Annotated in this window: 76 protein-coding genes, 2 tRNA genes and 6 pseudogenes (1 of these 84 running past the window's edge); 38 read left to right on the forward strand and 46 right to left on the reverse strand. The window is 71.3% G+C overall.

Going from position 1 to position 115,343, the window contains the following annotated elements:
- Positions 1 to 265: hypothetical protein (locus tag IH61_RS45730; RefSeq protein ID WP_234327123.1), on the reverse strand; the 265-nt coding region annotated here is incomplete at its 3' end.
- Between the two features lie 225 nt (positions 266 to 490).
- Complete coding sequence (locus IH61_RS0110375) at positions 491 to 1,351, reverse strand: hypothetical protein (protein WP_037972227.1); 861 nt, start codon at positions 1,349 to 1,351, stop codon at positions 491 to 493.
- A gap of 572 nt (positions 1,352 to 1,923) precedes the next feature.
- Between IH61_RS0110375 and IH61_RS0110380 the strand changes: the two genes are divergently transcribed.
- The 7 genes from IH61_RS0110380 (at position 1,924) to IH61_RS0110410 (ending at position 7,627) form a co-directional block, all read left to right on the forward strand.
- Positions 1,924 to 2,721 carry a transglycosylase family protein gene (locus tag IH61_RS0110380; protein WP_078910986.1) on the forward strand — a complete coding sequence of 266 codons (798 nt, stop codon included), beginning with the start codon at positions 1,924 to 1,926 and terminating at the stop codon, positions 2,719 to 2,721.
- Positions 2,722 to 2,872: 151 nt separating this feature from the next.
- On the forward strand, positions 2,873 to 3,256 hold the full coding sequence (locus tag IH61_RS0110385; RefSeq protein WP_107057101.1) for a transglycosylase family protein: 384 nt from the start codon (positions 2,873 to 2,875) through the stop codon (positions 3,254 to 3,256).
- A 50-nt stretch (positions 3,257 to 3,306) separates the two neighbouring features.
- A complete protein-coding gene (locus IH61_RS0110390) occupies positions 3,307 to 4,008 on the forward strand; it encodes an alpha-ketoglutarate-dependent dioxygenase AlkB family protein (RefSeq protein ID WP_031068058.1) in 702 nt (233 codons plus the stop codon).
- 211 nt (positions 4,009 to 4,219) lie between these two features.
- On the forward strand, positions 4,220 to 5,080 hold the full coding sequence (locus IH61_RS0110395) for an acyl-CoA thioesterase (protein ID WP_031068059.1): 861 nt from the start codon (positions 4,220 to 4,222) through the stop codon (positions 5,078 to 5,080).
- A 211-nt stretch (positions 5,081 to 5,291) separates the two neighbouring features.
- Positions 5,292 to 6,074 (forward strand): DUF1684 domain-containing protein, encoded by a 783-nt coding sequence (locus IH61_RS0110400; RefSeq protein ID WP_031068060.1) that lies wholly within the window; start codon positions 5,292 to 5,294, stop codon positions 6,072 to 6,074.
- Between the two features lie 81 nt (positions 6,075 to 6,155).
- Positions 6,156 to 7,418 carry an MFS transporter gene (locus IH61_RS0110405; protein ID WP_078910987.1) on the forward strand — a complete coding sequence of 421 codons (1,263 nt, stop codon included), beginning with the start codon at positions 6,156 to 6,158 and terminating at the stop codon, positions 7,416 to 7,418.
- A 135-nt stretch (positions 7,419 to 7,553) separates the two neighbouring features.
- Positions 7,554 to 7,627: transfer RNA gene (locus IH61_RS0110410), tRNA-Pro, on the forward strand.
- A gap of 64 nt (positions 7,628 to 7,691) precedes the next feature.
- Here the strand turns inward: IH61_RS0110410 and IH61_RS0110415 are convergent.
- The 5 genes and pseudogenes from IH61_RS0110415 to IH61_RS50210 form a co-directional block, all read right to left on the reverse strand.
- Positions 7,692 to 9,053: a tyrosine-type recombinase/integrase gene (locus tag IH61_RS0110415; RefSeq protein ID WP_051836725.1), complete on the reverse strand. Its 1,362-nt coding sequence runs from the start codon at positions 9,051 to 9,053 to the stop codon at positions 7,692 to 7,694.
- Positions 9,054 to 9,206: 153 nt separating this feature from the next.
- Complete coding sequence (locus tag IH61_RS0110420) at positions 9,207 to 10,334, reverse strand: hypothetical protein (protein WP_051836727.1); 1,128 nt, start codon at positions 10,332 to 10,334, stop codon at positions 9,207 to 9,209.
- 674 nt (positions 10,335 to 11,008) lie between these two features.
- Complete coding sequence (locus IH61_RS40665; protein WP_051836732.1) at positions 11,009 to 12,193, reverse strand: site-specific integrase; 1,185 nt, start codon at positions 12,191 to 12,193, stop codon at positions 11,009 to 11,011.
- Between the two features lie 828 nt (positions 12,194 to 13,021).
- On the reverse strand, positions 13,022 to 13,720 hold the full coding sequence (locus IH61_RS0110430; RefSeq protein WP_078910990.1) for a tyrosine-type recombinase/integrase: 699 nt from the start codon (positions 13,718 to 13,720) through the stop codon (positions 13,022 to 13,024).
- Between the two features lie 64 nt (positions 13,721 to 13,784).
- Positions 13,785 to 14,030: pseudogene (locus IH61_RS50210) on the reverse strand (hypothetical protein); the annotation flags it as partial.
- A gap of 1,098 nt (positions 14,031 to 15,128) precedes the next feature.
- Between IH61_RS50210 and IH61_RS40670 the strand changes: the two are divergent.
- Both IH61_RS40670 and IH61_RS49920 read left to right on the forward strand, forming a co-directional pair.
- Positions 15,129 to 15,835: pseudogene (locus tag IH61_RS40670) on the forward strand (asparaginase); the annotation flags it as partial.
- 55 nt (positions 15,836 to 15,890) lie between these two features.
- Positions 15,891 to 16,061: a hypothetical protein gene (locus IH61_RS49920; protein ID WP_324607595.1), complete on the forward strand. Its 171-nt coding sequence runs from the start codon at positions 15,891 to 15,893 to the stop codon at positions 16,059 to 16,061.
- Positions 16,062 to 16,455: 394 nt separating this feature from the next.
- Here IH61_RS49920 and IH61_RS0110440 read toward each other — a convergent pair whose 3' ends face one another.
- The 8 genes from IH61_RS0110440 to IH61_RS0110470 form a co-directional block, all read right to left on the reverse strand.
- Positions 16,456 to 17,019 (reverse strand): EF-hand domain-containing protein, encoded by a 564-nt coding sequence (locus tag IH61_RS0110440; RefSeq protein WP_031068066.1) that lies wholly within the window; start codon positions 17,017 to 17,019, stop codon positions 16,456 to 16,458.
- 72 nt (positions 17,020 to 17,091) lie between these two features.
- Positions 17,092 to 18,699 carry an aldehyde dehydrogenase family protein gene (locus IH61_RS0110445; protein WP_037972230.1) on the reverse strand — a complete coding sequence of 536 codons (1,608 nt, stop codon included), beginning with the start codon at positions 18,697 to 18,699 and terminating at the stop codon, positions 17,092 to 17,094.
- A 210-nt stretch (positions 18,700 to 18,909) separates the two neighbouring features.
- Complete coding sequence (locus IH61_RS50215) at positions 18,910 to 19,107, reverse strand: hypothetical protein (protein WP_051836733.1); 198 nt, start codon at positions 19,105 to 19,107, stop codon at positions 18,910 to 18,912.
- 30 nt (positions 19,108 to 19,137) lie between these two features.
- The gene (locus IH61_RS50220; protein WP_051836734.1) at positions 19,138 to 19,494 is read right to left on the reverse strand and encodes a hypothetical protein; all 357 of its coding nucleotides are present in this window, start codon (positions 19,492 to 19,494) and stop codon (positions 19,138 to 19,140) included.
- A gap of 78 nt (positions 19,495 to 19,572) precedes the next feature.
- On the reverse strand, positions 19,573 to 19,746 hold the full coding sequence (locus tag IH61_RS48375) for a hypothetical protein (protein WP_234327116.1): 174 nt from the start codon (positions 19,744 to 19,746) through the stop codon (positions 19,573 to 19,575).
- Positions 19,747 to 19,967: 221 nt separating this feature from the next.
- Positions 19,968 to 20,462, reverse strand: a complete 495-nt coding sequence (locus tag IH61_RS0110460; protein WP_031068068.1) for a phenolic acid decarboxylase — start codon at positions 20,460 to 20,462, stop codon at positions 19,968 to 19,970.
- The gene (locus tag IH61_RS0110465; protein ID WP_234327117.1) at positions 20,459 to 22,138 is read right to left on the reverse strand and encodes an HAL/PAL/TAL family ammonia-lyase; all 1,680 of its coding nucleotides are present in this window, start codon (positions 22,136 to 22,138) and stop codon (positions 20,459 to 20,461) included. Before IH61_RS0110465 ends, IH61_RS0110460 begins: the two co-directional genes overlap by 4 nt.
- 181 nt (positions 22,139 to 22,319) lie before the next feature.
- Positions 22,320 to 23,573, reverse strand: coding sequence for an FAD-dependent monooxygenase (locus tag IH61_RS0110470; protein WP_031068071.1), 1,254 nt, complete (start codon positions 23,571 to 23,573; stop codon positions 22,320 to 22,322).
- A gap of 684 nt (positions 23,574 to 24,257) precedes the next feature.
- On the opposite strand from IH61_RS0110470, the gene IH61_RS0110475 reads away from it, so the two are divergent.
- The gene (locus IH61_RS0110475) at positions 24,258 to 25,886 is read left to right on the forward strand and encodes a hypothetical protein (RefSeq protein WP_234327118.1); all 1,629 of its coding nucleotides are present in this window, start codon (positions 24,258 to 24,260) and stop codon (positions 25,884 to 25,886) included.
- Positions 25,887 to 25,960: 74 nt separating this feature from the next.
- On the opposite strand, the gene IH61_RS0110480 is transcribed toward IH61_RS0110475, so the two are convergent.
- Positions 25,961 to 26,530 (reverse strand): EF-hand domain-containing protein, encoded by a 570-nt coding sequence (locus IH61_RS0110480; protein WP_031068074.1) that lies wholly within the window; start codon positions 26,528 to 26,530, stop codon positions 25,961 to 25,963.
- Between the two features lie 630 nt (positions 26,531 to 27,160).
- Here IH61_RS0110480 and IH61_RS0110485 point away from each other — a divergent pair.
- From IH61_RS0110485 to IH61_RS40680, 4 genes and pseudogenes are all read left to right on the forward strand, one after another.
- Positions 27,161 to 28,696, forward strand: a complete 1,536-nt coding sequence (locus IH61_RS0110485) for an acetylserotonin O-methyltransferase (protein WP_234327119.1) — start codon at positions 27,161 to 27,163, stop codon at positions 28,694 to 28,696.
- Positions 28,693 to 34,668 (forward strand): type I polyketide synthase, encoded by a 5,976-nt coding sequence (locus IH61_RS0110490; protein ID WP_051836736.1) that lies wholly within the window; start codon positions 28,693 to 28,695, stop codon positions 34,666 to 34,668. Before IH61_RS0110485 ends, IH61_RS0110490 begins: the two co-directional genes overlap by 4 nt.
- Positions 34,665 to 36,371, forward strand: coding sequence for an acyl-CoA dehydrogenase (locus IH61_RS42770; protein WP_051836742.1), 1,707 nt, complete (start codon positions 34,665 to 34,667; stop codon positions 36,369 to 36,371). The genes IH61_RS0110490 and IH61_RS42770 overlap by 4 nt, the downstream gene beginning before the upstream one ends.
- Before the next feature lie 253 nt (positions 36,372 to 36,624).
- Positions 36,625 to 36,875, forward strand: a pseudogene (locus IH61_RS40680) (ATP-binding protein); the annotation flags it as partial.
- Between the two features lie 54 nt (positions 36,876 to 36,929).
- On the opposite strand, the gene IH61_RS0110505 reads toward IH61_RS40680, so the two are convergent.
- Entirely contained in the window at positions 36,930 to 38,684 is a 1,755-nt protein-coding gene (locus tag IH61_RS0110505; RefSeq protein ID WP_158844872.1) for an acyl-CoA dehydrogenase family protein, read from the reverse strand.
- 1,211 nt (positions 38,685 to 39,895) lie between these two features.
- Here IH61_RS0110505 and IH61_RS0110510 point away from each other — a divergent pair.
- Positions 39,896 to 40,309 (forward strand): SsgA family sporulation/cell division regulator, encoded by a 414-nt coding sequence (locus tag IH61_RS0110510; RefSeq protein WP_051836744.1) that lies wholly within the window; start codon positions 39,896 to 39,898, stop codon positions 40,307 to 40,309.
- Positions 40,310 to 41,165: 856 nt separating this feature from the next.
- A complete protein-coding gene (locus IH61_RS0110520; RefSeq protein WP_158844874.1) occupies positions 41,166 to 42,287 on the forward strand; it encodes a hypothetical protein in 1,122 nt (373 codons plus the stop codon).
- Positions 42,288 to 42,984: 697 nt separating this feature from the next.
- On the opposite strand, the gene IH61_RS0110525 is transcribed toward IH61_RS0110520, so the two are convergent.
- Positions 42,985 to 43,506: an SsgA family sporulation/cell division regulator gene (locus IH61_RS0110525; RefSeq protein WP_051836747.1), complete on the reverse strand. Its 522-nt coding sequence runs from the start codon at positions 43,504 to 43,506 to the stop codon at positions 42,985 to 42,987.
- Positions 43,507 to 43,782: 276 nt separating this feature from the next.
- On the reverse strand, positions 43,783 to 43,953 hold the full coding sequence (locus IH61_RS47705; protein ID WP_199823290.1) for a hypothetical protein: 171 nt from the start codon (positions 43,951 to 43,953) through the stop codon (positions 43,783 to 43,785).
- A 492-nt stretch (positions 43,954 to 44,445) separates the two neighbouring features.
- Between IH61_RS47705 and IH61_RS0110535 the strand changes: the two genes are divergently transcribed.
- Together IH61_RS0110535 and IH61_RS0110540 are read left to right on the forward strand one after the other, a co-directional pair.
- Positions 44,446 to 46,686 carry a hypothetical protein gene (locus tag IH61_RS0110535; protein WP_051836748.1) on the forward strand — a complete coding sequence of 747 codons (2,241 nt, stop codon included), beginning with the start codon at positions 44,446 to 44,448 and terminating at the stop codon, positions 46,684 to 46,686.
- 196 nt (positions 46,687 to 46,882) lie between these two features.
- Complete coding sequence (locus IH61_RS0110540; protein WP_031068091.1) at positions 46,883 to 48,016, forward strand: Fic family protein; 1,134 nt, start codon at positions 46,883 to 46,885, stop codon at positions 48,014 to 48,016.
- 118 nt (positions 48,017 to 48,134) lie between these two features.
- Here the strand turns inward: IH61_RS0110540 and IH61_RS0110545 are convergent, their stop codons facing one another.
- Positions 48,135 to 50,075 (reverse strand): hypothetical protein, encoded by a 1,941-nt coding sequence (locus tag IH61_RS0110545; RefSeq protein ID WP_031068094.1) that lies wholly within the window; start codon positions 50,073 to 50,075, stop codon positions 48,135 to 48,137.
- Positions 50,076 to 50,383: 308 nt separating this feature from the next.
- Between IH61_RS0110545 and IH61_RS44375 the strand changes: the two genes are divergently transcribed.
- Together IH61_RS44375 and IH61_RS0110555 are read left to right on the forward strand one after the other, a co-directional pair.
- Positions 50,384 to 51,832, forward strand: coding sequence for a hypothetical protein (locus IH61_RS44375; protein WP_051836749.1), 1,449 nt, complete (start codon positions 50,384 to 50,386; stop codon positions 51,830 to 51,832).
- 633 nt (positions 51,833 to 52,465) lie between these two features.
- Positions 52,466 to 52,987 (forward strand): hypothetical protein, encoded by a 522-nt coding sequence (locus IH61_RS0110555; RefSeq protein WP_158844877.1) that lies wholly within the window; start codon positions 52,466 to 52,468, stop codon positions 52,985 to 52,987.
- Between the two features lie 307 nt (positions 52,988 to 53,294).
- Here the strand turns inward: IH61_RS0110555 and IH61_RS0110560 are convergent, their stop codons facing one another.
- Complete coding sequence (locus IH61_RS0110560) at positions 53,295 to 53,720, reverse strand: hypothetical protein (protein ID WP_031068100.1); 426 nt, start codon at positions 53,718 to 53,720, stop codon at positions 53,295 to 53,297.
- A gap of 152 nt (positions 53,721 to 53,872) precedes the next feature.
- Here IH61_RS0110560 and IH61_RS0110565 point away from each other — a divergent pair, with 152 nt between their 5' ends.
- Complete coding sequence (locus IH61_RS0110565; protein WP_031068102.1) at positions 53,873 to 55,948, forward strand: NB-ARC domain-containing protein; 2,076 nt, start codon at positions 53,873 to 53,875, stop codon at positions 55,946 to 55,948.
- A 12-nt stretch (positions 55,949 to 55,960) separates the two neighbouring features.
- Here IH61_RS0110565 and IH61_RS0110570 read toward each other — a convergent pair whose 3' ends face one another.
- Complete coding sequence (locus IH61_RS0110570) at positions 55,961 to 57,553, reverse strand: translation initiation factor 2 (RefSeq protein ID WP_234327120.1); 1,593 nt, start codon at positions 57,551 to 57,553, stop codon at positions 55,961 to 55,963.
- Between the two features lie 318 nt (positions 57,554 to 57,871).
- On the opposite strand from IH61_RS0110570, the gene IH61_RS0110575 reads away from it, so the two are divergent.
- Entirely contained in the window at positions 57,872 to 60,037 is a 2,166-nt protein-coding gene (locus IH61_RS0110575; RefSeq protein ID WP_051836785.1) for an NB-ARC domain-containing protein, read from the forward strand.
- On the opposite strand, the gene IH61_RS0110580 is transcribed toward IH61_RS0110575, so the two are convergent.
- Both IH61_RS0110580 and IH61_RS42780 read right to left on the reverse strand, forming a co-directional pair.
- Positions 59,977 to 61,569 (reverse strand): hypothetical protein, encoded by a 1,593-nt coding sequence (locus IH61_RS0110580; RefSeq protein ID WP_324607592.1) that lies wholly within the window; start codon positions 61,567 to 61,569, stop codon positions 59,977 to 59,979. The genes IH61_RS0110575 and IH61_RS0110580 overlap by 61 nt on opposite strands.
- A 1,253-nt stretch (positions 61,570 to 62,822) precedes the next feature.
- Positions 62,823 to 63,275, reverse strand: a complete 453-nt coding sequence (locus tag IH61_RS42780) for a hypothetical protein (RefSeq protein ID WP_051836750.1) — start codon at positions 63,273 to 63,275, stop codon at positions 62,823 to 62,825.
- Positions 63,276 to 63,684: 409 nt separating this feature from the next.
- On the opposite strand from IH61_RS42780, the gene IH61_RS0110595 reads away from it, so the two are divergent.
- Together IH61_RS0110595 and IH61_RS0110600 are read left to right on the forward strand one after the other, a co-directional pair.
- Positions 63,685 to 64,440 (forward strand): DUF5131 family protein, encoded by a 756-nt coding sequence (locus IH61_RS0110595; RefSeq protein WP_031068113.1) that lies wholly within the window; start codon positions 63,685 to 63,687, stop codon positions 64,438 to 64,440.
- 90 nt (positions 64,441 to 64,530) lie between these two features.
- Positions 64,531 to 65,625 carry a three-Cys-motif partner protein TcmP gene (locus IH61_RS0110600; protein WP_051836752.1) on the forward strand — a complete coding sequence of 365 codons (1,095 nt, stop codon included), beginning with the start codon at positions 64,531 to 64,533 and terminating at the stop codon, positions 65,623 to 65,625.
- A gap of 178 nt (positions 65,626 to 65,803) precedes the next feature.
- On the opposite strand, the gene IH61_RS40690 is transcribed toward IH61_RS0110600, so the two are convergent.
- From IH61_RS40690 to IH61_RS42790, 7 genes and pseudogenes are all read right to left on the reverse strand, one after another.
- The gene (locus IH61_RS40690; RefSeq protein ID WP_078910993.1) at positions 65,804 to 67,057 is read right to left on the reverse strand and encodes a tyrosine-type recombinase/integrase; all 1,254 of its coding nucleotides are present in this window, start codon (positions 67,055 to 67,057) and stop codon (positions 65,804 to 65,806) included.
- Positions 67,058 to 67,761: 704 nt separating this feature from the next.
- On the reverse strand, positions 67,762 to 68,235 hold the full coding sequence (locus IH61_RS48380) for a tyrosine-type recombinase/integrase (protein WP_037972238.1): 474 nt from the start codon (positions 68,233 to 68,235) through the stop codon (positions 67,762 to 67,764).
- A 340-nt stretch (positions 68,236 to 68,575) separates the two neighbouring features.
- Positions 68,576 to 69,148 (reverse strand): NADPH-dependent FMN reductase, encoded by a 573-nt coding sequence (locus IH61_RS0110615; protein WP_031068120.1) that lies wholly within the window; start codon positions 69,146 to 69,148, stop codon positions 68,576 to 68,578.
- Between the two features lie 159 nt (positions 69,149 to 69,307).
- The gene (locus IH61_RS0110620) at positions 69,308 to 70,942 is read right to left on the reverse strand and encodes an FAD-dependent monooxygenase (protein ID WP_031068121.1); all 1,635 of its coding nucleotides are present in this window, start codon (positions 70,940 to 70,942) and stop codon (positions 69,308 to 69,310) included.
- Positions 70,939 to 75,768: a type I polyketide synthase gene (locus IH61_RS0110625; protein WP_051836754.1), complete on the reverse strand. Its 4,830-nt coding sequence runs from the start codon at positions 75,766 to 75,768 to the stop codon at positions 70,939 to 70,941. Before IH61_RS0110625 ends, IH61_RS0110620 begins: the two co-directional genes overlap by 4 nt.
- A gap of 2 nt (positions 75,769 to 75,770) precedes the next feature.
- Positions 75,771 to 81,359: pseudogene (locus IH61_RS47710) on the reverse strand (beta-ketoacyl synthase N-terminal-like domain-containing protein); the annotation flags it as partial.
- A 114-nt stretch (positions 81,360 to 81,473) separates the two neighbouring features.
- Positions 81,474 to 86,900 carry a type I polyketide synthase gene (locus tag IH61_RS42790; protein WP_078910995.1) on the reverse strand — a complete coding sequence of 1,809 codons (5,427 nt, stop codon included), beginning with the start codon at positions 86,898 to 86,900 and terminating at the stop codon, positions 81,474 to 81,476.
- Positions 86,901 to 87,274: 374 nt separating this feature from the next.
- Between IH61_RS42790 and IH61_RS50225 the strand changes: the two are divergent.
- The 3 genes and pseudogenes from IH61_RS50225 to IH61_RS0110640 all read left to right on the forward strand — a co-directional run.
- Positions 87,275 to 87,382: pseudogene (locus IH61_RS50225) on the forward strand (DNA helicase); the annotation flags it as partial.
- 76 nt (positions 87,383 to 87,458) lie between these two features.
- Positions 87,459 to 88,379, forward strand: coding sequence for a hypothetical protein (locus tag IH61_RS42795; RefSeq protein WP_051836759.1), 921 nt, complete (start codon positions 87,459 to 87,461; stop codon positions 88,377 to 88,379).
- A gap of 39 nt (positions 88,380 to 88,418) precedes the next feature.
- A complete protein-coding gene (locus tag IH61_RS0110640) occupies positions 88,419 to 89,075 on the forward strand; it encodes a hypothetical protein (protein ID WP_051836761.1) in 657 nt (218 codons plus the stop codon).
- A 78-nt stretch (positions 89,076 to 89,153) separates the two neighbouring features.
- Here IH61_RS0110640 and IH61_RS49925 read toward each other — a convergent pair whose 3' ends face one another.
- Together IH61_RS49925 and IH61_RS49930 are read right to left on the reverse strand one after the other, a co-directional pair.
- Positions 89,154 to 89,357 carry a hypothetical protein gene (locus IH61_RS49925; protein WP_324607593.1) on the reverse strand — a complete coding sequence of 68 codons (204 nt, stop codon included), beginning with the start codon at positions 89,355 to 89,357 and terminating at the stop codon, positions 89,154 to 89,156.
- A complete protein-coding gene (locus tag IH61_RS49930; protein WP_324607594.1) occupies positions 89,314 to 89,661 on the reverse strand; it encodes an HD domain-containing protein in 348 nt (115 codons plus the stop codon). Before IH61_RS49930 ends, IH61_RS49925 begins: the two co-directional genes overlap by 44 nt.
- Positions 89,662 to 89,804: 143 nt before the next feature.
- On the opposite strand from IH61_RS49930, the gene IH61_RS0110650 reads away from it, so the two are divergent.
- The gene (locus IH61_RS0110650) at positions 89,805 to 90,383 is read left to right on the forward strand and encodes a DUF4240 domain-containing protein (RefSeq protein WP_031068129.1); all 579 of its coding nucleotides are present in this window, start codon (positions 89,805 to 89,807) and stop codon (positions 90,381 to 90,383) included.
- Positions 90,384 to 90,513: 130 nt separating this feature from the next.
- Entirely contained in the window at positions 90,514 to 91,173 is a 660-nt protein-coding gene (locus IH61_RS0110655; RefSeq protein WP_031068131.1) for a hypothetical protein, read from the forward strand.
- Between the two features lie 168 nt (positions 91,174 to 91,341).
- On the opposite strand, the gene IH61_RS0110660 is transcribed toward IH61_RS0110655, so the two are convergent.
- Positions 91,342 to 91,989 carry an SIMPL domain-containing protein gene (locus tag IH61_RS0110660; RefSeq protein ID WP_031068133.1) on the reverse strand — a complete coding sequence of 216 codons (648 nt, stop codon included), beginning with the start codon at positions 91,987 to 91,989 and terminating at the stop codon, positions 91,342 to 91,344.
- A 30-nt stretch (positions 91,990 to 92,019) separates the two neighbouring features.
- Positions 92,020 to 92,430 carry a hypothetical protein gene (locus tag IH61_RS0110665; RefSeq protein WP_031068135.1) on the reverse strand — a complete coding sequence of 137 codons (411 nt, stop codon included), beginning with the start codon at positions 92,428 to 92,430 and terminating at the stop codon, positions 92,020 to 92,022.
- A gap of 345 nt (positions 92,431 to 92,775) precedes the next feature.
- Between IH61_RS0110665 and IH61_RS0110670 the strand changes: the two genes are divergently transcribed.
- Positions 92,776 to 93,753: a LysR family transcriptional regulator gene (locus tag IH61_RS0110670; protein WP_063763180.1), complete on the forward strand. Its 978-nt coding sequence runs from the start codon at positions 92,776 to 92,778 to the stop codon at positions 93,751 to 93,753.
- A 75-nt stretch (positions 93,754 to 93,828) separates the two neighbouring features.
- Here IH61_RS0110670 and IH61_RS0110675 read toward each other — a convergent pair whose 3' ends face one another.
- From IH61_RS0110675 to IH61_RS50235, 9 genes and pseudogenes are all read right to left on the reverse strand, one after another.
- The gene (locus IH61_RS0110675) at positions 93,829 to 95,007 is read right to left on the reverse strand and encodes a M6 family metalloprotease domain-containing protein (RefSeq protein WP_031068139.1); all 1,179 of its coding nucleotides are present in this window, start codon (positions 95,005 to 95,007) and stop codon (positions 93,829 to 93,831) included.
- A 38-nt stretch (positions 95,008 to 95,045) separates the two neighbouring features.
- A complete protein-coding gene (locus IH61_RS0110680; protein ID WP_199823292.1) occupies positions 95,046 to 96,326 on the reverse strand; it encodes an alpha/beta fold hydrolase in 1,281 nt (426 codons plus the stop codon).
- Positions 96,326 to 97,291, reverse strand: a complete 966-nt coding sequence (locus IH61_RS0110685; RefSeq protein ID WP_051836765.1) for an ABC transporter ATP-binding protein — start codon at positions 97,289 to 97,291, stop codon at positions 96,326 to 96,328. Before IH61_RS0110685 ends, IH61_RS0110680 begins: the two co-directional genes overlap by 1 nt.
- Positions 97,288 to 98,100, reverse strand: coding sequence for an ABC transporter ATP-binding protein (locus IH61_RS50230; RefSeq protein ID WP_051836768.1), 813 nt, complete (start codon positions 98,098 to 98,100; stop codon positions 97,288 to 97,290). The genes IH61_RS0110685 and IH61_RS50230 overlap by 4 nt, the downstream gene beginning before the upstream one ends.
- Positions 98,097 to 99,089 (reverse strand): ABC transporter permease, encoded by a 993-nt coding sequence (locus IH61_RS0110695; protein WP_031068144.1) that lies wholly within the window; start codon positions 99,087 to 99,089, stop codon positions 98,097 to 98,099. The genes IH61_RS50230 and IH61_RS0110695 overlap by 4 nt, the downstream gene beginning before the upstream one ends.
- Positions 99,086 to 99,961: an ABC transporter permease gene (locus IH61_RS0110700; protein WP_234327121.1), complete on the reverse strand. Its 876-nt coding sequence runs from the start codon at positions 99,959 to 99,961 to the stop codon at positions 99,086 to 99,088. Before IH61_RS0110700 ends, IH61_RS0110695 begins: the two co-directional genes overlap by 4 nt.
- A gap of 2 nt (positions 99,962 to 99,963) precedes the next feature.
- Positions 99,964 to 101,649: an ABC transporter substrate-binding protein gene (locus IH61_RS0110705; protein WP_031068148.1), complete on the reverse strand. Its 1,686-nt coding sequence runs from the start codon at positions 101,647 to 101,649 to the stop codon at positions 99,964 to 99,966.
- A gap of 652 nt (positions 101,650 to 102,301) precedes the next feature.
- Positions 102,302 to 102,817 (reverse strand): tyrosine-type recombinase/integrase, encoded by a 516-nt coding sequence (locus IH61_RS48395; RefSeq protein WP_234327122.1) that lies wholly within the window; start codon positions 102,815 to 102,817, stop codon positions 102,302 to 102,304.
- Positions 102,818 to 102,833: 16 nt separating this feature from the next.
- Positions 102,834 to 103,046, reverse strand: a pseudogene (locus IH61_RS50235) (Arm DNA-binding domain-containing protein); the annotation flags it as partial.
- A 223-nt stretch (positions 103,047 to 103,269) separates the two neighbouring features.
- Between IH61_RS50235 and IH61_RS0110720 the strand changes: the two are divergent.
- The 3 genes from IH61_RS0110720 (at position 103,270) to IH61_RS46895 (ending at position 105,115) form a co-directional block, all read left to right on the forward strand.
- A complete protein-coding gene (locus IH61_RS0110720; RefSeq protein ID WP_037972240.1) occupies positions 103,270 to 104,640 on the forward strand; it encodes a hypothetical protein in 1,371 nt (456 codons plus the stop codon).
- A 79-nt stretch (positions 104,641 to 104,719) separates the two neighbouring features.
- Positions 104,720 to 104,792: transfer RNA gene (locus IH61_RS0110725), tRNA-Gln, on the forward strand.
- A gap of 182 nt (positions 104,793 to 104,974) precedes the next feature.
- Entirely contained in the window at positions 104,975 to 105,115 is a 141-nt protein-coding gene (locus tag IH61_RS46895; protein ID WP_158844886.1) for a hypothetical protein, read from the forward strand.
- A gap of 153 nt (positions 105,116 to 105,268) precedes the next feature.
- Here IH61_RS46895 and IH61_RS45785 read toward each other — a convergent pair whose 3' ends face one another.
- The gene (locus IH61_RS45785; RefSeq protein ID WP_051836774.1) at positions 105,269 to 107,497 is read right to left on the reverse strand and encodes a hypothetical protein; all 2,229 of its coding nucleotides are present in this window, start codon (positions 107,495 to 107,497) and stop codon (positions 105,269 to 105,271) included.
- Between the two features lie 924 nt (positions 107,498 to 108,421).
- Between IH61_RS45785 and IH61_RS0110740 the strand changes: the two genes are divergently transcribed.
- A complete protein-coding gene (locus tag IH61_RS0110740) occupies positions 108,422 to 109,600 on the forward strand; it encodes an MFS transporter (protein ID WP_051836776.1) in 1,179 nt (392 codons plus the stop codon).
- Between the two features lie 2 nt (positions 109,601 to 109,602).
- Here IH61_RS0110740 and IH61_RS0110745 read toward each other — a convergent pair whose 3' ends face one another.
- Entirely contained in the window at positions 109,603 to 110,838 is a 1,236-nt protein-coding gene (locus IH61_RS0110745; RefSeq protein WP_031068160.1) for a PucR family transcriptional regulator, read from the reverse strand.
- A 572-nt stretch (positions 110,839 to 111,410) separates the two neighbouring features.
- Between IH61_RS0110745 and IH61_RS0110755 the strand changes: the two genes are divergently transcribed.
- The 4 genes in view from IH61_RS0110755 to IH61_RS0110770 are tightly spaced (each overlapping or abutting the next) and all read left to right on the forward strand, a layout consistent with a single transcriptional unit that may run on beyond the window.
- Positions 111,411 to 112,946: a flavin-containing monooxygenase gene (locus IH61_RS0110755; RefSeq protein ID WP_037972244.1), complete on the forward strand. Its 1,536-nt coding sequence runs from the start codon at positions 111,411 to 111,413 to the stop codon at positions 112,944 to 112,946.
- Positions 112,939 to 113,874: an alpha/beta fold hydrolase gene (locus tag IH61_RS0110760; RefSeq protein ID WP_031068165.1), complete on the forward strand. Its 936-nt coding sequence runs from the start codon at positions 112,939 to 112,941 to the stop codon at positions 113,872 to 113,874. Before IH61_RS0110755 ends, IH61_RS0110760 begins: the two co-directional genes overlap by 8 nt.
- A complete protein-coding gene (locus IH61_RS0110765) occupies positions 113,858 to 115,252 on the forward strand; it encodes a flavin monoamine oxidase family protein (RefSeq protein WP_031068167.1) in 1,395 nt (464 codons plus the stop codon). Before IH61_RS0110760 ends, IH61_RS0110765 begins: the two co-directional genes overlap by 17 nt.
- Positions 115,249 to 115,343: the beginning of a hypothetical protein gene (locus IH61_RS0110770; protein WP_031068169.1), read on the forward strand. The gene runs 610 nt beyond the window's last position; the window shows 95 of its 705 coding nt (coding positions 1–95); it begins with the start codon at positions 115,249 to 115,251; its stop codon lies beyond the right edge, outside the window. The genes IH61_RS0110765 and IH61_RS0110770 overlap by 4 nt, the downstream gene beginning before the upstream one ends.

Raw genomic sequence — 115,343 nt, forward strand, 5'->3', positions numbered from 1 at the left:
GGTGGGGGGCGGCGGCGGGGGCCGTCGATGCCGTTGCGTACGGGCGGTGGTCGCGGTGGTCGCGGTGCTCCCGGTGCTCGCCGAGGAGGGGGTGGTGGTCGCGGATCGCGAAGCCCGTGAAGGAGAGGTCCTCCTCGCCGGTGCGGTCCCCGGGCAGGGCGCGGAAGAGGCGCCGGTACTCGGAGTACAGCTCGTCGTAGATCGGAGTGGGGGAGGTGGCCGGAGGCGTCACGTACGGGTGCTCCGTGTCGTACGACGGGCGCATGCCCGGGATCGAGCGGGGGGCGGTGGCCGACCGGCCGGGGACTGCGGCGACGTCGTAGGTGTACACGTAGGGGCCAACGAGTGAGGGGGCGCAGGGATGCGGGGCACGGGGATGCGGGGTGCCCGGAGGCGGGGCTCCGGGCGGTCCGCGTTCGTCGCGTGGGCGGTCACGTGCCGGGGACGGGCATCAGGTGTCGGCGAGGGGGTCTGGTGCCCGGGAGGGGGATCAGGTGCCCGCGAGGGGGAGCGAGGCGGCGACGACCTGGCCCAGCGCCACCGCTCGCTCCAGCGCCTGGCGCAGCAGGTCCTCGCGGGGCTGGCGGCCGACCATGCCCGCCGGGACGGCGTACATCGTCACCTCGGAGAGCTGGCTGGCGGCCGAGCGCCAGGCGTCGGTGACCTGGAGGGGCTGGTGGGCCTGCCACCAGCCGGTGCTGCCGCCTGCGGCTGCGGGCTGCAGGATCGCGTGCAACTGGCCCATCGCCACCAGGACCGACCAGCCGGGCAGCTGCTCGGGGGTCACGTTGAGGTCGGTGACGGGCTGGAAGCCGGCGTCCTGGAGGAGGTCGAGGAACTCGTCCTCGCCCGAGGTGCTGCCGGGGCGGCCGACCGGGCCGGTGGGCTCGACGACGAGGGAGGCGTGGCCGACCTTGTCGTGGAGGATCAGGCCGCAGGTGATGCCGAGGATGGCGGCCTGGCCGGGGGCGGTGGGCGCGGCGGGCGGGGCCGAGGCCGAGGTGGGGACGGCCGGGTTGGGCACGATGGGGTGCGCGGCGGCGGCCGGGTACGGGGCGGCGGGCTGGTGCTGGGGCCGGCCGCTGATGCTGCGGACGGCGCCGGCGAGCTGCTGCTCGGAGACGGGCACCACCTGGGAGGGGATGCAGCGGGCGTGGGCGAAGGCCAGCACGGCCGTCTCGTCGGCGACGAAGAGCACGGTGCTGGTGCGCTCCGCGTGGGTGTCGCCGGGGGTGCGGCAGGAGGTGCACTCGTAGCTGTCGGGGGCGCGGTCGCCGGCGAGGAGGCGATCGGCCTCGTCGTCGCCGATCTCTGACCGGACCTCGTCGCTGACGTCGAGCATGCGCGGCACTGGGTCTCCTCGGGGGGCGTTCGTACGGAGGTCGCACTGCCCAACGGGCCCTTGTGGCAGGCGTCACGGGTGGGCGTCGAGGCTGACGGGAATTGCCCGGGATCCGACCGCGCCGCGTGTTCTCGTGGTCGCAATCTGTCGAAGTCGGTGGCGGGACTGCCGGAATGGGGTGGTGAGGTGAGTCACGCCGCTTCGATGTTTGATCTAGGAATTGACGGCTAAAACGGACATTTCGGGCAAGGTTTGAAGATTATTACCGGCGGTAACCCTGCGCTGAGCTGGGCAGACCGCCGGAGCTTTGTGTTCCCGGCCGACCGGCTCGTAGCTTCTTGGTCGGCGCAACGAGCGCCACCCGGGTTCACCCCCGACGCACCGCCCCCCGGTTCCCGCCGGGCGAGGCAGGTGCCCGCAGACGCGATCGCTCGAACAGGTCGCCGATGTGCGGGTGGGTGGCCGGGGCGGCAAGCGGCACGTCCGACACGTGCACGGCCGCCCGATGGACGCGGCAGGCGATTCACGACCCCTCGGGGTCTGGTTCCGCATGCCCGCCCGGGGCAGTCGAGAGGAACCCCATGACCTTCCGTCACGAGAACGCCGCTGCCACCACCTCCACCGCCACCAAGCGCAACCGCATGCGCATGGCGGTCGTCGCGGGCGCCGCCGTCGCGGCCCTGCCGGTGGCCGGCCTCGTCACGGCCACCTCGGCCTCCGCCGCCTCCGTCTCCACCTGGGACGCCGTCGCCCAGTGCGAGAGCGGCGGCAACTGGGCCATCAACACCGGCAACGGCTTCTACGGCGGGCTGCAGTTCACCACCAGCACCTGGGCCGCCTTCGGTGGCACCGCCTACGCGCCGCAGGCCAACCAGGCCACCAAGGCGCAGCAGATCGCCGTCGCCGAGAAGGTCCTCGCCTCGCAGGGCCCGGGCGCCTGGCCCGTCTGCTCCGTCAAGGCCGGCCTGACCAAGGGCGGCGCCCCGGCGGCCGTCGACACCTCTGCGGGCACCTCCGCGGGCACCTCCACCGCTGCGAAGCCGTCGCAGGCCCCGGCCCCGAAGGCCGCCGCGCCCAAGGCCGCTGCCGCGCCGAAGGCCGACGCCGCGCCCAAGGCTGCCGCGCCGAAGGCCGACGCCCCCAAGGCCGACGCTGCGCCGAAGAACGACGTCAAGGGCTGGACCGGCTCGAACGACGCCAAGCCCGCCCAGCCGGCGCAGCCGGCCAAGGGTGGCAACTACACCGTCAAGTTCGGTGACACCCTGAGCTCCATCGCCGCTGCGCAGGGCCTGGACTGGCACGACCTGTACAAGAACAACGGCAAGGTCGTCGGCGGCAACCCCGACCTGATCTTCCCGGGCCAGGTCCTGAGCATCTGAAGCGTGCTGCTCGCCTGAGTCCTGTGGCACCTGCGGCTCCTGTGGCACCTGTGACTCTTGTGGTTCCTGAAGGCCGCTCCTCCACCATGTGGGGGAGCGGCCTTCGGCGTGTCCGGGCGGCGGGCGCGGGGGGCGCTTAGGGTCGGGCGCCATGCTGCATTCGTATGACGGGCGTACAGGTCGGCTGGTGCTGGGCGTGGTCGTGGCGCTGCTGTGGGGCGCGGGCGGGCGGGCTGCTGCTGCCGTACCGGTCGCCGATGTGGTGTGGGACGAGCTCGCCGACTGCGAGAGCGGCGGGGACTGGCAGGCCGACACCGGCAACGGGTTCTACGGGGGCCTGCAGATCCGGCCGTCCACCTGGTCCGAGGCGGGCGGGCTGCGCTTCGCCGACCGGCCCGACCATGCGAGCCGGAGGCAGCAGACGACGGCGGGGGAGGAGATCCTGCGGCAGCAGGGGTGGGAAGCCTGGCCCTCCTGCGCCCGGGAGTTGGGGCTGATCGGGGGGTCGCCGAGGAGTGGGAAGCTGGAGGGGTGATCCAGGGTGAGTTGTTCGACGGGGCGTCCGGCGGGGCGTCGGGCGGGGCGGTGTCCGGCGGGTCGTCGGGGGGCGGGGAGCGCCCCGCGCGCAGCGAGCCCGCGCCCGGGGCCGTGCTGCTGCCCGGCTGGCTGGACCTGGACGCGCAGCGGCGCCTGCTCGCCGCCTGCCGGGAGTGGGCCCGCCCGCCGGCCGGGCTGCACGAGGTGCGGATGCCCACCGGCGGGATGATGTCCGTCCGGATGGTGAGCCTGGGCCTGCACTGGTACCCGTACGGCTACCGGCCGCTCGCCGAGGACGGCACGCCCGTCAAGCCGTTCCCGCCCGAGCTCGGCGCGCTCGCCCGCCGGGCCGTCGCGGAGGCGTACGGGGACGGGCCGGCCGGGCTGGACGGGCTGGACGGGATCGCGGGCGCGGCCTCGTACGAGCCGGACGTCGCGATCGTCAACCACTACGCGCACGGCGCGAAGATGGGCCTGCACCAGGACCGGGACGAGCGGGCGGACGCGCCGGTGGTGTCGTTCTCGCTCGGCGACGCGTGCGTGTTCCGGCTGGGGAACACCGAGACCCGGACGCGGCCCTGGACGGACCTGGAGCTGCGGGGCGGGGACGTGCTGGTGTTCGGCGGGCCGGCGCGGTACGCGTACCACGGGGTGGTGCGGACGCTGGCGGGGACGGCGGACGAGGCGCTGGGGCTGGTGGGGCGGCTCAACGTCACGGTGCGGGAGTCGGGGTTCGGGCTTCGGGGGTAGGGCCTCTTCCGTCCTGCTTCTCCGTCGGGTTCTCCGCCTCGCTCTCCGTCCCGTTCTCCGTCTCGTCCTCCGTCTTCATTCGGCCACACGTTCGGGTGAATCGGGAGGCCGGCCCCGAGGTGCGGGAATGACCCCGGTCGCGCAGGGATTCGAGTGAGCGGGAGAATTCGATCGGAGCGGGTCAGCCCGCCCTCGCTGAGAGGAAGTGCGCATGGGTACCCCCGTCGACGACCTGGTCGACCTGCTCGACCTGGAGCAGATCGAACTGAACATCTTCCGCGGGCGCAGCCCCGAGGAGGCGCTGCAGCGGACGTTCGGCGGCCAGGTCGCCGGGCAGGCGCTGGTCGCGGCAGGGCGCACGGTGGAGGACGCGCGCCCCGTCCACTCGCTGCACGCCTATTTCCTGCGCCCCGGGGTGCCCGGCCTGCCGATCGTCTACCAGGTCGACCGGATCCGCGACGGCCGCTCGTTCACCACCCGCCGGATCCTCGCCATCCAGGGCGGCCGGTCGATCTTCGCGCTCACCGCGGACTTCCACCGTCCGGAGCCCGACAGCATCGAGCACCAGCACCCGATGCCCGACGTCCCCGCGCCCGAGGACCTGCCCAGCGCCCTGGACGAGGTCGGCTCCCGGCTCGGCGAACTGCCCCCGTTCATCAGCCGCCGCCAGCCCTTCGACATCCGGTACGTCGACCGGCTGCGCTGGAGCCAGGAGGAGCTGGCCGGCGTCGAGGCGCGCAGCGGCGTCTGGCTGCGCACGAACGGCCCCCTCCCCGACGACCCGCTGATACACGTCTGCGCCCTGACGTACGCGAGCGACATGACGCTGCTCGACGCGGTCCGCGCGCCCGCCGAACCGCTGTGGGGCACGCGGCACTTCGACATGGCCTCGCTCGACCACGCGATGTGGTTCCACCGGCCGTTCCGTACCGACGACTGGCTGCTGTACCAGCAGGAGTCGCCGATCGCGCACGGGGCGCGGGGCTTGGCGCGCGGGCAGATCTACGACCGGGAGGGGCGGCTGGTGGTGTCCGTGGTGCAGGAAGGGCTGTTCCGGCGGCTGGGCGGGTGAGTGCGGCGGCGGCGGTGGTGTTGTGGTCGTGATGCGAGGGTGTTTCCGTGCGTTGCCCGGTGCTGCGCAGGGTGACGGTTTCGGACGTTCGTCCGCCCAACGGGAATGATCCGTTCGGGCGGGGAGTGTTCGTACTGAATGGTTGCTGAATGACCGAGGAGGACGGCCCGAACGGCGGGCCGCCCCCGGACCGGACCGGGAGGGTGCACCGATGACGGAGAAGGCCGCGGAGGACTGGAAGCACTGGAACGACCAGCGGGTGGCGTCCGTGAGCGCGCAGCACGGCCAGCTGGCGCTCACCGGCACCCACTGGCTGGACGCCGAGCCCGTCCAGGTCCCCGGCCTGCCCGGGCAGTGGTGGGCCGACGCCGAGGGCGTCCGCGTGCGCGCGGTGGCCGCCGACGGCCTGCTCGTCGACAGCCTGCTGGTGGACGGCGAGGTGCTGCTGCGCCCCGACACCGACCCGGCCGCCGGCACCGCCACCCTGGGCGACCTGCTGCTCGTCCCGATCGAGCGCGAGGGCGAGCTCGCCCTGCGCGTCTTCGACCCGGCCGCGCCCCGCCGCGTCGCCTTCGCGGGCATCTCGGCCTTCCCGTACGCGCCCGAGTGGGCCGTGCCCGCCGTCTTCACCCCGTTCGAGGGCGAGCCGAAGGCCGTCGTCGTCCCCAACGCGGACGGGCGGGAGCGCCCGCTCGCCGTCACCGGGCAGATCGAGTTCACCGTCGCCGGAGAGCACCGCACCCTCACCGTCAGCCGCGCCGGCAAGCGCCTGACCGGCGTGATCGCCGACGCGACCAGCGGCGGCGACACCTACCGGTTCCGGTTCATCACGCTCCCCGAGCCGGACGCGGACGGGAGGACGGTGCTCGACCTCAACCGGGCCTACCTGCCGCCGTGCGCCTTCTCGGACCACTTCATCTGCCCGTTCCCGCCGCCGGGCAACCGGCTGGACTTCGCGGTCGAGGCGGGGGAGCGGCAGGTCCTCAGCCGGTAGGGCCACGCTGCCGCACCGCTGCCGCGCCGCCCCACCCCGCGCCGCCCCCCGGCGCGGGGCGGTGTGACGGGTGGGACGACGATGACGGGTGTGACCTCACCGACCGAACTACTGCCCGACTCCGCTTCCTCGCCTTGGTACCGGCGGGCGTTCGCGGACCTCAGCCCGTTGCGCGACAACCCCGACTACCGGCGCGTCTGGTCGGGCCAGGCCATCTCCTCCATAGGCCAGCAGATGACGGCCGTCGCCGTCGCCGTCCAGATCTACGACCTGACCGGCTCGGCCTTCGCCACCGGTCTGGTGGGCCTGTTCTCGTTCGTCCCACTCGTCGTCTTCGGCCTCTACGGCGGGGCCGTCGCCGACACCGTCGACCGGCGCAGGCTCGGCCTCATCGGCGCCGCGGGCCTGGCCGCCGTCTCGCTCGCCCTCGCCGTCCAGGCCGCCGCGGGCCTCGACCAGGTCGCCGTCCTCTACGCCGCCGTCGCCCTCCAGGCCGGGTTCTTCGCGATGAGCTCGCCCGCCCGATCCGCGATGATCCCCCGCCTCGTCCCCGGCCACCAGCTCCCCGCCGCCAACGCCCTCAACACCGTCGGCATGAACCTCGGCCTCACCGTCGGCCCCATGCTCGGCGGCGTCCTCATCGGCGCGTACGGGCCCCAGGCCGCCTACCTCGTCGACACCGTCGCCTTCGCCGGCACCCTCTACGCGATGTGGCGCCTGCCCGCCCTTCGGCCGCTCGGCGACCGTACGGGCCGTGCCTCCGTCCTCGAGGGCCTGCGCTTCCTGCGCGAGCAGCCCAACCTGCGCACCAGCTTCCTCGCCGACCTCGCCGCGATGATCTTCGGAATGCCCCGCGCCCTCTTCCCCGCCCTCGCCGTCACCCACTACGGCGGCGACGCCCGCACCGTCGGCCTGCTCGTCTCCGCCCCCGCCGTCGGCGCCCTCCTCGGCGCCCTCTTCTCCGGCTGGGTCGGCCGCATCCACCGCCAGGGCGCCGCCGTCCTCGCCGCCGTCTGCGCCTGGGGCCTCGCCATCGCCGCCTTCGGCGCCCTCCACAACCTCTGGCTCGGCCTCCTCCTGCTCGCCGTCGCCGGCTGCGCCGACACCGTCAGCATGATCTTCCGCAACACGATGATGCAGGTCGCCGCCCCCGACGAGATGCGCGGCCGCCTCCAGGGCGTCTTCATCGTCGTCGTCGCCGGAGGCCCCCGCCTCGGCGACTTCGAATCCGGCGCCGTCGCCTCCCTCACCACCCCCGTCACCTCCGTGATCACCGGCGGCCTCCTCCTCGCCGCCCGCCGCCCCGCCTTCCTCACCTACGACTCCCGCCACCCCACCCCCTGACCCCACCCAATACCTGGCAGCGAGCACCCCCCGACGTGCTGTATTGTTTTCCACGTCGCCGGGACAACAACCGGAGACAAGGTCGAGAAGCCGCCCGGCAGAGCCCCCCAGGCCCCGCCGCCGGCACCGAGACCACGGGACGTGGCGCAGCTTGGTAGCGCACTTGACTGGGGGTCAAGGGGTCGCAGGTTCAAATCCTGTCGTCCCGACTGTGAAGTCGGTTGTGAGAGCCGGTACTTGGGAAACCGAGTGCCGGCTCTTTCTGTTGCCTGGTCAGCTGGTGGTCGCATGGTGGTCTCCGGGCCAGATCGGCCAGGTGGCTGTGGGTTCTTCGGGTCGTGTCTGCTGATGTGCGGGCAGTTGCCGGTGCGGGCGCGGGTTCTGGTGCCAGGGGCGGCGGGCGCGGCAGGCGGGCCGGCCGAGGGCGGCGCGGTCGGCGTTGTTGAGGATCCAGGCGACGGCGTCGACGGCTGCGCGGGCGGCGAGGAAGGTCAGGTCCGTGTAGATGTTCGCGCTGGTGGACAGAGTGCGGTGGCGCAGGGTCTTGGAGATGACGGGCAGGGGGACCCCGGCCGCGGTGGCGAAGCTGGCGGTGAGGTGGCGTAGGTCGTGCAGGGCGATGCGGGGGACGCCGGCCTTGTCGCAGAGCAGGTGGAAGCGGTCGAGAACGCTTTTGGGGTGCAGGGGGCGGCCGTGGCGATGGAAGACGTAGCCGCCGGCGGGGGTGATCTGGCCGAATGCTCGTGTGCCGGCCCGGTCTTCGAGGGCGTCGACGACGCGGTCGGACAGGGCGACCCATGCCTTGCTGCCCTTGGTTTTCGGCGTGGTGAGCAGGATCTGGTTGTTGTCGACGGCGGAGAGGGTGTTGCGGATGAAGAAGACGCGTTCGGGCAGGTGGACGTCGTCCCAGTGCAGGGCGAGCGCTTCGCCCTTGCGGATGCCGGAGCCGATCATGAGTTCGGCGAGGTCGGCGTAGAGGGGGTCGGTGATGTGGGTGAAGCGCAGGAAGCGCGCGGTCTGTTCCTCGGTCCACAGGTGTCTGGGGGCGGAGGCGGGGCGGGCGAGGAGCGGGGGTTTGGCGGGGTTTCGGGCCAGGCGCTCGTCGGTGACGGCTGAGCTGAGGGCGCTGGAGAGGGTGGCCATGATCCGGTGGACGGTCACTTTGCCGCGGCCTCGTCGTAGCTGCTCGGTGACGAAGGCCCGCAGGTGCTGGCGGGTGAGGTCGATCAGGGGGATCTGGCCGAGGGCGGGGATGAGGTCCTGTTCGACGTAGGCGCGGTAGCGGGCCATGGTGGTGGGCTTGAGGTGGAGCTCCCGCTCGTCCAGCCAGTCCCGCAGGTATTCGGCGGTGCGCTGCCTGGGGTCGGTGATGACGCCGAGGGGCAGGCCCTCGTTGAAGCGCCGCAGCGCGATGCGGGCGTGGAGTTCGTCGGGAAAGCCGGCGCGGCGGATGGTGTGGCGGTGGCCGTCGACGGGCAGGGTGTCGATGGCGAAGGCCCAGGTGCCGTGGTGGGGGTCGGCGGCGAGGTGGGGGCAGGTGGTTCCGAGCTGTCGGCGGTGGTCGTCGCGGCAGCCGCAGCGCCGGTAGACGCGTCCTCGGTCCTGGTCGTCTGAGGGGTTGGGTGAGCAGCGCATGGTGATCGCCTCGAGTGATCGTGCGCGGGTTGTCCTCGATTCCAGTGTGCGCCTGAGGGGCGACCAGCGTGCGACCACCGGCCCCGGAATTTGGCCCATGACCTGCGGGTCTCCCCTGACCAGCGACAAGGGGCCCGCAGCCAGGCAGGTTGGTCAGATGAGCCGGTCGTGGTTGGCGGCTGCGGTCTCGCGGACGAGCTGGGCGAAGTTGCCATGGCTGCGGGCCTGGCGCGCTTCGGCGTGCTCGTCGTCCCAGTCCTCGTCATCGTCGTGTTCGTCGTATTCCTCGTGGAGGAGCCAGCAGCCGCGGATGCCGGCGAGGAGGTCTTCGAGGAGGTCGGGGGCGGGCCGCTTGGGGTCGAGCGGGGTCAGGCGCAGGCCGGTGTCCTCGGGGTCGGTGTCGGGGCCGGTGTGTTGGGCGAGGTCGTCGTCGATGTCTTCGAGTTGTTCGCGCAGGCCGGCGGGGTCGGGGAGGAGGCCGTCGGCGATGTGGAGGGCGTGGCGTACGAGGCCGGTGACGGCGTCGTACGGGGAGGTGCCGTCTTCGAGGAGTTGGAGGACGAGGGTGGGGGTTTCGTGGGGGAGGGCTTCGATGTTGTCGGCTTCGAGGAGCACAGTGGTGGCGGAGTGGCCGGAGGCGGCAGCGGCGACCTCGGCTGCGGCCGCGAGCCAGTGTGCTGCGGCGACGGCCGCGGCGGTGGGGTCGATCTCGGTGAACAGCGCGGCGGGGCCGAAGGGGTCCTGCTGGAGGAGGCGGTCGGCGGCGGCGACCTGGACGGGGGAGGCGCCTTCGCGGCTCAGGAGGACGGCCTGGCGGGCGCGGCCGGTGAGGTCGCCGAGTTCGGCGTTCTCCACGGCGGTGAGATCGGTGCCGACTTCGGTGAGGACGGCGTCGGTGAGGTCGGCGTTGCCGAGGGTGTGCAGGGCGCGGCCGGCGCGGTGGGCGGATTCGACCAGGGGGCTGTATTCGACGTCGAGCATGCCGTCCTGGGGGAGGTGGGGCCGGGTGACGGCGCCGGGTACCTCGTCGAACGCCTTGCGCTCCTCCGCGCGGCGCCAGCCCTCGGAGTTGGGCTCCTGGGAGGCGGCGGCGCTGGCGGGGTGGGTGTAGGTGCGCCACGCGGCCTCGGACAGGTGGGTGAGCGCGCGGGCCAGCCGCATCAGCGCGGCCGTGTCCGTGCCGGCCGGGAGGACGGCGATACGGGTGGCGAGGTCGCCCTCGCCGGTTCCCCAGGTCGCGATCAGCTCGTGCCGTTCGGGGTCGACGCTGTAGCGGGTCATGAAGCCGTACCTCCGGTGATCTGCTCGGCAACGCCGCCGGGCGTCGAGCCATTCTGACGCATCGCCAGAAACCTCCGGGTCGTGCAGCCGACAGGCACCGACGACTGCGAGAGGACGAGCCCCCCTCCTGGGACAGAGGCGCTTGAACCAGGGCTACGGGCTCCTCGGCGGCTTCGGATGAGACCAGTGGTGCGGGGGCATCGCGGAGACCGGCGTGCTCGAGAGATCACCGGACGGGAGGTCCCTGGCCAGCGAAATGGGCAGGCTCGGCCTTCTTGTGCCGGGCCTCGTCGGCTACCCGTGGCGGCGTTCTCAGCCAGCTCCAAGAGGCATTCAGGGCGGCGTGTGGCTGCGGCTGCGCGCCGGCCGAGCGACTGTTCAGCTGGGTGTCCGTCGGCCCCGCGCTCGCGGGGGTTGCTCCCGGTGTTGCCTTCCTGCACGGGATGAGCCCTGGTCGGCCCCGCACCTGCGGGGGTTGCTCAATCCCTCCGATGTGGTGCCCTCGGGCCGGTTCCCAACGGCGGTACCGTTCCGAGCTGGGCAGCACAGGACCTGCTTGGCCTCCTCCGACCGGACACCGAGGAAGCGGAGCCCGAACTCACTCACGTTAGTGGCCTGGAAGCGGCTGATCAACGGCCGGGCACGAAGGACTGACGCGAGAACGACCGGCTCGCTCAGGCTGCCCTACTGAAGGGGTGATCGACAGAGGAACTGGCCGGGCCAGCCACCTCGGTGTCTTCCCGGTCGAGGGCGGCGGCCAGGGCGACGACGGCCTGGTCGGCGGAGTCTTTGAGGAGGTGTCCGTAGAGGTTGATGGTGATGGCGAGGGTGGAGTGGCGCAGGGTCTTGGAGACGATGGCGATGGGGATGCCTTCGGCGATCATGATGCTGGCCGCGGTGTGCCTGAGGTCGTGAAGGCCGATTTTCGGCAGGTCGATTTCGGCGGTGCGCTTGCGGAGCTGGTCGAGGACCCACTGGGGCCGCAGCGGCGTCCCGCCGGGGCGGGCGAAGACGAGTCCTTCGAGCCGGCCGTCGGGGTGGGCGTTCATCTGGATGGCGGCCTGGCGGTGGAGGGCGGTCATGACTCTGGGGGAGAGGCTGATCCAGGCGCGGCTGGCCTCGGTCTTGGGTTCGCGGAGGTGGATCTTGCCGTTGTCGATGGCGGCGAGGGTCCAGCGGACGTAGAGCTTGCGGTCCATGAGATGGACGTCGGACCAGTGGAGGGCGAGGACTTCGCCGCGGCGCATGCCGGTGCCGAGCATGACCTCGAACAGGTCGGTGAGCTGGTCGGCGTAGTGCTCGGCGCCGTGGCGCAGGAACGTCGCGGCCTCTTCGGGGGTCCAGCAGGTGCGCTCTTCTGCGCGGGGTCGGGTAGGGACGGAGTGTTTGGCGGGGTTGTAGCGCAGTCCCCAGGCGCGGACGGCGGCGTTGAGGGCGTTGCGCAGGGTGGAGACGATCCGGTAGACGGTGACCTTGCCGCGCTTGGCCTTGCGCTGGGCGGCGATCCAGCGCTCGATGTGCTTGGGGCGCAGGTCGGGCAGGCGGTAGTGGCCGAACGCGGGGATCAGGTCCCGCTCCACGCACGCCTCGTAGCCGGCGTAGGTGTTCGGCGCGAGCTCTTCCTTCTTCACGGTCAGCCACTGGCGCAGGAAGCTCGCCACCGTGGAGCGGCGGTCCTCGTACACCCCGCACAGCTCACCGTTCAGCACCGCCTTCATCTCCCGGGTCGCCTCGGCGCGGGTGGCGAACCCACCGCGCCGGCGGGTGCGGCGCTTGCCCTCCTCCGGGGCCAGGTCGACGCAGTACGTCCACTTCCCGTGCTTCAGATCCCCCGCCAGCCGCGGACACCACGGCCCCAACTGCCTCCCGTGACCGTCCGAACAACCACACCGCCGGTACACCCGACCCCGCTGCGCACGCTGTCCCATGAGCTTCCCCTTCTCTCGGACTGGGTGGTGCTTCTGGGGCAAGAGTGGCTGCTGTGTCGGGTGTGGCGGCAGAGCGCATTGGGCGGTGCGCGGAGCACTCAGAACCAGACGGCGAAGACACGCTCAAGACGACACACCGTCTGGAAGATCACCATCCGTAGTAGGTGGGTAAGCGACTGTGATCTGCCCGCAGGAGCCGGACCTGTGGGCTGGCCGGCGCCGTCGATGCAGCGGCTGTTGGGATCGCACGGCGGTGCTTGCTGAAGGACCGACAGATCTCGGTCACCGGCAGTAGCGGCGGTGGGGTCGCTTGCCCTGGGACCAGTTTGGAACCACGTCTGATGAGCGCCCATGAACGCTGATGGGCGCTGTGGGTCAAGGGGTCGCAGGTTCAAATCCTGTCGTCCCGACTTGCATAACTGCAGGTCAGAGGCCGTTTCCGTCTGATGGCGGAGACGGCCTTCGTGGTCGGTGGTCGCAGTGTGGTCGTGAACGCTCGTTCACGTGGCGCGCTGAGGGCGAGTCCTGCACTCGGGAGCGCCTTGGGGTGAGTACTCCCTCCTCGGTCGGCGAGTTGAGCGCGGATGAGAAGCCGATCGGACGCGGTTAGCGTCGGATCGACTTTGATTTCTCTGTGGGCGGGCATGCCTGTGAGACCCGCGACATCTGTTTGCGAGTGATTGCTTGAGTGGACGTCAGCTGTTGTCCGGCCACCCGGTGTTCTGTGCGCCCTTGCCCGGGAGCGCGGATGTCTATCCGTCAGGCGGCGTGGCTGAAGAGCGGGTTCGGTACGGGGCCGCTGAGGGCGAGGGTGTTAACGCCGTGCGTGCGGGCCTCGACGAGGCAAAGCCTGGCTTCGATGGTGTGGACCGCAGCCATCGCCACTTCCCAGGTCAGGTGGCTGTAGATGTTAGCGGTGGTCGACAGGGTGGAGTGCCGCAGCGTCTTGGAGATGACGGCCATCGAGACGTTGCCCTCCAGGGCGAGGGCCGCGGCGAGGTGCCGCAGGTCGTGGACGGTCACGTGGGGCAGGCCGGCCTGCTCGCGCAGCTCGTGGAAGCGTCGGCGGACCGCGGCCGGGTGGAGGGGCTTGCCGTCTGCGCTCTGGAAGACGTGGTCGTTGTCGGTGGAGGTGCTCCTGGCCATGGCGCGCTGGAGGGCGGCTGCGACGCGCTCCGACAGGGGCACCCAGTTGCGGCTCTTCATGGTCTTGGGCGCGGTGAGGACGAGCTCGTGGTTGTCGATGGCGGAGAGGGTGTGGCGGATGTACATGACGCGGTCGTCGATCCGGACGCACTGACGTTGGAGGCCGAGTGCTTCTCCCTTGCGCAGGCCGGTGCCTATGACGACCTCGAAGAGGTCGGCGAAGGCGGGGTCGACGCCCCGGCAGTGGGTGAGGAAGGTGACGGCCTGCTCGGCGCTCCAGGGCACGCGTTCGTCGGCGCGGGGCCGGCGCATGGGCAGGGGCTGGGCCGCGTTGAAGGGGAGCCGGTGGGTGCGGTTGGTGCGCGTAGGCGGCGATGTGGTCGTGGGCGAGCTCCTCCAGGCGCATCTTGCCGAACACGGGGATCAACTCGCAGAGCACGTACGTGCGGTAGCGGGCGTACGTGGTGGGCTTGAGTAGGAATTCCATCGACTTCAGCCATTTGGTCAGGTAGGCGGCCACCGTTTCGTGCGGGTCGGCGTCGAAGCCCAGTTGGCGGCCTTCGAGGAAGCGGCGCAGCGCGCTCTCGGCGGCAAAGTCGTCCCCGAAGCCACCGCGGCGCACCGTGCGCCTGCGACCGCTGAGCGAGGGGATGTCGACGGCGAAGGTTCACGTGCCGTGCCCCTCGTCGGCAAGGCGCGGACACCCGGCCCCGAGCTGGCGCCGATCCGCGTCACGGCATCCGCACCGCCGGTAGACCCGGCCCCGCCGCCGTCCTGAACTGCGCACTTTCTTCTGCCTCCTGCGGTCCTGACTCCTCGATCAGCCCGCGAGGCTACCGATCCCGCCGACGGATGGCTTGCTGCGACCACCATGCGATCACCAACACGGAATCACCGCTCTGACCTGCGACTTTCGGTGAACACCCGCAGGTGGACCACTTGTTGAGCTGCGCTCGGCGTGGCGCAAGCACGGTCCCCGGCAGGTAGATTCTGATGCTTTGTTACCTTCTGTGACCAGAGTCGCTCATGAGGGCGGGCTCTGGCCAACTTCTGTGACGCCGTGTCGCCGACGTCGGCAACGCGCCGCCGGGTGCCGACGTACCCGGACGGCCTCCCTGCTCGCCTGCAGGCATACCTCGTACCGGTGAGACATCCGAAAACTGCTATGGGTGCCAATAACCCCAACGACGAACCGCCGGAGGAATGGGTAAGGCGGGCCACAAAAGCTAACGATCCAATATGGAAGACCCCCCCGCCGGAACTGGCAAGGGTCACCGGGTCGAGCAGCGCGCGAAACGGCCAACTCTCATTCCCTTCGCCACCAGTCTTGTTGGTGTTTTCCATACAGCGCGCCCCCAGGAGTTACACGGTCGCCCTTGTGATCGAGCAACCGGCGCGACACCGAGCCACCGTCTGCGGCAGGCCAGTCCGCATCGAGCCCGCGACGTCGACCATGTGGCCGGACGTTCTCGGGGCGTGCAGCACTGCCCGAGCTCGTGAACTGTCCGGTTCCCCCAAAGGCACAGGCCGCTGTCCAGATCGACGGATGCTGTCCGTCCCCGGCTGGGACCGAAGAGACCGGACGCCGCATGCCAGTTCGTCGCCTCCCACCTCAGCTGAACCGATACGGCCGCACCGCTGCGTGGACAGCCGGGGAGAGGGAGCAACGGCGTTGAGCACGAGGACAGTTGCGATCTTCTCCCTGGGCGGAACCATCGCGATGGCCACCGATCCGGCCACCGGCGGAGTCGTGCCGGCCCTGTCAGCCCATGAGCTCCTCGACGCCGTCCAGGCCCTGCAGGGCCTGGACGGCGGCCTGCGCGTTCACGACTTCCGGCGACTTCCGGGCGCCTCCCTCACCTTCGACGATCTGAGCGCACTCTCGGACGCCATCGCCGACGCCTTCCAGTCCGGCTGCGATGGTGCGGTGGTCACCCAGGGCACCGACACCATCGAGGAGACCGCCTACCTCCTCGATCTCCTGCACGCGGGTGATCAGCCGATCGTCGTCACCGGCGCGATGCGCGACCCCACCCAGCCCGGCGCTGATGGCCCGGCGAACATCCACGCTGCCGTCATCACCGCCGCCGACCCCAACTGACCGGCGCCGGCACCGTGGTCGTCCTCGGCGACGAGATCCACGCGGCCCGCACCGTCCGCAAGTCCTACAGCACCAGCCCGGCCGCGTTCACCTCCCCGGCCACCGGCCCCCTGGGACGCCTCTACGAGGGCCGCATCCACCTCCACGCCCCGCTCGCCGCCCGCGCCGCTTTCCCCGAACCGCTGACCAACCCGGCGCCCCGCGTCGGCCTGTACACCGCGACGCTCGGCGACGACGGCACCCTCCTCGCCACGATGGCCGAGGCGTGCGACGGACTCGTCATCGCCGCGTTCGGAGCCGGCCACGTTCCCCAGAACTTCGTGTCCACCCTGGAGAACACCGCATCCCGAATCCCCGCGGTCCTCACCACCCGGCCCCGTCTTGGAGGCGACGTACAGCTTCCCCGGCTCGGAGAAGGACCTGCTCAGGCGCGGACTCATCCGCGGCGGCCACCTCGACGCCTGCAAGGCCCGCCTGCTCCTGCACGTCCTGCTCGCCCAGGGGCGCAAGCCCGACGAGATCGCCGCTGCCTTCCGCGCCCTGGCCCACTGATCCCTGAATCTGCCGCAGCCACCACCCGGGTAAGGAACCGCCTCAACCCAATACGCGCAGCACTGCCGCCGGACGGGAGTCTGTGCGGTCCCGTCCCCCGGCCTGTCGGACGGCCGGGCGGCGTGCCCGCGCCAGATCCCGGCCGGCTTGCTCCCGGCCGCCTGCCGGGCCCCGGGATCGTCCAGCACCTTGGCCGGCCCCGAATTGCCCCAACGGTGCACGACCGGCTCGGTGACGCCGCTGCCGCCCACCTCCCTCGGGTGGTCGTAGTTGCCCGCATGATCCTGATCTGCCGTCACCGAACCCGCCCCCTGACGCCTTCCGGTGATCGGACCTTGGGTCAGGGGGCGGGCGTTGTGAACGGATCTGGGGACCTACGCGGTGGCGGGTGGGGTCAGAGCAGCGGGCCGTAGAGCAGGTTGCCCGAGGCGCCGGCGGTGCGGCTGGTGTAGTACTCGCGCATCGCGGCCAGCAGCTCGTCCACGCTCAACGCGCCGCTGCCGTCGGTGTCCAGGGCCCGGAATGCCTCGTGGCTGTCGGCCTGGGAGGTGCCGAAGACCTGCTGCCAGGCGTGGAACTCCTGGGCGTCCACCTCGCCGTTGCCGTCGGTGTCGAGCAGGGTGCAGATCGCCTCGGTGAGCGGGCGGAAGGTGGCGTCGAAGCCGTCCTTGGAGGTGATGAAGGCACCCTTCATCCCGCTGCGGTACTCCTCCCGGCTGAGCCGGGAGTCGCCGTCGGTGTCGGCGGCGGAGTAGAGGGCGTCCCAGAACTCGGTCATGCCCATCATCAGGCGGGTGCCCCGGGGGGAGGTCGGCTGCTCGCCGAACTCGGACAGCAGGCGGGTGCCGAGGGTGAGCAGGTCCTCGCGGTCGATCGAGCCCTTGCCGGCCGCGTCGATGTGACCGAAGCACCGGTCGATCTTCTGGTCGAGCAGGGTGTCTTCGTTGATGGCGGACATCGCAGTCTCTTTCCGTGTGGGCGTAACTGATCTCCGGTCCGACAGATGGTCGGCCCGGAAGCGGCGGGTGGTTCAGGGGGCGGTGGCGGCCGCGAGATGGTCGAAGATCTCGGGACCGGACGGGTCGAGGGCTTGGCTGATGCCCTGCAGCCGGGTGGTGCGCAGGTAGGCGAGATTGCCCTCGCCGAAGACCCCGCCGGTGAGACCGGTGCCGCCGATCAGCGGCAGGACGGGCAGCGGCCCGATGTGGCTGTCGTTGACCCTCAACAGGCCGCCGTTGACCACCTCGTCGGCGAATCGCTCGATCACCCGGGGGTCGCGGGCCCAGAGGGAGTTGCGCAGCCCGTAGCGGTTGTCGTTGACGAAGGCGATCAGTTTCTCGAGCAGGTCCTCGTCCGGCGCCGGCTCGGGGACCACCACGCACATCAGTGGGAAGAAGGTCTCCTCCCGCACGGCCCGCATTCGGCGTGCCTGGGTTAGGCCGTGGACGCGCAGCAGCACCGGGCGCACGAACGGGCCGCGCGGGTTCGCCACGTCGTCGACGTCCACCAGGGTTCCGCCGCAGAGGAGTTGTGCGCCCTGCTCGACCGCGTCCGCCATAACGTCCAGGCACTGGGCCCGCTTGACCACCGGGCTGAGCAGCACCTCGGGGTCGCCGGGCGGACCGATCCGCAGGGCGGCGACCTGACGGAGCAGCAGTTCGGTGAACTCCTGGGCCACGGCCGGGTGCACGAGCGTGAACTTGGGAGAGAGGCAGAGCTGGCCGGAGGCGTGATAGCGCTCGGCGGCGGCCCGGGCTGCTTGCGGGAGGTCGGCGTCGCGCCAGACCACCAGCGCGTCGTTGCCCGACAGCTCCAGGATCGGCTTCTTGCCGTTCTCCAGGCAGGACTTGGCGACCTTGGCGCCGTTGTCGGCCGAGCCGAACCAGAACACGTCGTCGCAGTCCGCGGACTCCAGCCAGCTCGTCAGCAGCGGCCGGGTCGGGCTCGCCAGCATGCTCAGCAGGCCGGGCGGTGCGCCGAACTCGGCCAGCAGCGGAGCGATGATCTCCTGGTAGAGGAAGGCCACCCCCAGTGGAGCGGCGGAGGGCGCGTTGACGACCAGGGCGTTGCCGGCCGCCAGGACCATGACGCCGAACAGCGACGTCAGTGCTGCGGCGTTCAGTGCCGGGTTGAGGCCGACCACGCCATCGGGCTTGCGGACGAGGCGAATTCGCCGCCCGGACTGCTCGCCCTCCCAGTGCAGCGCCTGCCGCGCGTGCCGCAGCGACTGCGGGTGGGTGGCGCTGAGCATGGACGCCAGCTCCCACCGGGCCACCGTCAGCGGATGCCCCTCGGCCACCAGCACCTCGGTGAACTCCTCCGCGCGGGCCAGCAGCTCGCGGTGCACCGCTTCGGCGAAGGCCAGCCGCCGCGCCAACGGCACCCGGGCCCAGGCCGGTTGGGCTTCTCGGGCCAGCGCCAGGGCCGCCTTCGCCTGCTCCGGCGTCGAGCGCGCGACCCGCCCGGCGAGGCGTGGGTCCTCGGCGGCTCCCTCGGGCGCCCGGCCGAAGTCCAACTGGGCCTTGAGCTTCATCACGTCGTACGTCTCACGCAGCTGCGCGGTGGCGTGCGGCCAGTGGTACCAGCCGTCACCGGGCCGGGGCTCACCACCGAGCAGGACCGGGTAGGAGTAGCGCATGAACTGAGCTTGCGTCAGCCCGGGCAGGCCGGGCGCGATGAGATCGACTTATGACCCGAAGGGGTGAATTCACGGGTACGGGGTGGACGCCGCAGGTACCCCGTTCCGTTCGTTGCCCAGCCGATGGGGTCGAGCCTCTCATGCGCACGATCCGGCTCACGCGGACGTGGGAGCGGGCCCGCGAGGCCCGGGCCCTGCGTGTCGGGCGGCTCACCGGTGCGCCATCGCCCGTGAGGGTGCGGTGAGGCTGGTGGCGCCGGCCGGGACGGGTACGGCCGCGAAGATCGCGTCCTGCTGGGCCTGAAGCTCCTGCGCGCGCTCGGGCGAGGTGCCGGGCAGGCGCTCCTCCTCGTACAGCTTGTGGGTCCCCTCCTGGGCGGCCTTGCCGACCGGGGTGTGGAACTGCACCTCGTACCTGTGCCCCCACCTGGCCTCCCTCTACGCGGAGTTGATGCCCTCGTCGCCCTTGGCCCGGCCCCACGTGTTGGACCACTTCACGCTGTCATCACCCCACGCGGACAGCAGCGAGGAGGCGACCACCACCCCGGCGCCGTACCGGCCCTCCGGCCACTGGAGGGTGTAACGGACCGAGTCGTTGATCTGGGACAGCGCCTGGTTCACGTCCTCACCCGGCTGCGTCTGGAGGGCGGTGGCGATCTTCCGCTTCAGCGACTCGGGGGACTTCAGCCGGTGGTCGCAGCCGACCAGGGTGGCTTCGCTGAGCGCGGCCGCCGCCTGGACCCTGGGCGTGATCTCCCGCTCGGCGTCCCGGGCTTCGGCCAGGGAGGCGTCCACGGCCTGGTTCTGCGCGGCGTCCAGGTGGAGCCCCCACGCTGTCCCAGCCGCCGCCCTCGGCCCGAAGACCCGTGGACGTCACAGCCGAGCGGCCCAGTCCGCGACCAGGCCGGTCAGCATCATGTCGTCGCGCCCGGCGTGGTTGGGTAGGAAGGACAGGTGGTAGGTGAAGTAGCCGCTGTCCGCGGCCTTCATGTCCCGCCAGGTGTCCCGGTCCCGGTAGACCCACGCGGCCAGACCGCTCGTCGCCACCTCGTGGGCTTCGGCCTCGTCGCGCCGTTTGACGTCGAAGAAGGCGAGTCGGCTTCCACATGGGCCCGTCGCGCCACCAGGTCGGCGGGAAGATCCGGCATGTCCCACAGGGCGAGGATCTCGTGCGTCAGGCCGTTGCCGCCAACAGGCGCACCAAGACCCCTGGTGGGGCCGTCCCGGGCCGGGACGGCCCCACCGGACGCAAGATTGTCGGTGGACCTCTACGTGGTGCGGTCGGCCCAGTGGGGCGGGAGGTCGCCGGGGGCGACGGAGATGACGGAGTCGTCGTCGGCGCCGACGTGTTCGAAGAGGGTGATCCTGGCGAACTCGGCGACCATGTGGATGGGGTAGGTGGGTCCCTGGTCCCGGTAGGCGCGCATCTGGTCCAGGTGGTCGTTCTGGAAGCAGACGGTCCGGGCGCTGTGCTGCTCGACCCAGTGCGGGAAGAAGATCACGCCGTGGATGCTGCGCTTGCCGGGCATGATGTTCACGACGACGGACGTGCCGGTGGGTTCGTTCCAGGAGAGCTTGTAGTTGTCCTCGTCCAGTCGGACGAGGTCGACTCGCTGGCCCTTGACCCAGCGTCCGCCGACCATGCCGGAGTGGATGCGGTAGTCGACGGTGTCCTGGTTCTTCACGTACAACTCGTACTGCCAGCCGTTGTCATAGGTGTAGATGAAGCGGTGGCCGACGATGCCGGACAGGTCCTGCGTCACAGGTTCCCTCCTGTGTGGGTCGCGAGCCGTGGTCCGCCTGCGGCTTCGCGCAGCTGTCCGGTGGCGATCAGCTCGGCCACCGCCTGGATGTCGAACTCCAGCCCCCGGTCCCCGTCGATCACGGGTGAGACCGAGCGCGCCGCTGTGTACGCGTCTCGGGTGGGTCCGCTGAGCTGCTCGGTGCCGCGCAGATCCGCGGCCTGGCAGAGGGCGAGCAGGTGGATCGCCGTGACCTGGCGGACCAGTTCGACGACGGTGCGGGCGTCACGGGCGGCGATGGTGCCCATGCTGACCTTGTCCTGATTGTGGGCCTCGGTCGAGCGGGAGAACGAGGTGGCCGGCATGGTCGACTTCAGCGCCTCGGCGACCAGCGAGGAGGCGGCCAGCTGCATCGGCTTGAAGCCGTGGTGCAGTCCGGCCTCCCAACTGTCGTGCGCGAAACGCGGGATGAGGTTCGGGGTGAGGCCGTTGTTGAACTTCTCGTCCACCACCAGCTGGAGTTGACGCTCCAGCAGGTCGCCCACGCTGGCGACGGCCGTCTTGAGCGCGTCCATCGCCTGGCCGATGTGTCCGCCGTAGAAGTTGCCGCCGTTGACGACCGTGCCGGTCTGCGTGTCGAACAGCGGATTGTCGTTGGAGGAGTTGATCTCCACCTGCGTCCAGTCGGCGGCGAAGGCGAGGGTGTCGCGCAGCACGCCGTTGACGTGCGGTGCACAGCGGATCGAGTACCGGTCCTGGACGGGTTCGGCCAGTTCCCGGAAGCCGAGGCCGTCCGGCATGGCGTCCTCCGTGCCTGCGTGCGCGGTGGCGCGGTCCTGGCCGAGGAGGCGGCGCACCGTGTCGGCGGAGGCGACGCTGCCGGGGTGGGGCTTGGCGCTGAAGACGAAGGCGTCGAAGTGGCGCGGGTTGCCGAGCAGGACCTGCGAGGCCATGGCCGTGCACAGGTCGGCGGCGAACGCGATCTCGGTGGCGTCGTGCAGCGCGAGGACGGCGAAACCGGCCATGAACGAGGTGCCGTTGACCAGGGCCAGCCCTTCCTTGGCGGCCAGCACCACCGGTTCCAGGCCGGCCTCGCCGAACGCCTCGTCGGCCGACCGCTGCTCGCCCCGGTGCAGGACCGTGCCGTGCCCGGCGAGCATCGCCCCCAGGTAGGAGAGCGGCACCAGATCGCCGCTGGCACCCACCGAGCCGCGCTCAGGAATCACCGGCAGGATGTCCTGCTCCAGGCAGTCCAGCAGCAACCCGACGACCTCCGGGCGGATGCCGGAGTTGCCGCGCGCCAGGCAGTTCGCCCGGGCGATCATGGTCGCCCGCACCACCTCCGGCGCGGCCGCCGGTCCGATCCCGCAGTTGTGCCCGCGGACCAGGTTCAGCTGGAGCGCCTCCGCCTTGCTCGCGGAGATCTGCCGGGTGCTGCTGTCCCCGAAGCCGGAGGTCACCCCGTACACCCGCCGGCCGGCGGAGACGACCGCGTTCTTCAGGTCCACCGAGCGTTTCATCCGGCTGACCGCGTCGTCCGCCAACGCCACCTGCCACCGCTGGGGGCTGCGGGCGGCCGCGGCGACCTGAGCGACGCTCAGGCAGTGGCCGTCGAGGAACAGGTCGGTTCTGGGCGCACCGGACGGGGACGGGTGATCCTGGGTGTGCCGGGCTCCAGGCATGCTGCTGGTGGACAACTCGGTCTCCCTTGGGTTGGTATTGCGGTGCGTGTGCCGCGCACGACTTGGCGCCGACGCAGGCCGAACCGTCCCTCGCCGGTCGGCAGCGGCACGGAATTCTCAGTGGGTGTTTGCCCCGCCCCGGGCAGCGGGGAGAACGGCCGCCGGCCGGTCGCCGCCGGTGTCAGCGAACGTCGGGCTATGGGACGGTCCAGGAGGGGCGGTCGTTGACGTGGGCGACGGTGGCCAGGGACAGCTCCTTGTAGCGTCCGGAGACGGCGGCGGCGTGGTCGGCGGGCAACGGACCGCCGTGCTCGGCCGCGCGGGCGATGATCTCCTCCGGCCCGAGGGCGCGGTTGGCCAGGACCAGCGCGTTCAGGACCGGGCGGCGCAGGTCGTCGTACTGCCGCAGGGCGGCCACCGGGTCGGCCTCCCGGGCCAGGCACCAGGCCAGGACCCGGGCGTCGACCACGGACTGCGAGCCGCCGTTCATGCCCATCGGGAGCATCGGATGGGCGGCGTCCCCGAGCAGGGTGACGCGCCCCGCGCTCCAGGACGGCAGCGGGTCGCGGTCGACCATCGCGTACGCGAGGACGGTGGAGGTGTGCCCGACCAGGGCCGGCAGATCGATCCACGGCAGCTGCCACTCGCGCAGGCGGGTCCGGGTCTCGGCTGCCGTGACCGGGCGGACGTCGGTGGGGGTGACGGGGCGGTCGGAGTGCCCCGGCGCTTCTGCGGGCGGCTCGTCGGGCACCTCCAGCACCCAGTTCAGCAGGTCCTCGCCGGGCTCAGCGGCCGGAGCGATCGGGTAGGCGACGAACTTCGCGCCGGGCGTGCCGCCCGCCACCACCAGCGAGCGGCCGTCGAGCAGGCGCGGGTGGGGCGCGATTCCGCGCCACATCCAGACGCCGTGCCGGCGGGCGGCGCCCTCGTACGGGTGGAGCCGGGCCCGGACAGCGGAGTTGATGCCGTCGGCGCCGATCAGCACCTCGGCCTCCTCCACCACCGTCGCGCCGCTCGGCCGGTCCAGGAAGTGGGCCCGTACGCCGCCGGGCACCGTCTCGAAGTGCCGCAGCCGCCGCCCGGTGCGGACGGCGTCCGGGCCCAGCCTCTCCCGCACCGCTGTCAGCAGCAGGGTGTGCAGGCGGCCGCGGTGCACGGAGTACTGCGGCCACCGGTAGCCGGCCGCCGTACCCAGCGGCTCGTCCCACACGGGTACGCCGGCCCGGTCGTAGTAGCGCAGCCGCTGCGGCGCGAGGCCGATCGCGGCCAGTTCGTCGGCCAGGCCGAGCTCGGCGAGCTCCCGGACGGCGTGCGGCAGCAGGTTGATCCCCACGCCCACCGCCTCGATCGCCCGCGCCGCCTCGCTCACCCACGGGCGGAAGCCGGCCGCGTGCAGGCTCAGCGCGCAGCTCAGCCCTGCAATCCCGCCCCCGACGATCCCGACCCGCATCAACCCCTCCTCCTTCTGACAGCGCTCCGGTCGACACGGGTGCAGGACACCCGCCCCATGTGGCGGAGAAACGTATCTGTGCCGACTCGGCCTGCTGGGAAACAGCCTCGGTGCCCTTCCCTTGCATGCCGGTGACACACTGCCAGATGTCGGTCCGCCGACGGGCCGCCCCTGTCGACCTGCGACCCGAACGGGTGAATGCCCCCGGTGCGGGCGGAGCGTCCACTGATCATCCTTCAGATCCGAGGGGTACCCGCGTAGTTCCGGCCTGTCGTCGGCGTGGCGGATCTGGCCGATCTTCTCGCAGCCCCACCCCCGGGGGGCTGCTCGCGGGTTCGTTGTCGAGGACGCGGCTGCTGCTCGCCGGCGACGGGGGTCCGCTGTGTGTGGCAACCGGTCGGACCCGCTACGGGGAGCAGGCTCCGCACTGACTGATGTTGGCGGGTTTCGCCGGCAAGCCTCACTCGTCCGTGTTGTCCGGCGGCAAAGCGAGGGACGAAGTCCGTATGCCTGGCAGGGTGTTGGCCGGGCAGGGGCCCGGGCGCCGCGCGGCAGGCATGCGGGGCGCCGGTGATGCGAAGGGTGGTCGTAGTGCTGCGTGAGGGAACGACGACGGAACTGGCGCCGGTGGCGGTGCGGGTGCACCGACCGGGGGTCCGCACGGTCCGCCCGATCCTGGACACGATGCCGATGTCCTTCCTGTGGGTGCCGACCACTGGGGTCGGCTCCCCGGTGGACCGTCACCAGCAGGACGTGCGGCGGAAGCTGGAGGCCGGTCATCGGGGCGGCGGCCCGGGGTGGCGGTACGACCCGGAGGCCCAGCTGGCCGAGGCACTGGCTGATCCGGCGGCCCTCGGGGAGCGGTTCGCACCGTGGACGCGGGCCTGCGCGGAGATGGCCCGGACCGGACGCGGACTGCTGGCGGAGATCCGGGACGTGCGCGAGAACGGGGCTGCGGGCGCCCGGGTCGGGCTGCGCCGGGTGGCGGTCGGCCGCGACCGGGTGGGCGAGATCCACGCCCGCGGGCAGGCGGGCACCAACGGGGGGCGGTCCACCAAGTCGAAGCTGGGCACCTGCCCCGCCTCCTCCTGGCGGGCGGTCACCGACACCTTCGGCCTGGCCGGGGCCGCCGCCTACCCGAACATCGCCGTGGGGTGCTGGTGGATGGCGCTGCTGAGCGCGGACCACCGGGACTGGCGGCAGCACTACATCGCGCTGCTCGACCACGCGTTCTACTTCGAGTACAACGTCGACCGGGTGGGCGGCGGTCGGACGGTGCGGGAGCTGGAACTGCTGTGGGACATGCCGGGGCTCGAGGCCGAACTCCGGGCCCGCCGTCTCCACATGGCCTGCGAGATGGCCTACTTCGACACCAAGCGCCGCAACGAGGCGGAGCACCGGGGCGAGCGCACCGACGGCCGGTCAGCCTGGGTCTACGCCGACCGCGACAGCTGGCGGGACTCGAAGGCGTCCGACAGCGGCATCTTCGGCCACTACCTGTCCTTCCCCGCGGGCACCGCGGGCCGCGACGACATGATGGTCACCGGCCTGGTCAACGACTGGGTCGACCTCGGGCCGGACCTCCGCCACGAGGAGAGCGGGCAGAGCGTGCTGGCGCTCACCCGCGGCTCGATCGTCCAAGAGGACCTGCTCGACTGCTACGAGCGCACCGTGTGGATGATGAACGCGCAACTGACGCCGCACGGCTACGTCAAGGGCGACCGGTACAGCGCCGCCGCGCTGACCGTCGCCACCTGCGTGTGGCAGATGTGCAACCACCGGCAGGACCTCTGGCGGTACTTCGCCCTCGCATCCGACCTGTGCGAGAGCGCCGCCGGGCGCGACCTGTACGCGGCCGGGCAGCTCGCCGACTGCTACACGCCGTCGCTCGTCCCGATCACGCTGCCACGGGCCGACCGTGTCACGGCGCCGCGCCGGCCACTGCGGTACGACGTGCTGGTCGACGGCGCCCGGCACCGGGGCGAGCTCGACGTGCACGAGGCCCTGGCCGACGGCGTCGAGGACGGCGTGCTGCCGATGCTGCTGGTCGAGTACGGCTTGGTCGTCCCGCTGCTGCTCCGCGACGGCCGCATCGACGCAGATACGTTCCTGCGCCACATGGACCGCACCTACTGCGACCACTTCGCCGCGGTCGTCCGCAGCGGCCACGTCACCGGCTTCTCGCCCGACTACGCCGCGGCCGTGGTGGCGCTGGTGATGGAGCAGTGGTGGCACGGCATCTGGTTCGCCATCGGAGCGGGGAGCCTGATCGAGGCCCAGCCCGACCTGGTCGCCGCCGACCGCAGCCACTGAACCGCCCAGGCGCGGGGCGTGCAGTCGTCCACGGACCGTGCCTGTCCGTGGACGACTGCGTACAGGCCGGTGCGTCAGGCGGTGCCGGCCAGAGCGGGGTTGCCCGCCCACCAGTTCCCCGGGGCCTGTGGATCGCGGCTGCTCCAGTACTCGGTCGCCGCGGTGATGAACTCCTCGGCGGAGAGCGTGCCGTTGCCGTCCCGGTCGAGGTGGCGGAACGCCTCGTCCGCTGCCGCGCGCTCCAGACCAGGGAAGTGCCCGCGCTGGAAGGTGAGGAACTCCTCGGGAGTGACCCGGCCGTCGCCGTCGGCGTCCGCGATGGACAGGAACGCCCGGGCGAGGGCTCCGACCGTGGCCTGCGCGGTGGCCGGATCGTCGGCGAGGGTCGCCGTACTGCCGATGAACTCCGCCCGGCTGATCGCCTCGGTTCCCGGCGGGAGCGTGGGCAGATGCAGGTCCCGCCAGATGGCGACGTACGCCGCGATGATCCCGGCTTCCTGCGTCGAACCCTCCGCATGGCCGAGGGAACGAGCTGACGAACGCCCCATGAGGACGTGATCGTCTTCGGTGAGGCGGCCGTCTCCGTCAGCGTCGAGAAGATCGAAGCCGTAGCTGATCTTGGCGATCAGCAGGTCGTCGGACACTGGTTCTCCTTATGCCGGTTGCGGTCCACAGCGCAGAGCCATCACCGGCACAACGAGCTGCCGGGGGGATGGACACCCGTCTCGCGCCTTATCGGACCCGCGGCTACGCTGCGGCCGCGCTCCGCTTCGGCTTCCATGCCTGACGAGCGGGCGCGCCTGGCCGCGGTGGTCGGCAGCCTGTTCCTGTTCCACCTCCCGCGGATCATTTCCGTGTCCGTCGGCTCGATGGCTCGTTGGGCAGGGGGTGCGAGGGAGCCGCCGGGGCCGGGCACGACGAGGTGCGCAGTCGCTTCGGCGCGTGGTTGCCGCCCCGGCGCAGGTTCGGATCGGTGTGGTTGGACGGCGGGTGCCGTGGGTGCGGATGGCGGCCGCGGTGACCCTTCCGCCACTGCGGCGGGTCCTGGTCGAAGGGGAGCAGGGATGACAGTGGGACATGCCTGGCCGGTCGAGGTCGAACACGCCGATCAGGTGTTGATCGAGGATGCCTTGCGCTACATCCATGAGGCGGACACGAGCAGCGTCCTGGCACACATGGCCCCCCGACTGTCGCCCCGCCAGCGGGCTTCGCTGGCCTCGCACTGCCAGGTGGCACACGCAGCGGTCCTGGTCTTCCCGGCCTCGGTCCGGGCCATGACAGCCGCCCTCCGTGCGCGCGGGCTGACCGTCGAGGAACCCCGGCCGAGCGTGGTGGTGCGGGAGCGGCTCAGCCGTCGCTACGGTGTGCCCGTCGATGCTCTGGACGTCGTGATCGTGCACGTCCGTCTGCCGGCCGGCGACCGCGGACCACGGATGGTCGAGCTGTTCGCCCTGGAGGTGCTGCCGGGTTCCGACCTGTCCGCGATCGCGGTACGTGAGCGGGCGCTGCGCCACGAGTCCCACGTCGCGCTGCAGGTCACCACCACGGACGACGTTGTCGTGGCAGGGCTGCGCGCACTGGTGGGCGACAGCGGCGCACTGACGGCCGACGGCGGCGGCTACAACGCGCACGAGGACTGCACGGTGCTGTACTTCCGCAGCACCGGGATCGAGAGTGCGGGCGGCGGGTGGCACCGGCTGGAGCTGCGGGTGGACGGCCACCACCCGCTGGTCCTGTCCCGGCATCGGGACCAGGGGGCGGAGGATCCGGCGACCGGGCTGCTCGAGCTGATGACCGGGGCGTGGACGACGCAGGCGATCGCGGTGGCGGCCGAGCTGGGGCTGGCCGACCACTTGCCCGTGCCGGGCGCGGGGCGGGTACCCGACCCGGTGGAGACGGTGGCCGGTCGCCTCGGCGTCGACGGGGAGGGCCTGGCGCGGCTGCTGCGCTACCTGGCAGCCGTCGGCGTGGTGGCGCCGGTCGGCGCCTCCTACGAACTGACAGCGCTTGGAGAAACGCTTCGCCGCGATGCACGCCACTCACTGCGCCCGCTCGCGCTGCTGTACGGCGGGCTGTTCTACCGGTCGTTCGCCGCCCTGGCCCACGCGGTGCGCACCGGACACGAGGCGTTCGAGGTGGTGTTCGGCCAACCTCACTTCGACTACTTCGCCGCGCATCCCGAGACGGCAGCGCTGTTCGACGCCGCGATGGCCGCCAGTTCGCCGATGTTCGAGCCGATCACCGGCCTTGTCGACTTCTCCGCCGACCGGGTGGTGGTGGACGTCGCCGGCGGCAGCGGTGAGCTTCTGAGCCGGATCCTGAGGAGCGCGCCCCACCTGCGCGGCGTCCTGCTGGAGCGGGAGCACGTCCTGGAGCGGGCCCGCGAGCGGCTCGCCGAGGCCGGGTGCGCCGAGCGCTGCGGCCTCGTGGCCGGCGACTTCACCCAGGCCCTCCCCGCGGGAGGGGACGTGTACGTGCTGGCGCGGGTCCTGCACGACTGGGACGACGACAGGTGCGCGGCGATCCTCGGCCGGTGCGCGCAGGCCATGGACGGCGGTGCGCGGCTGCTCCTGGTGGAGCGTCTGCTGCCCGGCCACGGGAAGGCTTCGCTGGCGGCGCGGTGGGATCTGCACATGCTGTGCAACGTGGGCGGGCGGGAACGGAGCGCCGAGGAGTACGAGCGGCTGCTGGACGCGGCCGGGTTCGACCTGGTCCAGGTCAGCGGACTGCCGCTGGACGCCAGTCTCCTGACGGCCCGTCGGCGCGGACCGTCCCCGCTCCGGGCGCCGGCACCGGGCCGGGCACGATGAGTACGGCGATCTCGGTCGACGACTACCTGACCCACTCCCCCCTTCCTGCGAAGCGGGAGCACTACCGAACCCTCGGTGAGGTGTTCGACGCGGCGGTCGAGACCTTCGGCGACACCGCGGCCGTCGTCGGCAGCGGGCAACCGCTGTCCTGGGCCCGGTGGAGTGCCGAATCGGGTGCGCTGGCCTGCGGACTGCAGCGCCTGGGCACCGGCCCCGGTGACGTGGTGGCCGTCCAGCTTCCGAACTCCTGGGCGTTCCTGGTCGCCCACGTCGCCCTGGCACAGCTCGGCGCGGTCCTTCTGCCGCTGCACATGGCCTACGGGAAGGCCGACGTGGCCGCACTGCTGTCACGCGCGAGAGCCCGTGGCTTGATCGTGGCGGCCGAGCGCGGCGCAGCACTCGGGGCGGCGCTCGACGGCGGCTCGCCGGTGGGGCCCGGCTCGCTGGAGTGGGTGCTGACCGTCGGAGGTCCGGGCCCGGCGCCGCAGGATGCGCGCGGTGGTGCCCGGGCGGTGGGGTTCGCGACGTGGGAGGCGCTGCTGCGTGAGTACCGGGGCGCGCGGCCCGGTCCCGTCGTGGTGGACCCCGAGCTGCCGTTCGTGGTGCTGCCGTCGTCGGGGACCGTCTCCGGCCGGCCGAAGCTCTGCCTGCACAGCCACGGTGCGCTGTTGTCGAATGCCCAGGTGGTCGTGGAGGACGGACGTGCCGGCGCCGGTGACACCCTCGTCAGCGCCAGCCCCTTCACCCATTTGTTCGGGCTGCTCTCGGTCCACCGGGCCGTCCTCACCGGCGCGCGGCAGGCGCTGCTGCCGCGCTGGGATGCCGAGGCGTTCCTGGACCTGGCGGGGCCCGCCGGGGCGAGCGTGTTGTTCGCGGTGCCGGCCCAGCTACGGGACCTCGTCCAACGCCTTGGCGCTTCGGGGGCGCACGGGCGTCTTGAGCTGCGCGAGGTGCGCACCGGCGGTGCGGCGGTGCCCGGCTCACTGGTGAGCGAGGTGCGACGCCTGACCGGGGCGGCGACAGTCGTCCAGTGGGGCATGTCGGAGCTCGGCGCGGGCACCATGACCGGCCCGGACGATGCGCCGGAGGTCGCCTCACGCAGCATCGGCCGGCCGCTCTCCGGCTCCAGCGCACGCGTGGTGGACGAGGCCGGGCGGAGCTGCCCCGTCGGCCAGGTCGGCGAACTGCAGTACCGCGGGCCGCACCTGTTCCGCGGCTACTTGGGTGACCCGCAGGCCACCGAGGCTGCCTTCACCCCGGACGGCTGGCTGCGCACCGGGGATCTGGCCAGCCGCCACCTTGACGGCACCTTCGCTTTCCACGGGCGTGACGTGGAGGTGATCAGCGTCGGCGGCCTGAAGTTCAGTGCCTCCACCGTCGAGGCCCTGCTCAGCGACGTCCCGCAGCTGGCCGCCGCAGCCCTCGTCCCGCGCACCGACGCCCGGCTGGGGCAGTACCCGTGCCTGGTCGCCTCGCTGCGCTCCGGCGCGAGCGTCGATCTGGCGGTGGTGCGCGCCCATCTGGCGGCCAAGGGCGCGGCGGAGTACCAGCAGCCGCTGGAACTGGTCCTCGTCGACGAGCTGCCGCTCACGCCCACCGGAAAGGTGGCCCGTGGGCGGCTGGCCGCGCTCCTGACCGCCGACATGGCACACCGGTCGGCGGGGGCGGACCGGTGGCGGACCCGGCTGGCCGCCCTGCCCGCAGCCGAACAGGCCGCCGCCGCTCTGGCGTTGGTCCACGAGCACCTCGCCGAGCTGCTCCCGGCCCACGCCGTCCGTCCGGAGACCGACCGGCAGACGTTCCGCGTACTGGGTGTGGACTCGCTCGGTGCGGTGCGCCTGGCCCTGGCCCTGGCCCGCTCGAGCCGGCTCGCACTGGCGACCACCGTGGTCTTCGACCACCCCACGCCCGAGGCACTGGCCCGCCACCTGGCAGCGTTTGCCACCGCCCACCGTGACGAGACGCCCGGAGACCGCCCGGCCGCTACGACGGCAGTCGCCCTTGAAGCGGCCCGGTCGCGGGCCACCGGAGTGGGGGACCTGGACGACCCGATCGCGATCGTGGGAATCGGCTGCCGGTTCCCCGGCGGCGCCACCACCCCCGAGGACCTGTGGCAGCTCCTGGTGGACGGCGCCGACACGGCGGGCCCTTTCCCCACCGACCGTGGCTGGGATCTGGAGCGGCTGCGGCATCCGCAACCCTCCCGTCCAGGCCGCTCCAGCACCCACCTCGGCCACTTCCTGACCGGCGCCGGCGAGTTCGACGCCGCGTTCTTCGACATCTCACCGCGCGAGGCGCTGGCGATGGACCCGCAGCAGCGGCTGCTGCTGGAGACCGGCTGGGAAGCCCTGGAAAGGGCCGGGCTGGACCCCACCACGCTGCGCGGATCCGACACGGGCGTGTTCGTCGGCCAGATGGCCGGCGACTACGCTCCCCGGATCACCGAAGCCCCCGAGCTCTTCGACGGCCTGCTGCTCACCGGCAACGCCGCGAGCGTCGCCGCCGGGCGGATCTCCTACACCCTCGGCCTCAACGGCCCCGCCCTGACCGTCGACACCGCCTGCTCCTCCTCCCTGGTCGCCGTGCACCTGGCCGCCCAGTCGCTGCGCCGGGGCGAGTGCTCACTGGCGCTGGCCGCAGGAGCCACCGTGATGGCCTCCCCGGCCTCCTTCGTCGACTTCAGCCGCCAAGGCGCGCTCGCCCCGGACGGGCGCTGCAAGGCGTTCGCGGCCACCGCGGACGGCACGGCCTGGGGGGAGGGAGTCGCCGTCCTGGTACTGGAGCGACTGTCCCGGGCCAGGCGCAACGGGCACCCGGTCCGCGCCGTCCTGGCCGCATCGGCCGTCAACCAGGACGGGGCGAGCAACGGCCTGACCGCCCCCAACGGGCTCGCCCAGCAACAGCTGATCCGCCGAGCCCTGGCCGATGCCCGGCTGGAGCCCGGCCAGATCGACGTCATCGAGGCCCACGGCACCGGCACACCCCTCGGCGACCGGATCGAGGCCGAGGCGCTGGACGCCGTCTTCGGCCCCGGCCGCGACCCGGCGCGCGCACTGCGGCTGGGATCCGTCAAGGCGAACATCGGCCACACCCAGGCGGCCGCCGGCATGGCGGGAGTCATCAAGACGGTGCTGGCGCTACGCCACGGCCAGCTGCCCCGCACCCCGCACACGCACACCCTCCACCCCTTCGGCGGCAACCACGGCGGCGCTCTCCGGTTGCTGCCGCAATCCGAGCCGTGGCCACCGTCGCAGCGCGTACGCCGCGCCGGGGTGTCGGCCTTCGGCATCGGCGGAACCAACGCCCACGTCATCCTCGAGGAAGCGCCCAGGCCGCAGACGGAGCCGCTCACCTCGGCGGCGTGCGAGAGCACCGGCAGCGATCGGGCCTGCGGGCCGGCCCTGATCGGCGAACAGCCGACGCCCTGGGTGCTGTCCGCCCGCAGCGCACCCGCCCTGCGCGAACTCGCCGCCCGCCTCGTGCCGCTCGCCACCGGCCCCGAGTCACCCGGGGCGGCCCGGGCCCTGGCCACGACCAGAGCGGCGTTCGAGCACCGCGCGGTCGTCATCGCGCGAGAGCCCGCCGAGGCGGCCGCGGGCCTGCGTTCGCTCGCCGACGGCACCCTGTCCGCCGACGCGGTCACGGGCCTTGCCCGACCGGCGGGCCGCACCGTGTTCGTCTTCCCCGGGCAGGGCGCGCAGTGGCAGGGCATGGCAGCCGACCTGCTCGCCGAGTCCGACGTGTTCGCCGACGCCATGGCCGCCTGCGACGAGGCCCTCGCACCGCACGTCGACTGGTCGGTTCGTGCCGTCCTGCGCGGGGCCGCCCGCCAACCGGGGCTGGAGCAGGTCGAGGTGGCGCAGACCTGCCTGTTCGCCGTGATGGTCGCCCTGGCCGAACTGTGGGCCCATCACGGCGTGCGCCCGCACGCTGTGGTCGGACACAGCCAGGGCGAGATCGCCGCCGCCCACGTCTGCGGGGCGTTGACCCTCGACGAAGCCGCCAGGGTGGTGGCCCAACGGGCGAAGGCGGTCGGCGCACTGTCCGGCGGGCGGATGGCAGCCGTCGCACTGCCTCGCGGCGAACTCGACCACCACCTGGCCCGGTACCCGGGCCAGGTCTGGCTGGCGGCGGACAACGGCCCCCGCTCCACTGTGGTTTCCGGCACCGCCGACGCCGTGACCCAGCTGGTCGCCGAACTCGACCGGCGCACGGTGCGCGCCAGCCTGCTGGCCGTCGACTACGCCTCCCACTGCCCCGCGATGGAACCCGCCGAGGCCCACCTGACGAACGGCCTCAGCGAGCTGCGACCCCGGTCGGCCGAGGTGCCGTTCTATTCCACCCTCACCCCCGGCCCCCTGGACACCACCGCCCTGACCGCCCGGTACTGGTACCGCAACTTGCGCCACCCGGTCGAGTTCGGCGCCACGATCCGTGCCCTGCTCAGCGCAGGCTGCCGCGACTTCATCGAGATCAGCCCGCACCCCGTGCTCACCCACGCGATCCTGGAGACCGCCGAACAGACCGGCCGGCCGGCCACCGCAGTGGGCACCCTGCGCCGCGGCGAGGGCGGACTACGGCGTTTCCTGCTCTCGGCCGCGCAGGCATACACCCACGGGGCACCCCTCTCCTGGCCCACCCTGTTCGCCGGCCCCCAGGCGCAGCACACCGACCTGCCGACCTACCCGTTCCAGCGCGAGCGCTACTGGCTCACCACCCCCTCCTCACCCCGCCGGCGCCCCATGGATTCGGCCGTCCAGGAGGCGGACGCACCCGCCCGGCCCGACGAAGCGGACCTGCTGGCGTTGGTCCGCGAGCAGGCCGCGATCGTCCTCGGCCACCGCGACGGCACCAGCATCGAACCGGACGAGGCGTTCGCCGCCCTGGGCACGACGTCGCTGACAGCCGTCGAACTGCGCACCCGCCTGGCCGGCCTGCTCCACCTGTCCTTGCCCGCAGCGGTCGTCCTGGACCACCGCACGCCCCGCGCCCTTGCCGCCCACCTGCGGAGCCTGCGGCAGGACACGGACGGACGCAACGGCGCACCCGAGGCCCCGGGCACGGAGCCGCTGCACACCCTCGACGCCCTCTACCTGCACGCCTGCCGAACCGGCCAGGGGACGGTCGCCGCCGAGCTGATCGGCGCGGCAGCCAAGCTCCGCCCGACGTTCACGGCCGCCCACGCCGACGACCACGCGTCCGAGGTGACCCGCCTCGCACCAGCCGCCGCACGACCCGCCCTGTTCTGCTTCCCGTCCCTGCTGCCCACCTCCGGCGCCCACGAGTACACCTCGCTCGCCGGGGCACTGCGCGGCGTCCGCGAGGTGCAGGTCCTCGCCCAGCCCGGCGTCGAGTCCGGTCGGCTGCTCCCGGCCGACCTCGACGCCTTGGCCGGCGCGCACGTGGCCGCGTTGCGGCGGCACGCCGGGTCCGGGCAGTTCCTGCTCTGCGGGCACTCCTCCGGTGGGCTGGTCGCGCACGCGGTCGCGGCCAGGCTCGAAGGACTCGGCCGGCCCGCGCTCGGACTCGTCCTCCTGGACACCCCCTGGCCCGACGACACGCTGCTGCACCGACTGCTGCCGCGCGCCCTGGAGCACACCGCCGCCCAGGCCCTCGCCGTATCCGGCATCGGCGCCGACCGGCTCACGGCCGCGGGCGCGTACCTGCGCCTGCTGGCGGGCCGGCAACCGGCTCCCGTCACCACCCCCACCCTGCTGCTGCGCGCACAGGATCCCACCGAGTCCCTCGCCGGCAACGGCCCGACGGCCACACCGTGGCAGCTGCCGCACACCCTGATCGACGTCCCCGGCGACCACTTCACGATGCTCACCCACCACGCCCCCGCGCTTGCGGAGGCGATCGGCAGCTGGGATCCCGCCCCCGGTCCGGGGCACCCGGCCGCCACACCCCACCTGAGGGCCGCACCCCGCCCGACCGCCGCAGCCCGTCCGCTTCCTGGAGCAGCCCAGTGACCACGACCGCCCCGTCCGACGGCGATCTCGCCCAGCTGTTCATCCGTTCCCTGCTCGCCAAGCCCACCCCGGCCGACGACCGGCCGAGGCCGGCGGCGCCGTACGAGGGCCTGCGCCACCTTCAAGCCCTGTTGGACGAGAAGCAGCCCCTGATCGCCGACCGGCTCAGACTGCGCTCGCTGCTGGAGCTGTGCGCGATCAGCGATCCACGGCTCTTCCACGCGATGTTCCTCCACCACTGCATGACGATCGGCACCGCGCTCGACCAGGGCGCCTGCCAGGAGGACGTGGCAGCCCTCGCCTCAGGAGAGTGGATCGGCGCCGCCCTGATGAACGAGACCGGCTGCGGCAACAGCAGCTCGGCCGTGCGCACCGAGGCCCGTTACGACCCCGCGCGCGGTGACTTCGTGCTGCACACCCCGACGCCCGAGGCCGCCAAGGGCCCGGCCAACGTCGGCCTGGACGGCTTTGCGCGCCTGGCCGTCGTCAGCGCCCGGCTCGTCGCCGCCGGGACGGACCGCGGAACCGCGCTGTTCCTCGTCGCCCTCCGTGACGAGGACGGCCCCTGCCCGGGAGTCGCCATCGAAGCCCTCCCACCCGTCGCACAGCTGCCCATGGACTACGCCACCGTCCGCTTCGACCACGTCCGCGTTCCCCGCGCCCGCTGGCTCGCCGACGGAGCGTGGATCGCCGAGGACGGGTCCTTCCACGACCCGCTCGAAACCGCCGACGCCCGCACCCGGCGCAGCCTGGGCATGGCCCGCTTCTGCTGGGGCGCGATCAGCGCAGGACTTGCGGCAGTGGCCCGGGGCAGCGCAGCACTCGCCCTCACCCACGCCCGCCACCGCCGGACCGCCGACCGCCTGGCCGGCCAGGTCCCTGCGCTGAACCACCTGGGCCAGCAGCGGCTGCTGTTCGGCGCCACCGCCCAGGCCCTCGCGGCCACCGCCGTCGCCCACCGGGCCACCCGGCGCAGTTGGCACATCCCGCCGGGCGGTGGGCGCGGCAGCGGCCCGGACGGGTCCGCCATGCGCGAGCTGGCCCTGGCCAAGGTCACCACCGACACCCTCGCCGACGCGGCGGTGACCCGCTGCCGCTCCGCCGGCGGCACAGCCGCCTTCTTCTCACTCAGCCGCCTGGGCTGCTATCAGTCCTTCACCCAGACATACGCCTCAGCGGGCGGCGACAACCGAATGATCCTGCTGGACGCCGCCTGGACCATGGCCACCGGACAGGACTACCAGCCGCCGGACGAGACCTCGGCACCGGACGACCACACCCGGCTGCTACGCGCCCGCGAACGGCTCCTGCACACCGAGCTCACCGCCCATCTGCCCCAGCCCGCGGACACCGCCGTCACCTTCGACATCTGGAACGAGCGGACCGAGCTGGCCCAGCGCTTCGCCCTGGCCCACGCGGCGCGCACCACCGCCGAGACCCTGCACGAAAAGTGGCACACCCCAACCCTGCTTCCCGCTCCGGATCGTGCGCTGCTCGCCGACCTCTACCAGCTGCACTGCCTGGAACAGATCGACGCCCACAGCGGCTGGTACCTCGCCCACGGCCTGCTCACCGCGCAGCAGGTACTCGCGCTGCCGGAGCAGGCCGACCAGGCGTGCCGCCGCCTGGCCCCCCACGCCCAGGCCCTCACCGAGCTGCTCCAGGTACCCGACGCGCTCCTGCACGGCCCACTCCACCCGTAACCTGACCGCCCCCACGGAACCTTGAACTCGTTTCCGCCGGCCGCCCCGCCCGTTGGATCTGTTGTGGCGGTCTCGACTCCTGCCGGACGAGCGCCGAGAGCCGTCGCACACAGGCGCCGGGGAAGCAATCCACTCCTTTGCCCTCACGGTGGGTGGCGCATGACGCCGTCAGCCACCCACCACCCTCACCCGGAGGTGACCCATGCCCACCGCGCCCCCTCGTGCCCGGCAGCGAGAGGCGACCGGGGCCGGCCGTTCGGAGCGGCGGATCAAGGCCGCCGGGTTCCCCGCACCAAGTCGCTGCGGACCTTCGACTTCGACGCCAACCCCAACATCGACCCCGCCGTGGTCAACTCCCTCGCCAGCGGCGAGTGGATCAAGAAGAGCCAGCCGCTCTGCCTGATCGGCGACTCCGGCACCGGCAAGTCCCACATGCTCATCGCCACGGGCACCGAGGCCGCCATGCAGGGCTACCGCGAGCGTGGCGACCTGAGGCGGCGGGTCCAGGTGCTGCGCGCGGCCCCTGGACGCGAATAACGTCGAAGTCCTGCTGGAGTATCAGGACAACGGCTTGCTGTCCCACTGCCAGGGGGTGATGGCGGTCCAGGCATGAAGGTAGTCGCGGGCTGCGAAGGCCGAGGGGACGAGGTCGGGAGTGACGCCGAAGGCGTCCGTCAGGGTGGGCAGGGCCTCCGCGAGGGTGCGCAGCAGATCGCCCTGCAGCGCCGTCAGTTCTTGGGCGGTGGTCGCGTCGAGCTGGCCGTGTGCGGTGTACCAGCCCGCGTGGGCCAGCACGCGGTCGCATCCGTACAGTTGGGCGAGGCCGCACAGGAGTGAGCCGGCCTGGCCTTGGTGCTGGTGGGCGTCCTCGTGGAGTGCGTGTGCGGCCCAGGCGGTGGCGGTGGCCTCGGCGAGCGCGGTCGCGTCGGTTCCCGAGAGCGGGTCGGCGTCGGTCAGCAGGGTACGGGCGCGCTGGTCGAGCAGGCGCAGCCAGACCGGAGCGTCGGCAGGGGGTTCGGGCAGTGGGGTGGTGCGGGCGCCGGCGAGGGCTCGGCCGGCGGCGACCTGGAGGACCTGGTTGTCGCCCTCGGCGGTGATGACACCCTGGGTGATCCCCAGGTAGTCGGTGATCATGTTGGTGCGGAACATGCCTTGTGCGCCGAGGCGTTCGCGGCACTCCTGCAAGGCGGCAAGGGCGGTCGCCGACAGGAGGGGCTTGGTGAGCATGGCCAGGGCTGCGGATTCCGGGCCGGGGGTGTCCGGATCGCTCAAGGCGGCGCGGGCGCGGTTGCCGAGCGCCGTCGCGGCGTAGAGGCGGGCAGCGGCGAGGGTCAGCGGGGTGCGGACGTTGTCCCGGTCGATCATGGGAACCTGACGGGCGGTGAGCCGCTGTCGTGCGTAGGAGACCGTGATCCACAGAGCCGAGCGGGCTGCGGCGAGCGAGCCGCAGGCGAGCCCGACACGGCCGGCGTGGAGCTGCTCGATCGTGTGATGGAAGCGGCTGCGCAGGCTCTCCTGGCTGTGGAAGGAGCCGTCGGCATCGAAGTGGGCGATGCCGCCCGAGAGCCAGCCATCCTCGGGTACCACGGCACCGTCGAAGCGGATCATCGCATTGTCCATGGGGCAGAAGCCCTTGTCGGGCATGCGGTGCACGCTGACTCCGACCGGGTCCTGGTGTGAGCGGCGCAGCGGGAGCAGGAAGGGAAACACGCCCTCGTCGCGTCCGTCGGCGATGAGGCGGGCGGCAACCACCGTCATGCGCGGCACGCTCTTCTCGGCGACGTTGGGCATGAACTTGACCGCTGCCGGTGTGGGTGTGTGGAGGGTGAAGTGGCGCTGGTCGGGATTCCAGCGGGCTTCGGTGTGCATCTCCAGCACGTTGCTGCCGTAGCCGAGTTCGGTCAGCAGGAAGACGCCGACGTGTCCGGCGTCGTCGAGGGCTGAAAGCGCTCGCTCCTGCCGTTCGGTGGCGCGTCCGAGGCGTTGGATGGCCCCGATGGTGAGGGTGAAGTGCCCGCTGAGGATGAGGAAGAGGTCCGGGGCGGCGACGGCCGCCCAGTCGAAGAGGGAGAACATCACGGCCGGATCGGCGGCGATCTTGCGGGAAGGGCCCAGTCGTGCGACGAGGCCGCGCAGTTGCTTGTACGCATCCCGGGCACGGTCGGTGTCGGTGCGCCCCATGTCGCAGGGGACGATGATCTCTCTGATCGCGCGGCGCACCGCCTCGCTGGCCTCGTGGCGACCGCCGTAGACAAAGGCGGCAAGCGCCTGGGTGACGGGGTCTGCGGCTGGGGGTGTCTGTGCGGAGGTCACCGGGGGTCCTTTCCATGGAGCTGTCTTGTGGTGCCGTGTGCCGGTGGCGGATGCCCGGCACCGGTGGGGCGTTGTGGGCACACTCGTGATCGCGTCGGTCAGGGCCTTGGCCTGGGCCGGCTATTGGACGTTTCGGGGGACGGATTTGCGCGGCTTGTGGCCCTGGAGATCAGCGCCGGGTCGTCACCGAGATAGGCGCAGATGAAACGTTTCTGCTTTTGCGGGGCACGAGCAAGGTCCTCTGCGCGGCAAGGACTAACAATCGAGCGCAGGTGAATGCGATGGGACGGCCGGTTGTTCTTCGCCAAGTGGTACGTCTCTCCAGTGACTTGAGGCCAGAACCGCATGCGTTTGGCAACCGTCCCGGTCGGCTGGGGGCAACTCGCCCGGGGCACCATGCTCAGCAGTACCCGGCAGCGCAGGAAGATACGCATCCTGTGTCCGCTGCTGGGCGCGCGGAGCGCTATTAGGGCGCGCACGGAATTCTCGCGCCGGGAGCCGGGCAACCGTGCACAGGGCAGGCCATCCCGGGCGGGGAGAATATCGCGGCCCTTCCGCAGGCGCCTCCCTGCGGGCCGTCCAACCGGCCCGATGCCAAACCCGCAGGGGTGGCGCCCTTTCGGGGCCGCAGAACCGGACATGAGCGGACGACGCTCTACCAGTCGTACCGGAACTCTATGACCACCGAGTCGATCGTCAGCTCATCACAGTAAATCCAGTTGAGTTATCCAAGATTTGCTCTCGCCTGGTCGGGCCGGTGCTTACGGTCGCGGAGGTGGATGGGGCAGACTCGCTGTGCGGGTTGGTCCGACTCTGGCGGAACTCGGTGTCGTGCACGGCGTGACGGCGCCGATTCCACGATCGAGTTCGTATCCGGGCTGGCGGCCGGTCGTTGGTGCCGATGTGGATACTGACTTCGCCTCAGACAGCGTCACTGAAGTATCGTTTCAGCGTGAGTGTCCCATCTTTGCCGGCCTGATCGCGCAGTGGAGCCACGCCGGCCGTACCGTGCCCGGCCGCCCCGACCCCGAGTGGCGCCGCCTTGCCGAGCCGCCAGCCTTCGGGGCCAAGCCGGCGGCCATTCTGACCCAGCGACCGGTCCGCCGAACCGAGCTACCCGTCCTCTGTCCGAGCCGTCCCCGGATCAGCGTGTGAGGCGTGACCTGGGGCCCCGCATCCCGGCGCAGCGGACGAGCACCGGTGGATGCGTGATGGCCGTCGAACTGGTGGTGATCGCCGCGCCGGGCGTGCGGGTACCCGTGCCAGGGTGCCTGCGCTACCAGGCCACAGACCCGTACGCGGTGCACCTGGACTGCCATGTCGGCCCGGAGTTACCGATCACATGGACCTTCGCGCGCGACCTGCTGGCGACGGGCGTACGGACATGGGCCGGCACCGGGGACGTGTGCGTCTTCCCCAGCCGGGACGACGCCGAGCCGAGCGTGAGCATCTCTCTCGACGGGGAAGCCGCCAGCGTGGTGCTGCACGCCTCCACCGCAAGAGTTGCCACCTTCCTGTCCTACACCGCCCGGATCGTCCCGTTCGGTTCGGAAAGCCGCCACATCGACCTCGATCTTCTGTCGAACCGACTCTGCGGCGGCGAACAGCCCGAGGCGGGCTCGTGAACCATCCCCGGCGGGTGTCCGTCAGATCGGGTTCTGGCTCAACTTTCGGAAAGTGATCCAGAACCACGGTTGAGCCGCCGCCGACATGGCGGAGAATGGCAGCGTCCAGGGCAGTGGGCACCCCGCCGGAGCGGGTGGCAACGGCCTGCCTCGCCCTCGTCGTCGGTGACGACGGTCCGCCCCCCAGCGGGCGCGGCCCTCGAAGTCCTCATGAGTGATGTTGACACCCGTACTCAGCACGTAGACGTCAACGCCCACCGAGACCTCATCGACGGCTGCCTCGCCGGCATCGGCCTGATCATGGACGGCTGACCGACATCACGCATTCAAGTTCAGCAGCTTGGCTCGCGATGCGGCGCCGCATGGCAATTGCCTACGCGCGGACAATTCCGGCTGGTGATCGGAATCTTGATCCTTCGTCGGCGACGATCTGACGTGAGCGCTCTGGAATCCGAGGCAGAAGATCCTGCGTTCGGGCGGGCCGGTAGCCGGGACGGGGAGGGCGGCGCTTCCCGGCCGGCTGGGTGCTCCGGAGATGTGCAGTGTCGCGCAGGGCACGGGTGCGGGGAGTTGATCACCCGATGTGGTGAAGTGCGATCGGTTGTCGTGGATGTGGGGCGCCTCGGGGCGATAGACCAGGACGGTGATCTTGACTCAACTGTCGCAGCCCGCCCAGCTCCGTGAGGCGGAGGTCTGCATCGCTCAGTTACACTACCGGGCTTCCGCCGGCGAGGCGTTGGCGGAGCTCGCGGGCTGCGCCACCACCACGGAGTTGCTGGTGACGGCGCATCGGATGTGGTGTGGGCCGGGGTGCCGGTCTACCGAGGACTGTACGTTTCTGCACTACCCCCGGACGGTGCCGCTGCCGGGTCTGCCGCAGGTGCACCGCTCGCGGTACAACAAGGACACCGCGGAGCTGTACGGCTTGATGGGCGGGGCCGGGTACGCCGTCGGGACGGCACAGCGCCATGAGACCGACCTCTGGCCGTTGTTGCTGGAGGCCATGGGGCGGGCCGATGCGGGGGCGGGGGCCGCGATCGACTACACGGACTGGGCGCGCAAGGGCGACCGGAGTGCCGCCGAAGTGGCCGCCTACGCCTGTCGGGACACGCTCCAGTGGGCGGCGGTCTGGCTTGGTGAGGAGTACGCGCGCGTCCCGGCCTACCTGCACTACGTCGCGCTGAGCACCGTCGTCGACGACCTGTGCGTCCCGCCGCTCGACCTGGTGAGCGGAAGGTTCCGGCTGTACGGGCACTCGGTCGGCAGCGTGATCGCCGCGCTGGAGGGGGAGGGGTGGCGACACGATGCCGTGCACGCGCTGCTCTCGTTGGTGCGGGAGTCGGTGTACCAGTACGCGGAGAAGGTGGACCACGCGGCGGCCGGGGGTGCCGGGTTGCACGCCAGGTTGAACGATTCGGCGGGGGTCTGGGACGCCTGTGTCTACCGGATGCACTCCGCCAACAACTACGGCTGCGGTGTGGTGGTTGCCCGCGTCTGCGGCACCGGGCCGGTCACCTTCGGCTGGCTGATGGACAGCGGCATGGCGGATGCCATCTCCATGGACCTGGCCAAGTCTGCGCTGGACGTCTACCGGCTCGACGCCCACCAGCCCACGGCCGGCCCGCGCCCCGCCGGACTCCGGCAGCAGGCGTACCACTCCGTCTACCTCGACCTGATCGACGACCTGGTGCGCAGCGGGGCGCCGGAGGGCCTCGTCCACTACGGCCGGGCGGGTCTGCTGTACGTGCAGATGATGGAGCGCTATCACGAGCGGCGCCTGGACCACCGCGTACCGTTGCGGCCGCCGATGGCTGCGCGGCTGCGCGAGCTGTTCGGCGAGGAACCGGTCGAGGCGTCGGTGGGGAATCGTTTCCGCGCCCATCGGGACGGGGCCGGTGGCGGTCGGCCGCTCGGTGGGCCGACCGGGCTGGGGACCTCGGCGGCGCGGGTGTTCGTGGCGGCTGGGGCTGGTAGCTGACGGAGTGACAGGCCGGGCCGTCCGGGCAGGAATTCCCTGCCCGGACGGCCCGGTCATTGCTTCCTGAACGGGCAGATTTCACTGGATGAATGTGCAAGAGCAGAAATGGTGGAAACCGTTCGCGACGTATTGACCGTCACTCCTGCCGAATGGGGCTGCTACTGTTCCGGACCCGGCGCCCCGCGACCCGCGCCATCCGCTCCTCGAGCACCTGCACACGCGCCCGCGCGACGCGCCACCGCTCATGCTCCCAGTCCTTGCCGAAGCAACAAGCGGGAAAGACTCGGGAGGGCGGAGGCGTTCGCGCTGGCGGGAAGGACGGCGATGGGACGGCGATGGGGCGGCGAAGTCGCTCTCACCAGTGCCCCAGACGGCGATCGGCTCACGGCGGTCTGGGCCGACACTGAGCGGGGTCAAGGGGCTCTGCCTCCGGATGACGCCAGAGCCTGCAAGAAGCGACACCCCCACGCCGTCCGCATCCTCGCCTGGCTACGAGTGATCTGGTCCTGCCGGAGCGACGGAACCTGCTACGACCCTGTCACCCACCAGGCCAACAACAAGATCGAAGCGACTCAAGAGACGGCTCTGGCGCCATAGGGGTTGACTCAGGAAGCTCATGCGACGAGCGCGTAGCTGGCGAGCCGTTCGCGTTCCCGCTGGCTAGGACCGAGGTGGAAGCCTGTACATTTACTCCAGGTCAGTGAGTTGGTGAGTCGGACCCACCGGCAGCGTGGCCTCGATGATCATCGCCGTCAGTCGGTGTGTGGTCCGCCGGTGCCAGCAGATCCTCCAGCAGCGCGTCCAGGTTGAGGTGGGCGGACTCGGAGCCGGGCGGGACGATGAGGTAGGTGGCTTCGAGGAAGGCTCGGAGCAAGGCCGCGGGCGCGCGGAGCAGAGCCGTGTTCTCGGGCGCGCTCAGCCCGATGTAGGCGGTGTTGTCATCGGCGGCGGCGGGGTAGACCGACACATCGCCGGCGCCCGTCCAGGTGCTCAGACCGGTGGCGAGGAGTTCACGGGCGAAGATCCACGTGATCGGTTCCGGGAGGTCGACGTGGCTGTCCAGGTAGAGCGCGAGCGGGTCGGCCCGGTGGTAGCGCAGGCGGGCCACCACCGGAACGTTCAGTCCCGGGCAGACCACCGCCATCAGCGTCAGGATCAGGCTGCAGTCGGGCAGGCCGGCCAACGGGTGCGGGGTGTGCGACGGTTCACGGCGGGTCACCGGACTTCCAACAAGGATTCGGCGTGGCCACCGCGGTCCTCCGGTAGGCCCGGCGGCGCATCCAGAGGAATCGTTTCTTCAACCGCGGTGACGTTCAGATGGCTACAGCTCACAGCCAGGAAACGATCCACCGCGCACCCGGTCACCGGCAACCGGCCATCAACTCGGGCTTCGCTGCGGAGCCGTCCCGTGGCGAGCGCAGATCGCCCAGGGCCCCGTTCGGCGGTGGTCGACCGCAAGCGGCTCCCCGTCCTCGTCGGCCTCCTCCCCAGGCACTCAGCCGCCGACCGCCACGCCGTCCCCGCACTGGCGCCAGTAGCACGCCCGGCAGGTCGCCTCGTCCTCCGCGTTCTTGGAGACGGTGTACTCGAATCTGTAGTGGGCCTCGCAGCCGCACGTCAGGCACCGGGTCAGGCGCCATGCCGTCGGCTTGGCGAACGGCTCCAACGGCTCCAGGCCGCCGGCGCGGAGGATGTCTGTGATGTGATCGTCGCACCAGGCATCGCGCGAACGCGTCCGGTAAGCGGTCGGCTGCGAGCAACCAGGATCCGAACACAGCTGAACCGGCTTCCCGGGCGATATGGGGCTCACCTGCAGGATTCTTTCATGGCCACTTGCTGTTCCCTGGGGCGGGGCCTGTGCAGTACGTCTACGATCCTTAGTTTCTCCCCACCGCGGCAGGTGCCGCGAGGCCGGTGCCACCGCCACCTCCTCGAACGGCCCGGCCCTCACCTGCCGGAGCTCTCCCAAGGACGGGCGCCTGCGCTGGCTCACCGCAGGAGAATGACCCCGACGGCGTCCAGGCGGGCAGGAGGACGCCGGTCAGTCAGACCGGGCCGCTTGCCGTCGTCCGCAGGGCGCATGTGGGAACAGCGTTCTCGGCTGGCCTTGTCGGTGCCGTCATTTAGGCTCGCGAGCCGAGACCGATAAGGGAGTCACGTGCTCGACTGTGCTCTGACCGCAGATGTTCCGCTCGGCCCGTTCGAGGGCACGCCCGTCACCGTCCATTCGGCCAAGGGCAAGAACGCCAAGCTCCATGCTGCGACGACGTGCACCCAGCTGCGTGCCCGTGACATCACGACGGCCCAGGTCCCGTTGAACGCGGAGACGATCGGCCGGATGTGCTCGCGCTGCGCGCAGTGGGGCGCGTGGGTGCGCCCGGAAACCGGCCTGGGCGTTTTCCTCAAGGAACTCGGCGGGATCGGCCTGTTGTACCAGGTGCGATCCCACACCGGGCCGGACGAGGACACCTGGTGGGACGAGAACGAGGTCCAGGCCGCCGTAGACCTGCTGCGCACCGAGCCCGCAGTCGACCCTGACAGTGAGGAAGCGGACGGCGACGACGAAGAGGCGCGCGACGAGGCCGAGCATCTGCGGGACAGTGTGTTCTCCGCCTGGCGGGATGCGGCGAGGAGCCTGCACCGGGCCCAGGCCGCTGCCGAGATGTTCCCCTGGCTCGCTGACTGGGCGGAGCCGAAACTGGCAGTGAAGAAGGAGTACCTGGAGACGCTGCGTGTGCAGGCTGCACGGTTCGTCGACCCGGACGGACTCCTGACCGGCGCGGCAGCAGCCCTCCTGGGCGAGCCGGACTTTCCCGCCGACGATCCGGCGCTGACGGCGATCGGTACGCGGGAGGAGATCAACAGGGGACTGAAGGCACTGTGGCGGGACTGGCAGCGCAAGGCCGAAGCCGGCTGGGGCCGGCCGAGTGAGCGCTCGTACATCTCCTACACGCTCACCCACGGTATGCGCTCCAACCGCAAGGGCTACGCACAGGCATGTTCCGCCGCTGACGAGCTGGTCGCGTCCTGGGAGGACCTGGCGCGTGCCGCAGCTGCCGAGGCCGAGCCCGCGCCGACCTTGCTGGTGACCGCGCATCTGTCGGAGCTCACCGACGACTCCTCGCACCGGTACGAGCGGGGATTCCTCAGCGAACTCGACAATTGGACCACCGGCGTTCTCGTCACCTACCTCGCCATCGCCGACTGGGGCCGGCGCACCCTCACCCTGCAGGTCCCGCCCCTCATCGCCGACCGACTCCTCGACTCCCGCTCCTCCCTCCTCGACTGCGAACCCCACACCACCGCCACGACCGAAACGACGACCGGTGCCGGGGCCGAAACGGCCGTGGCCCACATCAGGCCGGGGATCTTCGACGACACCCCCGTCCGTGACCGCCGGCCGTTCGCCGCTGACCACGTGCGCGCCCTGCGCGCCGTGTCGGCGGGTGACGACCAGCTGTACCTGGTCTTCTCTCCGGACGGAGGACCGGAGGTCTTGCCACTGGCGGTCGTGGAGAGGCGGCTGGCTGCCGGCTGGCGCGGAAGCATCATCGCCGGGGCCTCGGACCTGCCGGCGAGCGTCATCGAACCGTGGATCCAGGAAGTGGGGCCTCGTCCCGACGAAGACGAAGGGGAGAGCGTGTGGCGCGCCCCCGTTCGCGATCCGTACGATCCGCGGTTCGGAGAGGACCTCGGTCTCGCAGACGGCGCCCGCACCACCGCTCGCCTGAGGTACTGGAGGGAGAACCCCGAACAGGAGTTGCGATGCCTGGCCTTGGCACGCGGTGCGGCGGACCTGCGCACTCTCGACGGCGGCCCCGACCGCGACGGTCGCCGCCGCACCGTGTCCGGCGCAGTGTGGCACGGCCTGCTGGTCGGCGCTCGCCGCCTTCGCCTTCAACCGTTCGAGCAGCCTGGCACCGACCGGTGGCACGGCGGCAGCGGAATTCCGCTGGGTGTCCTCGCTGATGTACAGGTCTACACCACCGATGCCGATCCTGGCTGGCAGCGCAAGGGCCACTCACCGTTCTGCTCACACTCCGGAGAACGCGGCGTCACCGAGCACGACGACCTGCTGCGCATCGCGGACCTCCTCGCCCGCGACGACTTCGACTGGTGCAGCAAGTGCGACGGCTTCGCGGTACGGCGACTGACCGACGCCCAGCTGTCCTACTACCGGGCGGCCCACCGCCTCCACGACGTCGCCCGGAAGCTCGACCGGGACTCGGGCACCACGTACGGGACCGACTGGGAGGTGCTGGCCGTTCGGCTGAGCGAGCTGTCCGACTGGCACCCGATCGGCGAGAGGTACTGGGACGCCCCGGAGTCGTGGCGCTGGAGCGAGATCATCCGTGACCTCCGACGGCGCCTTGAGGCAGCCCGCCGCCAGGCATCCTGACGAAGAGCCCGACTGCACGGGGGTGTCCTGCGGGCGACCACGGCGCTCGCAGGACACCCCCGTGCAGTCGGGCTGGCCCGAGAGACGGGTGGCCGATCGTGCGTAGCGTGCTCAAGGGCAGCCGACAGGGCGCCGACTGCCGACTGGTGGTCTCTCAATTCTTGACGTGGTGATTCCATGATGGTGTCATTGAATCGTGCTGTATTCCGTGCCTGAGCTCGAAAATGCCGACCTGACTGTCCTTGCGGAGATCGAGGACATGCGGGATCGGCTGCGCCTGCATTTGCGCACGCCCCGCAGATGGGAGGGGCAGCTGCGGCGCAACCTGACCGCGCGGGCGATCGCGGGGTCGAACACGATCGAGGGCTACGCGGCGAGCGTGTCGGACGTCGAGGACATCATGGTCGGAGAGGCTCCGATCGAGGCGAGCGACACCGTCGCGGTCGAGATCGAGGGCTATCGGCAGGCGATGACCTACATCCAGCGCCTTGCCGACGCCGGTGAGGATTTCGCGTACAGCAAGGGGCTGCTCAACGCGCTGCACTTCATGATGCAGGGCCACCACCTGGTCAAGCGCCCCGGCTGGTGGCGCACCGGTCCGGTGTACGTCACGTCGGCCGAGGACCCCACCATCGCGGCCTACACCGCGCCGGACGCCGGCCTGGTTCCGGTGCTCACCGGTGAGCTGGTGGAGTGGCTGAACGACGGTGACCTCGGCGTGCCCGGACTCGTGCGGGCGTCGATGGCGCACTTCAACCTGGTCGCGATCCACCCGTGGTCGGACGGCAACGGGCGGATGTCCCGCGCCCTGCACACCCTGGTCCTCGCGAGGGAAGGGATCATGGCGCCGGAGTTCTCCAGCATTGAGGAGTGGCTCGGCCGGGCCCGCAACACCTATCGCTACTACGACGTTCTCGGTGAGGTCGGCGGCCCCGTCTGGACCCCCGAGCGGGAGACCCTCCGGTGGGTCCGGTTCTGCCTGCGGGCCCACCATCAGCAGGCCCAGAGCGTCGAGCGGCAGGTGAACAGCACTCGCGAGGTCTGGACCGCCCTCGACGAAGCCGTCGAGCAGCGCGGCTGGCCCGACCGCATGCTCTACGCCCTCTATCCCGCGGCCATGGGCAACCGCCTGCGCCGCGCCACGTACCAGGCCGACGCCGAACTGAGTGAGCAGCAGGCCCAGCGCGACATCCGCGAACTGGTCCGTGCCGGCTGGCTCGCCGCGAAGGGCGAGGCCCAGGGCCGCTACTACCTCGCCGGCCCAGACCTTCCCGAGGAGATCACACGCGGAGTCCGTGAGCCCCGGCCGCTGCGCGACCCCTACGCGTGACCCGGCAGGGCGGAGCTGAAGCTGCCGCACCAGCCGGGCCTTTCCCACACCCCGCCGCCCGCCATCACCGGCACTCGGTTGCCACGCGGCCAGTGCGTCTCGGCGCAGCCCGGGACTGTCACCGGGAACCGGGTGGCTTGGGCCACGCCGTTCCGTCTGCGGCAGCCGTGAGGATGTCTCCGAGGCGGAGCCAAGCGCTCGGGCCGGTGTTACCGATCGGGCTGTCGGCGAATCGCTGCCATGCCTGGCGGTCGTCTCCGAGGGCCGCTTCCACCAGGGCAATCACCCTGGGATGCGTGCTGTTGTAGCGGTGACCGCGGGCCTTCAGTGCCGTCCAGGAGGGCAGGGCCAGAACGATCTCGTCGGGGCAGTCGGGCAGGGCGAGGACCTCCCGGGCCCACGTCTCGCGGTTGGTGGGGTTGCCGCCGAGTCTGAGGCGCAGGTCACGGGTGAGGGTGCGGACGGCGTGCTGTGGGTCGGAGTGGCGGGCGAGGACGGAGGCGAACGGCGGATCGCTGCGGTGGCCGTGCCAGGCGACGGACAGCAGTGCCTTCTCCACGAGCGCGTCGTCACCGGCGTGCCGGTCCAGGTACGCGTCGAGCACCTCCGCGGTGACGGCGGACAAGTTCCGGACCGTCACATCTTCGGGGTTGCCGAGGGCCGTGCGACGGGTCGCGGGCGGCTGCGGGGCGGGGTCGGCGACGATCCGCGTGATCGCGTCCAGGAGTTCGTCGAACTGCCGCCGGTCCTCCTGGGACTTGTAGTCGTACGACTGTGGACCGGACCGGCCGCGGCGGGCGTCGCGGATCACCAGTCGAACGGTCGCTTCGACGGCCGGTGTGAGCTCGGGCAGGTGGACCAGCATGTCGCGAACCCAGCGCAGGTCGGACGCCGTGCTGATCCCGTAGAGGTCCTTCGGCTTCCAGGTCCGGAGGGCCTGCACGGCCGTTTCGGCGAAGTGCCGCCCCAGATCGGCGAGTTCGTCCGGCTGGCTTCGCCAGGTGTGGGGATCGCCGTGGGCGGGCTTGGCCTCGGTGGGGTTCAGGATGAGGCGCCACCGCCCGTCGGCGGCGTGCCTGACCCAGGAGACGGCGGAGGAGGTGCCCCAGCGGGCCTCGAAGCCGTCGCGCAGGTACAGGAACTCGATGTCCCGACGTTCGGTCTCGTCCAGGGCGGCGAGCTCGGTCGCGAAGCGTTGGCGGGCCTGCTCCTTCGAGGAGCCGTCCTGGAGGAAGGCGCAGATCCGGACAGTGAGCATGGCGGCATCGAACCGGGAAAGGTCGTCCAACGCGAGCTGCCGGAGGAGAGCTGGCTCGACCGTCCACGGAACGCCGCCGAGCAGCTGGTCGCGGACGACCCGGCTCGCCGAGGTGCCGGTGGTCATGGCGATGAGCTGGGGGTGCCGGTCGGGGTGCCGCTCGAGGACGGCCGACCACATGTGGCCCCAGGCGTCGAACGCCTTCCTGATCCGCTTGGACCAGGCGTCGGAGTCCTCGCCGTCCAGCTGCGTGTGGTCGAGGTCGTCGGGCAGGAGCGAGACGGCGGCTTCGAACACGGCGTCGTGGAGGCGCTCCGCGCGGAGGACTACCTGCGCGGGCGTCGGTTCCTTGAGGAGTTCGGGCGCCATATGTGGTGGTTTCGGCACCCGCCTGCGCAGCTCGTCGGCGACGGCCGCGCAGAGGTCGGCCGGCCGGTCGGCGGTGCCGAGGGAGCCGAGCAGGCGGTCGGAGCAGCGGCGCAACGCGTCAGCCCGCAGAACCGGATCGCAGTCGGGGTGGATGAGCGCGAGGACCACCAGCGACGTCGACCCGGCGAGGTACTCGTACTCGCTCTCGCTCTGCCGCAGCCCGTTCGCCACCGCGGCCTCCAGCAGCCAGGCGGGTGCCGAATCCCGGTACGGCTTGGCGAGTAGCGCCGCGAGGAGCGGCCCGCCCTGTTGGCCGTCGGCCACGCCACGGGCCTGTTCGGCTGCCATCCGGGCCGCCGCGGACCCGGGCTCGGCACCGGCCGCGAGAGTGGCCAGGAACTCCCCAGGTAGCCGGGTTTCGTCGGTGGCCATTCCTTGCTTCCCTCTCCCCGGTGACTCGTCAGAGCCCATCCTGCTCCCTCGGTCGGACAATCCGGGAACGAGCGACCAGACGAGGGGCGGGACTGTCACGGCTTCACCGGGGACAACTCCTCGGTGACTCGGGTACGGTGTCGGACAGGATCAGGTCCGGACCGCTGACGGCATCGGCGGAACCAGCCTCGGCCGATGCACTTTTCCACCGTCCGGAGGCGCGTCAGCAGCGTGCCCACCAGCGGAACTCCACTCTCTTTCGCGTGCCTGTACCGGGACACGCCTTCCACCGCACCGGAGTTCCCCGCATGTCCGAGCACCAACTCACCGCCGTGCCCCGCGACTTCCACTGCGAACACACTCCCAGTAAGAGCCGCGTCCTCGCACTCCTCTCCCACGACGACGGCCCCGACTCGCTCCAGGCCGTCCTCACCTGTCGTGACCCCCAACTCGCCCACCGCGCAGCCGAACTGCTGCGCCGGAGCCTGCGCCGGGCGTCCGGCGCTCTGCCTGCGGAGTCCGTCGACGGCCTGTGCGGGCAGTTGCCGGACGCCCCGGCGTCCTCGCTCCGACAGGCCGTGGCCCACATCGCCGCCGGCACCTGGCCGGCCACCGTCGGAACACACATCACCTGGCCCGAGGAGGCCGAGGTCGAGGAGTCGGGCCAGGACGACGACACCGACAGCGAGGACGGCGGCGACAACGATGAAGCCCCGGAACCCGACGGCCCCGCACCAGGCGAGCTGCGGCTTCGTGACCTGCCGGGCCACGTCGTTCGAATCACCACGCTCCGCGAGTTCCACGTCCGCGACTGGCAGGCCCTGCTGGACGCGGCCGGCGAGCAGGGCTGGGAGCCGATGCCCGCCGACCAGCTCGATGGCGGTGACCCGCACGACGTGGTCGGCGCGGTCATGTGGCTTGCCGAGCCGCCCGTTGACGTCGACGGGGCGGACAGTCTCACCGACCAAAGCCAGGGCTCGCTGCTCCAGCGGAGCAACGGCGACGAGGTCGCCGCCTGGAGCACGGAACCCGTCGTAACGGACTTCGGCCCCGGCCGACGAGATGCCAAGGCCGGGCAGCCCGCCGGGAGCGGCCCCGGCGAGGAACTTCCCGACTTCGCCACGCTCTTCACGGTGGAGACCCCACACTGCGAGGACCCGGAATGTGAGGAAGAGCGCTGCCTGTGGCAGCTGACTCCCCGCACGGCCGACCTCCTCCACACCGCCCTGTCGTGCCTGGCCGACGAGGCGTACGAGGACGCGGATGAACTCGGTGACGGACGCCTCGTACCGGATGAGCACGAAGGCAACTGGGGCGTGTTTCCACGCCTGCCGAAACTGACCTTCGCCACCGACCTCCAGTGGCGGCGCCGCTTCGCCCGCGCCGCCGACGACCTCGCCGATGACCTCGCCCACGGCCGCCGTCCGCGGCCGACCTGCACGGCCGAGGAACTCGCCCTGCATCTCGCCATTGCCGACGCCGGCGACAGCGCCGACGAGATCGAGGACGACCCCGACGACACCGAGCACAGCGCACTGCCGGTCCACCGCGACGACTACGACTTCGACGCCTGCACGGACACGTTCTTCCAGGACACTGACGTCCTCATGCTCTACAGCTCCCGCTTCGACGGCATCGAGGACCCCGACGGCGACGCCAACCGCCAGCTCGGCGTGGGCGACCTGCGCGCGCAGGCATGGTTCGAACCCTTCGGGAACGTCAAGGCCCGCGACCCCCACCGCGGCTTCCGCCGGTGATCTTCCGGGCTCGCAGCGGAGGGTGGGCGGAGGTGCGCAGGTACCTTCGCCCACCGTCCGCAGCGACCAGGAGGCTTTCGGGCCTGGAACGGTGCCCAGCCTCTTCTCGACGCGGTCGGCGAACGGGCGGTCGAACGGAACCGGGCAGCCTCCCGCAGCGGTAGCCCTTGTGTGGGCTGCCCCATTGTCGGGGAACGCCTGACCAAGGAGGTCAGAGGGTTATCCGGGGTGACTCGATCAGGCCGGCAAGACCCAGGCCCTCTTCCCCGCATGCCTCCGATTGGTCACTCTCTGCGGATGGTCAACAGGTGCCGTGCGATGAAGAAGGACATAAAGCTCTGCCGGAACCGGGTTGCCAGCCCTGGGCTCCGCTGCCACCTGCACCAGGGCCTGCCCGCCGGCCGACGTCCCGTTGAGCCGTCGTCACGCAGGCGGGCTGCGGGTGGTGCACCTGCGGCGTCGGTCGGCCGAAGGCCGCGACGGCCCAGTTCCACGGTGAATCGCCCCTCATCGAGCACACGGGCCACGCCGCCGTCGAGGACACCCTGTATCCCGGCCCAGCGCACCAGGCCCCGGCCCGCTCCGAGCCCACTGCGGGTGGTGACCTGTGCCGAGACGGACAGTGCCGCCCGCGTGTGTGCCGATCTCGTGGCGGCGGGCGGCGGTGACACCATCGCCACCCAGGCGCTGCGGCACGTGAGCGACACCACCTGGAACGCCCTCGTCGAACGCCACCGGGGAAGCGGCTGCGAGGCGCTCGCCACGCTCGCCCGCGCACTTCTGGACGGGAAGAAGTCGCTGCACGGCATCGTCGGCAATGCCGTGGGCAGGCTGCTGGCCGCCCTGGGGCGGCCCCGGATCGAGCAGGTCTTCGCACGGGAACTGGCCGCCCGCGTACCGCTGCCGTTCGGACAGGAGACCGCCGTCGCGGCGCGCGGCCTCCAAGTGGCCGGGATCTTCGTCTGCTTCACCGGCGGCGCCGTGATGCAGGACTGCGCATGTTTGCGAGACCTTCTCGAGCACGAGGGCAGGGCGCAGTTCGAGAACCTCCTCCAAGGCGCCCTCCAGGACTGGAGCGAACTGCCTGCCCGGATGCACGACGGCGCGGCCCTGCCCGGAGACGGGCAGTCCGTCGGCGACGGCCCATGGCGCTGACACCACAACCAGGACCCGACTTCGCCACCGTGGCGGAAGGGATGCGATCCATCCGAAGCGACACGGTGCCCGAGTGGTGCTCACCGGTGTCACATCGTCTCGTCGAGGACGGTCGTGCATCGGTCAGAGAGGAGTGCAGGCCCAGCCCGTGTCCGGACAGGCGTGTCGGGTTGGGCACCGTGCGGGCCCAGGGCGGCGCCCGGTGACCAGATAGCGGGTGCGGCCCTTGCAGGCCAGGCGTTGGCCGGGCCGACGTCCCAGAACGCGGCCGGTGTTCCAGGACCCGGCAGCAGGTGTAGGTCAGTTCCTATGACCGGTCACCGTACGGGGTAGCCGGCATGTTGAAGGTGAGGTTGGAGAAGTCCCGGCCCTGGACGACCGTCCCGTTGTGAGTTCCTCCGCTGATGGTGTTGTGGACGGAGCCGGCAGAATCGGCCGCTGCCTGGGTCCACCATTCGTCGAGGAGTACGCGGAATTCCGGGTCCAGAGCCGCCCGCACACCGAGGGCGGTCGCCAGTGCCTGAGCCCGTCCGGGATCGGCGGGTACCGCTTCCAGGGCGACCAGTTCCACCTCGCCCGAGCTGATGCCGGGCAGTTCCTCCTGCTCGTCCGCTCCGCCACGGCGGAACGGGCGCCGCACCAGCGCGGAGAGTCCTTGCCACGTCTGGCGTCCGGCCTCACCAGCGACGCTGCTGGCGAGTGCCGTGAGGGTAGCGGCGGTAATCGGGTCCATCGGGGTACTCCTTCGTTCCTTGGTGTCAGCGCTCTTCACGATAGGCAGATCCCGCCGGGGCGGCACGGGTTTCTTCCGATCGTCCTTGCGATTCACGGGACGCGGGATCAGCCGCGACGTCATTCCTGTCTGCGGGACCTAGTGTTGGTCCCATGTCGGAGGAGACTCGCAACAGTGTGGACGGGCGGGCGGAGACGGTGGTCCAGGCCCGGAACATCGGGGAACTGCACTTCCATCAGGATGGCGACCGCCGCCAGGGGAGGTCGATGCCGTACCAAGTACCGCCCCACACGGTGCCGTTCGAGAACCGCCAGGCCGAACAAAGGTGCGTCGAGCGGGCCGTGGCGGAGCACACTGGGGGCGCGGGCCCGCTGCTTGTTTCGCTGACCGGGATCGGCGGCATCGGCAAGACGGCCCTCGGGTACCAGCTGGCGCGCCGGTTCGCCGACCGGTTCCCGGACGGTGTGCTCCATGTCGACCTCGACGATCTGCGTCGAGACGGGGTGGTGGACGTCGCGGACGCCGTCGGCGGCATGCTCACGGCGCTGGGGGTCGCGCCGGAGTGGCTGGAGCACAGCGCCGCCGGACGTTCCAAGCAGTACTGGTCGCACACCCGGGACAAGCGGCTCATCGTCCTCATCGACAACGTGCGGTTCGGCAGTGAGGTCCGTGCGTTCCTGCCGGCCTCGGGCCGGAGCCTGGTGATCCTCGCGAGTCAGGCGCCGTTGTACGACCTCGACGGGACGGCGGCGGTGGAGGTGGCCGTCGGTCCGTTGTCGCTGGACGACGCGGTGCGCCTGCTCGGCAACATCGTGGAGGACCCGCGTCTGAAGGCCGAGCCGGATGCTGCCGTGCAACTGGCCCGGGGGTGCGAGGGTCTTCCCGCTGCTCTGCAGGTGGCGGGGCAGTGGGTGCGCAAGTACCGCAGGCGGAGTCTGTCCCGGCTGGTCGAGGAACTGACCGCCGAACTGTACGGGAAGGGGATTCCCATGGTCGAGGCCGTCTGGGACGCCGCGTACGAAGGGCTGTCGCCGGCCGCCGCACGGCTCTATCGGCTGCTGCCGCAGCATCCCGGGCCCGCCCTCGGGGAGTTGCCGGCCGCCGCCCTACTCGGCGTCGCCCCCGGACCGGCTGCGGACGCGCTGGAGGAACTGGAAGCCGCCGGTCTGCTGGAGTACAGGCCGGACGGGTACCGGATGCACGGCCTCCTGCGAGGCCACGCCGAACGCAGGGCTCGGCAGGTCGATCCGGACGCTACGGCCGGGGCGGCCGCCCGGTCTTCCGTCGTCAGGTGGTACCGCAGGCAGGCGGCCCGTGCGGACCTCGTGGCGGCCGGTCGCCGGATGACCTTCGCACCGATTGTGGAGCCGGTCGGCCCGGAGGTGGTCGACGTAGACTTCCCGGATGCGGCGGCGGCCTATCGCTGGCTGGAGTCGGCGCGGCTCGCCCTGTTCGGGTGCGTGCGGACCGCGGTCGGGGACGGGCGCCACGTGGACGCCTGGGCGCTCTGCGAGCCGCTGTGGACCCACTTCCTCGATCACCCGCACTACGCGGACGTGATCGATGCGTTCCGGCTCGGAGTCGCTGCCGCAGATCAGAGCGAGTTCCTCCCGGCCATGGTCCGCATGCGGTGTCAGCTGGCCCGTCCGCTGTGGGAGCAGGGTTTCCACGACGAGGCGGCCGAGCACGTTGATCACGCGCTGCGGGCCTCCCGGCTGTTGGACGGTGTCCTCGGCGACCGGGTACAGGAGCGCAAGCTGCAGGCATCTGCCGTGGAGTTCAGTGGGCTGCTGAAGTCTTCGAACGGCGACTTCAGCGGGGCCACCTCCGAGTTCGAGGCGTCCCGGGCGGTGCACGTGGAGATCGGGAACGAATACGGAGTACTCCTGCAGACCTACCTGCTGGGCCGGACCGCTCTGGCGGGCGGGGACCTCGGCAGCGCGGTCCGGCTGCTGGAGGAGAGCCACCGAATGGCGCGGGACCAGGCGCGTGGCCGGATGGCCTCGCGGTCGGGTTTCGAACTCGGGCGGGCGCTGCGGCTGTCAGGCCGTGCTGAGGAGGCGGAGGTCCTGGTCCGGGCTGCGCTGGACGGGGCCCGCGAACGGCGGTCGGGCTCCGATGAGGTCCGGGTACTTGAGGAACTGGCGGTACTGGCGGAAGACCGGGGTGACCTCGCCGAGGCCGAGCAGCACCGGGCGGCATCCCGGCTGCTGCGGGACGGAGGCTGAAGGGGCGGGCGGTCAGAGTTCGTGGTCGAGGTCCTCGGGGATGGGAGGGGTCACATGAACGAGCACGCTGAGCGGTCCCGTTTCGCAGGTGAGGACGACCGGGACGGAGTGTACGGCGGGTGCTGCGGTGCCGAGCCAGGCGTGTACGGCGGACACCGCTGCCACAGGATCGATGCGTGACATGCGCCCCCCGGCCCGCTGCGGCTCGATCCGGATACTGAGGAGCCCGTGCGAGCGGTGCCTGAGGAGGCACCTCTCGGCGGACAGGACCGCGGCGACGGTACGGCACCGAGGTGCCTCCTCCAGCACGTGAGTCGTCCACCCGGCGGCGGTCCAGGTGCTGGAGGCTCGTCGCGGATCGGCCGTGCCCGTCGGCCGGGCACACTGCCACAGCACGGCCGCGCTCTGCAGGGCTCGCAGCCCGGCCTTCGGATACTCGGCCGCGAGGTGGTGCACCGCGTGCGGGGTCTGTGGGGGGAAGCGTTCCACGTCGATCCGGAGGCCGTTCACCTTGGTCCGGACGGCGTGGGCCATCGCCCGGTGGCCCACGCCGTCCGGACCGGGGAATGCCTCGGCTTCCGGAGCGGCGGCGACCGGGCGCAGACCGAGCATGCCGTAGAGCGTCCGTTGCAGTTGATGCAGGGCCCGGCCCTGCCGTGCGAAGGCGGCCTCCGCGACCAGGCGGGTCTCCTGCCCGACGGCTTCCGACAGGACATCCTCCATGCGTCGCGCCTCGGTGAGCCGGGGGGCCTGCGCGAGCAACCGCGCCATGGGGCTGTCGGGGAGCAACTCGTCACCGCCGTCGTACGCGTTCACGACCGGACGGCCGAGCGCGGCGGCGTACAGAGCGGTGGACCCGTGATCGCTGACCACTGCATCGGCCGCGACCAGGAGCGACGCCCACTCCTCGTAAGGCTGGGAAAGCACCAGCCCTGCGGCCAACGCGGGGGCCAGCCGACGGGAGAGGTCGAACGCGCCGGTCCGGCTGTGCTCGTTCGGGTGAAGGATCAGGGCGACCTGGAAGGTGTCCTGGGGCAGCAGGTCGAGCAGTTCGCCAGGCAGCTCGGGGCGTCGGGACAGGAGGGACTCCGGTCCCCAGGTCGAGGTGAGCACCACCAGCTGTCGCCACCCTGTACCCAGGGCGTCGCGGTAGTGAGCACGATGGCCGACCGATGCCAGAAGCCGGTCAAGGGTGGGATCCCCGACCACGTCGGCTCGACCCGCCAGGGAGGGGCAGTAGTGGGCCAGAAGGGCTACCTGATCGTCATGGGCGAGGGCATGCAGGTCGGCCCAAGGGACACCGTCCGGAAGCAGGTAAGCAGGATCGAGCCCCGAGGGTATGCCTGGCGAGCCATCGTCGCGGACGGCCTTGTTGAAACCCGCCCCGTGGGGGAGCAGGACTCGTGGGCCGGAGAGTTCGCGCAGTTCACCCTTGGGGCTCGCAGCCAGCACCAGGTCGTGGTCGGTGCGGAGGGCTTCCTCCCACGGAACGGTGCGGGCACCGGACCGGTCGAGCGCGGCGAGGGCCGAGACACCGAAGTCGGAGCCCGGGGCGAGAGTGAAGCGGGTGGTGATGCGCTGGTCCCCGAGGAACACCGGCAGCACGTCCAGAAGCCGGTGAAGTGCCCCGGCAGAACGCACCGCGATCAGGACTGCCCGCTGCCCGCTGCCCGCTGCCCGCTGCCCGCTGCCCGCTGCCCGCTGCCCGCTGCCCGCTGCCCGCTGCCCGCAAACCGACAATTCTATCGGCTTGGATGGATTCAATACAAGATGGTGGAGGGGTGGCGGACTCGACCTTGTGGGCCTTGTGTGGCATACCCCGATCGTATCGATCGAACCGCCGTCCTTCTGAGGGTTCCTTCCAGTAACGTGACTTCATCGGGGATCCGGAAGGCGGTGGGCTGTGTGAGCGGGCGGGAGAACGTGGAACAGCCGCTGCCGCAGCACGTGGTCAACAGTCTGCCGGGGAACGTGCACGGCCAGATCGCCCAGGTCGGCAGCGTTCACGGGGGCATCACCTTCAACTACCACGCGTCGCAGTCCCCGGACCAGGTGTCCCGCCGTCCTGACCAGGTCCCCCGGCCGCCGCATCGCTTCGTCAACCGCGAGTGGGCGCTCGCTGAGCTGGACGGTGTATTGGCTGACGCCGAGGATGTCAGGGGCTGCCCTATCGGGGTGTTCAGCGGTCTTCCCGGCATCGGGAAGAGTGCCGCTGCCCGGCAGTGGGCTCACCGTCACCAGGAGCGCTTTCCGGGTGGCCAGTTCTACGTGGACTTCGGGGCCCTGTCCGGTGGTGCCGGCGGGGACGTGTCGGAAGCGCTCGCGATGTGTCTGCGGGGCCTGGGTGTGTACGACCCCTACCTGCCGGCCAGGCTCGCCGACCGTGCCGCGCTCTACCGGACCCTGTCAGCCGACCGGCGGATGCTGGTGGTGCTGGACGACGTCAGCCAGCCGGCACAGGTCACCGCGCTGCTGCCCCAGGGCGTCGGCAGCGCGGTGCTCGCCACCAGCACCTGGAGGTTGGGAGAACTCGCCCTCGACGGGGCCACACTGCTCCACCTCGACGTCCTCGACCGGGACAGCTCACTGGAGCTCCTGGCTGCGCTCTGTGAGCAGCGGCGGGTCGATGCCGAGCCGGACGCTGCAGGAGAGCTGGTCGGGCTGTGCGGGGGGCTGCCGATGGCGCTGCGGCTTTGCGCCGCCCGTTTGATGACCCACCGGCGGCTGACGATCGGAGCGCTCGTCGATGAACTGGCCGACGAGCAGAGCCGGTTCGCACGGATCGCTGCATCGGCCGGCAGAGAGGAGCGAACCATGGCGGCCGCACTCGAACTCGTCTACCGGGACCTCCCTGACACCGCCGCGAAGGTCTATCGCATCCTGGGCTGTCTGCCCAACCAGGCGTTCGACACCGCTCTGACGGCGCTGGTGTCCGGGCACTCCCGGGAGGCCGCCCAGGAGGCGCTCGACACCCTTGAGGCAGCGAGCCTGCTGACAGGCTCCGAGGACGGCCGGTACACCGTGCACGGCCTGGTCCGGCTGCACGCAAGGGACATGTCCCGGCGGCTCGACCCGCCCGGAACGGAGCGGGAGGTGGTCCGCTTGGCGAGCGGCCACTACAGGGCCCTGGCACTGCTGGCGGACCTTGCGGTCCGGGCCGACCGCCTGAGGATCACCGAGCCCACCGAAGTCCTCGGATCCGGTGCCCGCGACCCGGAGAGCAGCGGCAACGGGCCGTTCGAGAGCTCGGGCAATTCCCGGCAGGACGCCCTGGACTGGCTGGAAGCCGAACGCGGTGACATTCTCGCGGTCCTCAGGGCCGCCGCGACGTTCGGCTTCGACCGTCATACGTGGCAACTGACGGAGGCGTTCACCGTGCTCTTCCTGCACCACCGGCACGTCGCGGACTGGCGCGAGTCCCTGGAGTTGGGAGCCGCCGCAGCGAACCGCGACGGACAACCGGCGGCCGAGGCAAGGCTGCGCAGCCTGCTCTCCCGGCCGCTGCTCGACCTGGGCCGGGACGACGAGGCGCGCGAACATCTGGAGACCGCGGACCGTTTGGCGGTGGAATCGGGCCGCATCGACCTCCAGGCATCGGTGCAAGAGTTCCTGGGCCGCTACTGGGACCGGCACGACCCGGCCCGCGCAGCCGACGCGTACCGGGCCTCGCTCGCGCTGAACCTCCAAGCCGGAGAGGGGCGCGGCGCCGCGCTGGCCCGGTACTTCCTCGGCTGCGCACAGAGCGTCGGTGGCGATCACGTCGCCGCCCTGGCCGGCCTTGCAGAGGCGAGAGCGGGCCTCCTCGCCCGCGGAGACGCCCGGATGGCGGCGCGGGTGCTGGCCGACCTGGGCCGAACGAAAGCACGCCGCGGAGACCGTGCAGGGGCGGTGACCGATTTGCGGCAGGCCGTCACAGACCTTCGCGCAGAGGGGGCGTCCCACTACGAGGCACGGGCCCTGGAGGACCTCGCGGACCTGCTGGACGATCCGGCGGAGACGCGGGACTGCCTGCGCAGGGCACTCGCGGTCTACGAGGAGGGCGGGAGCCCCCACGCGGCGGAGGTCCTGTCCCGGCTCACCAGCGGCTGACCGGTCGAGGACGAATGCTGGTCCCGGAGCAGCAGTTCCTGCCCGAGCGAGCCGCGACGCACCGTCACTGTGACGCCGATCGGTGGTACGCCGAGGCGTAGACAGGTGTACACCGCTGCGGCAGCGGTTCCTGGATCCGGGCATGAACCGGATACGGCGGCGACTTCGACCGTCCCCCCACCACGCACGCCGACCAGGCACCCACTCTCACCGGAGACAGCGGCCAGCCGGGCACCGGGGGAATCGGCCAGCAGCTCGGTGATCCGCCGTCGGCCGTCTTCGGAGGAGAAGACGGCCGCGCGGACCAGGACGGTGGTGGCGCTCTCGGCGAGCCGAGTGTCCGGCTCGTCCACGTCGGAGGCCAGATGCCGGAAAGTGTCCGCAGTCTCCGCCAGTTCGCCCGCCAGCACGGCCGGGAACCGCTCCAGCTCCACCTCGACCGCGCCTGCCTGGACACTGGTAACCGTGGTGCGGACCAGGTGCGAACAAGGCGGTGTGGCGCCGGGGAGCGGCAGCGGGAAGGCGCGAGCGGTACGGGAGGGCCGTTTCGGAGGGGCCAGGCCGAGCAGGTCGTAGACCGTCTCCCGGAGCCGGGGGAGTGCCTCGCCGGGAGCGGCGAACGCCATGGAGGTGACCAGGTCGTAACGGTCCGGGCGGTGATCGGCCAGGGCTGCCTCGAGCTGTACGGGCAGGGGCTGTGAAGTGTCCAGCCAGGGGGCCTTCGCGCGCAGGGCCCAGCCTGCGGTGTCGGGGACGGCTTCGGAGCCGAAGGCGGCGAGCAGGACAGGCCGTCCGATCGCTGCACCGTACATCGTCACCGATCCGTGGTCCCCGATCACCACATCTGCGGCGACCAGAGCCTGCTGCCAGCCGTCCGTAGGGTCGATGGTGGTCAGTCCGGCCTCCACAGCCGTCCGCTGGAGGACGCCCACCTGCCAGGCGCCGTGCCCGGACCAAACATTGGGGTGCAGGACCAGAGCGACCCGGTACTCGTCGGTCGGGAGCAGTGCCAAGAGCTCGGCAGGCAGCCCCGGGTGGCGTCCGGCCAGCGACTCCGTGCCCCAGGTCGAGGTCACCAGTACCAGTCGCTGACCGGGGAGCAGACCGAGGGCCGACCGATACCGTTCGCGCCACCGCTCGCTGGCGAGGAGACGGTCGTAGCAGGGGTCGCCCACCAGCACTGTCCTGCCGACCGTGCCGGGGTGGAAGGACGCCAACTGGGCCTCCTGGGCGGGGTGCGACACCGCGAGCCAGGCCCGGCGGGCCGCCAGCAACGCGTCTGGGACCAGGCCGGACAGCCGCGTGCCCGGACCGGCCGAGTCCGGAACCTGCTTCTGGAAACCGATGCCGTGGGGCAGGACCAGGACCGGGTACCCGCCCGGCGGGACGGTGAGGTTCTCCGACGCGGAGATCACCAGATCGGGAGAGCACTCGGCCAGCTGCGGCCACAGCATGGTGCGACAGCCCAGCGAGCGCAGCTGGTCGAGGACACCGTCGTTGAAGGCGGACGTCGGGTCATACGCGAAGACCACGGAGACTCGGGCGTCATCGCGGAGTACCTCCGGAACCACATCCAGCACGCGTACGAGCGAAGTGACCGTCCGCGCGGCCACGACCACGGTTCGCTCGCCCTCGAACGTTCGCCAGCGGTGGGCATCCGCCCCCACAGGGACGTGAATGCGCTCATAGGGATCCATCGTGTACCTCCGCTCGACCGCAGGATCCCACAGCGCAGATCAGGCGGCTCGCGGCTCGCGGCTCGCGGCTCGCGGCATTCTCCATACCGCACGGCGGCACGTAGGGCAACCGTTCCACCTCCCTGCTGCCAGAAGCGAGCAACGCCGAGCCGTGCACAGGCTCCGTACAGGTGCCAAGCCTATCCGCTCCTGAGAAACCCACTGGTCAGGAGCATGGAGAGCCAACCCAACACGGGATCGCGCACCCAGGTCCGGCTTCTGCCCGGAGCAGGCGGTGAGTCAGTACCCGTGCCGCGCTGATCCAGCCCAGACTTACACCTGCCTGGGTTCGTCGCGGGTGAAGAGCCACAGGCCGATGTACAGCGGGGCAAACACGAGGGCAAGGACGAGACACACCACAGAGGCCGAAACGATGCTCCACCTGTCCCGGAGGCCACGGGGATTCCTGCCCGCGATCCAAAGACCACAGACGCCGACCACCCCGATATTGAGGACCGTCCACCAACTCCAGCCACACTGGGTTAGAGCCGAGGCAGCCAGCACGGTCGTCGACGGGCCGCGCCAGTCCAGGGACTTCCCCACGTCCCAGCCGTCATGAGGGGGTTGTGGTAGGGAAAGGATGCCGAGCGCGACCAATGCTGTGGCGACGAACGAAATTCCAATGGAGTGTGACGCAACCCAGGCTGTGATGGGAACCGTCCATTCGGAAGGAGCAGCCAGACTGCTGCAGGCTGCGGCCAGCCCTGAGAGTGGGGTGCCTCCGTGCGTCAGACCGTACACAGCTGCGCATCCGGCCAGCGATGCCACTAACCGCCAGAGCAAGCCCGTCCAGCTCCAGTAGGCGCGCCTGATCGCCCTATTCATCACATGTATGCCGCCATGGACGGACCCTGCCTGAATGAGAGTTCCATTGACCTGCCCACCATGGACCGCGTTGTGGCTGTCGTGGTTCTTCACGGCCTGGACAGTAGCGCGGCAAGCGGACAGCCACCGCCCCTGGCCGAAACGGAGGTCCCCCAACCTGCGTGGTGGCTGATCAACTCCCTTTCGGGCTCGCCGTACAAATTCGCGAGCCGGGTCGCTCGGGTTCAGCGGTTGGTGCCCGCGTTTCGGGACTGTTGCCGCTGCCATGCCCCGGGGGCGGTGAAGGGAACCCAGCCGCGTACGTGCCGGGGCTCGATGTACAGCACGTTTTCGATCCGGTTGTGGGGTCCCCAGCCCACGCCCACGCCGCCCGTCACCAGCACGAAGGCGCCCGGCGGGACGTGCCAGCCTTCGAACCAGGCATCGTGGGTGTCGCCGGAGTCGCACCAGTGGACCACTGCCTTCGACCCGCGCTTGCCTCGCTGGTAGACGTTCGCCACCCGCAGCATTCGGGTGCCGGCCCCGTGGTGGGCCTCCTGCTCACGCAACAGCCAAGTCCACTGGGAGGCCAGTGCCTCCTGGCGCCGTCGGCTCCGTACCCGCGATACCAGCAGCAGAGGGCCGAGTACGCAGGCTGCCAGGAGGAGCACGAGGAGGTGCGGGGTCACGTTCGCCATGGCCCTATCTATACCCGACAAGCCCCTTCGTGTGCCATGCAATCCTGCCCGCGGCAGACGCCTGAAGGGCCATTCGTATTCGATCAATTATCGGTGGTGCACGTCACACTTCGCCGCATGATCGGCCAACTTCCTTTCCCTGTCGGAGGACCAGCGATCCAGAGCTTCGGGCTCCAAGATGCCAGCGCCCGGCAGGTCAGTTCGACCTCGTCGGTGCGCTTGCGGAGGCGCGAGGGTCGTCGGGCTGGCGTGACGCCCGCAATCCCGGGCCAGCGTCCTGTGCTGGGCAGCAGAACGGCTCTGGCCAGCGGGTTCGACACCAGTAGTGTCCGCGGAGGAAGGTAGGGGCTTGGCGGCGTCCGCCAGGCGGCGGACGGCGCGAGGCCCGGCCCGATGGCGAGGAGCGGCAGTGAGCGATCGAAGCGCTATCGAGTGGACGGAAGCAACCTGGAATCCGACCACCGGCTGCGACCGCGTGTCCGCCGGCTGCGACAACTGCTACGCCCTGACCCTGGCCAAGCGTTTGAAGGCGATGGGCGCCGCCAAGTACCAGACGGACGGAGACTCGCGAACGTCCGGCCCCGGCTTCGGACTTGCACTGCACCCGGACGCCCTCGACATCCCGAGGCGATGGCACAGCCCCCGGGTCGTGTTCGTGAACTCCATGAGCGACCTCTTCCACGCCCGGGTGCCGCTGCCGTTCGTCCGGGACGTGTTCCAAATCATCGCCGACACTCCCCAGCACACCTATCAGGTACTGACGAAGCGATCCCTGCGGCTGCGCCGGGTCGCCGACCGGCTGGAGTGGCCCGGCAATCTCTGGATGGGCGTGTCGGTCGAGGACGGGAGTCAGCTCGGTCGCGTCGACGACTTGAGAGCCGTCCCGGCCGCGGTCCGGTTCCTCTCGCTGGAGCCGTTGCTCGGACCGCTGCCGGGCCTGGATCTCGACGGCATCGGCTGGGTGATCGCCGGTGGTGAGTCCGGCCCCCACCACCGTCCGATGGACCCCGCATGGGTCACCGGAATCCGCGACGCCTGCCAGACGGCCGGCGTGCCGTTCTTCTTCAAGCAGTGGGGCGGCCGAAACCCCAAGGCCCGCGGCCGCGACCTCAACGGCCGGACCTGGGACGAGATGCCCGCACGGGAGCCGCTCACCGCCTCCTGATCCAGTGCGCCACGCACGCCCCCTGGTCGCGCCGTGACGATTGTGTGATCCTGCCACCGGCAGCGACGGCTCACCGTACCGGGGAGACACATGGCGGCACCGAAGGACGTCATCTGGCCACGCGATCCGCACACCGCCGCCAAGCACGCCCTGCTGCGGCGCTACCTCCAAGCCTGGGCACCGATCATGCTCAGCCGCAACGAAGTCGTCACCTACGCCGAAGGGTTCGCAGGCCCTGGCATCTACCGGGACGGCGAGCCAGGCTCGCCTGTCATTGCCCACCAGGTCTTCTCCGGAGCGCTTCGGCGCAGCCCCCAAAGGGTGAAGATGGTGCTGGTCGAGGAGAACGGCCGGCGCAAGACCGAGCTGGAACGCCGCATCGCGGCAGCCGTCGACTCGTCCGGCAGCCGAGGCGACCGGCTCGACGTACACATCGCCCAGGGCCAGTGCCACCCCGACCTGCTGCAGCAACTGGACCGGACCGGCAGCCTCCACCACCCCATGTTCGTCCTCCTCGACGGCTTCGGCGGCCCGGACGTCCCCTTCCCCCTGCTGCAACGGATCGCCACCCAACACCGCAGCGAGGTGATGGTCACCTTCCAACCCGCCTTCCTCGTACGGTTCTCCGAGAAGGCCGAGCACCACCGCTCAGCCGGAGACGCCTTCTTCGGCGGCACCCAATGGCACGGCGTCTTCCAGCAGCCGTCATCCCGGAAAGCCGCCTACCTGCGCGACCGCTACCGCGAGTCCCTCGGACGCGCCGGCTTCCAGCACACCCTCGTCTTCGAGATGATCGACGAAGCCGGCCACCTCCTCTACCTGATCTTCGGCACCCGCCACGAACGAGGCGTGGAGAAGATGAAAGACGCCATGTGGGTCGTCGACACCACCTCCGGCGTCCGCTACCGCGACCCCAAGGACCCCAACCAGCAGGCCCTCGAGCTCGAACTCGAACCGGACACCGGACCGCTGCGCCGCATCCTGCTCGACCACCTGAGCACCGTGGCGGCAGCCCGCAGCGTCGACCAGCTCAAGAAGTTCGCCCTCCTGGAGACCGTCTACCGCCCGACCCAGGTCATACCGCTCCTCAAACGGATGCGCGACCAGGAGGAGGTCAACGTTTCCCCGGGTCGGATCACCGGCACCAGTACCGTCACCGCCGTGCGCCAGGACGCGTTGTTCTGACGGTTCGAGGGCCTTGCCCCCAAGTGGGTGCCGATGCGGGCGATCCCAGTGCCTGGCGGCGCCTCGCCTCGCTGCCGCACGAGCTACGTCGCCGCGCGACCAAAGCAACGGCCACGGAGACCAGTGGCTCGTACCCGGCCGATCAGCGGCCGGGTACGAGGGCCTGACACCCGACTGCCTACGCCGCCTTGCCGAAGTGGTGGTCGACCGATGAAGCGGGCTGGTCGGCGACCTCGGCGTCCGCACGGTCGAGTGCGGAGGCGAGTGCGTCGACGGCTTCGTCGGCGGAGTCTTTGAGGAGGTGGCCGTAGAGGTTGATGGTGATGGCGAGGGTGGAGTGCCGGAGGGTCTTGGAGACGACGGCGATGGGGATGCTTTCGGCGATCATGATGCTGGCGGCGGTGTGGCGCAGGTCGTGCAGCCCGATCCTGGGGAGGTCGAGTTCGGCGGAGCGCTTGCGGAGCTGGTCGAGGACCCACTGCGGGCGAAGCGGTGAGCCGTCCGGGTTGGCGAAGACAAGGCCCTCCAGGCGCCTTTCGGGGTGGGCAGCCATCTGGAACGCGGCCTGGCGGTGAAGGGCGGCCATGGCTCTGGGGGAGAGGCTGATCCAGGCGCGGCTGGCCTCGGTCTTGGGCTCGCGGAAGAGGATGCCGTTGTTGTTGACGGCCGCCAGGGTCCAGCGGACGTAGAGCTTGCGGTCCATGAGGTGGACGTCGGACCAGTGCAGGGCCAGGATCTCGCCGCGGCGCATGCCGGTGCCGAGCATGACCTCGAACAAGTCGCCCAGCCGGTCCGCGTAGTGCTCCGCGTTGTGGCGCAAGAACGCCGCGGCCTCGTCCGGGGTCCAGCAGGTGCGCTCCGCGGCGCGGGGCCTGGGCGGAACACTGTGCTTGGCCGGGTTGTAGCGCAGCCGCCACGTGCGCACCGCGTGGTTCAGCGCGTTGCGCAGCGTCGAGACCACTCGGTAGACCGTGACCCGACCCCGGCCGACCTTGCGCTGCGCGGCCACCCAGGCGTCGACGTGCTTGGGCCGCAGATCGGGCAGCCGGCACTGGCCGAAGGCGGGGACGAGATCCCGCTCGACGCAGTCCTCGTACCCGGCGTAGGTGTTCGGCGCGAGCTCCTCCTTCTTCGCCGCCAGCCACTGCCTCAGGAAGCTCGCCACCGTCGTACGGCGGTCCTCGTAGACGCCCCGCAGCTCACCGTTCAGCACCGCCTTCATCTCCCGGGCCGCCTCGGCGCGGGTGGCGAACCCACCGCGCCGGCGGGTCTTGCGATTCCCGTCCTCGGGGGCAAGGTCGACGCAGTACGTCCACCTCCCGTGCTTCAGATCCCCGGCCAGCCGCGGACACCACGGCCCCAACTGCCTCCCGTGACTGTCCGAACAACCACACCGTCGGTACACCCGACCCCGCTGCGCACGCTGTCCCATGAACTTCTCCTTCTCTCGGACTGGGTGGTGCCTCTGAGACCAGAGTGGCTGCTGTGCTGAGTGTGGCGGCAGAGCGCGCGGGGCGGTGCGCGAAGCATTCAGCACCACACGGCGAAGACACGCTCAAGACGACACACCGCCCGGAAGATCACCATCCGTGACCAGTGGGTAAGCGACCGTGATCCGCCCGCAGGCGCCGGCCCCGTGGGTCGGCTGGCGGCGTCGGCATGAGGGCAGCCGGGCTGGCGTGAGGCCGCTTGCTGAAGGCCCGACAGGTCTCGATCACAGGCAGTATCCGCGGTGGAGTGGTCGGCCTGGGGACCATTTTGGGACCACACGGGATGAGCGCCCATGAACGCTGATGGTCGAAAACGGACGCTTGTGCGCAAAGTAAACGCTGAGCCACGGTCAGCAGTCCGCAGCGCCACTTCCGCAGAGAAGTCCCAACTCACGTGCACCTCATGGTGATTGAGCAACAAGAAGGCCGATACCTCGGGGTCTCGGCTGTCGACAATAAGTGAACCCCTTGACTGGGGGTCAAGGGGTCGCAGGTTCAAATCCTGTCGTCCCGACTTGCTTAACTGCAGGTCGTAGGCCGTTTCCACCGGATGGTGGGAGCGGCCTTGACGCGTTTTCGGGGCCTTGTGAGTGCATTGTGAGGGCGGGTTTTCGCCCGAGCCGAGCGCGCCAGGGGGCGCGGTGCCTCAACTTGCCTTCCGTAGCTGGGTTCTGGTGACGACCCTCTGGTTGTGGACTCGGGTGGTGTGATCCCCGGGTGTGCGTGGGCCTGGGAGTTCGATGGGGCCGGCTGAGGTGAGGGCGTGGTCGACGGCGTCGCGGGCGGCCTGGGTGGTGAGGTGGCCGTAGATGTTCGCGGTGGTGGACAGGGTGGCGTGCCGGAGGGTCTTGGAGACGACGGTGAGGGGGACGCCGGCGGTGATGGAGATGGTGGCCGCGAGGTGGCGAAGGTCGTGGACGGTGGTGCGGGGGACGCCGAATTCGCGGCAGAGGCGGTGGAAGTGGTTGAGGACCCGCTGGCCGCTCAGCTGCCGTTCCAGAACGGTGATCTGATGGCGTAGGGCCAGGATCTCCATGTCCTTCTCGCGGTCGCTCATCGACAACAGTCGCAGCATCGCGAACGCGTTCGTCACACCCAGGTACGCCAGTCGTAGCAGCACGGTCGATCATCATGCCGCGGAGCTCGTCGGCTCTGCCAGAGCGCCGACCCGACTGACGAGGTCGGCACTTGTGCACCCTTCTCTCACCAGGACGGATGAGGTTCTCGGTAGGGGCAGGGTTCCATGGGACGGCCTCTGCTCACTGCCGGCGGTATCGGTGACGCGCCGGGGCTGCAGGCCCGAGGGGAGTATGCGTCGGTGATTCCCTGGGGCAAAGGAATTTCCGTTGACCGTTCGGAAGCGGCTGCCCTTCCCCGATGACAAGGAGAATCGGGCGGCAGTGCCCCACAGGGCCCTGCCGCCCGATTCACGGATGCCTTGGTTCGGTCACCTCAATAATTCAGGAAGCGGAATTCCGCAGTCCACGGAGCTGCTCATCGACCTTCACCAGCTCGTCGAGCATGGCCTTCGCCGCACCGGTGGCGATCTCGTTCGGGTGGTAACCGTCCTCGTCGACGTTGTTCATCGCGAACGGCAGCGACACCGCGTCGAGCACGGGCATCATGCGCAGCGTGGAGACCACCTGCTTCGTCATCTGAACCGCACGGGTACCTGCGGAGACGCCGCCGTAGCTGACGAATCCGACGGCCTTGTAGGCCCACTCCGCGTTCAGGTAGTCGATCGCGTTCTTCAGGACCGCGCTGATGCCGTAGTTGTACTCCGGCGTCACCATGATGAAGGCGTCGACACCGTCGACCAGCTCACTCCACTTGACGGTGTGGTCGTGAATGTAGGTGCGGAGGCGGGGGTGGTGCGGCTCGTCGAAGAAGGGGAGGTTTATCTCCGCGAGGTCGATCAGCTCAACCTCGTCGAAACCACCGTGGGAACGCGCCTCCTCGGCCATCCACTGCGAAATCGGCAGACCGATCCGGCCGGGGCGGGTGCTTGCGATGATAATGCCCAGCTTGGTCATTCTTCTCCTCATGCACGATGTATTCAGGAATCCATGCCCAGTTGCCCGAGGGCAGTAGTTGAAGAGGATAGCAATTTGCTTCGTGCGGTGTCCGCTGTTTGACCCAGCGAAGTCGTCTCGCGAAGTTTGGGTAGCTTTTTCCGGGAAATCGACCCCGGATCATCCCGGCATTCCGGTGACCCGGGCGAGGACGGCGTCGGCCTCGTCCGCGGTGAGCGGCTTGCCGGTGCCCCGCCAGGCGATGTGCTGGTCGGGGCGGACCAGCAGGGCGGCGGTCCCACTGTCGGGTGCCGGCAGCAGGCCGTCGAGGCGGACCACGGTGAGCGGGACGCCGCGGCGCTCGGCCGTCTCCGCCCACGCCTCGATGTCCGACTCCTGGTGGACCAGCAGCGTCAGGCCCGCGCCGAGCAGGTCGTAGAGGGACCGGCCGTCCGGGAGCCAGGCGTGCGGCAGCCGGGCTCCGGGGCGGGTGGACGGCTCGTAGTCGATGAGCGAGGCGACGACCGGGATGTCGTCCGAGGCATCGGACTCGTCCGGGACGACCACCGACGAGTGCGGGTACGCGTAGCCGAGGACCAGGCCGAGGCTGTGGAACTCGCCCTCCATGGTGCGCCAGACGATCTTGGCCAGCTCGCTCCGCGCCTGCTCGCCGTCGGCGCCGTCGCTCTCCAGGGCGGGGGTGGGTCGCATCGCCACCGAGGCCCGCATGGTGGCCGTGGTCAGCGCGATGGTCTCCTGCGCCACCGCGCGCCGCTCCGTCTGGTAGCTGCGCAGCAGCTCCGGGCCGCCCCACCCCTGGAGGGCGGCCGCGAGCTTCCAGCCGATGTTCACGGCGTCGCCGACCCCGGTGTTGTAACCGTGGCCGCCCCACGGCGGGTTGAGGTGGGCCGCGTCACCGGCCAGGAAGATGCGCTCCCGCTGGTAGTTGTCGGCGAGCTGCATCCGGGCGTGCCAGGTGCTGGTAGCCAGCACCTCGCAGTCCAGGGGGGCGCCGACGTACGCCTGCACCAGGGCCTCGGGCGTCATCAGGCCGTCCTGCTCCATGGTGGTGGCGCTGACGTTGATCCACCAGACGTCCTCCAGGTTCATCCGGCCCATGACGCCGGTGAAGCGGGAGTTGACGATCCAGTAGTGGACGGCGGGGCCGTGCGGCACCCGCTCCGCCAGCCCGGGGGCGCGGAAGATGATGCTGCGGTTGGCCCGGGCGTCGGCGGTACCCTCCAGGCGACCGCCGATGGCCGCCCGGGTGGTGCTGTCGGGGCCGTCGCAGCCGACCAGGTAGTCGGCGGTGATCTGCCGCGCCTCGCCGTTCTCGTCCGTCGCCTCGGCCAGCACGGCGCTGTCCGTCTGGCTGCAGCCGGTCAGCTTCCAGCCCAGGGCCAGTCGCACCGTGGGGAGTTCGGCGATCGCTTCGCGCAGCACCGTCTCCACGACGGGCTGGGCGACCTGCTGCCCGGACTCGCTGAACACGTCCCGGCGACCGGCGGTGAGGCCGAAGCACTCGTCGACGCGGGTGATCTCATGACCCAGCAGGGTGCTGCAGTACACCGCCTGCTGGGACAAACTCACCGGCAGCGATGCGGCCTTGCGCAGCCGGTCGGCCAGGCCCCAGCGGCGGAAGTGCTCCATGGTCCGGGCGCTGCTGGACTTCGCGCGCGGGCGCAGCGGCGCGATCACGGTGCGCGGCTCCAGCACGGTGCAGTCGATGCCGCGGGTGCCGAGCTCGACCGCCGTCGCCAGGCCGACGGGGCCGCCGCCCGCGATGAGGACGCTGGTGGAGTGGATCGGGGTCACGAGGTCACCTCGGCGTTGTCGTCCGCGCGGGAGTCGGCGCGGTGCAGGAATTCGGTCAGCAGGGTGTTGAAGGGCGCGCCGGTGTTCTGCGTCCCGTGGCCGCCGGGGACGACCGACCGCTGGGCGGCCAGCCGCTCGGCGAGGGCGTCGCCGATCTCCTCGAAGAGCGGGCGCTCGCCGCCGGTGACGACCAGCGTGGGGAACGCCGCCGCCCGCACCTGCTGCTCCGGGATCTCGGCATCCCAGGGCCAGGCGACGCGCGCCGTCCCCACCCGGTTCGCGAAGTCCGCCAGCGCGGCCGGCAGCGGGCTGGGGAAGGTCGCGGTGGGTTCGATACCGGCGAAGAAGGCCCGGAAGAACGCCTCGGGGTCGGCGGGCGGATCGGCGACCAGGTCGCGCATGGACCTCTCGTAGGCGTCGACGGCCTCGCTGCCGCGGGCGACGACGCTGGCCGCGCTCTCGATCAGGGTGAGCGAGCGCACCGCCCCGGGCACCGCGGCGGCGGCGTGCAGCGCGCCCAGCGTCCCGTAGGACTGCGCCACCAGGTGGACGCCGCCGGGCAGTTGCTCCTTCAGCAGGTCGGTGAGCAGCCGGGCGTCCTCCAGGTAGTCCTCGCGCTCGCTGGTGTCGCTCCCGTCGTAGTTGAGACGGGACACCAGGACGAGCCGCCAGCGGTCCGCGAGGGACAGCTGGGTCTGCCAGGAGTCCAGGGCGCCGAACGCCCCGCCGTGCACGAAGACGATCGGCACGCCGCTGCCGTACTCGGTGATCTGCATGCCGCCGGGGCCGGAGCGCTGCGACGGCACAAGGTGGGCGGCGACCGGGGCCGCCGCCGCACCGGGGGTGAGGGCGTCGAGGATGCCGGTCTCCAGGCGGGACAGGCTCGGGCCGTCGAAGAAGAGAATGCTGGGCAGCGACACGTCGAAGTTCTTGGCCACCCGGGCCTTGAGCTCCATCGCCAGCAGCGAGTCCATCCCCTGCTCGGAGAGGACGCCGTCGGCATCGATCTCCTCGGGGCTGCCGCCCAGCACCGCGGCCGCGGCCCGGCGCAGGCCGGTACGGATCCGCTGCCTGGCCTCGTCCTCCCCGCCCGACCGCAGCAGTTCCACCAGCCGCTCCCGCTCGGCGGCGGCCTGTGCACCGCTCGGACCGGCGGCTGCCCGCACGGCGCGCGGGGCGGCACTGCGGCCGGCGGCGATGGTGGCGGTGAGGGTCTCGCTGCTGATGGTGCGCACGTGCACGCCGCTGATCCGGGCCGTGCACCGCCCGTCCTCCGCGACCAGGGTCACGTCGGCGATCACCGTGCTGGAGCCGGCCGGGCTGTCCGTCACGAGCGCGTGGCACCACAGCGGTCCGCCGTCGTGGCCGAAGTACTCGAAACGTCCCAGCTCCACCATGATCAGGACGCCGTCGCGACTGTCGGCCTCTGGCTGGCAGGCGAACAGCAGCTGCAGCGCGGAGTCGACGACGCCGGGGTGCAGCCGGTAGCCGAGCGCCCGCTCGGCCTCGTCCGCAGGGCGCATCCGGGCGAGTGCCTCGCCGTCCCGCCGGGAGATGTTGCTGAGCCAGCGCGCGGACGGGCCGAGGTCGAGGCCGCGGCTGCGCAGGTTGTCGTAGAAGTCCGTCGCGGTGATCTTCGACGGGCAGCGCTCGGCCACGGCGGCCAACTCGGCGGCGGGGACCGCCGGCCCGTCCGACGCCACCGCGCTGGCGGTGCCGCGTGCGTGGAGGTCCCACTCGGTCCCGCCCGGGACCTGGCTGTGATAGCTGAACGCCTCGCCGGACAAGGTGAGTTGGGTGGTGACGGAGCCCTCGTCGGGCATCGTCAGGGCGCGCGGGATGACCAAGCCCTCGATGGTGGCCCGGGGGGAGCCGGTGAGCGTCTCGAACGCCTGGAGCAGGCTCTCCACGTAGAAGCCCGCGTTCACGATGGCGACGCCGTCCGACACGCACTCGGTGAGGCACGGGTGCACGGCGGGGGAGAGCACCGCCCGGAACTGGACCTCCTCCAGCGGGGAGGACAGCCGGGTGCCGATCAGGCTGCGGCTCGCGGCCGGGGAGCCGGACGACGGCCGGTCGGCCGGCCCGTCGCCGCCCGTGAACCAGTGCCGCTTGCGCTCGAACGGGTAGGTGGGCAGGTCGGCGCTCCGGGGGGCGCCGTGGTCGACCGCCGCCCAGTCGATGTCGGTACCGGTGGTGTGCAGCGCCGCCGCGGCATCCAGCAGGACCCGCCGGTCGTCGTGCTTGCGGCGCATGCCGGCGAGCCAGCGGTACTCGTCACTGGGGAGGATGGTGCGCGCCATCCCGGACAGGTGCGGGTGGGGGCCGATCTCGACGAACGTCCGGCACCCCAGCTCCACCAGCTTGCGCAGCGCCCGATCGAACTGAACGGGCCGGCGGGCGTGGTCGCGCAGGTAGCCGGCGTCGAAGGTGGTGGCCGTGACGGTGTCACCGGTCAGGGTGGAGACCAGGGGGATCCGGGCCCGCCCGTACGAGAACTGCTCGGCGCTGCGCTGGAACGCGTCCAGCACGGGATCCAGCAGCGGCGAGTGGAACGCGTGGGACACCGTCAGCCGACGGGTGCGGACACCGGCGGCCGCGAACGCCGCCGCCACCTCCTCCAGCGGGCCCTCGGCCCCGGAGACCACGGTGTGCTCGGGGCCGTTCACCGCGGCGATCGCCAGCGCGTCGGAGTGCGCCCGGATCGCCTCGGCGACCTGGTCCTGGCCCGCGAAGACGGCCACCATGGCGCCGCCGCTCGGCAGTTCGGACATCAGGCGGGCGCGCTCCGCCGCCAGCGCCACACCGGACTTCAGATCGAACATCCCGGCGACGCAGGCCGCCGCGTACTCCCCGATGCTGTGGCCGGCCATCGCGGCGGGCCGGACGCCCCAGCGCATCCACAGCCGGGCCAGCGCGTACTGCACGGAGAACAGCGCGGGCTGCGTGTAGCGCGTCGAGTCGATCAGCCCCTCGGTGCCGTGCTCGCCGGCCAGCACGGACAGCAGCGGGTGGTCGAGGTGGTCGGTGAGCAGCGCGGCGCACTCGTCGAGGTCGTCGCGGAACCCGGGGTCGGTCCGGTGGAGCTCCATGGCCATGCCCTGGTACTGGGAGCCCTGCCCGGTGAAGAGGAAGCCCACCTTGGGGCGCCGTCCCGCCGGCACCTCGCCGGTGCGGACCTCGGCGACCTCCTCGGCGTCGAGGTGCCGCCGCAGCCGGTCCCGCAGCGCGTCGGGGGAGCCGGCGCGCACGGCGAGGCGGTGGCCGAAGCGTGCCCGGCCGGTGTTGGCGGCAGCGGCCAGGCCGGCCACATCGGCGTCGTCACCGAGGGCGGCCAGCTTGTCGACCCAGCGCTCGGTCAGCGCGCGCAGCGCGGCGGGCGTGCGGGCCGACAGCGTCACCACGTGCTCGGTGTCAGCCGGTGCCGCCGGCCGCGGCTGCTGGGCGGGCGCCTCCTCGAGCACCACGTGGGCGTTGGTCCCGCTGGCGCCGAACGAGCTGACGCCGGCCAGCCGGGGCTGCTCCGAGCGCGGCCACGGCTTGACGGCCAGCGGGAACTCGACCGGCAGCGTCGCCAGGTCGATCGCGGGGTTGACGTTCCGCAGGTGCGGCTGCGGGGGGATCTCCTCGTGCCGCAGCGCCAGGATGGTCTTGATGATGCCCGCCATGCCCGCGGCGGCCTCCAGGTGGCCGATGTTGGCCTTGGCCGAGCCGACCACCAGCGGGGCCTCGCGCCCCGGCCCGAGGACGGCGGCCAGCGCGCCGATCTCGATGGGGTCGCCCAGCGGCGTCCCGGTGCCGTGCGCCTCCACGTAGCCGATGCTCGAGTGCGGCACCCGGGCCCGGTCCAGGGCCTCCCGGACGACGTCCTGCTGGGCCTGGCCGTTGGGCACGGTGATGCCGCTGCTGCGGCCGTCCTGGTTGATGGCGGAACCGCGGATCAGGGCCAGGATCCGGTCGCCGTCCGCCTGCGCGGCCGACAGGCGCTTGAGGACGAGCACACCGCAGCCCTCGGCGCGCACGTAGCCGTTGGCGGAGGCGTCGAAGGTCGCGCAACGCCCGTCGGGCGAGAGCATGTTGGCGCGCGACAGGACGACGAACGCCTCCGGGGCGAGCAGCGCGTTGACGCCGCCGGCCAGCGCGAGGTCGCTCTCGCCGGCCCGCAGGCTCTGGCAGGCCAGGTGGACGGAGACCAGCGAGGACGAGCAGGCGGTGTCGACCGACAGGCTCGGACCCTGCAGCCCGAGCCAGTAGGACAGCCGCCCGGCGGCGAAGGTGGAGGCGTGCCCGGTCAGGGCGTAGGCGTCCAGGCTCTCCAGCGGCAGCCGGCTCATCAGGGACTGCCAGTAGTCGTTGCCGGTCACCCCCACGTAGACGCCGGTGCGGCTCTTGGCCAGGCGGTCGGCCGCGATGCCCGCGCTCTCCAGCGCCTCCCAGCCGGTCTCCAGGAACATCCGCTGCTGGGGGTCCATGTGGGCGGCCTCGCGGGCCGAGATCCCGAAGAACGCGGCGTCGAACCGGTCCACGTCCTCGACCAGGCCGGCCCGGCGGGTCCGGATGGTGCCCTTGGCGTCGGGGTCGGCGGCGTAGTAGGCGTCGTTGTCCCAGCGCGAGGGCGGGATCTCGGTCACCGCGTCGGTGCCGGCCCGCAGCAGGTCCCAGTAGGCGTCCGGGGTGTCGGCGCCGGGCACCCGGCAGGCCATGCCGACCACGGCGATCGGCTCGGTGCGGGCCTTCTCCTGGCTCTCCAGCGCGGTCCGCAGCCGGACGATCTCGGAGAGTGCCCGGGAGACGGCTTGCTTCGTCGGGTCGTCAGTGGTGCTCATTTTTACAGGCCCATCCCTTCACGAACGTTCTCCGCACGGGCGATCTCCGCCTCCAACAGGGCGAGCAGATCGTCTTCGTCCACTTCCTCGGCCGGCTCCCGGGCCGGCACCTCGGGCGCCGGCTCCGGCGCGGCCGCCGCCACCGGCGTCACCACCGCGACCCGCTCGGCCAGGAACGACGCCAGCGCGGCGGCGTTCGGCCGGTCGAAGAGCAGCGTGGCCGGGAGCACGGCGTCGATCTGCGTCTCCAGCTCCCGCCGCAGCCGGGTGGCCATCAGCGAGTCCAGCCCCTGCTGGAAGAAGCCGTCCTCCGGGTCGAGTTCGTCGGCCTCCACCCCCAGCAGGTCGGCGACCCGCTCGCAGACCAGGGAGAGCAGCGCCTCGTACCGTTCCTCGCCCTCGACGTCCCACGCGGCCGAGCTGCCGTGGGGCGCGGGGACGGCCGGCGTTACGGGCTGCGCGGGCCGGGCGACGGGCGGCTGCCCGGCCGCCGGTGACGGCGCCTCCATCGCCCAGTAGCGGGACCGCTGGAACGCGTAGGTCGGCAACTCGACCTCCGGCCCCTGACGCCGGCCCAGCAGCGCGGACCAGTCGACCGGAACGCCGCTGACGTGCAGTTGGGCCAGGGCCCGGACGAAGTGCTCGTTCGCCGGATCGGGGGCGACGGCGCACCGCGCGACGGCGACCTTGGGGCCCGCCTCGGCGGCCACCCGCTGCACCAGGCCCAGCACGGACAGCTCGGCGACGCACTGCACGATCAGGTTGTGGCCGTCGGTGACCGCCGCCGCCAGGTGCGACGACAGCTCCGGATCGTCCGCGGTGAGCACCAGCTGCGGGGTGACGCCGTACTCCCGCCACCCGGCGAGCAGCTTCTCGTTGGCCCCGGCCGGCAGCACGAACACCGTCTTGCGCGCGGCGGCGGCACCCTCGACCACGGCGGCCGAGGCGCGCCCGTCGCCGAGGGCCCGGGCGGCGTCGACCAGCTGTGCGCGGTCCCCGCCGATCACCACGGCGCGGTGCCGGAAGAGCGAACGGGCGGTCAGCGTCCGGCCGATCGCCGCGGGAGCGTCCGCGGGATGGCGGTCGGCGTGCTCGGCGTACTGCCGCGCCTGGGCGCGCAGCGCCGCCCGGGTCGGGGCGGAGACCGTCCAGACGACCAGCGAGGGGTCGACGCCCGGCTCGGCGGCGGGTGCCGGCCGCGCCTCCTCGATGATGACGTGCGCGTTGGTGCCGCTCATCCCGAACGCGGAGACCGCGGCCCGGCGCGGCGCCTCCCGCCGGGGCCAGGGCAGCGCCTCGGTGAGCAGCTGGACCGTTCCGTCGCTCCAGTCGGCGTGCGGGGTCGGTCGGTCGGCGTGCAGGGTCCGGGGCAGCCACGCGTTGCGCAGCGCCATGACGGACTTGATCACGCCGCCGACGCCCGCCGCGGCCATGGAGTGACCGATGTTCGACTTGAACGAGCCCAGCCGCAGCGGGCGTTCGGCGTCCCGCTCGGCGCCGTAGGTCGCCAGCAGCGCGTTGAGTTCGACGGGGTCGCCGAGCGCCGTACCGGTGCCGTGGGCCTCCAGCAGGTCGACGTCGCCGGGCGACAGCCGAGCGTCGGCCAGCGCCTTGCGGATCACCGCCTGCTGGGCGAGACCGTTGGGCGCGGTGAGGCCGTTGCTGGCACCGTCCTGGTTGATGGCGGTGCCCTTGACCACGGCCAGCACGGGGTGCCCCAGCCGGCGGGCGTCGGCCAGGCGCTCCAGTAGCAGGACGCCGGCGCCCTCGGCCCAGCCGGTGCCGTCCGCGTCCGCCGAGAACGCCTTGCACCGGCCGTCCGGAGAGAGGCCGCGCTGCCGGCTGAAGCCGATGAACGCGTCCGGGCCGGCCAGCACGGTGGCCCCGCCCGCCAGCGCCATGCTGCTCTCGCCCTGGCGCAGCGACTGGCAGGCCAGGTGCAGGGCGACGAGTGAGGACGAGCAGGCGGTGTCCACCGTCATGGCCGGGCCCTGGGCGCCCAACAGGTAGGAGATGCGCCCGGCGGCGACACTCGGCGCCAGGCCGGTGATCTTGTACCCGGCCATCTCGTCGGCGTGCTCGTCGCTCTGCGGCCGGTAGTCCTGGTGGGCGATCCCCAGGTAGACGCCGAGCGCGCTACCGCGCAGCGACAGCGGGTCGATGCCAGCCCGTTCGAGGGCCTCCCAGGCCGTCTCCAGCAGCAACCGGTGCTGCGGGTCCATCGCGGACGCCTCACGGCCGGAGACGCCGAAGAAGGAGGCGTCGAAGCCGGCGACGTCGGCGAGGAACCCGCCCTCGCGGGTGTAGCTGGTGCCCGAGTGGTCGGGGTCGGGGTGGTACAGGCTCTCGAGCGGCCAGCCGCGGTCCTCGGGGAAGCCGGAGATCGCGTCGACGCCGTCACGCACCAGGTCCCACAGCTGCTGCGGCCCGTCGATCCCGGCGGGGTAGCGGCAGGCCATGCCGATGATGGCGATGGCGTCCGGGTCCTCGGGCTCGTCGGCCTCGACCGGCCGCACCGGAGCGGGCGCGGCCTCACGCGGGGCCTCGTGCGCCGTGTCCACGGCGCCGGCGACGGCCGGCTCCGTGGCGCGGGCCGGGCCCGCCTGCCGCGCCGCGGTCGCCTCCAGGTGGGCGCAGAGCAGCGCCGGAGTGGGGTGCTCGTAGGCGAAGGTCGTCGAGATCCGGACGCCGGCGGCGGCCTGGATGCGACGGTGGAGCTCCAGCGCGCCGACAGACGTCAGACCGATGCTGAGGAACGACAGCTCCGGGTCGACGTCCGCCGGGGAGGACAGGCCGGTCACCGCGGCGACATGGGCGCGCACCGTGGCCTCCAGCCGGTCACCGGTGAGCACCTCGGGGGCGTCGTCGGCGGCGGCGGGCAGCTCCTGCGGCTGCTGCGCCTCGGCCGTGGCGGTGGCGGTGGCGGTGGGCCGCTGCCACCAGTACCGGCTGTGCTGGAAGACGTAGGTCGGCAGGGCGAGCGGTAGGCCCGGCGTCGGGCCGCACACGGCGGCCCAGTCGACCGAGGCACCCCGGCTGTGCGCCGTGCCGAGCGCGCGCAGCACGGTCTCGACCTCCTGGCCCGACAGCCGGGCGGTGGCGGCCGTGTCGGCCAGGCCGCCGGAGAGCTCCGGGTCGCTGAGGCAGCCCGCGGCGAGCGCCGCGAGCGAGCCGTCCGGGCCGACGTCGATCAGGGTGGCCGCCGACTGCTCCCGCAGCGTGCGGACCCCGTCGGCGAACCGGACCGCCTCGCGGGCGTGGCGCACCCAGTAGTCGGGCGTGCACAGCTCCTCCGGCCGGGCGAGGGCACCCGTCACATTGGAGACCAGCGGGGTTTGCGGGCGCCGGTACTCGAGGGACCGCGCGACGTCCCGGAAGGCGTCCAGCATCGGTTCGAGGAGCGCGGAGTGGAACGCGTGGCTGACCCGCAGCCGGGTGGCCTTGCGGCCCGCGGACTTCCAGGAGGCGACGGCGGCCAGCACGTCGGCCTCGGGGCCCGAGACGACGACCGCCTGCGGGCCGTTGACCCCGGCGATGACGGCGCCGGAGCCGCTGCGCTCCAGCTCGGCCAGCACCTCGGCCTCGCCCGCCTGCAGGGCGCCCATCGCGCCGCCGGCGGGCAGCGCGTCCATCAGCCGGCCGCGGGCCGAGACCAGCGCGGCCGCGTCCTCCAGGCTCCACAGCCCGGCCTCGTGGGCGGCGGCGAGCTCGCCGATGGAGTGGCCGAGCAGCACGTCGGGATTGAGGCCCCAGGAGCGCAGCAGCCGGCACATCGCGGTCTCGAAGGCGAAGAGTGCCGGCTGGGCGTGGACGGTGTGACCCAGCAGTGCGGCGACCTCGGGCTCGGTGGAGAACATCACCTCCCGCAGCGGACGCGGGCCGTGCCGGTCCAGGGCCGCGCACACCTCGTCCAGCGCCTCGGCGAAAACCGGGAAGGCATGGTACAACTCCCGGCCCATACCGGCGCGGTGGGCACCCTGCCCGGCGAAGAGGAACGCCGTCCTGCCGCGCCGGACCTCGTCGGTGACGAGCCGGCCGTGCGGCAGGCCGTCGGCGAGCGCGCGCAGGGCCTGCGAGAGCTCGTCGGTCGAGCCGGCCACGACGGCGGCGCGGTGGCTGAACGCGGTGCGCGTGGTGGCCAGGGCGTGGGCCAGTGCGGCCGGCTCGATGTCCGGCTGGGCGGCCAGGCGTGCGTCGAGTCGGGCCGCCTGGGCCCGCAGCGCGCCGGCACCGTTGCCGGAGAGCACGAAGACGCTCTGGCCGGCCCCGGCCGGTCGGGCGGCCGCGGCCGCGGGCGCGGGCCGCGCCGGCGCCTCCTCGAGGACGACGTGCGCGTTGGTGCCGCTGATGCCGAAGGACGACACCGCCGCCCGGCGCGGCCGGTCCACGGCCGGCCAGGGGCGGGCGTGGTCCAGCAGGCGCACCCGGCCCGCCTCCCAGTCCACGTGCGGTGAGGGCGCGTCGATGTGCAGCGTCCCCGGCATCCGCCGGGCCCGCAGGGCCAGCACGGCCTTGATGACGCCCGCCACGCCGGCGGCGGCCTGGGGGTGCCCGAAGTTCGACTTGAGCGAGCCCAGCCACAACGGGCGGTCGGCGGGCCGGTCCTGGCCGTAGACCGCCAGCAGCGCCTCGGCCTCGATGGGGTCGCCCAGGGCGGTGCCGGTGCCGTGGGCCTCGACCATGTCGACGTCCGTGGCGGCGACCCCGGCGTTGTGCAGCGCGGTGCGGATGAGGCGGCGCTGTGCCGTGCCGTTGGGCGCGGTGAGGCCGTTGCTCGCACCGTCCTGGTTGAGCGCGGAGCCCTTGACCAGAGCCAGAACCGGGAGGTTCAGCCGCTGCGCGTCGCTGAGGCGGGTGAGCAGCAGCATGCCCGCGCCCTCGCCCAGCACGGTGCCGTCCGCCCCCGCCGAGAACGGCTTGCAGTGGCCGTCCGCCGCCAGGCCGCGCTGGATGCTGAACTCGACCAGGGTGTCCGGGGTGGACATCACGGTGACGCCGCCGGCCAGCGCGTAGTCGCACTCCCCGGTGCGCAGCGCGGTGGCTGCCAGGTGGAGCGCGACCAGCGAGGAGGAGCAGGCGGTGTCCACGGTGATCGCGGGGCCGGCCAGTCCCAGGTGGTAGGCGATCCGGCCGGACAGCACGCTGGTCTCGTTCCCGGTCATCACATAGCCCGCGAACTGCTCGGGGACCCGGTCGGTGCCGGGCGAGTAGTGCGGGGTCAGGGCACCGGCGAAGACGCCCGTGGCGCTCTCGCGCAGCTGCTCGGGCGGGATGCCGGCGCGTTCCAGGACCTCCCAGGCCGTCTCCAGCAGGAGACGCTGCTGGGGATCCATGGCCATCGCCTCGCGCGGGGTGATCCCGAAGAACGCGGGGTCGAAGTCGCCGGCGGTGTCGAGGAATCCGCCGGTGCGGGTGTAGCAGCGGCCCGGGGTTCCCGGGGTCGGGTCGTAGAGCGCGTCGAGGTCCCAGCCGCGGTCCTCGGGGAAGGTGGAGACGGCCTCGACGCCCTCCTCCAGCGCCTGCCACAGCTGCTTGGGCGTCCGCACGCCACCGGGCAGCCGGCAGGCCATCGACACGATGGCGATGGGCTCCTGGGCTCGGCCCCGCAGGGCCTTCAACTCCTGGACGAGCCGCTGGTTCTCCTTGACGGAGCGACGCAGCGCCTCCACCGCCTGATCTTCACGCGTGGTCATCAGGGTCCTTTGCTAGTGCGCGTCGTCGGCGTCGTCGGTGTCCGCCGTGACGAGGGCGAGCAGCGCGTCCAGGTCCATGGCGTCGATCTGCTCGTCGGTGATCACGGACGGCGTGTCCTCGACCGGCGGCGCCGGCGGTACGGGCGCGGTGGCCTCGGCCTCGGCGGGCTTGAGCACGGTGAGGAGGTGGGCGGCCAGGCGGGCCGGGGTCGGGTGGTCGAAGACCACGGTGGACGCCAGTCGCCGACCCATTGAGGCGGAGAGGCGGCTGCGGAGTTCGACCGCGCCCAGCGACTCCATGCCCACCGACTTGAACGGCAGGTCGTCGGTCAGCAGCGACGCCGAGGCTTCGCCCAGGACCGCCGCGGCATGGGTGTGCACCAGTTCCACCAGGAGGGACAGCCGTCCGTCCTGGTCCCGTCCTTCGAGGTCGCGCAGCAGGCGGGCCACGGCGTCCTCGGCGGGGCGCTCGGCGGCGGCCGCGGTCTCGGCCCGCCGGCGTCCGGGACGGCGCAGCTCCCGCAGGACGGCCGCGACCGGCTCGTCCGCCGCCGGCGCCGCCATGGTCATCAGCACCAGGGCGGGTTCTTCGGCGGCCAGGGCCGCGTCGAAGAGCCGCAGGCCGGTGTCGGTGGGCAGCGGGGTGATGGCGGCACCCGGCGTCAGCCGGGCGAACGCGGTGCTGTCCACCTGGGCGGTCATCTCGCTGCGCTCCGCCCACAGGCCCCAGGCCATCGCGGTGGCCGGCCGCCCGGCCGCCCGCCGTGCGCGGGCCAGCGCCTCCAGATAGGCGTTCGCCGCGGCGTAGTTGCCCTGGCCCGCGTTGCCGAGCGTGGCGACGCAGGAGGAGAACAGGACGAACGCGGCGAGCGGCTGCTCCCGGGTCAGCTCGTCCAGGTGCCGGGCGGCGTCCGCCTTGGCCTCCATGACCAGGTCGACGTCGCCGGGCGACATCGACTCGATCAGGTTGTCGCTCAGCACACCGGCGGCGTGCACCACGGCGGTCAGTGGACGGTCGGCTCCGAGGCATGCGAGCAGCCTCGCGACCTCGTCACGCCGCGACACGTCGCACGCCTCGATCCGGACGTCGGCGCCGAGCGAGCTGAGCGAGTCGCGCAACTCGGCCGCGCCGGCCGCCTGTTGGCCGCGCCGACTGGTCAGCACCAGCCGGCGGACGCCGTGCCGGGTCACCAGGTGCCGGGCCACCGCCGCGCCGAGCGTGCCGGTGCCCCCGGTGATGAGGACGGTGCCCTCCGGGTCGAGGTCGGCGCCGTCCACCCGGTGGTCGGGCACCGCGCGCACCAGGCGCAGCGCGGTCACCTTGCCCGCGCGGACGGCGAGTTGCGGCTCCGTTCCGGTCGCGGCGAGCACGAAGGCCGCGAGAGAGCCGGGCAGCCCGTCGGTGTCGACCAGGGCGATCCGGTCGGGATGCTCGGACTGCGCGGACCGCAGCAGACCCCAGACGGCCGCGCCCTCCGGGTCGTCCGTCTCGCCGGCGCCGGTGGCGACCGCACCCTGGGTGACCACGACCAGGCGGCTGGCCAGCACCGACTCGTCGGCCAGCCAGCGCTGCAGGGGGGCCAGGACGGAGGTCACCGGCCGGGGCGACGACCCGTTGCCCTGCTGCACCGGCCAGAGGACGACGCCGGGAGCCCGACCCGTCACACCGACCGCCTCGCGCAGGGTGTCGAGGTCCGGGTAGGCCGCGGACTCGACACCGGGCAGGTCGGGCAGGGAGCTCTTGACCACGGCCCAGTCGCCCGGCCACACGCTCTGGTCCACCGTCGCGACCGGCTTCCAGAGCTGCCGGAACACCGAGTCCCGGTGCTGCGCCAGGTCGTCGAAGAGCCGACTGGTCGCCGGCAGCATCAGCAGGCTGCCGACGGTCAGGACCGGGCGTCCCTCGGTGTCCGACAGGCTCAGCTTGAAGGAGTCGTCCTCGTCGGCCACGACGTGCACGCGCAGCGCCGCCGTGCCCTGCCGGTGCAGGTGCACCCCGCGCCAGGCGAAGGGCAGCATCGTGGTGTCCCGCTCGGCGTCCGGCCGGGCCAGCGCGGTGACGTGCAGGGCGGCGTCCAGCAGGACGGGGTGCACGCCGAAGGTGCCGGGCTGCGGGCCGACGCCGGCCGGCAGGGCCAGCTCGGCGAAGAACTCCGTGCCGGAGCGCCAGGCGGCGGTGACCGCCCGAAACGCCGGCCGGTAGTCGATGGCCGTGCCGCGGTACCGCTCGTACATCTCCTCGACCGGGACGGGTTCCGCACCGGGCGGCGGCCAGGACGCGGCCGCCGGCTGCTGGACGGGCACGGCCGCGCGGGTGTCGAGGACGCCCTCGGCGTGCTTGGTCCAGACGGCGTCGGGGCGGTCCGGCCGGGCGAAGACGGTGACCCGGTGCCGGTCGTCGTCATCCGCGCCGGCGACCGTGACCTGGATGCTGACCGGCTCGTCGTCGGGCAGCAACAGGGCCTGGTGTTGGGTGAGTTCGGCGAGCCCGTCGCAGCCGGCCTGGTCGGCGGCGCGGATCACCATCTCGACCACGGCGGCACCGGGCACCACGGCGCGGTCGCCGACCCGGTGGTCGTGCAGCCAGGCGCTGGTGCGCCCCGACAGCCGGCCGGTCAGGACGTGTCCGCCGGACTCCGCCAGCGGCAGGGCGGCGCCGAGCCACGGGTGCCCGGTCGCCTCCGCGCCGGTGAAGGTCCCGCCGGACGCGGCGGCGGGCTCCAGCCACAGTCGGCGGGTCTGGAAGGCGTAGGTCGGCAGCGCCCGCATCCGGGGCTGCCACGGGCCGTAGACCCCGGCGGCGTCCAGCGGCAGGCCGCTCGCGTAGGCGGTCGCGAGGGAGCGGGTGAAGCGGTCCCAGCCGCCGTCGTCCCGGCGCAGCGAGCCGACCCCGGCGAACTGCTCGATCCCGGCCGCCTCCGCCACCTGCTCCGCCGAGGCGGTCAGCACGGAGTGCGGGCTGGACTCGACGAAGACCCGGAAACCGTCCTCGAGCGCCCTGGCCACCGCGAGGTCGAACCGCACGGGGGCCCGCAGATTGCGGTACCAGTAGTCGGCGGTGAGGTCCGCGGTGTCGATCGGCAGACCGGTGACCGCGGAGTAGAAGGGCACCGACGAGGCCCGCGGGGTGATGCCGGCCAGCGCCGCCAGCATGTCCTCACGGACCGCCTCGACCTGGGGGGAGTGGCTGGCGTAGTCGACCGGGATCATGCGGGCGCGCACGTCCACGGCCTCCAGGTCGGAGACCACCCGGCGCAGCTCCGCACGCGGCCCGGCCAGCACGGTGGCGCGCGGGCCGTTGACCACGGCGACCGAGAGGGAGGAGCCGCGTCCGGCCAGGTACTCCTCCACCTCGCCGTGGGCGAGTGCCACCGAGGCCATGGAGCAGTCACCGGGCAGGCCGGTCAGCGCCTGGCTGCGCAGGGCCACCACCTTGGCCGCGTCCTGGAGGCTGAGCGCTCCGCTGACGCAGGCGGCGGCGATCTCGCCCTGGGAGTGGCCGATCACGGCGGCGGGCTTGATGCCGCAGGACTCCCACAGCGCGGCGAGCGACACCATGACGGCGAACAGCACGGGCTGCACCACGTCGACGCGGTCCAGGCCGGGGGCGCCGGGCACCTGGTGCAGCACGTCCGACAGCGACCAGTCGCAGTAGCGGGCGAGGGCCTCCTCGCAGTCGCGCAGGCGGCCCGCGAACACCTCGGAGCGGGCCGCCAACTCCACGCCCATGCCGGCCCATTGGGAGCCCTGGCCGGGGAAGACGAAGACCGCCTGGGCGGCGTCCGTCCTGGGTGCGGGCGCGGTGAACACCGACTCGTGGACGTCGCCCCGGGCCAGCGCGTCGAGGGCCTGGCACAGCTCGGCGGTGGAGCCGCCGGTGACCGCCGCTTGGTGCTCGAAGCGGGTGCGCCCCTCGGCGAGGGTGAAGCCGACGTCGGCGAGCCGGGCCGTCGGGTCGAGGTGCTCGCCGAGCCGGGCCGCCTGGTCGCGCAGGGCCTGTTCGGTCCGGCCGGAGACCACCCACGCCGTGTACGGCATGTCCTCGGTCGCGGAGTCCGAGGGCTCCGGCGGTGCCTCCTCGAGGATGGCGTGGGCGTTGGTGCCGCTGACGCCGAACGACGAGACGGCGGCCCGGCGGGCCCGCCCGGTCTGCGGCCACGGGGTGGCCTCGGTCGCCAGGCGGATGTCGCTGTTCGCCCAGTCGAAGCGCCGGTTGGGCTCGCCTACGTGCAGGGTCGGTGGCACCAGGCCGTGGCGCAGGGCCATCACCGTCTTGATGACGCCGCCCACGCCCGCCGCGGCCAGGGTGTGACCGATGTTGGACTTCGCCGACCCGAGCAGCAGCGGCCGTTCGCGGCGGTGTTCGCCGTAGACGGCCTGGAGGGCCTCGACCTCGATCGGGTCGCCGAGCGGGGTGCCGGTGCCGTGCGCCTCGACCACGTCCACCTCGTCGGGGCGCAGGCCGGCGGTGCTCAACGCCCGCCTGATCATGCGCTCCTGGGCCCGGCCGTTGGGCGCCGTCAGGGTGCGGCTGGGGCCGTCCTGGTTGATGGCGCTCGAGCGGACGACGGCGAGGACGGGCCAACCGCGGCGCCTGGCCTCGGACATCCGGGCCAGCAGCAGCACGCCCACGCCCTCGCCCCAGCCGGTGCCGTCCGCGCCGTCGGAGAAGGACTTGCAGATGCCGTCTGGCGACAGGGCGCCGGCCTTGCTGAACTCGGTGAAGACGCCGGGCCTGGCGTGGAAGGTCGCGCCGCCCGCCAGGGCGAGCACCGACTCGCCGGACTGCAGCGACTGGCAGGCCAGGTGGAGGGCGACCAGCGAACCCGAGCAGGCGGTGTCCACCGTCACCGCGGGACCGTGCAGGCCCAGGACGTAGGAGAGCCGGCCGGCCAGGACGCTGGGCGAGGTCCCAGTGAGCACCCGTCCCCGCAGCTGGGGCGGCACCTCGTCCCAGGCCGGCCCGTAGTCGTCGGTACCGAAGTAGCCCATGAAGACGCTGACGTCTTGTTCGCGCAGGGTCTGCGGCCTGATCCCGGCCCGTTCGAATGCCTCCCAGGCGGTGAGCAGCGTGACCCGCTGCTCCGGAGCCATCGCGGTCGCCTCACGCTCGGCTATTCCGAAGAACTCCGGATCGAAGTCGGCCAGATCGGGTATGAAGCAGCCGGACCGGGTGACGCAGGTGCCCGCGTCGCTGCCCTCGGGGCGGAACATGCGGTCGAAGTTCCAACCGCGGTCCTGCGGCATGGCGGAGGCGGTGGATCGCCCGTCCTTCAGAAGGTGCCATAAATCATCGGGGGACTCGACTCCTCCAGGGAACCGACACGCCATGCTCACAATGACAACGGGGTCCCTGGAAGTTAAGGAAAGGGAATCATCGACATGCGCCATGAACGTTCTCCCCGTATGTGAATTGCTCGCCGAATGTTTGACTAACATTCCCCGACGACTCGGCTGTGGACCTCGCCGATGCCTGGAGGGCCGACCGTCGGGGCAGGGCGGGACGAAAGCGCCGTCCTCATGGGTGCTGCCCCCCGTGCCGGTCGGAAGTGGGCGCCCGTCTGGGTCGCCCCTCTGCTCGGATATGCAGGATGTCCGGCCTGCTCGTATGCCGCTAGGGTCTCGAGACAGAGCTGAATGGTTTCTTAACGCAAGTTCGCGAAGTGTTCAACAATCAAGGTGAGGCATGCCACACGACGTCGTTGTCGCGGAACTCACCCATACGTGCTACTCTCCCCCGTCGAATGACTCGGATGCGCTGTCCCTCAGTGAGACGCAGTAAACACGAACGGTTATCGATCTTAGGGACGTGCCGTCGGCGGCGCAAGGCCAAAGCCCTGCTCTTCGTCGCCACCACCCGCGCCCGCGATGCCCTCACGATCTCGTGGCACAACAAGCGCAGTCCGTTCCTGCCCAGCTGACGTGCCATCCGCTTCCATCAGCCCACAGGGCCAAGAGAACGTGTTGCGGCCCTGCGGCTGCTGGCCAAAGGGAACCATGCTCACGAAGGCGCCCCTCCAGGGCTACCTCCTCGAAGAAGCCCTGGCCCGGCTGCTGCGCAACAGCGGCTACCGGCTCCTCAGCCACACCGGGGACGACCGTGCCGAGCTGACCACCTCCCAGGACGGCTCACTCGCCGTTCGCGGACGCGGCGCCCGCCATCAGGTCGACGTACTCGGGCAGTTCGCGTTCACGCCGGCGTTCTCGCTGCCGGTCCGGATGTTTCTTGAGGCCAAGTCCTACAACGAGCGTTGCGGTCTGTCGATTGTCCGCAACGCGCACGGCGTCGTTCGCGATATCAACCAGAACTTCGCCCTTCCCGAGCTGAGGAATCCGGCCAGCAGCGACCACGGCACTGCCCGGCCGCGCCGCCGCTACCACTACGTCTACGTACTCTTCTCCACCAGCGGCTTCACCAAGGATGCCCAACGTTTTGCGCTCGCCCACCAGATATCCCTCGTCGACCTATCAGGCGAGTCCTTCAAGTGGCTACGCGACAGGATCGGAACCGCAGCAGACCTGCTCTACACCATCAGTACCCAAAACGGAATCACGAAGTTTCCGGTCAGCTGGCTCCGGGCAGTCCTGCGCAACGAGCTCAAGACCGCAGAAATCTCCGAACCAAGCGACATCTCCACGAACGCTCCCCAGTTCACAGCAGTCGCGCTTCCCGTCGTCGAGGGCTTCGCACACAAGCTCACCGAGAAGCTGAATGGGGGTCAAGGGGTCGCAGGTTCAAATCCTGTCGTCCCGACCAGCGTTTACGCAGGTCGGAGGCCGTTTCCGCTGAGAGGTGGAAGCGGCCTTGACGTGTTTTCCGGGCCTTGTGAGTGCATTGTGAGGGCGGGTTTTCGCCCGAGCCGAGCGCGCCAGGGGGCGCGGTGCCTCAACTCGCCTTCCGTAGCTGGGCCCTGGTGACCGACCTTTGGTTCCGGTCTCTGATGATGTGATCCCCGGGTGTGCGCGGGCCGGGGAACTCGATGGGGCCGGCTGAGGCTCCGCGACCGGATACCCGACGCCGCCGAGCGGCTTCGCACCATCCTCACGACAACCGGGGACCGGCGGGAGCGTGCTGCGGCCGTTCTGACCCTCGTCGCCTGGGCACAGGACACCAGCGACCTGCTCACCGACCCGGATCCGGCGATACGCGTCTGCGCCGCCCTCGCCCCGCTCCCCTCCGACGACCCGCGCCCCACCGCGATCCTTCTGGAGGCCCTGTCGGACCCGCACACCGCCGACCACTGGTTCGACGCCGAACCCCTGCCCCAACTCGACGGATGGTTCCGCTTCACCCTCCTCCACGCCCTGCTCGCCCGCACCACCACCCTGGAAGAAGTCCTGGACGCCGCCTTGGCCTTGATGCCCATGGCCAACGACTTCACCGTCGAACGCGACTGGGGACCGCTCCTGCTGCGCGCCTTCCCCGACGGCAACGCCGGCGAGGCGGTCCTCACCGACGCCCAGTACCGACTCCTCAGCGCCATCGCGGCCAAGGACGACTGCTGGGGCAACATCGGCAACAAGATCACATGGCTGCGCCGAGCCGGACTACCGACAGAACGAGACTCCTTCCGCGCGCTCCTGGCAAACCCCCACCGGGCCCCCGACTTCTGACGGCTCGCGGCGAGCTCGGATCCTTGCGGCCCCTGCTGCCCGTCGGGGCCTGGGCCGAGTTCCGGAACCCTCACAGGCTCATCCGATGCCCGGAGCGACCGGGTGCTCAGCTTGGAAGGCCAGCCTGCGTTCGGCGTCCTGCGCGATGTGGTCGAGAACATCGTCGAGTGCCACGAACGCTTCCCACGGTCGCTGGCGGCCGGCTTCGGCAAGGCGCTCGATCATCAGTTGTTCGAGATCAGTGACGCGCTTGCCCTTCCAGATCTTGTCGGCGAGGCTCACCAGCAGGTCGTCGGTGCTGATGCCGGGCGTTCCACGATGCGTGGCTGCGGGCGAAGCGGGCGAGTCCCTCGGTGACTCCCCGGGCGATCAGCAGGTCGTGGCCGGCCATCTCGTGCGCGGAGCCGGGCCGGGAGAGCTCCTCGGGGCGCAGGATCTTCCCGATGTCGTGGCTGGCGGCTCCGAAGAGGACGGCGTGTCGGTCGAAGTCCAGCTGGGGGTAGTGCCGTTCGGCCCAGTCGACCAGTTGGTGGGCGACATCGTGGACGGCCCGAAGGTGGGCCGCGAGCCTGGGTGGGGCATACAACTCTGCGAGGAGGACAGCGACCTGGCGCGGGAGTGGTCGCAGTACGGGGTCGCCGGGCAGGGTGAGGGCTCGCTGCAGCGCGGGGGTCATTCGGGACACGGTAGGCCCTTAAATGTCGGACCCTGCTGCAAGGGTGGCTGGTCATGGACATCGACGGGTTCTGGAATGTGATCGGGGCAGCGCGGGCCGCAAGCAGCAGTCCGCACGGCAGGGCGTTCGCCGAGGCGCTGGTGGACCAGTTGGCGCGGCTCCCGCAGGAGGAGATCCTCGCCTATCAGGAGCGTTTCGACGAGGTGCACGGCGCCGTGTACCGCTGGGACGTGTGGGCCGCCGCCTATCTCATCGGGGGAGGCTGCTCGGATGACAGCTTCATGGACTTCCGGGCCGGCCTGATCGCCCTCGGGCGGGACTGGTACGAGCTGGCAGCCGCTCATCCGGACGATCTGGCGGGCCACCCCGCAGTGATCGAAGCCGCCGCCGGGGGCGACGACTACGTGATCTTCGACGAGGATGTGAACTACGTGGCCAGCCGCGCGTTCGAACGCCTCACGGGGGACGCTGATGCCTTGTACGAGGCGTGGAAGCGCCATCGGGCCGGGCAGGATCTGGATACGGCGCATGAGTCCGATATGGGCGAGGACTTCGACTTCGACGACGCTGACGAGATGCACCGCCGCCTTCCCCGCCTTGCTGCCCTCTACCTCGGGTCACCCGTCGGCTGAGACGCGTCAGCACCTTGAAGGGCGTCGCTACCCGAATGGGGCCGTTGTCCCGGCTGGTTGCCGACGTCCCTTGTGCGCGGTATGGCGGTGACGGTGCGGGTTGTCACTGGGGTCCGCTTGGATGGTCGGCATGACCGTCAACGATGTCGCCCGTTCTCTGCCCGATCCTGACGTCCTGCGGGACCACTGCCGGGCTTTGGCGATGCTGGATGCAATCCTCAGCCCCGATTGGTCCTCGCGCTACTACTCCTTCGACGCGCGGTGGTCGCCGACGGAGGAGATGGCGTCGATGCGCAACGGTTCGGGGGACGAATACTCGATCGTCTTCGCTCCGGCCGGTGTGTACGTCCGGGGCTTCGACCATGAGTCGCCGATGAGCCCCTACGCCGAGGACGGAGTGTGGCCGGGCGTGGTGGACTCCGTTCCGGAAGAGTTCCGGTCGTGCGTCGAGGAACCCGCGTTCAGCGACGACGGCGTTCCGACGGTGACGGCCTGCCTGTGGCGTAGGACGACTGATGAGAGCTGGCAGACGGGGGAGATCGACTTCCCGGAGGGCCATGTCGACCCCGACGGGGCCGACTGGTTGTTCCGGCTCCTCGCCGACCGATCTCCGGAGGCGTACGCGAGCTTCGCCGTCGACTACTACGAAGTACCAGTCGACCTGGATACCGTCCGGCATATCTGTGCTCTGCGGCCGCTCACCGATGACGTGGTGCTTGCCCTCAACGCCGAGCTGACCCTCGCAGACCTTGCCGAGGACATCGCCGAGATCGGCTACCCCACGACGTAGGAACCGGGGGCAGCCGCAGGTGGGCTGTCGGTGCCCACCCGCGGCCAACTGTCCTCGCGTCGGCGGCTCGGCATCAGAAGGCGGTGATCCGTGGGTGCTCGTATGGACCGGTGTGGGCTACCTACGATCGTCGGCCGGTGATCGGATCAGGGCTCAGTGTGTGCGTGGTCAGCCGCTGATGAGGGAGAAGCCGAGGACCACTCCTGCTGAGACGCTGATCTTGCCGGGGGTGAGGTCACCGTCCCCGCTGCCGTCGCCGCTGGAACGGTGACTGCGGTAGCTGTTCTGCAGATGGTCGGAGTCGATGTCCTTGATGTGGATGACAGGGCCGAGTCGGGCTCCGGCCGCCTCCGCGTAGAGCGCTGCCTTCTCCCGTGCGGCTGCGACGGCGGCCGCGCGGGCCTTGGCTCGCAGCTCCTTCTTGGCCTGAACGTCGAAGGTGACCCCGTCGACCTGGTTGGCTCCGGCGTCGACCACGTCCACCAGGACCGTCTCCAGCCTGTCCAGCTCCCGGAGCTCGATCACGAACGAGGCAGTGCACTCGTAGCCGAGGAACTTGCGCTCGCCGCCGTACGTCCAGGAGGACTTCAGGTCCAGCTGGGACGTGGAGACCGCGGAGTCGGGGACGTTGTGGTTCCGCAGGGCCTCGCGGACCTGGTTGACCGCTGCCCGGGTGACCTCAAAGGCATCACCGGGCTTCTGCCGTGTCTGGTTGATCGCGACCCGCAGCCGAGCGAGGTCCGGCGCGGCGTCCACGCTGGCAGCGCCGAAGACGGACATGCCCCAGGGGTTCTCTATGGATTGAGTGCCGTTCATGGCATGCATCCAACCAGCCGGGTATGCATGTCAGCAGGTGGATTTCCGTGGCAAGAGAGCTGGGCTGCCGGCGCTGGCTGGAGGACGACGCAGATGACTGGGTCGCTCGCGGGGAGGCCCTGACCTTGGCGGCCTGCCGGTCGATAGCGTGTCCGACATGGTGACCTTGGCGGAGCTGAAGAGGTGGCCGTAGAGGTTGATCGTGGTGGCGAGGGTGGAGTGGCGCAGGGTCTTGGAGACGACGGCCAGGAGTTCGGCGGTGCGCTTGCGGAGCTGGTCGAGGACCCACTGGGGCCGCAGCGGCGTGTTGCCGGGGCGGGCGAAGACCGGGTCCTCCAACTGGCCTTCGGGGTGGGCGTTCATCTGGAGGGTGGCCTGGCGGTGGAGGGCGGTCGGGCTGAGATGAGGCCGCTCGCTGAAAGCCCGACAGATCCCGATCACAGGCAGTACCTGTGGCGGGGTGGTCGGCCTGGGGGCCGTTTTGGGACCACACCTGATGAGCGCCTATGGACGCCGATGATCGGAAACGGACCCTCGTGCGCAGAGTAAACACTGAGTCACCGTCGGCACTTCGCAGTGCCACTTCCGCCGATGAGTTCCAACTCGCGTTGAGCTCATGGTGGTTGAGTAACAAGAAGGCCCTGTGGAGGAAGGCCACGGTTCGTCCGTGACCAGAGCTCGGAGAGACAACTGTGCCGACCGAGGTCGAACGGGCTTCGGATGGACGTCCGGCGTATTACCGACGTACCCCTATTCGACTGCATCCGATCTCCATACCATCTCGCCATGGAGCTCGAACTCCGGCACCTCCGGATCATCTGCAGCATCGCGGACAGCGGCAGCCTGACGAGGGCCGCCGCGTCCTTGCGGCTGACCCAGCCCGGCCTCAGCGCCCAGTTGACGCGGATCGAGCGGGTGCTGGGTGGCGAGCTGTTCAGCCGCGCGCCGTCGGGGGTCGTCCCGACAGCGTTCGGGGAGGTGGTCCTCGGCAGGGCACGGGCGGTGTTGCCGACCTTCGACGAACTGCTGGCGGTCACCGCCCTCGCCGCGCAGACGGACTGCTCGCCGCGCCGGTTCCGGCTCGGCTCCGTCAACGCTCCGTTGCTCGGCGGGTTGATCACGGCGATCAGGTCGCACCATCCGGAGGCCGAGATCAGTTCGCGGGGCCAGGGGTGCCCGGTCCCGCTCGTCGAGGACATCGCGGGCGGCCGTCTCGAAGCGGCTGTGGTGGGCGACAGCCCCGGCTACGAACTCGCGCCTCCTGTCGGTGTTGCCGTCGAGCCGATCGCCTCCGAACCGCTCTTCGTGGCGCTGCCTGCGGCTCATCCGCTGGCGGCGTTGGAGGAGATCGCGCTGGAGGACCTTGAGGACGAGGATTGGGCTGCTCCCCGTCCGGACAACGACCGGATCCGTGAGTACTGGTCCAGGACCCTGTTCGTCCTGGGCCATCGTCTGCGTGTCGTCCATGAGGTGGAAGGCCGGCTCGTCCTGGACGTCGTCCGCGGCGGCCATGCGGTGAGCTTCTGTCAGGCCACGTTCGAGGAGATGCCGGGCATCTCCGTACGGCCGATCGCCGGCAATCCGCTCTGGTACCGGCATCTGCTCGCCTGGCACCAGGAGGGGCCGCTGGCGCCGCTGGGCCCCTCGCTCGTGGAGACCGTCACCGAGGCGTACCGGATGGCAGCCGCTCGCAGCGGGGTTTACCGGAGCTGGCTTGAACGCCAGGGGGCCGCCACGCCGGCCCAGGGTGTGGCGGCCTGTTGAGTGGTGGCCCCCCGCGGACCGCGTTCCTGGCCTGGGACGTGACCTGTGGTGTGGGGAACTCTTGATCAAGCGGATCTACTGTTTGGTGATCCGGACGGTGTCGGAGAGCGGCCCGCGGCGCAGCACGTCGATCTTCACGCCCGTGCTGGGGTCGGTGAAGGACTGGCCGGGCCGGTAGGCGGCCATGTCGAGGCCGGTGCAGCCGTTCGGCGGGGTGGCGCCCGGGTTGCCGTCGACCACCTGGACGGGACCGTTTCCGGTCTGGGTGGAGGTGTCGACCTTGTAGATGAGCACGCCGGTGGAGCATGCCTTGGCGTCCCCGGTGACAGCCCGGCGGGATTCGGCGACGTACGCAGTGCTCTCGCCGGTGCGGATCACCGCGATCTTGGTTCCGCCGGGTCGTTCGACGGCCTTCAGGTGGACGGTGCGGCTGCCGGAGGCGGGCAGGCAGGCGACCTGGTGGTCGTCGATCCAGCCGAACTTCCAGCGTTCCCAGCCGGTGTGCTGCGGTGCGGGTCCGGCGATGTCGCCCATGAGGTCCCAGCCGCCGACGTAGCGGTGGACGTCGGCGGCGGTGAAGGCGTAGAGGTCGGGCAGGCCGAAGGTATGGGAGGTCTCGTGGTCGGCGACCTTGTAGCCCCAGCGGTACATGTCCTGGCCGAAGGTGATCGCCCACTTGATCCGCTTGCCGTCGGCCGTGATGCCGGCGGTGGTGGGGTCGTAGAGGTAGGTGGGCGAGAAGGTGATCGCGGAGGCGGACTTGGCGGGGACGATGTACAGCATGTCGTACGCGGAGAAGTCGACGTACGGGTCGGCGGCTTGGACGGCCTGCTTCACGTACAGCTCGTGCTGCTCGAAGCCGATGCCACGTTGGAAGCCGTAGGAGGCGGACTCCTGGGGCATGTGGATCCAGCGGTTCAGCGGTGTGATGTCCAGTCGGGTGCGGCCGTAGGAGTCCTGCTTCATCCAGTCGGCCGCCGGGGCGAGTTGGCGGTAGTAGTCGGTGAGGGATCCGGTGGCCGGGGCGTCGGGGAAGTCGACGAACAGCATGAGGACGTGCTTGGTGCCCAGCGGCTGCTGGAACTGGGTGTAGTCGGTGCCCAGGCCCTCGTCCGTCCATCCGGTCCTGCCGGGCAGGGCGCAGTTGGCGGCCGGGGCTGAGGTGGTGGGCTGGGTGGTGTCCGCGAGGGCCGGGGTGGCGGCGATCACTGGGAGGGCCGCGGCCAGGGCGGCGGCGAGGGATTTGAGTCTCATCTCCGGGTTCCTCTTCCTACGGGAGGGGGTGGCGTAAGTCAGCTGCGGCCGGCGGCGAGGTCCATCAGGCGGGCGAGGACGCGGTCGCCGGAGGCGGTCACGCCGTCGTGCTCCCACTCGTTGGTGACCCAGGTGCGCATGGCGCCGACCGTGCGGGCGGTGCGCAGGGACAGACCGGCGTCGACGTACATGTCGTCGTGGTAGACGGCGGCGGCGACGGGGATCCGGTTGGCGGTGAGGCGGGCCGGGTCGTAGAGGTCGGGCCAGTCGGTGCGTTCGGCGAGCAGGTGGACGGCCTCGCCGAACGGGCGGAGGGTGGCGATCTCCTCGAACATCCAGGGGTAGAACATCTCGCCGGTGAGCAGCAGCGGGTCGGCGTTCTCGGCGAACTCGGGGTGTTCGGCCATCGCCCGGGCGGCGGCCCAGCCGGTGGCGGCGCCGAGGTGGCCGTAGATGGATTCCTGGAGGACGGCGAACAGCGGGTTGTCGGTGAACGAGGTCAGGTTCATCGCTTGGTGCAGGAAGGTGGCCGAGGGTTCGCCGTCCGGGTCGAGCGCCTCGTCGAGCAGCCAGTGCAGGCGTTCGGCGCCGCCTCCCATGCCGAGTATCAGGCCGAGGGCGCGCAGCCGGCGGACGGTGAGCCGGTCGCCGTCGGGGAGGCGGGCCGGGTGCCGGTCGAGGAGGTCGGCGAGCCTGCGGAGGAGTTCGCGGTCGGCGGGGTAGCGGGTGTAGTACGCGGTCGTCTTCTCCCGGACCCGGGGATAGGTGGCGGCGTAGACGTCGTCGGCGGTGGCGTCGAGGCCGGGCAGGCCGCCGGTGATGTAGCAGGCGCGCAGGCCCTCGGGGGCGGTGGAGAGGTAGCTGAGGGTGAGGAAGCCGCCGTAGCTCTGCCCGAGGGTCTCCCAGGGCTGGTCCCCGCACAACTGGCGTCGGATCAGTTCCGCGTCGGTGACGATCGAGTCGGCGCGGAAGTGGGCGAGATGGTGGGCCAGTTCCCGGGCGGAGCCGAACCGGGCAGCGGTCCGTGCCGTGACCGGTGTGCTGCGGCCGGTGCCGCGCTGGTCGAGCAGCAGTACCCGGTGCGTCTTCAGGGCGTGGCCGAGCCAGCCGCCAGTGGCGTTCAGTGGGCGCGGGGACTTGCCGCCGGGGCCGCCCTGGAGGTACAGCAGCCAGGGCAGCCGGTGGTCGGACTTCGCCGGATCGCACAGTTCCCGGGCGAACACCTCGATCGTCGCGTCGGCGGGGTCGGTGTGGTCGAGCGGCACGGTGAAGACGTGGTCGGTCACCGCGAGCCCTGGCAAGCGGTAGCTGGACTGGATCACGGTGTCCTCTCGGGGTGATGGCAGGCGACCTGCTGTCCGGGGGCGATCGTTCGCAACTGCGGGCGGTCGGCGGCGCAGAGGTCGTCGGCCTTGGGGCAGCGGGTGCGGAAGCGGCAACCGCTTGGCGGGTCGAGCGGGCTGGGCAGGTCGCCGCGCAGCACGATCCGCTCCCGGGATGCCTCCAGATCGGGGTCCGGCAGCGGCACGGCGGACAGCAGCGCGTGGGTGTACGGGTGCGCGGGGCGGGCGAACAGGGTGTCGCGGTCGGCGGTCTCGACGATCGAGCCGAGGTACATCACGGCGATCCGCGTGCTGATCTGGCGGACGGCGCCGAGGTCGTGCGCGATGAACAGGTAGCTCAGCCCGTACTCGTCCTGGAGGTCCTTGAGCAGGTTGAGGATCTGCGCCTGGACCGAGACATCGAGGGCCGAGACGGGCTCGTCGCACACCACGAGCTTCGGGCGGAGGGCCAACGCCCGTGCAATGCCGATGCGTTGGGCCTGGCCGCCGGAGAACTCGTGCGGGTGCCGGTCGGCGTGCTCGGGCCGCAGGCCGACCCGGGCCAGCAACTCCTCCACCGGCTGCTCGGGCTCCAGGCCCTGGTAGCGGGCGGGGGCGGTGAGGATCCGGCGGACGGTCTGCCGGGGGTTGAGTGAGGAGAAGGGGTCCTGGAAGACCATCTGCAGCTCGCGGCGGACCGGGCGCAGCGCCGTCTCGTCCAGTTCGGAGAGGTCGCGCCCGGCGAAGTGGATGGTGCCGGAGGTGGGCCGTTCCAGGCGGGTGATCAGCTTGGCGACGGTGGACTTCCCGCAGCCGGACTCGCCGACCAGGCCCAGGGTTTCGCCCGGGCCGACGCTCAGCGAGACCCCGTCGACGGCGGCGACGTGACCGGCCAGTCGTCGGGTCAGGCCGTGGCGCACCGGGAAGCTCTTGCTGAGGTTCCGTACGTCGAGCAGGCTCATTCCGCGGCTCCCAGGGTGGGCAGTCGGTCCGGCAGGGGGCCGTCGATCCGCGGCACGCAGGCCAGCAGGCCGCGGGTGTACGGGTGGTGCGGCCGGTGGAACACGTCCCGGACCGGGCCGCGCTCGACCGCGCGGCCCTGGCGCATCACCACGACCTGGTCGGCCAGTCCGGCCACCACGCCCATGTCGTGGGTGATCAGCATGACGGCGGTGCCGGCCTCCTCCCGGAGTTCGCATAGGAGTTGGAGAATTTGCGCCTGGACGGTGACATCGAGCGCGGTGGTCGGCTCGTCGGCGATCAGCAGGTCGGGCTCCAGACACAGGGCCATCGCGATCATCACCCGCTGGCGCATCCCGCCGGAGAACTCGTGCGGGTATGCCTTCGCCCGCCGCTCCGGCTCGGGAATGCCGACCCGGTCCAGCATGCGCACCGCCACTTGGTGCGCCTGCCTGCGCGAGCTGCGGTGGTGTGCCCGGTGCGCCTCGGCGATCTGGAACGCCACCGAGTAGTACGGGTTGAGGCAGGACAGCGGGTCCTGGAAGACCATCGCGATCCGGTTGCCGCGCAGGCGGCGCAGCGCACGTCCGCCGAGCGTCGTCAACTCCTGTCCGTCGAAGCGGATTTCGCCGCCGACCCGGGCGCCTTGCAGCAGGCCGAGGACGGCCAGGCTGGTGACGGACTTGCCGCTGCCGGACTCGCCGACCACGCCGAGCACCTGTCCGGCGTCCAGGTCGAGGTCGAGGCCGTCCACAGCGCGCACGCCCGAGCGGAACTCCACGGTCAGGTCGCGTACCGTCAGCAGACTCATCCGACGGCCCTCACTCTCGGGTCGAGGACGGCGTACACCAGGTCCACCAGGAGGTTGGCGAGCACCACGAAGGAGGCCGCGAACAGCGTCACGCCGAGGATCACGGGCTGGTCGGCGGAGGCGATGGCGTCGGCCGCGAGCTTTCCTACGCCGGGCAGACCGAACACCGACTCGGTGATGAGCGCGCCGCCGAGCAGTGCGCCGAGATCCATGCCGAAAATGGTCACGATCGGCATCAGGGCGGGGCGCAGCGCGTGCCGCCGCAGGACCGTGACCTCGGGCAGGCCCTTGGCGCGGGCGGTGCGCACGTAGTTCCGGCCGAGGCTCTCCAGCAGCTCGCTGCGGGTGACCCGGGCGTAGATCCCGGCGTACAGCATGGCAAGGGTGATCCAGGGCATCAGCATCGACTGCGCCCAGCCGACCGGGTCGTCGGTGAACGCCACGACCTGCGGGTAGGGCAGCAGCTCGAGCTGCACCACCAGCAGGTACTGCAGCACGAGGGCGGTGAAGTAGATCGGCAGCGAGACCCCGCCGAGGGCGGCCGTCATCGCCGCCTTGTCCCACAGGCTGCCGCGCCGCAGGGCCGAGACGACGCCGGCTCCGACGCCGACCACGAGCCACAGTACGGCCGCGCCGATGGCGATCGAGAAGCTGACGGGCAGCCGGCTGGTGAGCGACTGCCACACCGGCTGGTCGGTCTGGAAGCTGAACCCCAGGCACGGGAAGGGGCAGCCGACGGCCTGCGCCCCAGTGCCGTAGGTGCGTCCGGAGACGATGCCGCTCAGGTAGTCGCCGAACTGGGCCGGCAGTGAGCGGTCCAGCCCGAGGGTGGTGCGGATCTGGGCGATCCGCTCGGGGCTGCATGCCTTGCCGCAGGCGCCCTGCGCCGGGTCGGCGGGCATCAGGTAGAAGATGGCGAAGGTGGCGGCGCAGATCACCAGCAGGATGGCTGCCGTGACGGCCAGTCTGCGCAGCAGGTAGAGGATCATCGTCGCTGGCTCCGGGGGTCGAGCGCGTCGCGGACGGCGTCGCCGAGCACGTTGAAGGCGAGCACGGTGACGAACAGGAAGACGCCGGGGATGAGGAAGTAGGCGGGGTCGGCGGCGTACCACGGCACGGCGGTGGCGATCATCTGGCCCCAGGAGGGGGTTGGGGCCTGGACGCCCACGCCGAGGAAGGACAGGCCGGCCTCGGTGGCGATGCAGCCGGGGATCGACATGGTCGCCACCACCAGGACCGGACCGGTCAGGTTGGGCAACACCTCGCGCAGCAGCAGCGTCCGGCGGGAGGCGCCGAGCACCCTGGCGGCCGCGACGAACTCGTTGCGGGCCAGCACCATCGCCTGCCCGCGCACGATCCGCCCGACGTACGGCCAGCCGAAGAAGCCGAGCACCACGACCAGGAGCAGCCGGCGGTCGGTGCCGGGCGCCGCCGAGATCAGCGCGATCATGAAGATCAGGCTGGGGAAGGACAGCAGCAGGTCCATGGTGCGTCCGATCGCGGTGTCGACCCAGCCGCCGAAGAAGCCCGCGATCAGCCCGAGGGCCGTGCCCAGCGCCACCGAGAGGGCTGTCGCGAGGACGGCGATCAGCAGGGACACCCGTGCGCCGTACAGCACCCGGGCGAGCACGTCCCGGCCGTTGACCGGCTCCACACCCAGCCAGTGGTGGGTGCTGATCCCGCCCGCGGCGCCGCGCGGCAGGCCGCCGAGCGCCGGGTCGACCGCATCGCCGTGGAAGGCGGTCGGTGGGCTGCCGGTGAGCCAGCTCACCAGCGGCGCGGCGAGCGCGAGCAGGACCAGTGCCGCCACCACGGCGAGCGCGAGCGCGGCCGAGCGCTGGGCCAGCAGTCGTCGGGTCACGGTCACTTTCGCAACCCCAGGGAGACCAGGTCGAGCCGCCCGACGTAGGTGATGTGCCCGTACGCTCCGGTGATGTTCGGGCCGATCAGGACCGGCGCCTTGTCCCACAGGAACGGCACCACCGGGGCGTCCTGCGCGATCTGTTCGGCGAGTTGGCCGTACGCCGTCCGGGCCGCGGCCGGGTCGCCCAGCTTGGCGATCTCGTCGATCCGCGTGTCGACGGCCCGGGAGTCGTACTGCGCGTAGTTGTTGTTGCCCTGAGGGGTGATCAGGCGGCCGTCGAAGACGATCGGCAGGTAGGTCGAGGCGCCCGGCCAGTCCGGGGACCAGCCGGCGATCACGAGGTCGTGCTCCTGCTCGGTGTTGCCGACCGTGCTGTAGAAGGCCGAGGAGCTGATCTCGTCGATCTTCACGGTGATGCCGGCCCGGCCGAGCGATGCCTGGACGGCCTCGGCCTGCGCCTTGCCGGCGGTCGTCGCGGGGGCGTCGAGGGTCAGGGTGAGGTCGGCGGCGTGGCCCGCCTCGGCGAGCAACGCCTTGGCCTTGTCAGGGTCGCCCTTGCCGTCCTTGCTGGGGTAGGGGTCCTCGGCCTGGTAGCCGAGGGAGGGCGGCAGCAGGCTGGTGGCCAGGTCGCCGGCGATCGGGCCGCCGCGGGTGGTGCGCAAGGCGTCCTTGTCGAGCGCGTACGCGATGGCCTGGCGAACCCTGGCGTCGTCGAGCGGCTTGTGCCTGGTGTTGATGCTCAGGTAGCGGGTGTTGATCGAGTCGCCGACGACCAGCCGGCTCTTCAGCTGCGGGTCGTTCAGCACCCGGCCCACCGAGGCGGGGCCGATCGGCTCCAGCGCGACCGCGTTCGCGTCCTCGCCCTGCCCGGCGATCAGCCGCTGGTCGACCACCGCGGTGTCCAGACCCAGATCGATGACGACCTTGTCGGGCAGGGCCTTGCGGACGGCGTCGGTGGCCGGGTCCCAACTGGTGTTCCGGACCAGGGTGAGCCGCTTCTTGGGGTCGAAGCCGTCGATCCGGTACGGCCCGGAGGCGAACGGTCGGGAGTCGTAGCCGACGCCGGTGTCCTTGTCCTGCGGCACCGGGGCGAACATCGGCAGCGACACCGCCGAGCCGAAGTCGGCCACCGGCTGCTTGAGGTGGAAGACGAGGGTGGTGTCGTCGGGCGTCTCGATCGCGGCGAGCCCGGCCGGGTCCTTGTAGGGGCCCTTGTACGCGTCGCCGCCGACCAACCACATCCGGGCGTACGGTGGGCCCTCGGGCAGTTCGGCGGCGAAGGTCCGCTCCACGCCGTACTTGACGTCCTTACTGGTGATCGGCCGGCCGTCCTCGAACTTCACGCCGGACTTGAGGGTGAAGGTCCAGGTCTTCGCGCCGTCGCTGGGGCGGCCGGTGTCGGTGGCCAGGTCCGGCACGACCGTCCCGCCCGCCTGGCCGGGGGCGGCGGTGAAGGTGGTCAGCGTCCGGTAGATCAGCCGGCCCACGTCCTGGGAGGACGTGACGTAGTTGCGCGCCGGGTCCAGGTGCTCCAGGTCGAGCGTGGACAGCACGTGCAGCGTGCCGCCCTTCACCGCTACCGCGTTCGGTCCGGCCGAGGCGCCGCCGCCGGACCCCGTACAGCCGGCAACCGACAGCAGCCCCAGGGCCGCCGCGAGGGCCAGTCCCGCTCTTCGCCGCGTCACGTCTCCTCCTTGCACGATGTGACATTTCATGCGTCCCAGAAGAGTGGCCGACCGGGGAGCCGCCCAGAAGATCCCAGCACCCCATCACATGGTGTTATGGCCTTCGCGCTCGGGTACCTCGCCGCAGACGGCGCGGACTTGCGCCGATTCGGCTTTGTCGCTCACGATGCCTGACGTACCGATTGGGCAGATTCGGCGCGTTGACGACGTGCCACGTGCGGCAGTAGCTGGTGGCGGTGCGGCCTCGAGAGCCGATTCCTGCCCGTCCGACCACGGCACGCGGTTGCCGCACCGGCGGACCCGCCGCCCGCCGCGCCGTCGCCCGCGCCGCGGACAACGGCAGCTTGCCGGGGGCCGCTTCGGTCGCCTTCCCCGACGCGGGGTGGCTCGCGGACGCAGTCGCCTGCCACCCTGACCTGCTCGATGACGACACGTTCGTCTGGTTCAGCGAGGCCGTCCGGAAGGAGGAATCCTTCCGACGTGATGCCCGGCTGCCTGTTCCCGTCGCGCTCACGCTTCTGGACTGGGCTGCGCAGGACTTGCTCGGGCTCCTCCGGCCGGGCACCGATGAGGAGGAACTCGACCGTGCCGACACTGGTGGCTCGTGCTCGGCCGATCAGCGGCCGCGGACGAGGGCCTGACACCCGACCGCTCACGCCGCCTTGCCGAAGTGGTGGTCGACCGATGAAGCGGGCTTGTCGGCCACCTCGGCGTCCGCACGGTCGAGCGCGGAGGAGAGGCTGATCCAGGCGCGGCTGGCGTCGGTCTTGGGCTTGCGGAAGAGGATGCCGTTGTTGTTGACGGCAGCGAGGGTCCAGCGGACGTAGAGCTGGCGGTCCATGAGGTGCACGTCGGACCAGTGCAGGGCCAGGATCTCGCCGCGGCGCATGCCGGTGCCGAGCATCACCTCGAACAGGTCACTCAGCCGGTCGGCGTAGTGCTCCGTGTTGTGGCGCAGGAACGCCGCGGCCTCCTCGGAGGTCCAGCAGGTGCGCTTTTCGGCGCGGGGCCTGAGCGGGACGGAGTGCTTGGTTGGGTTGTAGCGCAGCCGCCACGTGCGCACGGCGTGGTTCAGGGCGTTGCGCAGCGTCGGGACCACCCGGTAGACCGTGACCCGTCCGCGGCTGGCCTTGCGCTGCGCGGCCACCCTGGCCCCCGCGCAGCTCACCGTTCAGCACCGCCTTCATCTCCCGGGCCGCCTCGGCGCGGGTGGCGAACCCACCGCGCCGGCGGGTCTTGCGATTCCCGTCCTCGGAGGCCAGGTCGACGCAGTACGTCCACTTCCCGTGCTTCAGATCCCCCGCCAGCCGCGGACACCACGGCCCCAACTGTTTCCCCGAACCGTCCGAACAACCACACCGCTGGTAGACCCGACCCCGCGGCGCACGCTGTCCCATGAGCTTCCCCTTCTCTCGGACTGGGTGGTTCCTCTGGGGCAAGAGTGGCTGCTGTTTCCGGTGCGGCGGCAGAGCGTGCGGGGAGGAGCACGAAGCGCTCAGAGCCAGCCGGCGAATACACGCTCAAGACGACACACCGCCCGGAATGCCGCAGCCTTCCCTCTCAGTCCTCCAGTCGGATAATGGGTGGAGCTTCGATGGGGGTGATGCCAGGGTGAGGCGCATGCCGTCCGCCATCGAACAGCTGCTCAGGGAGCTGCACGCCACTCTGAAGCTGCGCAAGCGTCCGGAGGACGTGGCCCAGCTCACCCAGGACCTGTACGCGGCCCAGGGCGCCAGCCTTGATCCGGCCACTGAGGCTGCTCTCGCCAAGGCCGCCGAGCACTCGCTGAGCCGACTGTGGCACGGCTACACCTCCATGCTGGAAGGCTTTGCCCGGCCGGTCGGCGCTCAGCGTCAACTCGCCCGCGCGGAAAGCCTGTTCGCCAGCGTGACGGACCTCCCGGCCGGTGTGGCGGACGACCCTGGGCGGATCGAGGAGGTGATCCGCCGCGCGGGGCAGGAGATCTGCCGCACCTACGGGGACAACGACTTCGGCAGGGACCGGCTGGACCGTGCCGGGCGTGCCGAAGCCGGACTGGGCGAGCTGTCCAAGCGTCAGTACAACAAGCGCTTCCGGCTGCTCTGTCGGATGGAGGCCAAGTTGGCGCGGCTCATCCACGAGCGGCGCCGCCATGAGATCACCATCACGGGCAAGGGCGCGTTCGCCCACACGCTGCCGTACGAGCTGTTTGCCGCTGACCAGGACACCGCGGCTTTCGTCGCGTACGTCACGGCACGGGGATACATGCGCAGCGTTTTCACCAACGGCAGGCAGCGGCAGGTGTACGACGAGGTCGCCGACGCGCTGTACGGGCGACTGCGGGCCCACCCGGAGCAGACCCGTTGGTACGCGGTCGCGCACGTGCATCCGACGGCGGATGTGCTGGGGAGGCTGTCCGACGAGGAGCTCAACCAACTGCTGACCCGCTGGACCCGCTTCCTGCGGGAGGTGGCCGGGCTGCTGGAGGACGCCTGGGATCGCTGCCCACTGGAGCGCGACAGCATGATCGTGCGCCGGGGCAACGACTCGTCGACCTGGAACCAGGCCGCGCAGGCATGGAACACGGCGCGGGCGCACTGGTTGGCGCTGCTGACCGAGCTGGGCCGGACGGATGTCCTGGACCGGATCTGCCCCGGCAAGGTGCCGCGCCTGATGGCGGCCGATGTGGCGTACTGGCACCGCAGGAGCAAGGGTGGGCTGCACCCGGACACCTATGTGTGGGCAGAGCTGCCGCTGCCATGGGAAGTGCTGCGTGGGGAGAAGGAGTGTCCGCGCTCGCTGGTCGAGGAGGTCTGCGCCCGGCATGGCGTGGACCCGGTGGCCGGCGCCTGGACCGGCCCCAGACCGGCGGCCGAGTCCGTCGCCTTCCGTCGGACGCCCGAGCTCGTGCACGGGGTCGCCGTCGCGGATCCCCTGATGGCCAGCGCCCTCCGGTCGGCCGGGGTCTTCTCGGGCAAGGGCAAGGTTGCCGCCGCACAGGAGTGGTTGTAGCACCGGCATGGCCGCCCTTTCGCCCGCCGCAGCAAACCATTTGACCCTCCGGTCGGCGCCAGCGATGATCGACGGCGGCGACGAGGAAGCTCTGCGGAGGAGCGCCCGGCTCTGATCCCGGGTGGACGCAGGTTCGAATCCTGTCCTCGTCGCCGCCTTGATCCTTGCCGGAGCCTGCACGAATGTGGCGAGTTGATCGAACACGGGGGACCTGTCGGCCTGATGATTACTGCCGATCCGTTGACCGACGCAGACCTCGCTGACATCCAGGAGCGTGCCGACGCCGCGACCCCAGGTCCCTGGTAGGTGCAACAAACTCGACGACGAGGTCGCCATGAATCTCGTGGCCATCAGCACCGTTGCCGATATTGGTCTCGGGGAACGCTGGCCGGACTTCGACCACCACTACATCGTGGCCGCCACGCTCGTCCGGCAGCCTCGGTGCGTCGACATCGCCGAGATCGGTAGCCCGTGACGCAGGATCCGTGGGGGTGCGTGGGTGAACTCGGCTGGAGGCGCCCATCCGCGGCCAACTGCCGCTCGCGCCTGGTGGCTTGGCACCCGTACCCAACGCGGCTTGCGCACCCGACTGTGGGGCGCTCGCGAGTTCCTGCGCAACCCCTGACGGTCAGGTCGGCTGCTGCTCGGTGAGCAGGGCCCGGCAGCCGGTCCGGAAGGCGTCGTCGGCCGCGGTGTCGTACCGCATTCGGGAGGTGCTCGTGCTGTCGTTGCGGACGTGACGGGGGTCGGCGAGCTCCGCGCGGATCAGCTCGGGGAAGCCGGCCGGCACGGCGCGGGTGGTCCGCTCGCGCAGCAGGGCGGCGGCGATGAGCGGTCGGAGGTCGCGGCGGCGGGTCCAGAGGGCGCGCAGCAGGTCGTCGTGGGGTTCGGCGGCCGGTGCGGTCGCCCGGGCGGCGAGGAGCAGCCGGGTGAGGTTCTGGTCGTCGTCCGTGCGGTCCTGTGCGGAGGCGAGGGCCTCATGGATCCGCTCGGCGAGCGGTGCGGCTGCCGGACCCATCACGGCGACCAGCTCCAGGGCGCGGAACCTGTCCCACCACTGCTCGGTGTCCGCGATCACCTCGGCGAGCACGGGCAGGTATACGGCCGGGTCCTGCCCTCCGTGCCACAGCGCGCGGGCGGCGTTGACCCTGGTCCCGCCGTCCGGGTCGGCGAGCAGTCGCCGCAGCAGGGGCACGGTGTCCTCGGGGTCGAGGTCGGGACCGAGGCCGCCCGGCCGGTCCAGGGCCATGGCCGGGCCGTGGTGCAGCTTGCCCGTGGTGTCCTGGGTGATCGTGAGGGCGGCGGCCAGCATGATGCCGACCATCCGGCGCGCGTCGGGCCGGTCGATGGCCGCCGTGGCGGCCAGCAGGCGGCCGAGTTCGCGCAGCGCGTGGTGGTCCGGGTTGCCGTCCTCGTCCGTCGCGTCGCAGCTCCCGGCGACCTCGCGCATCCGGACGTACACCCCGGCGAAGAGGTCGACGTTCGGCGGCAGTTGCTCGCACCAGAGCGGCAGGTCCTCGGGGGCGGGGCGGCCGGGCAGCAGTGGCGCGAGGAGTTCGGCGCCCCGTTCGTCGCCTGCGGCGGCCAGCAGCTGGAGGCACTGGCCGGGCAGGTTGCGCTCCCAGCCCCAGTCGGTGTGGAACCTACCCTCCTCGGCGATGGCCGCGGCGGTGTCCAGCAGGTCGGGGGCGAGCGGCAGTCGGCCGAGGCACAGTTCGCGGGCCGCGGCCGTGGCGAGTTCCTCGTCGGGGTCGCGCAGGAGTCGGCCCAGTAGCTCGGCCGTCTCGGCGGCGGCAGGGGCCGGTAGGCGCCAGCCGCTGTGGAGGTCGCCCGCACGGTCCACCGCCTCCAGCGGGCTCTGCGGGTCGCCGTGGCGCAGCGCGTGGACGATCAGACGGTGACGGACCATCACCTGGTCGCCGAGCGCCTGGTGGAGGTCGCGCAGGGCGTCGGCGACCCGTTCGTCGGCACCCTCGGCGAAGGTCGAGGCGCGCAGGTCGCGCAGGTGGGAGAGCAGGGTGCCGGTGTCGGGCCGGGCCTCGGGGGCCGGTGCGGCGGGGCGCTCGCGGGAGCGGTCCAGGGCGGCCGTGGCCTGCTCGGCGGTGCCTGCGGGCAGATGGTCCGGCGCGTGGCGGGCGAGGGCGGCGAGGGCGGCGAGTTCGGTGCCCGGATCCCCGCCCGGCTCGGCGAGCCGGGCGAGGGCGCGGATGCCGCGCAGCCGCAGGGGCGGATCCTCGTGCAGCCGCTGGGCGAGGACGCCGAGCGCCTCGGCGTGGGCGTGCCGGGCCGCGCCGTCGTCCTCCCCGGCCACCTGGTCGAGCAGGGGCTCCAGCACCGCGTCGGGCCAGGGGTGACGGCGTGCCAGCAGCCCGGCCGCCGCGGCGCGTACGGCTGGATCGGGGTCGGCGAGCAGTGCCACCGTGGTCGGCAGCAGGTCGTGCAGCGCCGCGTGCGCGAGCAGCCCGTACGCCCAGCCGACCTCCTCGTACCAGTCGTCCTCCTCCTTGGCCTCGGCGATCACCGCCTGAGGGTCGGGGATCTCGTCCGCGTACTCCGTGGACGCGTCGGCGCTCCCGCCGATGCTGTCCAGCAGCCCGAGTACGCCGTCCCGGTCCCCGATGGTCGGGTCGGCGGCGAGGGCGCAGAGGAACGGCAGGCAGGCGAGCGTCGAGTCGTAGACGTCGCCCTGGTGGTGCACGCCGCCGTAGAGCGCGTCCAGCGCGCCCTCGCGCTCGGCCGGATCCGAGGACCGGAGGCCGCGCAGCAGTTCGGGGACGTCCGCGGCGTCACCGTAAGCATGGCTCAGTTCGGCCCAGTCGATGTCGTCAAGCCCGTCGAGCGGGTCACGGTCGGGCATGGGTCCCCCGGGTGGTGTGAGCTGGCTGGCTTCGCCAGGCCAGTCTCACTGATCACTCGGACATCCATGCGGCCGGGGCAGTTGTGGGGCGGCGACCCTGTGTCCCTGTGGGCTTGATGCTCACTCCGGCAGCGCCGAGTTGCCGCGCCTTCCGGTGAGCACCTGCACTGGGTTGGCGTGTTCGGGTGCAAGTCCGCTGGGGGAGCGGGCTGTTGTCCGGACGAGGCGGTCGCGGTGGGCGGCGGCGGTTTCGCGGACGATGGGGGGCGAGGTCGCCGAGTTCGGCGCTCTCCACTGGAGGCTGAGGCGGCTGTCGTGCGGTGTGCAGGTGTCGGTCACGGCAAGGGCCGGTCGGTGAAAGGCCGGGGCCCAGGTTCGCCTGGGCCTTGACGCTTGGCCTGGGGGGTGGTGCCTTCGATGGCCGGCCGGTTGGCGGAGAGTCATGACCGAGCAGTGACTTCCGGGCGGCTCCGGGGCAGAGCCGTGAAGAGGCGGGCCGCGGTGACGAGCGTGACGTGCCGGTGCCACTCGCACCGCAGCCGCCGCCGTCGCCCGACCGTTCGGCGCCGACGCTCTTCGTACGACGCTCTTCGCGCCCTCCGCTGCGAGGTGCGGCAGCGGTGGTGCCGAGTGCACAGGGCGGGGCGAAGGACTGTGCACCGTGGCGTATCCAGGGGCGGTCCGGATCGTGACAGTGGAGCACCACGATCGACCGAGAAGGACAAAGGGATGCCGGAGTTGTCGACCGCGCGGCGACGAGCGCGCAGAGTTGCCGTCCTGGGTGCGGGTGCAGTCGCCACCGCCATGATCCGACGCAGTGCCCGGAAGCGTGGCCGGCCCCGCGGCCCTCTCGCAGGCGTCGGGCACGAGGGCGTACGCCTGGCCGGGGCGCCGGCGGCGGAGCAGGCCGTGAGGAGTCGGTGGGTGGTCTTCCTCGCCTACGGGCTGCTGGCGGTCGCGACCCAGGCGCTGTTCGTGACCTACGCGCCGGTGACGCAGGACGCCGCGCGGCACTTCGGCGTTTCGGTGGGCCAGATCGGTTGGCTGTCCCAGGTCTTCCCGCTGGTCTACGTCCTGCTGGCGATCCCGGCCGGCCTGGCGCTCGACCGGTTCCTGCGTCCGGCGCTCGTGCTGGGTGCGGTCCTCACCGCGGTCGGGGCGTTCCTGAGGCTGGTGGCCGACGACTTCACCTGGGCGTTCATCGGGCAGGTCGTCGCCGCGGTGGGACAGCCGTTCATCCTGAATGCGATACCGGGTCTCGCCGTGGGCTACCTGGCGGAGAGGCACCGGGCCACCGGCGTCGCTGCCGCGTCCTCCGCGACGTTCGCCGGCATGGTCGTGGGCTACCTGCTCGGCGCGTGCCTGCCCGGCGAGGGCAACATCCGTACGCTCACCTTCGTGACGGCCCTGGTCGCCCTGGACGCGGGGCTGTGTCTCGTCGCGGCCCTGCGCTTGCGCCCGTACGCGGGCCACGGGTCAGTCCCGGTGACGGGGACGGTGACGGGTGGAGCGGGCGCCAACCGTGCCTTCCGGGTGGCGTTCGGCAATCGGCACGTGCGACGGCTGTGTGCGCTGGCCGTCATCCCGATGGGTACGTTCATCGCCCTCGCGACGTTCGTGCAACCCCTGCTGGCGCCGGCGGGCGTCTCCGAACCCACCGCCGGCCTCATCCTCGCGCTGACGATGATCGCCGGTGTGGTCGGCTGTGCGGTCGTGCCCGTCTGGGCGGACCGGCGCGGCCGCGAGGTCGAGGTCATGGGTGCCGCGATCGCCGTTACCGCGATGGCCTGCCTGCATCTGGCCCTGGTCCCGAGCCCGCTGACAGCGTTCGTCACGCTCCTCGGGACCGGGTTCATGCTGCTTCCTGCCCTTCCCATCGGGTTGTCCTTGAGCGAGCGGCACGCGCCGGGGGCCGAGAGCACGGCAGCCGGGCTGATCTGGATGGCGGGCAACCTGGGAGGGGTCGTGCTGGCGACGGTAGTCGGACTGCTCGTCACCCGCCCCGCGCTCGCCTTCGCGGCGCTGCTGGGGGCCACTCTGCTCGCCCTTCCGGCCCTCCACTGGTTCCGCAGGCTCGAGCGCCCGGTCGATCCCGTGGTGTGAGGTCAGTTCGAGGCGGTCGCGAGGATGCCGGGCGCGATGTCCAACACGAGGAGCGCTGCCGCAAGATGGGCCGGGTTGTCCTCGACCTTGACCGCGGAGAGCTCGTTCGCGCGCGAGACCCGCCGCTCGACGGTGTTGCGGTGCACATAGAGAGCGGCGGCGGCCCGTGTGGTGTTGAAGCCGCACTGTACGTAGGTGAGGAGCGCCTGCCGCAGCGCCGGGTCGGCTTCGGCCAGCGGACCGAGGGTGTTGATGACGAACCGTCGGGCGCCGGCCCGGTCCTTGGTGAGCGCGTCGATCAGCTCGACGTCGGCGTAGGCGGTGAACTGCCGGTCGGATGTGAGCCGGTTGACCAGTGCCTGCGCCGCGAGGGCGTCCTGGTGGCTGGACCGGAACCCTTCGAGTCCGTGGCCGGGCCTGCCCACCGCGCCGCGGACCCCGGGTGCCGTCGCCATGGCCTGCTCCACCTGGTACGGGTCCGGGATGTTCGCACCGGAGAGCCAGATCCAGCGCGAGGTGGTACTGGCACGTGCCACCAGGGTGCTGCGGTCCGAGGCCGGGGTGCTCACCGCCGCGACGGCCAGGTCCAGGGCGTCGACGTGCCGGGGGTCGTCGATCCACAGCACGAGACCGGTGTGGCAGCGCCCCATCCGGTAGTGCAGGCGCCCCTCTGCGAGGTCCTGCGCCATCGGTGCTCCGCCGGCGATCAGCTGGATCAACGCGATCGCCTCGGCATCCGCGTTGCCCATCGCCGCGGCGAGACTGGCTTCCCGCAGCGCCAGGACGGAGTCGAGGGCGTACTGAACCAGCGACTTCGCCGACACGTCCAGGACGTCCACCAGGAGGTCGCGATCGGTGAACTCCGCCGCGCACTCCTCCAGCCACCGCCGCCAGCCCATGCCCAAGGCCACGCGCCAGGCGCCGACGAAGTCCGGTGCGATGCCGCGGGAGACGAGGACGTTGATGTAGGCCGTGGCACGCGGCCCGACGTACGGCTCCACCCGCCGCCCCGGCTGCTGGACGTTCGCCGTCAACCACTGCACGAGATCGGAGCGGTTGAGCTCGCGGTCCTCCTCCGCCAGGGACGCGTCCGCGAGCAGGGCCGGGTCGTTCTGGGCCACGAGAGTGGGCGGGGTGAGGGCGTCGATCATGGCGTCCGTCTTGCTCATCAGGCGCTGGCACAGGGACCTGATCGCGTCGGCGACCTCGGGGGAAGGCGGGGGCCACAGCTCGTCCATGTCCGAAGTCTGCTCCTGATCTCGAGAAGCCAGTGCACCCGGCGCGCGCCGCGGCACCGGCGGTGGGGGAGGGGGCGAGCCGGGGCCCCGTACATCGCCCTGCCGCCGTCGAGTACCTGCTGACGCCTGCCGGCACCACGGAGTTCCAGGTCTTCCGCTCGGTGATCGAACCGGGTGGGGGCACCGGTGGCCCCTATCGGCTCGGCCCGGGAACCGTCCTCGCGCTGGGGCTGAGCGGCTCCACCCGCCTGGTCGTCGGCGGCGACACCCGGATGCTGTCGGCCGGCGCGGCCGCTCGTACGCGGCCAGGCGACCACCGAACGGACCGGACCCGCCGGGCCGGGGACCGCGAGGCTGTCGTTCACGGCGAAGGCGACGGGAGGGTTTGGTGGCAGTAAACGACGCAAAGCTGTATCACGCCGACGGGGGCGCCACAAGGGTGGCGGCGTCGCGCGGCCGGCTTGTGCGTGGTGCACCAGGTCTGGCGCAAGGAGGGTGCGCGCTGTCGTTCCCGCCCGTGGCCGTGGTTGGCGACAGTGAGGTCACGACCCCGGGAACAGCGAGGAAACGCCATGACAACTGAGGTGCTTGACGCCGTCGAGGAGTTCGACGTGGTCATCATCGGAGCGGGCATCTCCGGAATCGGTGCGGCCAGCTACTTCAGCCGGGAACTCCCCGGCAAGTCCCTGCTCGTACTCGAGGGCCGCGACAGCATCGGCGGCACCTGGGACCTCTTCCGCTATCCGGGCATCCGCTCGGACTCGGACCTCCACACCTTCGGTTACGAGTTCAAGCCGTGGCGCCACGAAGCCGCGATCGCCGACGCGCCGTTGATCCGGGACTACCTCAGGGAGACGGTCGAGGAGAACCGGCTGGAGCGCCTGATCAGGTTGCGCCACCGGGTCGTCGGGGCCGAATGGTCCTCGCTCGACAGTCGGTGGACCCTCACGGTGGAGGTGGCCGACCCCGCCGGCGGGCCGAGCGAGACGAAGACCGTCCGTGCCGGATGGGTGTTCGCCGCCACCGGCTACTACCGGTACGACGAGGGCTTCTCTCCCCGTTTCCCCGGGCAGGAGGACTTCGAGGGCGCGGTCGTCCATCCGCAGCACTGGCCCGAGGACCTGGACTACAGCGGCAAGAAGGTCGTCGTCATCGGCAGCGGCGCGACCGCGATCACCCTGGTGCCGTCGATGGCCACCGGGCCGGGTGCCGCCCGGCACGTGACGATGTTGCAGCGGACCCCGACGTACGTGCTGGCCCTGCCGCGCGTCGACAAGGTCGCCCTGGCGCTCACGAAGGCGCTGGGGGAGGAGCGCGGCTACGCCGCGACGAGGTTCAAGAACATCTGGATCGACCGCGCGGTCGTCAAGGGACTGCGGACGTTCCCGAAGGCCGGGCGCCGGTTGATCCGGCGCGAGAACCTCAAGCGGCTGCCCAAGGGGTTCGACGTCGACAAGCACTTCAACCCGCCGTACGACCCGTGGGACCAGCGGCTGTGCCTGGCCCCGGACGGCGACTTCTTCGACGCGATCAAGAACGGTCACGCGAGCGTCGTCACCGACACGATCACGCGGTTCAGCAGGCGCGGCGTCGTGCTCGGCTCGGGCGAGGAGCTGGAAGCCGACGTCGTCGTCACCGCGACGGGGTTGAACCTGCAGCTCTTCGGCGGCATGCCGATCGTGGTCGACGGCCGTGAGGTCGACCTCGCGGACGCGGTCTGTTACCGCGGGATGCTGCTGAGCGGGATCCCCAACTGGGCGATGGCGATCGGCTACACCACGTCGTCGTGGACGCTCAAGGTGAGCCTGATGTGCCGTTACTTCATCGACCTCGTCCGGCACATGGACGCCCACGGGTACGACCGGGTGGTCCCGGTTGCCCAGCCCGGGATGGAACGCAGACCGGTGATGGACCTGAAGGCCGGCTACGCCAAGCGCGCCGAGAGCCTGCTCCCCAAGCAGGGCCTCGAGAAGCCCTGGCGGATGGCGTTGTCCTACCCCGAGGACGCCAAGGCGCTGCGCGGACCGGTCGCCGACAACAACCTCGTGTTCGGCAGCGCCCGCTGGGTCGCGCACCCGTCCGACGGGGGGCGAGCGACCCGTGCCTGACTCCAACGGCGTGGCCGGCGCGGACCAGTACGCGGCCCTGCCCTCCGGGCTGACGATCTGCTTCCGCGACCACGGCGACCGGACCGACCCCGCCATCCTGCTCATCGCCGGACTGGGCGAGGACCTCACCTTCTGGACCGAGCCGTTCTTCGACGCGCTCGTCGCCCGCGGCTTCCGGGTCGTCGCGGTCGACAATCGCGACGTCGGCCGGTCGACGTTCGTCACCGCACCGCCTCCCGCGCTCTGGCGGCAGATCGTCGCCCGCCCGCGCGGCGACGCCTACGTGCTGGCCGACATGGCCCAGGACGCCGTCGGCGTCCTCGACCACCTCGGGATCGCCCGGGCCCATCTGGTCGGACGGTCGATGGGCGGGATGATCGCGCAGACCCTCGCGGCCACGGCGCCCGAGCGCGTGCTGTCGCTCACGTCCGTCTACTCGACGACCGGGGCGAGGAGGGTGGGTCGGCCGGCGCTGTCGACGATCCGGCTGCTCGCCGCCCCGCCGGCCCGGACCAGGACCGAGGCGGTTCGGGCCCACCTGCGGCTCACCGGCCATGTCGCGGGAACGGGGTACCCCATCGACGACGCGGCCGAGGCGGCCATCGCGGCGCGCGGCTGGGACCGCAGCGCCGGTGACCCGGCGGCCGGCGTGGCGCGCCAGATCCAGGCCATCCAGCGCTCCGGGGACCGGACGGGCCAGTTGAGCACGATCACCGCACCGACGCTGGTCGTCAACGGTGACCGGGACCTGCTGGTCGACCCGAGCGGCGGCGCCGCGACCGCACGGGCCATCCGTTCGGCGCGGCACGTGGTCATCCCCGGCATGGGCCATCACATCCCCGAGGCCCTCGTCGGCCCCGTCACCCAGTACATCGCGCAGCACGCGGCCCGCGTGGGCGAAGGAGGAAACCATGTCCGCACCCCTTGAACGCGAACCCCGGAACACCACGGTCGACGTCGTGGTCGTCGGCGCCGGTTTCGCCGGTCTGTGCGCCGCCGAGCGACTGGTGAGCACGGGGCGGTCCGTCCTGGTCGTGGAAGCCCGCGACCGGGTCGGCGGCCGATCGCTCTCCGGCGAGGTGGCAGGCGTGAAGGTCGACCTCGGAGCGACGTGGGTGTCACGACAGCACACCGCCATCCGGGACCTCGCGAACCGGATGGGGTGTACCACGACCGACCAGTTCGACCAGGGTCGCAACGTGCTGTGGTTGGCAGGCCGACGCCGCACCTACAGCGGCACCATTCCCAAGGTCTCCCCCGCGACCCTGGTGGACATGGCCCGCGTGCAGACGGCGGTGAACAAGCTGGTCGCGACCATCGACGTGAGCGCCCCGTGGGAGACGCCCGGGGCGGGCCGGCTCGACGCCGTCTCGTTCGGCGAGTGGCTCGACCGGAAGAACGCGCTGCCCAGCACCCGGGCGCTGATGACCATCGTCAGCAAGGTGCAGTGGGGCTGCACCCCGGGAGACGTCTCCCTGCTGCACGTACTGCGCTACATCCGTGCGGCGGGTGGGCTCAACCACATGCTGGACGTCGAGGGCGGAGCGAACGAGGACCGGTTCGTCGAAACCACCCAGGAGATCGCCAAGCGGGCGGCGGAGCGGCTCGGCGACCGCGTGCGGCTGGCGACACCGGTGCGCCGCATCACGCAGGACGGCAACGGCGTGACCGTCCACACCGACTCCGGCGAGATCCACGCGGGGTACGCGATCGTCACGGCCGCCCCGGCGCACCGCGCCACCATCGAGTACGAACCCGCTCTGCCCGAGCGGGCCGAGGGGCTCACGCGGACCTGGCGCATGGGCGTCCTCAGCAAGGCATTCGTGGCCTACGACAAGCCTTTCTGGCGGGCCGACGGCTGCTCCGGTGAGGCAGTGACCGACACCGGCACCGTGTTCATCACCTTCGACGTGTCCCCCACCCCTGCCGGACCGGGCGTCCTGATGGCCTTCTGCGACCCTCGCGTCTTCGACGGCTTCAGCCCCGAGACCCGACGCGACCTGGTCGTCCAGCAACTCGTCGACCTCTACGGTCCGCAGGCCAGCACCCCGATCGACTACCTGGACCACCGTTGGGGAGCGGAGCCGTTCGCCCCGGGCGGCCCCCACCCGGTCGCCGGTCCCCACGCGACCGTGAGCTACGGCCGGGCGCTCGGCGAGCCCCACGGGCGCATCCACTGGGCCGGCACCGAAACCGCCGGTGAGTGGGCCGGGACCATGAACGGCGCGGTTCTGACGGGCCAGCGCACCGCCGAGAACGTCGCCACCCTCCTGTCCAGCAACGTGCGAGAGGGGGCGTCGAGATGAAGGAGGCGCTGTTCCTGCTGGCGGATCTGTGGATGATCTTCTCCGGCTACTTCTACGGCTGGAAATTCATCCGCCGGTACGGCAACTACCT

This window comes from Streptomyces sp. NRRL WC-3742 (genome assembly GCF_000720635.1).
GTDB lineage: Bacteria > Actinomycetota > Actinomycetes > Streptomycetales > Streptomycetaceae > Kitasatospora.

Bases quoted from the DNA above. Each gene is read 5' to 3' on its own strand.
- IH61_RS0110380 (WP_078910986.1), top strand. From the start codon at position 1,924: ATGACCTTCCGTCACGAGAACGCCGCTGCCACCACCTCCACCGCCACC.
- IH61_RS0110385 (WP_107057101.1), top strand. From the start codon at position 2,873: ATGCTGCATTCGTATGACGGGCGTACAGGTCGGCTGGTGCTGGGCGTG.
- IH61_RS0110395 (WP_031068059.1), top strand. From the start codon at position 4,220: ATGGGTACCCCCGTCGACGACCTGGTCGACCTGCTCGACCTGGAGCAG.
- IH61_RS0110400 (WP_031068060.1), top strand. From the start codon at position 5,292: ATGACGGAGAAGGCCGCGGAGGACTGGAAGCACTGGAACGACCAGCGG.
- IH61_RS0110405 (WP_078910987.1), top strand. From the start codon at position 6,156: ATGACGGGTGTGACCTCACCGACCGAACTACTGCCCGACTCCGCTTCC.
- IH61_RS0110415 (WP_051836725.1), bottom strand. From the start codon at position 9,053: ATGCGCTGCTCACCCAACCCCTCAGACGACCAGGACCGAGGACGCGTC.
- IH61_RS0110420 (WP_051836727.1), bottom strand. From the start codon at position 10,334: ATGACCCGCTACAGCGTCGACCCCGAACGGCACGAGCTGATCGCGACC.
- IH61_RS0110430 (WP_078910990.1), bottom strand. From the start codon at position 13,720: ATGCGCCGGCCCCGCGCCGACGAACGCGTGCCCTGGAGCGCCGAGCAG.
- IH61_RS0110440 (WP_031068066.1), bottom strand. From the start codon at position 17,019: ATGTCCGCCATCAACGAAGACACCCTGCTCGACCAGAAGATCGACCGG.
- IH61_RS0110445 (WP_037972230.1), bottom strand. From the start codon at position 18,699: ATGCGCTACTCCTACCCGGTCCTGCTCGGTGGTGAGCCCCGGCCCGGT.
- IH61_RS0110470 (WP_031068071.1), bottom strand. From the start codon at position 23,573: ATGCGGGTCGGGATCGTCGGGGGCGGGATTGCAGGGCTGAGCTGCGCG.
- IH61_RS0110475 (WP_234327118.1), top strand. From the start codon at position 24,258: ATGCCGATGTCCTTCCTGTGGGTGCCGACCACTGGGGTCGGCTCCCCG.
- IH61_RS0110485 (WP_234327119.1), top strand. From the start codon at position 27,161: ATGACAGCCGCCCTCCGTGCGCGCGGGCTGACCGTCGAGGAACCCCGG.
- IH61_RS0110490 (WP_051836736.1), top strand. From the start codon at position 28,693: ATGAGTACGGCGATCTCGGTCGACGACTACCTGACCCACTCCCCCCTT.
- IH61_RS0110510 (WP_051836744.1), top strand. From the start codon at position 39,896: ATGGCCGTCGAACTGGTGGTGATCGCCGCGCCGGGCGTGCGGGTACCC.
- IH61_RS0110545 (WP_031068094.1), bottom strand. From the start codon at position 50,075: ATGGCCACCGACGAAACCCGGCTACCTGGGGAGTTCCTGGCCACTCTC.
- IH61_RS44375 (WP_051836749.1), top strand. From the start codon at position 50,384: ATGTCCGAGCACCAACTCACCGCCGTGCCCCGCGACTTCCACTGCGAA.
- IH61_RS0110560 (WP_031068100.1), bottom strand. From the start codon at position 53,720: ATGGACCCGATTACCGCCGCTACCCTCACGGCACTCGCCAGCAGCGTC.
- IH61_RS0110565 (WP_031068102.1), top strand. From the start codon at position 53,873: ATGTCGGAGGAGACTCGCAACAGTGTGGACGGGCGGGCGGAGACGGTG.
- IH61_RS42780 (WP_051836750.1), bottom strand. From the start codon at position 63,275: ATGGCGAACGTGACCCCGCACCTCCTCGTGCTCCTCCTGGCAGCCTGC.
- IH61_RS0110600 (WP_051836752.1), top strand. From the start codon at position 64,531: ATGGCGGCACCGAAGGACGTCATCTGGCCACGCGATCCGCACACCGCC.
- IH61_RS40690 (WP_078910993.1), bottom strand. From the start codon at position 67,057: ATGGGACAGCGTGCGCAGCGGGGTCGGGTGTACCGACGGTGTGGTTGT.
- IH61_RS0110615 (WP_031068120.1), bottom strand. From the start codon at position 69,148: ATGACCAAGCTGGGCATTATCATCGCAAGCACCCGCCCCGGCCGGATC.
- IH61_RS0110625 (WP_051836754.1), bottom strand. From the start codon at position 75,768: ATGAGCACCACTGACGACCCGACGAAGCAAGCCGTCTCCCGGGCACTC.
- IH61_RS42790 (WP_078910995.1), bottom strand. From the start codon at position 86,900: ATGTTAGTCAAACATTCGGCGAGCAATTCACATACGGGGAGAACGTTC.
- IH61_RS42795 (WP_051836759.1), top strand. From the start codon at position 87,459: ATGCTCACGAAGGCGCCCCTCCAGGGCTACCTCCTCGAAGAAGCCCTG.
- IH61_RS0110650 (WP_031068129.1), top strand. From the start codon at position 89,805: ATGGACATCGACGGGTTCTGGAATGTGATCGGGGCAGCGCGGGCCGCA.
- IH61_RS0110655 (WP_031068131.1), top strand. From the start codon at position 90,514: ATGACCGTCAACGATGTCGCCCGTTCTCTGCCCGATCCTGACGTCCTG.
- IH61_RS0110660 (WP_031068133.1), bottom strand. From the start codon at position 91,989: ATGAACGGCACTCAATCCATAGAGAACCCCTGGGGCATGTCCGTCTTC.
- IH61_RS0110670 (WP_063763180.1), top strand. From the start codon at position 92,776: ATGGAGCTCGAACTCCGGCACCTCCGGATCATCTGCAGCATCGCGGAC.
- IH61_RS0110675 (WP_031068139.1), bottom strand. From the start codon at position 95,007: ATGAGACTCAAATCCCTCGCCGCCGCCCTGGCCGCGGCCCTCCCAGTG.
- IH61_RS0110685 (WP_051836765.1), bottom strand. From the start codon at position 97,291: ATGAGCCTGCTCGACGTACGGAACCTCAGCAAGAGCTTCCCGGTGCGC.
- IH61_RS50230 (WP_051836768.1), bottom strand. From the start codon at position 98,100: ATGAGTCTGCTGACGGTACGCGACCTGACCGTGGAGTTCCGCTCGGGC.
- IH61_RS0110695 (WP_031068144.1), bottom strand. From the start codon at position 99,089: ATGATCCTCTACCTGCTGCGCAGACTGGCCGTCACGGCAGCCATCCTG.
- IH61_RS0110720 (WP_037972240.1), top strand. From the start codon at position 103,270: ATGCCGTCCGCCATCGAACAGCTGCTCAGGGAGCTGCACGCCACTCTG.
- IH61_RS46895 (WP_158844886.1), top strand. From the start codon at position 104,975: ATGAATCTCGTGGCCATCAGCACCGTTGCCGATATTGGTCTCGGGGAA.
- IH61_RS45785 (WP_051836774.1), bottom strand. From the start codon at position 107,497: ATGCCCGACCGTGACCCGCTCGACGGGCTTGACGACATCGACTGGGCC.
- IH61_RS0110745 (WP_031068160.1), bottom strand. From the start codon at position 110,838: ATGGACGAGCTGTGGCCCCCGCCTTCCCCCGAGGTCGCCGACGCGATC.
- IH61_RS0110755 (WP_037972244.1), top strand. From the start codon at position 111,411: ATGACAACTGAGGTGCTTGACGCCGTCGAGGAGTTCGACGTGGTCATC.
- IH61_RS0110765 (WP_031068167.1), top strand. From the start codon at position 113,858: ATGTCCGCACCCCTTGAACGCGAACCCCGGAACACCACGGTCGACGTC.